This window comes from Mesorhizobium sp. P3_B5, from assembly GCF_056402815.1.
In genome coordinates this window covers 620,070-732,531 of sequence record NZ_JBFUGR010000002.1, presented here as the reverse complement: position 1 = coordinate 732,531, position 112,462 = coordinate 620,070, and the positions used below count along the sequence as shown (strand labels likewise).

Sequence of the window (112,462 nt, the reverse complement as noted above, 5' to 3'; positions counted from 1 at the left end):
CCCAGCTCGAGATCCGCAAGTCGGGTTTCGAGCAATCAGTCTTTCGCGTCGCCCATGATTACTCCTTCCTCTATGGCGTCTTTGCGGTGTCGCTGGCCATGGTGACAGGCTGGCTCGGAAGACTGATCTTCCGGCGCGATTAGGATCGGCTTTCTCCGAAAAACGGTTTCCCTTTTGAGGGTCATGCGCTAGACCGCGCTCTCCCAGCCACCCGGCACATACAAACAATTCGGTTCGGTAGAGCAGTCCGGTCCCCGGATGCGCGCTTTCCCATGGCGCTCGCCAAAGGCAATTACAGGAACAGGCCATGCGACCAGCATTCGGCGGTATCGACTTCGGCACGTCAAATTCCACCGTGGGCGTGGTCAGGAACGGCCAACCGCGGCTGGTGGCGCTGGAGGACGGCCAGGTGACGCTGCCAAGCGCGGTGTTCTTCAATTTCGAGGACAACCGCACCTATTACGGCCGCCACGCCATCGCCAACTACACTGACAGCATCGAAGGCCGCCTGATGCGCTCGCTGAAGAGCGTGCTCGGCAGCTCGCTTGCCCGTGAAAAGACGCGCATCAAGTCGCGCTCGATCGGTTTCATGGAGATTGTCGGGCTGTTCCTGGGACATCTGAAGAAGCGGCTGGAGGAAGATGCAAAGGACACGGTCGAGAGCGTGGTGCTCGGCCGTCCGGTGCAGTTCGTCGACGATGATGCCGCGGCGGATGCCAAGGCCGAGGGTGAACTCGAACACGCCGCCCGCGCGCAAGGCTTCAAGCACATTGCCTTCCAGTTCGAGCCGATCGCAGCCGCGCTCGACTACGAGCAGAAGGTGGCGAAGGAGGAGCTGGCGCTGATCGTCGACATGGGCGGCGGCACGTCGGACTTTTCGATCGTACGGGTCTCGCCTCAGCGCGCCCGCTCGCTCGATCGGAAGGACGACATCCTGGCCAGCCGCGGCGTCCATATCGGCGGCACCGATTTCGACCGGCTTTTGAGCATCGCCCATGTGATGCCGCAGCTCGGCTATCTGACGCCGACCAAGGACGGCAAGCGCAATCTGCCGGCCAGCTACTTCATCGATCTGGCGACATGGCAGCGCATCAACCTGGTCTATACTGCCAGGGCGATGACGCATCTGCGCCAGATCCGCTATGAGGCCGAACGCGCCGACCTGGTCGACCGCTTCATCCACATCGTCGAGCACCGTTACGGGCACGCGCTGGCGGCGCTGGTCGAGAAGGCCAAGATCGAGCTGACCGACCGGTTATCGACCGATGTGACGGTCGCGCTGTCGGGGGTAAAGTTCGCCGCCGAAATCACGCGAGCCGGGCTGGAATCAACGATTGACCGGGACATCGAGCGGGTGACCGCCACGGTGGCGCAGACCATTCAAGATGCGCAGGTGAAACCGTCCGACATCACCGCGGTCTTCCTGACCGGCGGATCGACGGCCATCCCGCTGGCCAGGCAGCAGATCCTGGCGCTGGTCCCGCAAGCATCAGTCATCGAAGGCGACATGTTCGGCTCGGTCGGGCTTGGCCTGGCGTTGGATGCCCAGCGGAAGTTCGGCTAGCGCAGTCTATTCCGGCACTTTCGTGCCCAGATGCGCCTTGAGCGCCATCTGCGCGAGGCTCGCCTGCCTGTCGCGGTGGGTGATCATGGCGAAATCGCGCTTCGGCAGGTCGATCGGCACCGCGCGCAAACTGCCCTCGGCAACCGCGCGCGCGACGACGAGTTCCGAGATGATGGTGGCGCCGGCGCCGGCCTCGACCGCCTGACGAATGGCCTCGTTGCTGGGCAACACCAGAAATATCTGCAGCTCGGCGAACGAAATCCCTTCGCGACCTGCAATATCCTCCAGCACCTCGCGCGTTCCCGAGCCGGCTTCGCGGATGATCCAGCGCAGTCCTTTGATGTCGGGATGCCCGTGCGACAGTTCGGCGATCTCGGGATGCGAACGCCCCACGACCAGAACCATGCAATCGACGTCGACCTTGGCGCGTCGAAGAATGTCGGATTCGGTGCGCCCCTCGACCAGGCCGAAATCCGCTGTGCCGTCGAGAACGTTGGTCTCGACCTGCCTGGTGTTGCCGATGGTGACGCTCAGCCTGACGGCGGGGTAGGCTTCGTGGAAGGTGGCCAGCCGGCGCGGCAGCCAGTAGCTGGCGATGGTCTGGCTGGCGGCTATCGACAGGCTGCCTGATATCGTCTGCGAGACATGCTCCAGCACATTGTTGGCGGCAGCGGCGCGCTCGAGAACGGCCTTGGCCTCGGGCAGGAACCTGAGCCCGGTCTGCGCCAACTCGATGTTGCGGCCGACCCGGTTGAACAGTTTTACGCCGTGCTGCTGTTCGAGCGAGCGGATGGCGGCCGACGCCGCCGACTGGGAGATGCCCAGCAACTCTGCCGCCCTGGTCATATGGCCGCGCTCGGCGACGGCGACGAAGATGCGCAACTGATCGAGAGTCATGACGAATTAAGAAACAAATTCGATCGGAATTACAAGAGCAACTTGTTAGACAGATCGATTGCTTTGTTCTAAGTTTCTGCTCGGAATTGGAAAAATATCGCGGCTGAGTCGCGAGGGTTAGAAATTGATGGGGCGGTTCAAGTCTTTGTTCGCACACTGGACGCGCAGCCTGAGGCGGCGCGTCGCCGGCGAACGCTACCACCCTGAGCAGCACTATATGCGCGGTCCCGGACCCAAGACGAGAGCCAAGAACGCGGACCGCAAAAGCGCGCCCGGATCATGAGGCACGCAGCGCCACGCGGCGCCAATTCCGCACCGTCGCAACGGCCGCTTGCCGACACGCGCGCACCCGACGAGGGCGATGGCGTCGACACCTCGCCCAGCATCTCCGACAGCATCGCCAAGACCACCTGCTATATGTGCGCCTGCCGCTGCGGCATCGACGTCCACCTCAAGGACGGCAAGGTCCGCTACATCAACGGCAACAAGGACCATCCGGTCAATCGCGGCGTGCTGTGCGGCAAGGGCAGCGCCGGCATCATGCAGCACTACAGCCCGGCGCGGCTGAAGAAGCCGCTGTTGCGCAGCGGCCCGCGCGGCTCGGGCGAGTTTCGCGAAATCGAATGGGAAGAAGCGCTTTCCATCGCCACTGACAGGCTTTCCAACATCCGCCGAACCGATCCCAAAAAGCTTGCTTTCTTCACCGGGCGCGACCAGTCGCAATCGCTGACCGGCTGGTGGGCGAGCCAGTTCGGCACGCCGAACTTCGCCGCCCATGGCGGCTTCTGCTCGGTCAACATGGCAGCCGGTGGCCTCTACACGATCGGCGGCTCGTTCTGGGAGTTCGGCGAACCCGATTGGGACAACACCAGATACTTCATGCTGTTCGGCGTCGCCGAGGACCATGATTCCAATCCGATCAAGATCGGCTTGGGCAAGCTCAAGGCGCGCGGCGCCAAGGTGGTTTCGATCAACCCGTGCCGCACCGGCTATAACGCCATTGCCGATGACTGGATCGGCATCCGGCCCGGCACCGACGGGCTGTTCGTCTTCGCGCTCATCCATGAATTGCTGAAAGCCGGCCGCGTCGATCTCGATTATCTGCTGCGCTACACCAACGCTCACATGCTCGTCATCCAGGACCCGGGCGCTGCCGATGACGGCCTGTTCGTGCGCGACGGCGACGGCAATCCGCTGGCCTGGGACAGAGTGGCGAAGACGCCAGTCAACGCCACCGACGCCGAGGCGAAACCGGCGTTGACCGGCAGTTTCACCATAGACGGCCGCCGCTGCGTGCCTGTCTTCCAGCTTGTCGCCGACCGCTATCTCGAGGAAAGCTACGCGCCGGATGCGGTCGCCGCACGCTGCGGCATCCCTGCCGACACGATCCGGCGGATCGCCGCCGAACTGGCGCATGTCGCCTTCGAGCAGACCATCGAACTGCCGATAGCGTGGACCGACTGGGCCGGGCGTCAGCACGAGACGATCAAGGGGCGGCCGGTCTCGATGCATGCGATGCGCGGCATCTCGGCCCATTCGAACGGTTTTCATACATGCCGCGCCATCCATCTGCTGCAGGTGCTGCTCGGCACGGTGGATGTTCCCGGCGGATTTCGCTTCAAGCCGCCCTACCCCCGATCGGCGCCGCCGGAATTGAGGCCCGCCGGCAAGAATGTCAGGCCGATGATGCCGCTCGAGGGCATGCCGCTCGGTTTCGTCTGCGGGCCGGACGATCTGCTGGTCGATGATGCCGGCGTGCCCGTTCGTATCGACAAGGCCTATTCCTGGGACGCGCCGCTTGCCGCGCATGGCCTCATGCACACGGTGATCCGCAACGCCTGGGCCGGCGACCCCTACAGGATCGACACGCTATTCATGTACATGTCGAACATGGCCTGGAACTCGTCGATGAACACCGTCGAGACGATGGCGATGCTGACCGACAGCGATGAAGACGGCAACTATAGGATTCCCTTCATCATCTATTCCGACGCCTATTATTCCGAGACCGTGCCGTTCGCCGATCTGGTGCTGCCGGACACCACCTATCTCGAACGGCATGACTGCATCAGCCTGCTCGACCGGCCGATCAGCCATGCCGACGGGCCGGGCGATGCGATCCGTCACCCGGTGATCGAGCCGGACCGCGACGTCAGGCCGTTCCAGACGGTTTTGATCGAGCTCGGCGCGCGGCTCGGCCTGCCCGGTTTCGTTAATGACGACGGCACGGCCAAATACCGCGATTATGCCGACTACATCGTCAACCATGAACGCACGCCGGGCATCGGCCCGCTTGCCGGCTGGCGCGGCAAGGACGGGACCTCGATCGGCAGAGGCGAGGTCAATCCTGACCAGTTGCAGCGCTACATCGACAATGGCGGCTTCTGGCATCACGATTTTGCCGACGACCAGCGCTACTACAAGATGGCCAACCGCTCCTATCTGGACTTCGCGGAAAGCATGGGTTTCATCCCGAAAGCCGAGCCGATCGTCTTCCAGCTTTATTCCGAGCCGCTGCAGCGTTTTCGCCTTGCCGCGCGCGGCCATGGAAAGGTGCTGCCGCCGGAAGCCGAGCGCGGCCGCATCGAGACCTATATGGACCCGCTGCCCTTCTGGTACGCGCCTTTCGAAGAGGCATCGGTCGACCTGCAAAAGTATCCGCTGCATGCACTGACGCAGCGGCCGATGCACATGTATCACTCCTGGGGTTCGCAGAACGCCTGGCTGCGGCAGATCACCAGCCAGAACCGGCTGTTCGTGCATCACCAGACTGCGGCCGGCCTCGGGCTGGTCGATGACGACTGGGTGTGGGTCGAGAGCATCAACGGCAAGGTCAAGGGACAGATCAAGCTGGTCGACGGCGTCAATGCGGATACGGTCTGGACATGGAACGCCATCGGCAAAAGGCGCGGCAGCTGGGGGCTGAAGGACGATGCGGCGGAATCCAACCGCGGCTTCCTGCTCAATCACATCATCGGCGACCAGACTTCTGCCGACGCCAACGGCAAGCGCTATTCGAATTCCGACCCGGTCACCGGCCAGGCGGCATGGTTCGACCTGCGCGTGCGCATCGTCAAATGCGCGACCGAGGAAGCCGGCTTCACCGAGCCGCAATTCGAGCGTTTTCAGCAGCCGCCGCATTTCGAGCCTTCGCCCGACAAGCTGACTTTCGGGGCCGAATTCCGCCGAGCAAGAGAGGCCGCCGAATGACCTGTCTTCCCGCACATACCGACAAGAAGCTCGGCCTGGTGATCGACCTCGACACTTGCGTCGGCTGCCAGGCCTGCGTCACCGCTTGCAAGGAATGGAACACCGGCGGCCACATGGCGCCGCTGACCGACATCGATCCCTATGGCGGCAACGTCGACGGCGTCTGGTTCAACCGTGTCCACAGCTACGAGCACACAACGGAGATGGGCGGGCGCACGGTCAATTTTCCACGCTCCTGCCTGCATTGCGAGACGCCGGCCTGCGTCACCGTCTGCCCGACCGGCGCCTCCTACAAGCGAGCCTCGGACGGCATCGTGCTGATCGACGAGGACAAATGCATCGGCTGCAAATTGTGCAGCTGGGCCTGCCCCTATGGCGCGCGCGAATTCGACACCGATGTCGGTGTGATGAAGAAATGCACGCTGTGCGTCGACCGCATCTACAATGACAATCTGGCGGAGGAAGACCGCGTGCCGGCCTGCGTCGCCGCATGCCCGACCAGCGCCCGGCATTTCGGCGATCTCGGCGATCCGCTGTCGGCGGTCTCGCTGCTGGTGGCCGAGCGTGGCGGCGTCGACCTGATGCCGGAGATGGGCTACAAGCCGACCAACAAGTACCTGCCGCCGCGCGCCCACACCACACGCGCCGCATCGGTGGCCGCACCGGCGCTCGAAACCGTGCGGGCCGAGGGCGGGTTCCTTGGCTGGGTCGACCGCATGCTTTCGAACTGACATCCATGCATCCAGCCTTTTCCGTCGTCTTCTTCACCACCGCCACGGGCGCCGGCTACGGCCTGCTCGCGCTGCTTGGCGTGCTCGCCGGCCAAGGGTTTATCCCGCCGGATTTCTGGCTGGGACTGGTCGGCATGGGATTGGCGCTTGGTTTGATCGCGGCCGGCCTGTTGTCGTCGGCCGGACATCTCGGAAGACCCGAACGCGCCTGGCGGGCATTCTCGCAATGGCGAAGCTCATGGCTGTCGCGCGAAGGCGTTGCCTCGGTCGCCACCTTTATCCCGGCAGGGCTGTTCGGCATCGGCTGGGTGTTTTTCGGCCGCACCGACGGCTGGGTGGCCATCGCCGGGGTGCTGTCGGCTGTCGGCGCGGTTGTCACTGTCTGCACCACCGGCATGATCTATGCCTCGCTGAAGCCGATCGCCCAATGGCACAGCCGCCATACCTTGCCGGCCTATCTGATCTTTTCGGCGATGACCGGCAGCGTGATTTTGAACGCGCTGCTGCGAGGGTTCGGCTTGGGCTCGACCATGCTTCTGGCATCTTCGCTGCTGCTGATCTTGCTTGGCTGGGGCTGGAAGCTGGCGACATGGCACTACAATGATGCGCTGGAAATCCCGACCAACGCCAACACCGCGACCGGGCTCGCGGGTGGTACGGTGCGGTCGCTTGAGTGGCCGCATACCGAGGAAAACTATTTGCTCAAGGAAATGGGCTTTCGCATTGCGCGCAAGCACAGCGTGCGGCTGCGCCAGATCACGCAGGTTCTGGCTTTCGCGCTGCCCGTCATGCTGCTGGTCGCCGCTTTCGCCTTGCCATGGCCGTTCGCGGCGGTGGTTTCGGCGCTCGCCGCCATCGCCCAATTCGCCGGCATGCTGGTCGAGCGCTGGCTGTTCTTCGCCGAAGCGAAGCACACCGTGACACTCTACTACGGTCGGTAGAGTTCAACCCGGCCGCAGCATCGAGCGGGAGATGGCGAAGATGCGGTCGCTGCCGAGCATGTAGGCCATCAGCGTCTCCAGCCGGAACAGCCCGGCATAGGCGCGGTCGAGTACGTTGAGCGAGCCGGTATAGGCGCCGAAAGCCGGCATGATCATACGGCCGCCGTCGCCGGCAAAGCAGCGCCGCCGCACCGAGCGGCCACGCTGGACGATGCGGGCGCAGGGATGCAGGTGGCCGGCGACTTCGCCTTCCACCCTCACCGCTGAAGGTTCGTGCCGAAACAGCAGCGACCCTATGGCCAGTTCGCGCACGGTTTCGCCGGGCAGGTCAGCCGGCGCATCCGGGTCATGATTGCCAGCGACCCAGAACCAGTCGCGGCCTGATATCAGCGCTTCCAGCCGCTCGCGGAAGCTTGCATGCATGCGCTCGGCGCCGCCGCCATCGTGGAAGCTGTCGCCCAGGCTGATGACGATCGTCGGCTGATAATCCGATATCACCGCCTGCAGCCGCAGCAAGGTCGCGCCGGTGTCGTAAGGCGGGATGAGCGTGCCGCGGCGGGCGAGCGACGAGCCCTTTTCCAGATGCAGGTCGGACACCGCCAGCAACCTGAGGTCCGGGAAATAGAGCACGCCACGCGGATCGCAGACCGCGCGCTCGCCGGCGATGCCGACCATGTCGGCCTCGGCGATCAGCGATGCGCGTGCCAGCGAAAAATTCATCTCAATCCAAAACTCATCTTTGGCCCATCGCCTCCTCGACCAGATCGGCGGCTTCCATCAACAGCGATTCATTGGCGCCGCCATTCACCGACTCCTTGCCTATCTCGAGCATGATCGGCACCGCCAGCGGCGAAATCTGGTCGAGATGCTTATGCATGATTCGACCACGGACACGCGAGAGCATCTCGGCAAGTCTGCTGACATCGAGCAGCCCGGACGAGGCGTCGGTGCGCGTCGCCTGCAGCAGAATATGGTCCGGCTCGTGGCTGCGCAGCACATCGTAAATTAGGTCGGCCGACACCGTCACCTGCCGGCCGCTCTTCTCCTGGCCGGGAAAGCGCTTTTCGATCAGCCCGGCGATTACGGCGCAATTGCGGAAGGTGCGCTTCAGCATCCAGCTGTCGTTCAGCCAGGCCTCGAGATCGTCCCCCAGCATGTCCTCGTCGAACAGAGCGGCCAGCGACGGCTTCTTCGCTTTGAACAACGCTGCCATGTCGTCCAGCGCCCAGACGGCCAGCGAATAGTCGGTGGCGACGAAGCCGAGCGGCCGAGCATTGGCGCGCTCCAGCCGGCGCGTCAGAAGCATGCCGAGCGTCTGGTGCGCCAGCCGCCCTTCGAAGGGATAGGCGACCATGTAGTGGCGGTTGCCGCGCGGAAAGGTCTCGACCAGCAGGTCGCCGCGCTTCGGCAGCACCGACTTTTCCTTCTGCAGGCGCAGCCAGTCGGCGACCTGTTCGGGCAGTGCCTGCCAGCGATCGCTGTCAGCCAGCATGCCGCGCACCTGGTCGGCGAGATAGGTCGACAGCGGAAACTTGCCGCCGGCATAGGACGGCACGATGATGTTGGCGCCGGCGCCGTTGGAGACGACGCATTCGTTTTCCCGGATGCCTTCGAAGTGCAGCACCTTGCCGGCGAACAGGAAATTGTCCCCGGGCCGCAACGTCTCGGCAAAATACTCCTCGATCTTGCCGAGCACCGGGCCGCCGCGCCCGGCCATGCCCCGTCCCTGCCTGACATAGCGGACATTGAGCTCAGGCATCTCGACGATGGTGCCAACGTTCAGCCGGTATTGCTGCGCAATACGCGGATTGGAGACGCGCCACAGCCCGTCCTTGGTCTGGCGAATGCGGGCGTAGCGTTCATAATTCTTTAGCGCGTAGCCGCCGGTGGCGACGAAATCGACGACGCGGTCGAACGTCTCGCGCTCCAGCCCAGCGTACGGCGCGGCACTGCGCACCTCTTCAAAGAGAAGATCGGCATTGAAGGGCGCGCCGCAGGCGACGCCCAGCACGTGCTGCGACAGCACGTCGAGCGCGCCATTGATCAGCGGCGGCGTGTCCTGCGCGCCGAGATAGTTGGCGTCCAACGCTGCCCGGCACTCCAGCACCTCAAAGCGGTTGGCCGGGATCAGGATCGCCTTTGACGGCTCGTCCATGCGGTGATTGGCGCGGCCGATGCGCTGCGCCAGCCGGCTGGCGCCCTTGGGAGCACCGACATGCACGACCAGGTCGACATCGCCCCAGTCGATGCCGAGATCGAGCGTCGAGGTGGCGACGATGGCGCGCAGCGCGTTGTCGCCCATTGCCTTTTCGACGCGCCGGCGCTGGCCGACATCGAGCGACCCATGATGCAAGGCGATCGGCAGCGAGTCCTCGTTGGACCGCCACAGCTCCTGGAAAAGCAATTCGGCCTGACTGCGGGTGTTGACGAACAGCAGCGTCGTGCGATGACGCTTGATCGCCTCATAGATTTCGGGAATGGCGTAGCGGGCCGAGTGCCCGGACCACGGCACACGCTCCTGCGAATCGAGGATGGAGATGTCCGGCCTGGCGCCGCCGGTGACGGTGATCAGCCCGGCCATAGCGCCCTGTGGGTTCTGGCTGACGAGCCAGCAGCGCAATTGATCCGGCTCGGCCACCGTCGCAGACAATCCAATGGTCTGCAGGCCAGGAACGATGCTGCGCAACCGCGCCAGCCCGAGCGCCAGCAGATGTCCGCGCTTCGAGATCACCAGCGAATGCAACTCATCGAGCACGACGAAACGTAGGTCTTCGAAGAAGCGCCTGGCGTCGGGTGCCGCGATCAGCAACGCCAGTTGCTCGGGCGTGGTCAACAGGATGTCGGGCGGCACCAGCTTCTGCCGCTGGCGCTTGTGCGCCGGCGTGTCGCCAGTGCGCGTCTCGATGGTGACCGGCAGGCCGATCTCTTCCACCGGCTTGCCGAGATTGCGCTCGATGTCGACGGCCAGCGCCTTCAGCGGCGAAATGTAGAGCGTGTGGATGCCGCGATGCGCCTGCCCCGGTTTTCGCCTGGGACGATTGGCGAGCTCGGTCAGCGAAGGCATGAACCCGGCCAGCGTCTTGCCGGCGCCGGTCGGCGCAATCAGCAGCACCGACTGCCCGGCTTGCGCCCTTGCCAGCAATTCGACCTGATGGGCGCGCGGCGACCAGCCTTTTTCCCCAAACCATCTGATGAACGGCTCGGGCAGGGCCACGGCGGCATTCTGTTCGGCAAGGCGCGGCTGCTCTGTCACCCGCCAGAGGTAGCGCGAGCGCGCGCAATCGCCAAGCAGAATCGGAACAAAAGGTGATCGAAGAGCGTCCCTCGCCCCGTTTAGGGGGAGAGGATGCCGGCAGGCAGGTGAGGGGCAGCGCGAACTTCCGAAAGCTCGCGCCGCCCCTCATCCGCCCGTCGGGCACCTTCTCCCCGTGAATGGGGCGAAGGAAGAGGCGCTAAGGCCGCCGAAACCCGGTCGGGGCACCATAGAGATAGCCGATGCGGGCGATCGCCTCTTTCAGCCCTTCGCGCGATACCAGCATGGTGTGGCCGTTGGCGTGGATCATTGTTTCAGGATCGGTCATGACCGCGACATGGCCCTTCCAGAACACAAGGTCGCCGCGCCGCAGCCCGGCAAAATCCGCGCCTGGATCGAGCGACTCGCCGAGGTTTGCTGCCTGCATGTCGGAATCGCGCAGCACGTTCCTGCCGGCCATGCGCATCGCCAACTGGACGAGGCCGGAACAGTCTATGCCGAAGCCGGAGGTGCCGCCCCAGAGATAGGGTGTGCCGAGGAAGGTCTCCGCAACCGCGACATAGTCGGCGGCAGCTTCAGCGACAGGCCGCAGATGGCCCGCGATGAGCGCCTCGCCGGAGGGCAGCAGCGCATAGTGCGTGCCGCGCGTTTCGGCGGCCCCCGTTACCGTGACTGTCGATCCCATCGACAGTTGGCCACTCAGCGGAAACCTGAGATCCGGACCGGGATAGAGGAAGGTGCGCGGTACCGAGACGATGTGGGTGGGCGCATGGTCGCGCCCGCCCAGCATTGTATCGGCGACATAGCCGACATAGCCGTCGCGCTCGGCCTGGATCCAGGCCCAGCCCTCGGCGACCTCGAAGACAAGGACGTCGTCGCCCAACAGAAGTTGCGTGTTAACGCCGGCATCGGGGCGCGGCGCCTTGCGCACATCGGCGACGGAGGCGGCAATGCGCGCCGGCCGGCCGGCGACAAAATGGTCCGCGACGACCTCGCCCTTCAGCCTTGCATCGGCGAGATCGGAGCGGAAGGCGTGAAGGCGGGCATCCCTGGCGGTCAAATCGGCAACTCTGTCAGATTGACTTGTTTGAGCATGATCTTTTCCGAAAACCGGTTCCCACTTTTCGGGATCATGCTTAGATGGGCAATTCGTGGGCTCGGGCGATGATACCATCGCCAAAGCGCTCGACAAAGAGCGCGCCTTCGACGGTGCGCTTGACCAGCACGTTGCGCTTGTCGAGTTCGTCGCGGTGGCGCGACACCAGTTTCAGCGCGCCCATCGTGTCGAGCGCCCGGGTGATGACCGGCTTGGTGACGGCGAGCCGGGCGGCGAGCCCGCGCACCGTATGCGGCGGCGGGTCAAGATAGATGGTGAACAGGATCGCGGTCTGGCGCATCGTCAGATCGGGCGCGTCCTCACGCACCTGCGACAGCATCACCTGCTGCCACAGTCGCAAAGCCTGGCTCGGGCGCATGGAAATCGACATCGCGCCAGCATGACGGCAAATTGTTTCGGTTCCGTTTCAGTCTTGGGTAACTTTGCTCGCTCTGCGCGCAAGGTTAGCCAAAGCGATTCGAGATGATCCGTTCCAGCGCGCGGATGGCTTGCGCCTCGCCGCCTGCCGGACCATACGGGCGATCGGACGGGTTCCAGGCGAAGATGTCGAAATGCGCCCAGGCAGCGGTCTTCTCTACGAAGCGCTTCAGGAAGAGTGCCGCCGTGATCGAGCCGGCAAAACCGTCCGTGGTGACGTTGTTGATGTCGGCGATCTTCGACGACAGTTTTGCGTCGTAGGGCCGCCACAGCGGCATTCGCCACAGCGGATCCTCGACCGCGACCGAAGCCGCCGCCAGGTCCGACGCCAGCTTGTCGTCATCGGTGTAGAAGGGCGGCAGATCGGGTCCGAGCGCGACACGCGCGGCCCCGGTCAGCGTCGCCATGTCGATGAGCAGCTGCGGCTCCTCGTCGTCGGCCAGCGCCAGGGCATCCGCCAGCACCAGTCTCCCTTCAGCGTCCGTGTTGCCGATCTCGACGGTGGTGCCCTTGCGGCTGGTAAGCACATCGCCGGGCCGGAAGGCGTTGCCGGCGATCGAATTCTCGACCGCGGGGATGAGCGCGCGCAGCCGGACCTTCAAGCCGGCGGCCATGATCATCGAGGCGAGGCCCAGCACGTTGGCGGCGCCGCCCATATCCTTCTTCATCAACAGCATGCCCGAAGACGGCTTGATGTCGAGGCCGCCAGTGTCGAAGCAGACGCCCTTGCCGACCAATGTCAGCTTCGGCGCGTTCTTCGGTCCCCATGCCATGTCGATCAGGCGTGGCGCACCCACTGAGGCGCGGCCGACCGCGTGGATCATCGGAAAATTCTGCTTGAGCAATTCGTCGCCCTTGATCACTGATATCTCGGCCTTGTGCGCCGCGGCCAGGGTCCGCACCGCCTTCTCCAGCTCGTCCGGCCCCATGTCGCTGGTCGGCGTGTTGACCAGGTCGCGGGTCAGGAAAACACCCTCGGCGGTGCGGCGAACACGCGCCGCATCGACACCGGAGGGCAGCTCGAAGCGCAGCGCCTTGCCTGGCTTCTTGCCATAACGCGTAAAGACATAGCCGCCGAGCACCAGCGCGATGGCGGCAAGTTCCGGCTCAGCCGGGGTGGTGGCGAAATACCAGTCGCCTTCCGGCAGGGCGCGCGCCAGCGCGCCGACTGCAAGCGCGCCGTCGTCATCGCCGGTACCGAATAGCGCGCCGGCAACAGCGCCGTTCTCACCAGGCATGACAAGCGTTCTGCCCGCCTCGCCGGAAAAGCCATTGGCGCTGGCCCAGGCGATCGAGGACGGCGCAAGGCCCGCCGCTTCCAGACCGCCTTTGGCGACCAGATGGACCGGCAACGCGGCCTTCGGTTTCGTTTCGACGAGTTCGACAGGCATTCGACGTTCTCCGCGCGCGGCTTTTCGAGTCGGCGTTTCTTAACTGTCCGTTAGGGTTAACAGAATATTTCTGCGGGAGGGAAGATGGCCAGGCAATGGCCACGCATATGAATGGAGACCCAGGTGCCCATGCCGACCAACCGCACAACGAACGCCACGGGAAAACGGTTGATCACCACGGCATTGATGATGGCACTAGCGGCCGGCGTTGCCGGTTGCGGCACCAGCAAGTTCACCACCGGCTCCATCGGGCGCACCAGCGGCAAGCCGCTGGAAACCATGTCGGCGGGCGAACTGCACACCGCCACGACCGCGCTCGGCGAATCCTATGCCCGAAACCCCGACGACAAGCGCATAGCGATAAATTATGCGGCGGCATTGCAGATGGACGGCGACGCCGACCAGTCGCTCGCCGTGATGCGCAAGCTGGCGATAGCGCTGCCGAAGGATCGCAGCGTGCTCGCCGCCTATGGCAAGGCGCTCGCCGCCAACGGCCAGTTCGAGCAAGCGCTCGACGCCGTGCGCCGCGCGCAGACGCCGGAATATCCGGACTGGCGGCTGGTGTCGGCGGAGGCCGCCATTCTCGACCAGCTCGGCCAGAAAGACGAAGCCCGCCAGGATTACCGCAAGGCGCTCGACCTCAAGCCGAACGAACCCTCGATTCTTTCCAATCTCGGCATGTCCTATGTGCTGGAGGGCGACCTTCGCACGGCCGAGACCTATATGCGTTCGGCCGCCCAGCAGCCGAACGCCGACAGCCGCGTGCGCCAGAACCTGGCGCTGGTCGTAGGCCTGCAGGGGCGCTTCGACGAGGCTGAGAAGATTGCTTCGCAGGAGTTGTCGCCCGATCAGGCGCAAGCCAATGTCGCCTACCTTCGCCAGATGCTTGCCCAGCAGAATGCCTGGAGCCAGTTGAAGGATCAGGACAAGACGAAGCCGGCGACCAACTGAGCGCAAACGCCTCTGCGTCAAACCGGCCAGGCCTCCAACTCTCAAGCATATGCCTTAAAATGCAAAAGCCGCGCTGCGTGAGCAGCGCGGCTTTCGTGTTGATTCGTGGCTTCGCAGATTTCGATGACGCCTACTGGCTGGCCTTATGCTGGTCGCCGAAGATGCCACGCTGGCTTACCTGCATGCCGGCGGGTCCCAGAATGATGGCGAAAAGCACCGGCAGGAAGAACAGGATCATCGGCACGGTCAGCTTCGGCGGCAGGGCGGCGGCCTTCTTCTCGGCCGCGTTCATGCGCATGTCGCGGCTTTCGGCGGCAAGCACGCGCAGCGCGTGCGCCACCGGCGTGCCATAGCGCTCGGCCTGGACCAGCGCCTGGGTCACCGACTTCACCGATTCCAGACCGGTGCGGTTTGCCAGGTTTTCGTATGCCTGCTTGCGTTCCTGCAGATAGGAGAGCTCGGCGTTGGTGAGGATGAATTCTTCCGCCAGCGCCACCGACTGGGCGCCGATCTCGTCGGCAACCTTGTGAAGCGCCGCCTCCACCGACATGCCAGACTCAACGCAGATCAGCATCAGGTCGAGCGCATCCGGCCACGCCATCTGGATCGACTGCTTGCGCTTGGCAGCACGATTGTTGACGTACAGGATCGGCGCATAGAAGCCGCCATAGGCGACGAGAATGCAGACGAACACTTTCACGAAAGGCGGCCGATCCGGCAGCCCGCCAAGCACGAACAGGTAGACGGCAGCCAGACCGAAGCCGACAAAGGGCAGGACCAGGCGGAAGAAAAGGAAGCGCGTCAGCGGGTTTTGTCCGCGAAAGCCCGCCACCTTAAGCTTCTGCAGCGTCCCTTCGTCGGCCAAAGCGCGCCTCAGATCCAGCCGGTCGACGATGTTGCGCATGCCGATCGATTGTTCCTCGCGCAGACCCTTGCGGCGGCGATCGGCTTCGGTGGCAAGCCGCGCGCGCTGTTTTGCACGCAATTCATCACGCTCGAGCGCCACCGATTTCATGCGCGCCTTGAGCTGATTGCCGCTAAGGGCGGGCAACAGCGTGAAGACGGTCGCAAACACCGCGATGCCGACCAGCAAGGCGATCAGGAAGGCGGGGTCGGTAAGGGATTTGACGACTTGGTCGGTCATTGGCGCGAAATCCTAGACTTCGAAGTTCATCATCTTGCGCATCACCAGGATGCCGATCGACATCCAGACTCCGGCGCAGCCGAGGATCAGATTGCCGGTGCTGGTGACGAACAGCGGCATGATATAGTTGGGGCTCGACAGGTAGACGAGAAGCGCGACGACGAAGGGCAGCGCGCCGATGATGACGGCGGAGGCCTTCGCTTCCATGGACAGCGCCTGAACCTTGGCCTTCATCTTCTTGCGGTCGCGCAGCACGCGCGAAAGATTGCCCAGCGCCTCGGAGAGATTGCCGCCGGCCTGAGACTGGATCTGGATGACGATGCCGAAGAAGCTTGCCTCGGTGCACGGCATCGTTTCGGCCATGCGCAAGGTGGCATCAGGGATCGACAGGCCCATCTGCTGGGAATCGACGATACGACGGAACTCGGTCCTGACCGGCTCGGGAGATTCGTTGGCGATCAGGCGAACGGCGTCGTTCAATGGCAGGCCGGATTTGACCGCACGCACGATGATGTCGAGCGCGTTCGGAAATTCGTTGAGGAAAGCCTTGACCCGGCGCGCGCGGCGAAACGAAACGAACCAGCGCGGCAGGCCGAACGCTCCGGCCAGCAACGCACCTGGCAAGGCCAGCGGCGGCGCACCGGCGAAATAGGCAAGAACCGTGAGCACGATGCCGCAGACAACGGAGTAGATGTAAAAGCGTTCCATGGAAACCTGCATGCCGGCCTGACGGATCTGGGCCTTCAGCGGCGGCTTCTTGACCATGCGGTCCTTGGATTTCTGCTTTTGGTCGAGATTTTTCAGCGAATCCTGAACGGTTTTCTTCCGCTTGACTGCTTCGGCGGCGCGATCGCGCGAAGCCTTGACGACGGACCTATCGGTCTCGGCGGTCTTGATCGTCTCAAGCCGCTTGCCGACCTGCTTCTCATTGGTGATGCGGGTGAACAGGAAAGCATAGGCGACCGCGCCTGCGCTGAAGCCGGCGAGCACGATGAATGCCAGTATGGTGCCGTCAATTCCGAACATTGATCAGAGCCCCTACGCCTCCAGATGCGTCAGTCAGCGCGCTTCTCCATGGACTCGAGCGCAGCGGCGAGGCGCTGTTCCTCGCCGTAGTAGCGCGCGCGATCCCAGAAATGCGGACGGCCGATGCCGGTCGACACATGCTCGCCCAGCAGCCTGCCATTCGCGTCCTCGCCCTTGATGTTGTAGAGCACGACATCCTGCGTGATGATGACGTCGCCTTCCATGCCAATCACTTCGGTGATGTGGGTGATGCGCCGCGATCCGTCGCGAAGGCGTGCCGCCTGGATGATGACGTCGATGGAACCGACGACGATCTCGCGCACGGTCTTTTGCGGCAGCGAGAAGCCGCCCATGGCGATCATCGATTCGATACGGTTCAGGCATTCGCGCGGGCTGTTCGAGTGGATCGTTCCCATCGAGCCGTCGTGACCGGTGTTCATCGCCTGCAGAAGGTCGAAGACTTCCGGTCCGCGCACTTCGCCGACGATGATGCGCTCGGGCCGCATGCGCAGGCAGTTCTTGACCAGGTCGCGCATGGTCACCTCGCCCTCGCCCTCGAGGTTGGGCGGGCGCGTTTCGAGACGGACGACATGCGGCTGCTGCAATTGCAACTCGGCCGAGTCTTCACAGGTGATGACGCGTTCCTCGCGGTCGATATAGTTGGTCAGGCAGTTGAGCAGGGTCGTCTTGCCCGAGCCGGTACCGCCCGAGATGACGATGTTGCAGCGGACACGGCCGATGATCTTGAGGATCTCGGCGCCCGACGGCGAGATGGCGCCGAACTTGACCAGCTGGTCGAGCGTCAGCTTGTCCTTCTTGAACTTGCGGATGGTGAGCGCGGTGCCGTCGATGGAGAGCGGCGGCGCGATGACGTTGACGCGCGAACCGTCGGGAAGGCGCGCATCGCAGATCGGGCTCGATTCATCGACGCGGCGGCCAACCTGGCTGACGATGCGCTGACAGATGTTGAGCAGCTGCTGATTGTCGCGGAAGCGGATGCCGGTCTGTTCGACCTTGCCGTTGACTTCGATGTAGACGTTCTTGGAGCCGTTGACCATGATGTCGGCGATGTCGTCGCGGGCAAGCAATGGCTCCAGCGGCCCGTAGCCGAGCACGTCGTTGCAGATGTCCTCGAGCAGTTCTTCCTGCTCGGCGATCGACATTGCGAAATTCTTGATCGCAATGATGTCGTTGACGATGTCGCGGATTTCCTCGCGCGCACTCTCGGGGTCGAGCTTGGCTAGCTGCGACAGGTCGATGGTGTCGATGAGCGCGGAGAAAACCTGGCTCTTGGTGTCGTAGTAGGTTTCGCTCTTTTCGCGCTGGACTCTTTTCGGCTCCGCCGCCAACGGCGGCGCCTCGACCGCGCGGCGCGCCGGCGGCGCAACAGCCTGAGGCGTTGCCGCAGGCCGGGCCAGAACCGCCGTTTCCGCAGTTGCAGCCGCCGGAGCTGCAGGGGCAGGTGCCGGTGCTGGCTGGCGGAACTCCGGGGTGAACCGGTTGCTGTCGTCAGAGCCTCTTTTACCAAACATGATCGACTACCAATTCCGCTTAAGGAGCGTCATTTCTTGTTGCGCGAGAGTTTGCCGAGGAGATTGCCGAGGCCGGCTTTCTTCTTCGCCTTGATTTCGCTGCGCCCGGTCAGCACATGGGCAATTTCGTTGATCATGCCGACGACCGGGCTCTTGGCGTCCATCTCGCCCAGCATGCGCCCGTTGTTGGCCGCGTTGCCGAACAGCAACGGATCAAAAGCGATGACCGACACCGGCGAGATGCCAAGCGGTTCGGCGAAGTCCGACGACGCAATCTCGGGCCGCTTTGGCATGCCTGCCTGGTTGATGATCAGCTTGGGCGGCGGGTCGTTGGGGCGAAGCCGTTTCAGCATGTCGACAAGGTTCTTGGTGTTGCGCAGATTGGCCAGTTCCGGGGTTGCCGTGATGACGATCTCGTCGGCCTTGATCAGGGTGTTCTTGGTCCAGCCTGTCCAGACATGCGGGACATCGAGCACCAGCAGCGGCACGCTGCGCTGGGCCACGTCGATAAGCTGGGCAAAAGCGTCGGGATCAAAATCGTACACCCGTTCCAGCGTGGAGGGTGCTGCAAGCAACGACAGGTGTTCGGAGCACTGTGCCAGCAGCCGGTCGAGATAGACCTCGTCGACGCGTTCGGGTGAAAACACCGCCTCGGCAATGCCTTGTGCCGGATCCTGATCGAAATTGATGTTGGCCGTGCCGAAAGCCAGGTCGAGATCGGCGACGACCACTTCGGACTTGAACAGCGACGACATCGCCCAGGCCACATTGTGGGCAATGGTCGATGAGCCGACGCCGCCCTTGGCGCCGACGAAGGCGATCGAGCGGCCGATCGGCTCGGCTTCCGGATCGACGAAGATCGATGAGACCACGCTGACGATGTCAGCCATCGACACCGGTGCGATGACATATTCGGAAATGCCGGAGCGGATAAGTTCGCGGTAAAGGCCGACATCATTATAGTGGCCGATCACCACGACCTTCGATGTCGGATCGCAATATTCGGAGAGCTGGGCGAGCTGCTCCAGCAATTGTTTGGGCTCGCTGCGCGATTCCAGCAGGATCAGGTTCGGCGTCGGCGCCGACTGGTAGAACTCGACCGCGGTGGCGACGCCGCCCATATGGACCTTCAGATGCGCCTTCGCCATGCGGCGATCCTCGCCAGCGCGCTCGATGGGATTGGCGACACCTTCGGTCTCGCAAAATGCCTGGATCGAGATGCGCGGGATCGGCCGCAGCGCCTGCATCGCGGCGATGTCCTGTTGCGACGTGTCGCCGCTGTCGGATGGGGTCTCGTAGGCCAGATTGCTCATGTCCGCGTGCTCCAGACTGCGATCGATCAATAGTCGACTTCTGTTGAGGGAACCGGCGAGTAGAATGGGGCCTTTCGATATCCGTCGATGACGACCCCACGCCTCTCAGCGTCGATGGGCGTCTGCTTGCGCGGCCCAAGCAGGTCGGCCGGATTGGCCATCTGGGCGGCAAGGTTGTTCTGATACGAGCAGCCATAATCGGCATAGTGCTTGTTTTCCGACGACTGCAGCATGTCCTCGGGCCAGCGCCCGCATTTGTCGGTCTGGGCTTTCGTCGAGATATAGGCAACACGGACCGGGGCCGAGGCCTCGACCGAAGCTGACTGATAAGTGGTCATCACGATCCGGTTGCGGCTGATGCCGCTGGCCACCGCCAGCCTGGCGAAGTCACGTCCAGCCGCCGTCGCCGCGAGCTCATTGGCGGAGCCAACCGGAACTGCGATCGTCAACGATGGGGCGGCGCTCTTGTCGTAGCCGTCCAGGAAACCCAGAAGCGTGTCGCGCTGGAAGCCGGTCATGCCGCGATCGCCGGCGCCGACCGGAAGGTCGATCTTCTCGTTCTTCTCCGCGATGACGATCGGGTGCGTGGTGCGATAGTCGTCCGGAATTGCACCAACCGTGATGCTGTCGCGCCTGAGACTGGCGCAACCGGCGAGTGACGCAGCGACCGCGATCGCCAGGATCGGAACGGCCGACCGGAAGATGCGCTCGCGGTTGGATCGTACCGTTGCGGCGATCGTCATTGCCTTTGATGCTGACTGAGACATGTCCGCTTCCCCGCTTACTTGTAGATGAAGCCGACAACGCCGTGATAACGGCCGTTGGGCTTGTCGGTCTGCATTGTGCCGTAGACGCGATTGACGCGGCCGAGGAACATGCCGGCGCCATCACTCGGCGCATTGAAATTGTCGTCCGGCTTGGCCAGATCATTGCGGGCCACCGGTCGCGCCAGGTAGGGCGTGATGATGACGACGAGTTCGCTTTCGTTGCGTATGAAATCCTTGCTGCGGAAGAGTGTGCCAAGCACCGGTATCTTGCCGAGGCCCGGTAGTGCCGACACAGCCTGACGAACGTCGTCACGGACCAATCCCGCAATCATCATCGAGCCGCCGGAGGGTAACTCGACCGTCGTGTCGGCAAGTCTCTTGCGGATCGAAAGCAGGCTGGTTCCGGGCAAGCCCCCGCTGGCTTCAAGCGTGGTGGCGCCTTCGGTGGTTGGCTCCGAGACCGACGTCCTGACCTTGAGACTGATGCGGCCAGCCGACAACACCACGGGCTGAAACTCGAGGCCAATGCCATATTCGATTTTCGTGTTCGTATACGTGACAGGTCCGGTGCCTGTGCGTTGGGTGATGAGGTTATACTGGCCGCCTGCCTTGAAGGTTGCCTTCTCGCCCGAGACCGCCGTAAGCGTCGGTTCCGCCAGCGTCTTCATGACGCCGCTTTGTTCCATTGCATTGATGTAAGCTTGCAGCCCGTTGCCGCCGGCACTGCCCAACGCCATGTTGGAAAGCTGCGAAATCGGTTTGCCCAACCCGAAAGGCGGCGAGCTTATCGCGCCGGCGCTGATGCCGTTGATGCTGCCGTTTCCGATCAGATTGACGCCGAGCTGCTTCATCACCGAGCGGCTGACTTCCGCAACGGTCACCTTCAGCGTCACCTGATCGTCGCCGATGATCTGCAACAGGTTGACGATCTTGCTGGTACGACGCTCGGAATCCGGATTGTTTATGTCGACGCCGCCATTGGCCGAACCGCCGGCCGCCGTCTGTGAATACTGTCCCGTGGTCGCCTCACCGCCGGACACGAAGATGGTCGCGAGATCGACGGCGCGCTTGGCGTCCAGCGGCGTGTCCACGGTTCCGGTCAGGACGACGTTGTCGTTCAGCAACTCGACCTTGATCTGCGCCGTCGGAAGGAAACGCCTGAGGTAGTCTTCCAGGCCGGCAACGTCGCGTTCGACGGCCAGGTCCAGGCTGACGATCTGTTCGCCATTGGGGCCAAAGACGAAGATGTTGGTCTCGCCCACGGACTTGCCGAACAGGTAGATGCGCCTTGCTGTGCGGGTCACCGCATCGGCGACCGCCGGGTTGGCGACCAGGATGTCATAGGCATCACTTGGCAGGTCGATGACCACCGACTTGTTGAGGCCAAGCTTGACGCGCTGGGTGGCGGCTGAAGCCGACACCTGGGCATTCTTGCCGGCGGCCCTCGCCTCGACGAGGCCATGCGCATTCACTCCGAACAGAAGCAGGCCAATTGCTGCAACCATCGTGACAGGCAGTTTGTCGTTTAGCTTCATTTCCTTGCCCCCACTTCGGAAACTTCGCCCGACTTGATCAACCGCACCGTTCCGCGCCGCCCATTGCCGGAAACGAGGTAGTCGGCCTCATCCGAGCTCTTTTCCTGGTTGTCCGTGATTGACCGCAGCGCCAGAGTCAGGCGATCCGCCATCTGCTGGGCGACAGTGATGATCTCCGCCTGCTGCGGCGTCAGCTCCAGCGTGGCGGTCTGGCCGACCCTGGTCTTCTTGCCTTCCTCGTCCTCCTGGATGGTCTGATCGATCGCCAGGACGCGGATGTTCTTGAGGATGGTCTCGGTCGTAAACCCGCTGCCGCCGCTGACGTCGGACCTGCGGGTCATAATGACGTCGACAAAATCGTTGGGAAGAATGAAGCCGCCTGCCGAAGTATCGGCCGAGATCGCCGTAGCGACGGCACGCATGCCGCTGGGCAGGATCGACGACATGAAGCTTTGCCCCTCGCCGATCAGCTTGGAGCGCCGCAACGGTTCGCCAGTGTACATCGCCACGCGGGCGACGGAGCCTTTCAGCTTCTCTAGCGCCTCGGGCTCGGCAGCGCGAGTGATGAAGTTTGCGTTGATGCCGTTGGCCGGCCAGGACTCCCAGTCGATATTGTTCTCAAGCTGGCTGCCCATGGCAACGTCGCCGGAAAGGACAAGCACATCCTGCAACGCGATCGCCGGTGCCTGCGGGGCACCGACAACGACCTGAGGCGGCGGAGCCACCACCATTTTTTTCGCAACATATCCTGCGCCACCTGCCGCGGCCACCGCCACGCTCAGAATGATCAGTCGGGATGCTGGCATCTGTCCGAACCCTCGCCTTTTTTGGCAAACCACCTGGCCAGGTCGGACTTTGCAGCGGCAATCGTCAAAACAAGGTTAATGCAGTGCTTACGATCGTGATTAATTTAAGGTTTACATAAATTAGACGGAACCGGTTCCCGCAAACGGGAGAGGCGGCCAAGCCGCCCCTCCCTAAGACAATATTTCAAACAGGACTAGGTCAGAAAAACTAGGCGGCCAACCTTGCCAGCGCCCACACCATCAATGGCGAATCGGGATAGGCAATCAGCCCGCCTATGCCGAGCGCGATGCCATAGGGGACGCCGCCAGCGTCGTCGGCGAAGTGGCGCAGGAACGCATTGTGGCTCGTATAGGCCGCCAGCGGCGATTTCCGATAGACGAGGATGGCGAGCGTCAGCAGACCGCCTATGAATGTCGAAAAGACGAGATATTCGACAAGGTGGATGTTGAGCCCCATCCAAACGGCAGTGGCAGCCAGCAGCTTGGCGTCGCCGCCGCCCATGCCGCCGAGCGCAAAGAGACCGAATGTCACCGCCAGCACCAGACCGCCAGCGGCGAAATGCCAGCCATAGGTTGCCCAGTCCATACCCGTCAGTGGCGCGACCAGGGCAAAAACAGCCAAAAGCAGGACCGGCACGCGATTGGCGATCGTCATCGACAGCGTGTCGGAGATCGCGGCAAAAAGCATGCAAAACGGAAAGACAACGAAAATCAGAGCTTCAAGCATGGGCACGGCGCCTATGTGAAATTATACCTGGCCTCAGTCTAGGCAGGCTCGATTAACGATTGGTGATGCCAAGAATTCAAAGTGGTCATAACACGGAATAAGGGCCGCCAGTGAGGCGGCCCTTGTTCTGAAATAACGACCAGATATCGTTAGTTAGAGTTATTCACCGCCGAAGCGATGGCCGTGAACTTGTTGTTCAGGGCGTTGCCGAGCGAGCCAGCGCCGACCATGATGGCGAGCGCAATGAGAGCGGCGATCAGACCGTATTCGATGGCGGTCGCGCCGGATTCGTCCTTCACAAAACGTGCGATGAGGTTAGACATTTGAGAGCTCCTACTCCACGTGTTACAGCACTTCCGTCAACTTCTGTTTGGTGGTTGATCGGATGCTGCCAATCTAGGGAGAAGCTCTTTCGATCGGCTTAAGAAACAGGATTACCGATTCCTTTCCGGTGCCCAACAGCTTGCGTGGTTAACCGTGAGCTAAACATAGGGTGATGGACTGACCGCCGGAAAAAGGCCTGGAAAGGCGCAGCTGCCGGGTTGTCGGAATGCTGTCTGCTTTATCAAATGCGAGCAGCTCGATGCAGGCGCCACCGCGCCGGTCGTCAACTTAACCGTTGGTTCACCAATCTCGTTCATGTTCCGTTGAACAGTTTGCTGCCGTGGGAGCGCCTCAATGACCGGGTCGAGATCATTATTTCTGATTGCCGCGTTTCTCGTTGCGCCGACTTTCATCGTGCCCGCCAAGGCTGGAGCCGGCATCGAAGTCACCATGAACCAGGCGAAGATCGTCAAGTTGACGCGCGCCGCCGACACGATCGTTGTCGGCAATCCGGCGATCGCCGACGCCGCCGTACAGGATGCGTCGACAATCGTATTGACGGGTAAAGGGTTCGGCGTCACCAACCTGGTCGTTCTCGACCAGGACGGCAGCCCGATCATCGACGAGCAGGTCACCGTGGTGCGGCAGGCCGCGTCATCGGTGCGTATCTACAGACGTGCCCAGATACAAACCATGTCCTGCACGCCCTATTGCGAGAGCTCCTTCAAGAGTGACGCCGAGAAAAACTCCGAAGCCGAGATGAGCGCCGGCCAGTAGGCGATCAGGGCCATCTGTTTTTCCCGGCAACGCCGCCTCCCTTGCTGAACATGCCGCTGCGGTTAGCGGGCGGTTAACGCCATCTCGCAGAATTTAACGGTCATCCAAACCGGACCTCAATGGGTTTTCGCTAATGTTCCGGCCGATACCGCATCAGGATTGGCAGGGACGGGAATGAGCTGGGACCCAAAACCCGAAATCGGCAAGGGCAAGGCAGGGCGGACGCGCTTCCTTGGTGATCGGCGCGGCAGCACGGCAGTCGAATTTGCGATGCTTGCTTTGCCGTTTGCACTTCTCGTCTTCGCCATCCTGGAGAGCTGCATCTCATTTGGCGGGCAAGAAGTGATGACCAACATCACCGACGATATCGCCCGTCAGCTGCGTACTGGCCAGCTAAGACAGGCCGATGTGACGGGAAACAAGCTGAAGGACATGATCTGCGCCAGACTGGAGATCATTGTCGCCAAGAATTGCCCCGGTTTGCTGGTGGATCTGCGGGCGTTCCCGACCTTTGACGACGCGGCCAAGGCTGGCTTCAAGATTTCAGGCGCAGACATTGTACTGACCGGCACGACGGATACGACTTTTCAGGTCCAGACAGGTTTGGCGGAATCGAAGAACATGCTGCGGGTTTTTTACAAATGGCCGGTCATGACAGATTTCATGGCCAGTTCGATGGCCAACATTGAAGGCGGAAAAACGCTGCATTTCGCATCGGTGACCTGGCAAAACGAGCCGTTCAACAACTGAAAACTGCGCTGTTGCGTCAGCAAAAGAGGGTAGAAGCATGTATCGTGCGGGGGCGCATTCGCGGATTTCACTCACATGGAAGAGAGCGATGCGGTTTTTTCCCGATCGCCGCGGTGTCGCGGCCGTCGAGTTTGCCCTGATCGTGCCACTTCTGTTTGTCATGTATTTCGTGACCATGGAGGCCTCGCAGGGTTTCGAGACCAGCAAGAAAGTCAGCCGCATCAGCTCCATGGTAGGTGACCTCGTTGCGCAGCAGACGTCGGTCGTCAAGGCAGATCTGACCGCCATCATGAAGATTGGCAATTCCACGCTTCGGCCCTACAATCGCTCAGTCCCCGATATCATCATCACTGCCATACAGATCTCCACCGATCCGACGCCGAAGGTGCAGGTGGCGTGGTCGTGGAAAGTGGTCAATGGCACCTATAGCGTCGACGCCGCCAAGGACAGCACCACGACCGTTCCGGCAACGGTCAAGATCGCTGGAACCTTCCTCATTCGCGTTCAAACCACTCTCGCATACAAGCCGATCGTCACCTGGTCGCAAGACCAAGAAGAACGGGTTGGATTGACCTCGGCCTTCGACAACATAAAGATGAGTGAAACCTTTTATTTCAGCCCCCGCCGAGCCCTGACGATCCCTTGCAGCGACTGCTGAAGCAATTTCGGTCGCACGGCTTGCTTCAAACGCGCGACGCGCTCTTTCGAAATGACAGGCCCTGAAGCGAACCTTCGGCTTGGGATCAATGGCCTACTGACCGTCGCCTGACACCAGGTGCACGATGGCTGCGGCCATCGCATAATCCTGCGGACCGGCGACGGTGAACCCTCCGGAATGTTTCGTTTCCAGGAGATCGTAGACGTCTGGCGACAGCGATCTGAGATTGGTGAGGAAGATGGTGAGCCGACGCTTGGCCTCGGGGTCAAGCTCGCTGCGGACGGCATGGGGGCCATATCGCAGCAGGCCGGACGTCCATATGACCTGAAGCGCTGACTGTGATATTCCCGCCGCCTCCAGTCTCGCCATGGTGCCATCCGGGTCAGCTGGCTGGTTGCCGGGTATGGTCGGCTGGCCGTCCGCCGTGGCGGTCTCCCAGCCAAACAAGGCATCGGCCTGGCCGTCGACCAGCATCGCTTCGGCAGCAGCAGCCGATTCGGCATGGGTCAGAAACGGCGCATCTTCGGTGATCCCGACACCTTCGGCCGTCAGCCCGGCAAGCGGCAAAAGGGAACCGCCAATGCTGTCAGCCGGCGCCATGGCGATCCGGTGATCCTTCATCGCGGCCAAATCGGCAACCTTGCCGTCCCGCGTCAGCAAGACGGAGCGGATGCCGATGGCACCGTCGGCATCGACCGGCGCCACGAGCGGTTCGACGCAGCCGCAGCGCTGCGAGGCGGTGGCGTAGGCGGTTGCCGAATAGATGGCGTATTCGATGCGGGCATTGGCCTGGGCCTCGATCAGCGCGGCATAGTCGCGGGCAACGACAAATTCGACCTTCATGCCAAGCGCCTTGGTATAGGCGTCCGTCAGCAGTGCCAGACCCGGAACGGTGTTGCCGGCGCCGGGTTCGGCGACGATGCCGATGCGGAACGTGCCGATGTCATCGCGCCAGTCGGCGCGTGCGGCGTTCGGCCAGGAGGCGCCAAGCAGCGTCAGGACGGCCGCGAACGCCTTCCAGGCAGGCTTCTTGCCGAAATTTGCCGCCCGTCTCATCGATCCCTGCCCATGCCGCCATTTGGCCACGTCCCGACTATCGCGCCAAGCCGTTGCGGTTTGGTTTCCGAATTGCCAATGGCGGTGCGGAACCCTATGTCTGGGCCAACAGACAGGCAACGATGAACCCTCCAATGGCGCGCGCTTTCCTCTTCGTTCTCGATTCTTTCGGCATCGGCGGCGCCGCCGATGCCGAAGCCTATGGCGACGCCGGCTCCAACACGTTCGGACATATCGCCGAAGCCTGCGCGCAAGGCCGTGGCGACCGCGATGGCCTTCGCAGCGGACCGCTTTTCGTGCCCAACATGCTCTCCCTCGGTCTCGGCCATGCGGCCGAAACCGCGACGGGCTTCAAGTTCGACAGCAAAGGCAAGGCCCCTCTTGCCTCCGCCTTCCACGGCGCGGCGCAAGAGGTTTCGAGCGGCAAGGACACGCCATCGGGTCACTGGGAAATCGCCGCCTTGCCGGTGCGCTTCGACTGGGGCTACTTCCCGGACACCGTGCCGGCCTTTCCAGCCGAGCTGACAGCGGCGATGATCAGGGAAGGCAACGTGCCGGGCATTCTCGGCAATTGCCATGCGGCGGGCACCGAGGTCATCGAGCGGTTCGGTGAGGAGCATATCCGCACCGGCAAGCCGATCTGCTACACCTCGGTCGACTCCGTCCTGCAGATCGCCGCGCATGAAGTGCATTTCGGCCTTGAGCGGCTCTATGAATTCTGCCAGGTGGTGCGCAGGCTTGTCGACCCGCTGAAAATCGGCCGGGTGATCGCGCGGCCGTTCCTGGGCGAAACCGTCGCCACCTTCGAGCGGACGTACAACCGCCACGACTACGCCGTGCCGCCGCCGGAACCGACGCTGCTCGACCGGCTGACCGCGCGCGGCAGCCGGGTCATCGCGGTCGGCAAGATCGGCGACATCTTCGCCCATCGCGGAATTTCGGAAGTGCGCAAGGCTCCGGGCAACATGGCGATGTTCGATGAGGCGCTGGGCGCGATGGACGACGCCGGCGACGGCGATCTGGTGTTTGCCAATTTCGTCGATTTCGACACCGAGTTCGGCCATCGGCGCGACGTTGCCGGCTATGCGGCGGCGCTCGAAGCCTTCGACCGGCGCCTGCCTGAAGCGCTGGCAAAACTGCGCCACGGCGACCTTCTCATCCTGACCGCGGACCATGGCAACGATCCGACCTGGCGCGGCACCGACCACACGCGCGAGCGCATTCCGGTGATCGGCACCGGGCCGGGGCTCAAAGGCGGCGACATTGGCCTCAGGACCACCTTCGCCGATATCGGTGAAACCGTGGCCGAACATCTCGGGCTGGCACGCGGCCGGCACGGCGCTTCCTTCCATGCCACGATCGGCGGCCATGCCTGAGTTGCCTGAGGTCGAAACGGTCCGGCGCGGCCTGCAACCGGTTCTGGAAGGTGCCCGCATCATCAGCGTCGAGGCACGGCGCCCCGACCTGCGCTTTCCGTTTCCCGCAAAATTTTCCGAACGGCTGACCGGCAAGACCATTGCGGCGCTCAGCCGCCGGGCCAAATATCTTGTCGTGCATGTGGAAGGCGGCCCGGTGCTGATCTGCCACCTCGGCATGTCGGGCTCGTTCCGCATCGAAACATCCGATGGCAGCGAGATACCAGGCGAGTTCCAGCACGAGCGCTCGAAGAGCACCACTCATGATCATGTCGTGTTCCATGTCGCCTCTCCCGAAGGTGCCCAATCCCGCGTGATCTTCAACGACCCACGCCGCTTCGGTTTCATGCTGTTTGCGGAAGGCGAGCCCGATAGCCATCCGATGCTGAATGGACTGGGCGTCGAGCCGACCGGCAACACACTGGACGGCGCCCTGCTCGCCTCGCTGCTGAAGGGCCGAAGATCGCCGTTGAAGGCCGCCCTCCTCGACCAGCGGCTGATCGCCGGGCTCGGCAATATCTATGTGTCGGAGGCGCTGTGGCGCGCCGGCCTGTCGCCATTGCGCGAGGCAGGGACGATGGCGAAACCTGGCAAGAAAGCCAAAGCGCAGAGCGAGCGCCTGGCTGATGCGATCCGCTCGGTCATTGCCGATGCGATCGCGGCCGGCGGGTCGTCATTGCGCGACTATGTGCACGCGGACGGGTCGCTCGGCTATTTCCAGCATTCCTTCGCCGTCTACGATCGCGAAGGCGAGCCCTGCCCCACGCCCGGCTGCGGTGGCCACATAGAGCGCATCGTGCAGAGCGGGCGCTCGACTTTCTTTTGCCGGACCTGTCAGGTGTGAACCAAGGAGGAGACCCAGTCATGGCCTATGAAACGATCATCGTGGAAACACGCGGCAAGGTCGGGCTGATCACGCTGAACCGGCCGAAGGCGCTCAACGCGCTGAATTCGCAGGTTTTGGCGGAATTGGTTGCGGCCGTGAGCGCCTTCGGCGCAGACACCGCTATCGGCGCCATGGTCATCACCGGTTCCGAAAAAGCCTTTGCCGCGGGCGCCGACATCAAGGAAATGCAGGCAATTTCCTATGTCGATGCCTATGTGCAGGACTTTTTTGTCGGCTGGGAAGAGTTCACGCGGGCGCGAAAGCCCGTTATCGCGGCGGTCGCCGGTTATGCGCTCGGTGGCGGCTGCGAACTGGCGATGATGTGCGATTTCATCATCGCCGCCGATACCGCCAGGTTCGGCCAGCCCGAGATCACGCTCGGTGTCATGCCCGGCATGGGCGGATCGCAACGGCTCACCCGCTTCGTCGGCAAGTCGAAGGCCATGGACATGTGCCTGACCGGACGGATGATGGATGCCGCGGAGGCCGAGCGTTGTGGCCTCGTGTCGCGGGTCGTGCCGGCCGGCGACCTTGTCGAGGAGGCGCTGAAGGCGGCCGCCAAGATCGCCGATTTTTCGCTGCCGTCGGTGATGATGACAAAAGAAGCCGTCAACCGCGCCTTTGAAACGACCCTTGCCGAGGGGCTGCGGTTCGAGCGCCGCCTGTTTCACTCGCTGTTTGCGCTGGACGACCAGAAGGAAGGCATGGCGGCCTTTGCCGAGAAGCGGAAGCCGAATTTCACCAACCGCTGATGCATGTCGCCCAAAAGTGGCCCCGGTTTTGGGAGAACGACATGCATAGAACAAAGACCTAAAGCGCGTCGCCTAAATCCGTTCAAACGCGACGCGCTTTAGGATCACCAAAAAGAAGGCCAGACAGCGTTGACGCGCCGGAAAAGCTGAACTATAAGCCGCTCCAACCGAGGCGGCCCTGTGGCTGCCCGTTTGTTTTTTGCGCCCTGCGGCATCCCGCATGCGCCCACCAGATCAGAAGAGAGGCATCATGGCCAATACCTCCTCGGCCAAAAAGGCAACGCGCAAGATCGTCCGTCGCGCGGCGATCAACAAGAACCGCCGCTCGCGCGTGCGCACCTACGTCCGTCAGGTCGAAGAGGCGCTCGCCGCCGGCGACAAGGTTGCCGCGCTGGCCGCCTTCAAGACCGCCGAGCCGGAATTGATGCGCGCCGCGACCAAGGGCGTGATTCACAAGAATACGGCGTCCCGCAAGGTGTCGCGCCTGGCTCACCGGCTCAAAGTCCTGTCGGCCTGAAATAGCTTTCCTGAACTTGCGTTCTTCGAACCCGGCGGATCACGCCGGGTTTTTTCGTTTGCCGGCAAGTACTTAAAAAAGAACGCCCGCAAAACGAACTCGACTTGGATTTCAAAGCTCGGAATGCTTTGCCGGCACATACATGTCCGCGAGCGCTCCGATCCGCCGAAACTGGCGTTGCCAATAAATTTGGCTGTCACAAATTACCTTTATTTTTCAAATACTTGCTGATGGTCATCCACAGCTTGTTCACATCGACCGCGGGCGATCGGGGACAAGTAGCTGTCAAGCGAAATATTTCAGAAAATTTCGCGCCGTGTGGCCTTTTTCACATTCGCCGGAAAAGGGTTTGAATCACAATGGCTTTGTCAAAATGTGCAGTTGCAGCATCGGGGCTCAACCCGTCTCCACTAACCAGATTCCTTAAAAATCCGTTAGTCATGGCCTTGCCCTATCCACAGCGATTTCGGTAATGTCCATCCATCGAAAGGGACGGGCCATTGGCCCTCAACCCAGCCTGAATCGGCCAGCACAAAATGGCAGAATTCATGACGTGGAGCAATTCCGCGCACGGGCTTGGTTTGTCTTTTTCGATGTGGGTTAGGGGACTGGCGTAATTGTTACATGGCAGGTCAGCGGCGCCGGCGTTTTCGCCGGACGGCGATGCATTGCCCGGACCCGGTCAAGACGGACTGGCTCAGGCGCCGGTGCCGGTCCCTTGGTGACGAGGCAACATTCATCCGCCGGCGGCGGCGATGGTGTTGTAGCGAATGAACGGTGGCCGGACATACGGATGCAGGAGGCGCATCCCCGGCTGAAACAGGTACAAAAAGAACAAGGAACGCGGATCATGCAGAGCGGCATCGAGCGGGAGCTTACGGGTGACCTCCCATTTCCTGGAACTCTAGTCGGAGGGCACGACATGGCGGCTTCCAGCGACGCGGAACAAAAGTTCGATCGGGTCAAGACCCAGTTGAAGGCGCGCCTGGGAACCGAGGTCTATTCGAGCTGGTTCGGTCGGATGAAAGTTGCCGAGGCATCCCGGGGCATTGTTCGCATCTCCGTGCCCACGGCCTTCCTGCGCTCGTGGATCAACGGCCACTATCTCGACCTCATCGCCGAGCTGTGGAAGCACGAAGACCCGGAAGTGCTCAAGATCGAGATCGTCGTGCGCACCGCGACCCGTCCGGCACGCAACGGCGTGGAGCCCGAAGTGGTCCCAGCACGCAAGATGACCCGGCAGACGCAAACGGCGCTCGCCGCCGGCACTGTTGGTCCCGGCCGCGTGGAGCGGGCACCGGCACCGCGCCCGGGCACGCCGATCGAAAGCGAGTTCCGGCACAATGTGCTCGGTTCGCCGCTCGACCCACGCTATACGTTCGGCTCCTTCATCGAAGGTCCGTCGAACCGAGTGGCTTTCGCCGCGGCCAAGGCGGTGGCGGAATCGCAGTCGAGCGCGGTGCGCTTCAATCCGCTCTTCCTTCATGCGACGGTCGGGCTCGGCAAGACCCACCTGTTGCAGGCGATCGCGGCCGAATCCCTGAAGCAGAACCCGAAATCGCGCGTCGTCTATCTGACGGCCGAATATTTCATGTGGCGCTTCGCCACCGCGATCCGCGACAACAACGCGCTGACGCTGAAAGAACAACTGCGCGACATCGACCTGCTGATCATCGACGACATGCAGTTCCTGCAAGGCAAGTCGATCCAGCATGAATTCTGCCATCTCATCAACATGCTGCTCGACAGCGCCAAGCAGGTGGTGGTTGCCGCCGACCGGCCGCCGTCGGAGCTGGAATCCCTGGAACCCCGTGTCCGCTCGCGCCTCAATGGCGGTGTCGCGCTGGAAATGTCGGCGCCGGATTTCGCCATGCGCATCGGCATGCTGAAGCTGCGTCTCGCCACCGCAAAGGTGGACGATGCGTCGCTCGATATTTCGGAGGAGATCCTCAACCATGTCGCCCGCACGGTGACCGGCAGCGGCCGCGAACTCGAAGGTGCGTTCAACCAGCTTCTGTTCCGTCAATCGTTCGAGCCGCAGATCACCATCGATCGCATCGACGAGATCCTCGGCCATATCTATCGTTCGGGCGAGCCGAAACGGGTGCGCATCGAGGACATCCAGCGCATCGTCGCGCGCCACTACAATGTGTCGAAGACCGAGCTTCTGTCCAACCGGCGCACGCGCACCATCGTCAAGCCGCGCCAGGTCGCCATGTATCTGTCGAAGGTTATGACGCCGCGCTCGCTGCCGGAGATCGGAAGGCGTTTCGGCGGCCGCGACCACACGACGGTGCTGCACGCCGTGCGCAAGATCGAGGATCTGTCCGGCGTCGACAACACGCTGGCGCAGGAACTCGAACTGCTGAGAAGGCTGATCAACGACCAGGCCTGAAAACGCCTGCCTGCGAACTCCGCCGGCTTTATCCCCAGAAAGGCCGCGTAACCGGTGTGAACCGGTGGCGCGGGCTTGCGTTTGCTGGCTTTTTCCTGTCAGTTTGTACAGATTCTGAGCCTGTTCAGACCTTTCGCGGGGCGCCGCCCACTGGTGACCCGTTCATTCATTCAAGCGAGCCTGTTTCGTCATGCGTGTTATCCTGGAACGGTCAAATCTCCTGAAGTCTCTCAACCACGTTCATCGCGTGGTCGAGCGGCGCAACACCATACCGATCCTGTCGAACGTGCTGCTCAGCGCCGAGGGCGCCAGCCTTGAAATGAAGGCAACCGATCTCGATCTGGAGGTGACCGAAGCCACGCCCGCCAAGGTCGAGCGCGGTGGCGCGACCACGGTTCCGGCGCATCTGCTCTACGACATCGTGCGCAAGCTGGCCGAAGGAGCGGAGGTCATGCTGAAGACCGACGAGGACGGCAACGCCATGACGGTGACGTCGGGCCGTTCGAGCTTTCGTCTCCAGTGCCTGCCGCAATCCGATTTCCCGGAGCTTTCGGCCGGATCCTTTTCGCACATCTTCCGGCTCGATTCGGTGGCGTTGAAAGGCCTGATCGAGAAGACCCAGTTCGCCATCTCCACCGAAGAGACGCGCTACTATCTGAACGGCATCTACCTGCACACCCACGAGACCGGCGGCAAGCTGAAGCTGCGCTCGGTGGCGACCGACGGCCATCGGCTGGCGCGCGCCGAGATCGACGCGCCGGCAGGGTCCGAGGGCATGCCCGGCATCATCATTCCACGCAAGACAGTCAGCGAGTTGCAGAAGCTGGTCGACGACCCTGATGTCGCGGTGACCACCGAATTGTCCGACACCAAGATCCGCTTCACCATCGGCAGCGTGGTTTTGACCTCTAAGCTGATCGACGGCACCTTCCCCGACTATCAGCGGGTCATCCCGACCGGCAACGACAAGAAGCTGATCATCGACCGGCAGAGCTTTGCCGCCGCCGTCGACCGTGTCTCGACCATTTCCTCCGAACGCGGCCGGGCGGTAAAGCTTTCGATCACCGAGGGACAGGTCACGCTCGCCGTCAACAATCCGGATTCGGGCAGCGCCACCGAGGAACTAGCCGCAGACTATTCGTCGGATCCGATCGAAATCGGCTTTAATGCCAAGTACCTGCTCGACGTCGCCGCGCAATTGACCGGCACCGAGGCAAAATTCATGCTGGCGGATGCCGGCTCGCCGACGCTGATCCACGACATGGCCGACGAGACAGCGCTTTACGTGCTGATGCCCATGCGGGTGTAGCCGCACTGCGGCGCTCTAGTCCGGCTCCGCGACAATGTGCGACTGCGAGAATGATTGCGGCGACTTCGACAGGCGGATAGCGGTTGCCCGGGCAAACCCATATAAGTAAGCTTACACTTACCAATTTCCGCAACTATGCGGCGCTGTCGATCGACCTTGGTCCTGGCGCGGTGGTGTTTTCCGGTGACAACGGCGCCGGCAAGACCAACCTCCTGGAAGCGATTTCCCTGCTGACACCGGGGCGCGGCCTGCGCCGCGCGCCTTACGCCGACGTGGCGCGCGAAGGTGGCGACGGCGGCTTTGCACTGCACGCCCAGATCGACGGGCCGGACGGACAGGTCGAAATCGGCACCGGCATTGCAGGTGGCGACACCGCCGGCGAGGGCGGCCGGCGGGTGCGCATCAATGGCGCCCCGGCACGATCGGCCGAAGACATGCTGGAATGGCTGCGCGTCGTCTGGCTGACGCCGGCTATGGACGGCCTGTTCCCCGGACCTGCCGCCGACCGCCGCCGCTTTCTCGACCGGCTGGTGCTGGCGATCGACCCCCAGCATGGCCAGCGCGCGCTCGACTATGAAAAGGCGATGCGTGGCCGTAATCGATTGCTTACGGAGGGGTCACGTGACGGCGCCTGGTTCGATGCGATCGAGACGCAAATGGCCGAGACCGGCGTGGCGATTGCGGCGGCGCGTGCCGAACTGGTGCGCCTGCTCACCGCCATGATCGACAGACTGCCCAGCACGGGACCGTTTCCGCAGGCCGACATCAGCCTGTCCGGCGAACTGGAAAGCGAAGTCAGCACTTCGCCCGCCGTCGATGTCGAGGAGCGGTTCCGCGCAGCGCTGGCCCAAGGCCGCGACCGCGACCGCGCCGCCGGTCGCACGCTCGACGGCCCACACCGTTCGGATCTGCTGGTGCGGCATAGGCCGAAGGCGATGCCGGCCGAACTGTGCTCGACCGGCGAGCAGAAGGCGCTGCTGGTCGGCATTGTCCTGTCGCACGCCCGGCTGACCGGTGAGATGTCGGGGATGACGCCGATCCTGCTGCTCGACGAGATCGCCGCCCACCTCGACAGCGGCCGGCGCGCAGCCTTGTTCTCGATCCTCGAAGAGCTGAACTGCCAGGCGTTCATGACCGGAACCGATGCGGCGCTGTTTTCCAGTCTCAAGGGACGTGCACAATTCCTGACGGTCGACCACGGTACGGTTGGGCCAACCGAAGACCACTGACAAGATTTTTGCGCCACTATATGGTCCGGCAATGATCCTTGCTGCCCTCACCGACGAAGAGCTCGAGCGCTATGCCCGCCACATTGTGCTGCCGGAAATCGGCGGTGCCGGCCAGCAGAAGCTGAAACGCGCGCGGGTGCTGGTCATCGGTGCCGGTGGGCTAGGCGCGCCGGTACTCGAATATCTCGCTGCCGCCGGCGTCGGCACGCTCGGCATCGTCGATGACGACAGCGTCTCGTTGTCAAACCTGCAGAGGCAGGTGATCCACGACACCGACGCGGTCGGCATGGCCAAGACCGACAGCGCCAAAGCGGCGATCTCACGCATCAATCCCAATGTCTTCGTCGAACTGCACGATTTCAGGCTGACGGCGGACAACGCCCCTGCCCTTGTTGCCGGCTACGACATCGTCGTCGACGGCTCCGACAATTTCGAAACACGCTATGTCGTGGCCGATGCCTGTGCGGCGGAAAAACGGCCGCTGGTGCACGGTGCCGTCGGACGCTTCGATGGCTCGCTGACGGTGCTGAAGCCGTTCGAGACCGGGACGGACGGCAGGCAGAACCCTGGATATCGCGATCTGTTTCCCGAAGCGCCGCCGCCCGGACTGGTGCCGTCCTGCGCCGTCGCCGGTGTTGTCGGCGCGCTGACCGGCGTCGTCGGCACGCTGCAGGCGATGGAGGCGATCAAGCTGATCACCGGCATCGGTGAACCGCTGGTTGGCAGATTGCTGCTTTACGATGCGCTGACGGCGCGCTTCGACACAATCCGCTACAAGAAGAATTGACCGCATGGACCAGTCCACGGGCGTTTTCATCATGCAGCTTCCCGCCGATTTCGAACGTTGGGACGAGGTGCTGGTGCTGATCATGCGCGCCTTCGCCTCCATGGACGGCGTCATCGACCCGCCATCCTCGGCGCATTTGCTGAATGTCGAAAATCTGAAACAGAAGGCCGGCCAGGAGACAGTGTTCCTGGCGCTGAAAGACGGCGGGATCGTCGGCTGCGTTTTCGTGCTGGAGAGGACCGAGGACTTCTATGTCGGAAAGCTCGCCGTCGAGCCCGGCTTTCAGGGACAAGGCATTGGCAAGCAGTTGATGCAAGCTGTCGAAGCTCTTGCCCGTAGCCGCAGCAAGGCTGCCATCGAACTGCAGACGCGGATCGAGCTTACCGCAAATCATGCAGCCTTTGCCCGTCTCGGCTTTCGCGAAACCGAGCGCACCGCGCATAAGGGCTATGACAGGCCGACCTCGATCACCATGCGCAAGGTGCTTGCATGAGCCTCGCCCTCAGCCCTGAAGAACAGGCAATCGCCTCCGGCCAGGACGGTGCAGCGATGGCGATGCGCATCGTCGCCGATAGCGCCCGCCTGCTCGGCGCGCCGCGGCTGATCCCGATCGCCTCGGCACATATCGATGGTGCGCTCTATCACGGCGATTCCGGCACGCTGTTCGCCGAGAAACTGGTCGAAGGCAAAGCGCGTGTCGCGGTGCGGTCGACGCTCAATGTCGGGGCGCTCGACCTGATGGGTTGCTCGCGCATCCGCCTCGAAGAGCCGGCGCGCGGCATGGCGCGGCGAATGATGGACGCCTACCGCAAGCTTGGCTGCGAGCAGAGCTGGACCTGCGCGCCGTATCAGGCCGGGCATCGACCGGCGCTGGGAAGCGACGTCGCCTGGGGCGAATCCAACGCCGTGGTGTTCTGCAATTCGGTGCTGGGCGCGCGCACCAACCGTTATGGCGATTTCCTCGACATCGCCTGCGCCATCACGGGTCGCGCGCCCGACTACGGCTTGCACCGCGCCGAGAACCGGCGGGCGCGGCTGGTGTTCGACGTCTCTAGGCTTGCCGCTTCATTCCTCGGTTCGGACGTGGCGTGGCCGGTGCTGGGCAGCCTCTATGGCCGCGAGGTCGGCAATGCCGTCGGCGTCGTTATCGGCGTGCCACGCCATCCCGGCGAGGATGCGCTGAAGGCGTTCGGCGCGGCGGCGGCATCGTCGGGCGCGGTCGGTCTCTTCCACATTGCCGGCGTCACGCCCGAAGCGCCCGACGCCGAGACCATTCTGGGCGGCACCGCGCCGGAAACGGTGATCCGCGTCACACCTGATATGATTGCGAAGGCCCGCGCAGGTCTTTCGACGGCAGCGAAACCAACAACCATCGATGCGGTGGCGATCGGCAGCCCGCACCTGTCGCCCGCCGAGTTCGATGCGCTGGAGCGGCTGATCGCCGGGCGGCGGCTCAGCGTGCCGATCTACGCCTGCACCGGACGCCATGTGCTTTCGGGGCTCGAACAGAGCGGCCGGCGAAAAGTGCTCGAAGCAAGCGGGGTGATCATTGTTGCCGACACATGCGTGGTGGTGACGCCGATCCTGCCCGACCTTGCCGGTGGCGTCCTGATGACCAATTCGGGAAAATTCGCGCATTACGCGCCAGGCAATACCGGATATTCGGTTCTCTACGGATCATTGGTCGACTGCGTGGAAAGCGCCGTAGCCGGTAAGCCAAAGTTTACGGATATTGCCGCATGAGCGCCGCTGCCGAAATCCTGGTGCCGGGCAGGGCCGGCGAGGGCGAGGCGCTGGTGCTGACCGCGCCGATCAGTTTCTGGGGCGGCGTCGACCCGAAGTCCGGCCGCATCGCCGATGTCCGCCACCCGCAGCATGGCGAAAACCTTTCCGGGCGCGTGCTGTTCCTGCCGGGCACGATCGGCTCGTCGTCGGCGTCGGCCGTGCTGCTTGAACTCGTCCACAATGGTTATGCGCCGGCGGCACTGGTGCTGCACGAGCCGGACGCGATCCTGCTGCTTGGACTGATCGTCGCCAGGGAGATGGGCTGGCAGACGCCAATGGCATTGCAGCTCGGGCGCGATGTTTTCGAGAGCTACCGCAGCAGCAATGTGAAAGTCGCGGACGACGGCGCCCTCACCATCGCTTGAGCCGGCGGTGGCGCTACGTGCGCAGCGGCAGCACACGGTCGGGCGGGCGGTGGCCGTCGAAGAAGGCGCGGATGTTGATGATCACCTTCTCGCCCATATCGATGCGGCCTTCGAGCGTCGCCGAGCCCATATGCGGCAGCAGCACGACCTTGTTCTTGGCGGCGAGTTTCAGCAATTTACCGTTCAGCGCCGGCTCGTGCTCGTAGACGTCGAGGCCGGCGCCGGCGATCTTGCCGTCCTGAATCAGCTTGACCAGCGATTCCTCGTCGATGATGTCGCCGCGCGCCGTGTTGACGATGTAAGCCGTGGGTTGCATGAGCGCCAGCCGCCGCGCCGAAAGCAGGTGAAACGTCGCCGGCGTCGACGGGCAATTGACCGAGATGATGTCCATGCGGGCCAACATCTGATCGAGACTTTCCCAATAGGTCGCTTCCAGCCCCTCTTCGACCGCCGGCAGCACGCGATGGCGGTTGTGATAGTGGATCGAAAGACCGAAGGCCTTGGCCCGCCGGGCGACAGCGGTGCCGATGCGGCCCATGCCGACGATGCCGAGCCGTTTGCCCCAGATCCGCCGGCCGAGCATCCAGGTCGGCGACCAGCCGGCCCATTTCTTGTCGCCGGTTAGGACATTGGCGCCTTCCGCCAGCCGCCGCGGCAGCGCCAGCATCAGCGCCATGGTCATGTCGGCGGTATCTTCGGTTAGCACGTTCGGCGTGTTGGTGACGGTGATGCCCCTTTTCGCCGCAGCCTCGACGTCGATCTTGTCGACGCCATTGCCGAAATTGGCGATCAGCTTGAGGTTCTCGCCGGCCTGCGCGATCAGCGCCGCGTCGATATGATCGGTAATCGTCGGCACCAGAACGTCGGCTTCCTTGACCGCCGCAACCAGCTCCGGCTGCGTCATCGGCCTGTCCTCGACATTCAGCCTTGCGTCGAACAATTCGCGCATGCGGGTCTCGACCGGATCGGGCAGCTTGCGCGTGATGACGACGAGAGGCCGTTTTTTGCCTGCCATTGTTTCCTCGAACCCGATCTCGTTGAGACCTCTTTAACCAAGACAGGCGAAACTGGAAGCCGGTCGCGGTGCCAGTGACTCATGTAACAAGCGGTGCCGCCGAAGACAAAGAAAAAGGGGCGCCGTTACCGATAGGCAGGCGCCGAAAGGAATGAAAGTGTCTGGTTTCGCGTCGCTTCGCCTGGCTCTCAGCGCAGCAATTCTCGGCGCTGTCCTTTATTCCCCCGTGGTGGCGGCGCAGAGCGCGGCTGCCCCCGCGCAGACCATCACATTGGGGCCGAGCGGCCTGCCGCTGCCACGGTTCGTCAGCCTGAAATCGGGACGCGTCAACTCGCGCGTCGGCCCCGGCGCCAACTATTCCGTCGACTGGATGTACATGAAGGCCGGCCTGCCGATGGAAATCATCCAGGAATTCGATACCTGGCGGCGCGTGCGCGACGCCGACGGCTCGGAAGGCTGGATCAACCAGTCGCTGCTTTCAGGCCGCCGCACGGCCATCGTCGCACCCTGGCAGCGCAGCAAGGGCGGCCGAATCAACCTTCTCGACGACCCGCAAAAGGACGCCAGCGTCATCGCCATCATCGAGCCGGGGGTCATGGGCACGATCAAGACCTGCGATGGCCAATGGTGCGAAATGACCTTCGACGGCCATACCGGCTGGTTGCCGCAGTCGGTCGTCTGGGGCGCCTATCCGGGCGAGCACGTCAAGAACTGATCAAGAGCCTTCTTGGCGTCCAATGCGACCGAGATGGGTATCTTGGAAGCCGCTCGACAGCTTGAGGCCGTAGCCCAGAGCGCGATCGATGGCGATATGAGCGGTCCAGATCAGCGCGATCGCCGTCACCATCACGTTGCCGAATAGGTTTCCGGCGACCGCCAACAACACCGGCACAATCAAGATGTGCAAGGCGTTGTAGGCGATGGCGCCGACGCGGGGTCCGGCGAGATAGCCCAGCATCGACACGTCCGGCGCCAGAATGAGCACGGCAAACAGCCACCAGGAAAAACCTGCCATGGCATAAAAGGCCAGAGCAGCCACCGCGATAGCGGCCCATTCCAGCCGGACTGCCAAATCCACGAATTTCATGAAGAGCCGATCAATCGCAGCGCTTGGGGCGCAGCCTCACCACGATATCGACATTGGCGATCTCCATGCCTTCCGGGGGCTCCGGCAGGTTGGAAACCGTGACAGGACCGCTGGCGATATCGAAGATCCTGTTTTCACCTTCGATGTAGAAATGGTGGTGATCGGAGGTGTTGGTGTCGAAATACGTCTTAGAGCCTTCCACGGCCAGGATGCGCAGAAGGCCGGCCTGAGTGAACTGGTGCAGGGCATTGTAGACGGTGGCCAGTGACACCGGCACGCCGGCGGCGATCGCCTCCTCATGCAATTCCTCGGCCGAAAGATGGCGGTCGCCCTTGGCAAAAAGCAGATCGGCCAGCGCGATGCGCTGGCGTGTCGGCCTCAACCCGGCTTCGCGAACCCGCTTGTCCACAGCGACATTTTCCTTCCGGCAGCCCAGATCCATCCGTCCGTCCAAGCTCACAGTTCTGCCCCAACACACGCCCAGAGTGGCAAAAAAACGTCATCGGCCGAAACTGGATGCCTCCCGACATATATTCTGTCGGCTGAATACGATCAATAGCGCGCATTGACCCGGACAGACGGGCGGGTTAAGCGCAAACGCCGGTTTCCGGCCTGAAACAGATTGTGTTAGGAAACCAACGACAAGGGCGCCCTACCGCCCGGGACGATTACGGGGACGAGATTGATGGCGGGTACGAAATCCAGCTACGGTTATGAAGAATTGCTGGCCTGCGCCCGCGGCGAGCTGTTCGGGGCTGGCAATGCCCAGCTGCCCTACCCGCCAATGCTGATGTTCGACCGCATCACCGAGATCAGCGAGACCGGCGGCGCCTTCGATAAGGGCTTCATCCGCGCTGAATTCGACATCAAGCCTGACCTCTGGTTCTTCGCATGCCATTTCATCGGCAATCCGATCATGCCGGGGTGCCTGGGCCTCGATGCGATGTGGCAGTTGACGGGATTCTATCTCGGCTGGCTCGGCGAGCAGGGCAAGGGCATGGCGCTGTCGACCGGCGAGGTCAAGTTCAGGGGCATGGTCACCCCTTCGGTCAAGAAGGTGGAATACGGCATCGACTTCAAGCGCGTGATGCGCGGACGGCTGGTGCTTGGCATTGCCGATGGCTGGCTGAAAGCCGATGGCGAGCCCATATACGCGGCAGCGGATCTCAAAGTGGGTCTGTCAAAGCAATCGGCGGTCGCCTGATCGTCACCGGACACTCTGGAAGGAGCAGCCCATGAGACGGGTCGTAGTCACAGGCCTCGGCATCGTGTCGTCGATCGGCAACAACGCCAACGAGGTGCAGGCCTCGCTGCATGATGCCAAATCTGGCATCAGCTTCTCCGATTCCTTCGCCGAACACGGTTTCCGCTGCCAGGTCTGGGGAGCGCCGACGCTCGACCCGTCGGCCATGATCGACCGCCGCGCCATGCGCTTCCTGAGCCAAGGTGCGGCCTGGAACCATGTCGCCATGGACCAGGCGATCGCCGATGCCGGCCTCGGTGAGGCCGACATCACCAATGAGCGCACCGGCATCGTCATGGGCTCGGGCGGTCCGTCCACGCGCACCATCGTCGAGGCTGCCGAGACGACGCTCAAGAACGGCAGCCCGAAGCGCATCGGTCCGTTCGCGGTGCCGAAGGCAATGTCGTCGACGGCTTCGGCGACGCTCGCCACCTGGTTCAAGATCCACGGCGTCAATTATTCGATCTCGTCGGCCTGCTCGACCTCGGCGCATTGCATCGGCAATGGCTACGAACTGATCCAGTGGGGCAAGCAGGACATGGTCTTTGCCGGCGGCCACGAGGATCTCGACTGGACGATGTCGGACCTGTTCGACGCCATGGGTGCCATGTCGTCCAAGTTCAACGACAGGGCGTCGAGCGCCTCGCGCGCGTATGACGTCAATCGCGACGGTTTCGTTATTGCCGGTGGCGCCGGCGTGCTGGTTCTGGAAGAGCTCGAGCATGCCAAGGCGCGCGGCGCCAAGATCTATGCCGAGATCGTCGGCTACGGCGCGACCTCGGACGGCTACGACATGGTGGCGCCATCGGGCGAAGGTGCGATCCGCTGCATGCGGCAGGCCCTGGCGACCGTCTCGTCGCCGGTCGATTACATCAACACCCACGGCACCTCGACACCGGTCGGCGATTCCAAGGAAATGGGCGCCATCCGCGAAGTGTTCGGCGACAAGATGCCCCATATCACCTCGACGAAATCGCTGACCGGCCATTCCCTGGGTGCGGCTGGCGTGCAGGAATCGATCTATTCGATCCTGATGATGCAAGGCGGCTTCATCGGCGAAAGCGCTCATATCGAAAACCTCGATCCGGAATTCGAGGGCATGCCGATCGTGCGCAAGCGCATCGATAACGCCAAGATCGACACTGTTTTGTCCAATTCGTTCGGTTTCGGTGGCACCAACGCAACGCTCGTTTTCCAGCGCTATTCCGCATAAGGCCAGCGCTTTTATATAAGGATTGCCGGCCATGGACGGACTGATGAAGGGCAAGCGCGGGCTTGTCATGGGTGTCGCCAACGATCATTCGATCGCCTGGGGCATCGCCAAGAAACTGTCCGAACATGGGGCGGAACTCGCCTTTACCTATCAGGGCGATGCCTTCGGGCGCCGGGTCAAGCCACTCGCCGAGAAGATTGGCGCGGCACTTGTCGTGCCTTGCGATGTCGAGGACAGTGCGTCGGTCGCTGCCACCTTCGAGACCCTGGGCAAGGAATGGGGCGGGCTCGACTTCGTCGTCCATGCCATCGGCTTTTCCGACAAGAACGAGCTGAAGGGCCTCTACGCCGACACCAGCCGTGACAATTTCGTCCGCACCATGGTCATCTCCTGCTACTCCTTCACCGAAGTCGCCCGCCATGCCGCCGCGTTGATGAAGGATGGTGGTTCGATGATCACGTTGACCTATGCCGGCTCCGTCCGCGTCATGCCGAACTACAATGTCATGGGCGTCGCCAAGGCCGGGCTCGAGGCCAGCGTGCGCTATCTCGCCAACGACTATGGTCCGCGCGGCATCAGGGTGAACGGCATATCGGCGGGACCGGTGCGCACGCTTGCCGGCGCCGGGATTTCCGACGCACGCCACATGTTTTCCTACCAGCAGCGCAATTCGCCGCTGCGCCGTACGGTGACCATCGACGAGGTCGGTGGTTCCGCGCTCTATCTCCTGTCCGACCTGTCGTCGGGTGTCACCGGCGAAATCCACTACGTCGATTCCGGCTACCACATCGTTTCCATGCCGACGCTGGACGAGCTGAAGCAGACGGATGGCGGCAAGGACTAACCCTCTGATACGTCCGGTAAAATTAAATGCATCGGCGGAAACTCATTTTAAGGAGATGTCCGCTAGGGTCCCGCAACCTGGGGACCCTGTAATGCCTTCCGTCAGCAACCCGAAGCGAACACCGGTATTCCGGCTGCTCACCGTGGCCAGCGCGGGCTTGGGCAGTTTCGTTCTCGGTCTCTGGGGCCTGAAACTCGGTTTCGGCGACGACCTTATCGGCATGCAGGCTGGAACGATGGCCGGCATCACCGCCGCGCTTTGCGCACTCGCCGCGGCGGGAGCTGCCTTGTCCTTCTTTGCCGGCGTCGATGAATCGGCGGAGTACGTCTTCAAGGAAACCCATTTCGACAAGCTGACCGGGCTTCTGGCTCGTCCGGCAATGGTCAGCAAGATTGCCGAAGCGGCATCGGCGACGATCAGGACCGGCGAGCCGGTGTTTCTCATCGACATCGACATCGACCGCTTCAAGCAGATCAACGACGCCATCGGCTACAGCCACGGCGACGAGTTGATCAGGGCCTTCACCAGGCGGCTGAAGGCTTGCATGCCCGAGGGCACGTTGATGGGGCGCATTGGCGCCGGCGAATTTGCCATACTCCTGACGGAGCGGGAGATCCAAGGGTCGATGGAAAGCCTCGCCGAGAAGCTTATCGACGAGATGATGCAGCCCTACGATCTCAATTCCCACCTGCAATCGGTGGCCCTGTCGGTGGGCATCGTGGCGATGCCCAAGGACGGCGTCGATCCCGTCCTCATTCTGCGCCGTTCCAATCTGGCGCTACAGAATGCACGCGCCGGCGGGGTGGGCAACTGGTCGATCTTCCATGCCGACATGGGTCGTGTCGCCGATTATCGTCAGTGGATCGAATCCGAACTGCACACCGCGTTCGAGCGCGGCGATTTCGACCTCCACTACCAGCCGCAGCTCGACCTGCCGAGCGGCCGCATCATCGGCTATGAGGCACTCATCCGCTGGAAGCATCCGGAACGCGGCATGATCCCGCCGATGGAATTCATTCCGATCGCCGAGGAGACCGGCATGATCGGTCCCATCGGCGAATGGGTGCTGCGCAAAGCCTGCAGCGATGCCCGCCACCTGCCTGAGGACTGTTTCGTCGCCGTCAACATTTCGCCGGTCCAGTTCATGACCAAGGACTTCGTCGGCATCGTTCGCGAGACAATGGCGAGCACCGGCATCAAGCCGTCACGGCTGGAGCTGGAAGTCACCGAGACGGCGATGATGCAGGATCGCGACCGCGCCGCCATCATCCTGAAGCAGCTTGCCGACATGGGCATCTCGGTGGCCGTCGACGATTTCGGCACCGGCTATTCCAATCTGAGCTATCTCATCGATTTCGCGTTCGGCAAGCTGAAGATCGACCGCTCCTTCGTCAGCCGCATCGACACCGATTCCAGCTCGGGTGCTGTGGTCTCGACCATCGTCGGGCTGTCACGCGCCCTGGGCGTCAGCATCATCGCCGAAGGCGTCGAGACGGAAAACCAGGCGGCGCTGCTCAGGGCCGCCGGCTGCGAAGTGGTGCAAGGCTATCTGTTCGGCCGGCCCGCACCGCTCAAGATGAGGCCCGGCGAAATCCGCACGGTCGTCAGCGTTCGCGCACCGCGTGTCGCCAGCCTGCACTGAGCGGGCAGCACCGCGCTTGTTTCAGCGACGGGCCACGAAAACCTTGAACATGCCGTCGCGGGCGATCTCGGCATGGCTGGAAAAGGCCGCGGCCAGCACCGGCTCGTAGGGAAGCTGGCGGTTCGCCACCATGAACAGCCGCCCACCCGGCTTCAGCGCCTTGCTTGCTGCGCGGATCATGCCGGCGCCGATCTCCGGCTCGGTCGCGCGGCTGCGGTGGAAGGGCGGGTTCATGACGATCGCATCGTAGCGCTGCTCGACGGCTTCGCTGAGCAGATCAATCCAGATGAAGCGCGGCTCGAGGGCGCCTTTGCCAACATTGCCTTTCGCCGCTTCGAGCGAGTCGAAGTCCGCCTCGTAGAGGTCGAGCCCGGTTACGCCGGGCGAGCGTGCTGAAACCTCGGCCGCGACATAGCCCCAGCCGGCGCAGAAATCGGCAACGGTGCCGCGCAGGTCCTTGGGCAGATGTTCCACCAGCAGCTTCGAGCCGAGATCGACGCGATCGAAGGAGAACATGCCCGGCGCGGTGTGGAAGCTGCCGTCAACCAGCAAGGCGGGATTGGCGGCGCGTAGTTTCTCAGCAGCGTCGATATCCGCCGGACGGCGAAACCAGAAAGCAATGCCGTGATATTTCGGCAGATGGTCCTCAAGCGGCACAAGCTCGCCGATGCGCTTGCGCAGGCTGGCAATGCCCTCATCCTTTCCGCCGGCGACGACGATCAATCCGCCTGGCGCCACACGCTGCAGCGCTTCGGCGATGCGCAGTTCGTTGCGACCGCGATGGCGACCGGCAAGCACAAGCGCTGCATCAAAGCCGTTGTCATGCGCTTGCGGGGTCACGGAAAAACCCGACGCCTGCAGCGCACGTAAATACGGCCGGAAGCCCTGCACCAGATGGAGCGCTGCCTCGAAGCCCACGGGCAGGCGAAAACCCGGTTCCGCGCCCAGAAACAGCACACGCTCGCCCTTGCGCGGCAGAGGAAGGACCTCGGCCTCGAAGGGGTGGAACAAGGTCTTCAGCGGCTCGGTGGACATTCGATCTCGCTCTTACCGTGAAAATGAAAACGGGCGCGACATCCGTCGCGCCCGTTTCGATTTATGATCTCAGACCGTTCAGGCGGCGTGTTCTTCGCCTTCGGCCTTCTTGTCGCGCGCGAGTTCCTTGCCGGTGGCCTGGTCGACGACCTTCATCGACAGGCGGACCTTGCCGCGCTCGTCGAAGCCCATCAGCTTGACCCAGACCTTGTCGCCTTCCTTGACCACATCCGAGGTCTTGGCGACCCGGTCGTTGGCAAGCTGCGAGATGTGGACGAGGCCGTCACGCGGGCCGAAGAAGTTGACGAAAGCGCCGAAGTCGGCGGTCTTGACGACCGTGCCTTCGTAGATTTCGCCGACTTCCGGCTCGGCGACGATGGTGTGGATCCACTTCTTCGCCGCCTCGATCTCCTTGGCGTTCGACGAAGCGATCTTGACCGTGCCGTCGTCCTCGATGTTGATCTTGGCGCCGGTCTTTTCGACGATTTCGCGGATGACCTTGCCGCCCGAACCGATCACGTCGCGGATCTTGTCGGTCGGGATGTGCATGACCTCGATGCGCGGTGCGAACTCGCCGAGCTCTGGGCGGGCGCCCGTCAGAGCATGCGCCATCTCGCCGAGGATATGCTGGCGGCCATCCTTGGCCTGGTCCAGCGCGATCTTCATGATCTCCTCGGTGATGCCCTCGATCTTGATATCCATCTGCAGCGAGGTGATGCCGTTGGCGGTGCCGGCGACCTTGAAGTCCATGTCGCCGAGGTGATCTTCGTCACCCAGGATGTCGGACAGAACCGCGAAGCGCTCGCCTTCCTTGATCAAGCCCATGGCGATACCGGCGACGGGCTTGGCCAGCGGAACGCCTGCATCCATCAGCGCCAGCGAGGTGCCGCAGACAGTGGCCATCGACGACGAGCCGTTGGACTCGGTGATCTCCGAGACGACGCGCAGCGTGTAGGGGAACTGGTCAGCGGAGGGCAGCATCGGACGGATGGCGCGCCAGGCGAGCTTGCCGTGGCCGATTTCGCGGCGGCCCGGCGAACCCATGCGGCCGGTCTCACCGACGGAGTAGGGAGGGAAGTTGTAGTGAAGGAGGAACTTCTCCTTGTACATGCCGGTCAGCGAGTCGACATACTGCTCGTCCTCGCCGGTGCCGAGCGTGGCAACCACCAGCGCCTGGGTTTCGCCGCGGGTGAACAGCGCCGATCCGTGGGTGCGCGGCAGGACGCCGACTTCGGAGACGATCTTGCGGACCGTCTTGAGGTCACGGCCGTCGATGCGCGAGCCGGTGTCGAGGATGTTCCAGCGCACGACCTTGGCCTGCAGTTCCTTGAACACCGAACCGATCTGCTCGGACGTGTACTTGGCGTCTTCGCCTTCGGCCGGGGCGAACGCTGCCTTGACCTTCGCCTTGACGGCGTCGACGGCGGCGTAGCGCTTCTGCTTGTCGACGTTCTTGTAGGCATTGCTGAGCTCGTCGCCGACGATCTTCAGCATCTCGGCTTCAAGCGCGGAATAATCCGGCGCCGTGAAATCGCGCGGCTCCTTGGCGGCAACTTCGGCCAGCTTGATGATGGCGTCTATGACCGGCTGGAAGCCCTTGTGGCCGAACATGACGGCGCCGAGCATCAGCTCTTCGCCAAGTTCCTTGGCTTCGGACTCGACCATCAGCACGGCGTCGGCGGTGCCGGCGACGACCAGGTCGAGCTTGGATTCCTGCATCTCGTCGACATGCGGGTTGAGCACATATTCGCCGTTGATGTAACCGACGCGGGCGCCGCCAACCGGACCCATGAAGGGAACGCCCGAGAGCGTCAGGGCGGCCGAGGTGGCGACGATCGACAGGATGTCCGGATCGTTCTCGAGATCATGCTGGACGACGGTGACGACGATCTGTGTGTCGTTTTTGTAGCCGGCGGCGAAGAGCGGGCGGATCGGACGATCGATCAGGCGGGAAACCAGCGTTTCCTTCTCGCTCGGACGGCCCTCGCGCTTGAAATAGCCACCCGGGATCTTGCCGGCGGCGTAGGTCTTTTCCTGGTAATTGACGGTCAGCGGGAAGAAGTCGAGGCCTGGCTTCGGCTCCTTCATCGAGACGACGGTGGCGAGAACCTTGGTTTCGCCGTAGGTGGCGAGCACGGCGCCGTCAGCCTGGCGCGCGATCTTGCCGGTTTCGAGAATGAGCGGACGGCCGCCCCATTCGATTTCCACTTTGTGGTGATTGAACATGTCTTGTCCTTACTATGCGGAAAGGGCCGCGCCGTTTCACGGTGCGCGGATGCCCTTTCCCTGGCTTCCTTTCTCGGGCAGCCACGGGCAAGACAACGGGAAGCTCGGGAATTTCAGCGCGATGAGCGCGCGAGCGTCCTGCAATCCTGCCCCATGACCGTCCATGGGCGGTTTCGAGTGGCCCTCTGCACGCTCGAAACCGGGTCTGGCCAATCGATGCGACTGGCCGAATGCGCGACCGGCGGGCTCTCCTTAAGGAAAGCCCGCCGGTCAATTCGTCAACGGCGCAGACCGAGCTTCTCGATCAGCGTCTGATAGCGCGCGTCATCCTTGCGCTTGAGATAATCAAGCAGGCTGCGGCGCTGGGAGACGAGAGCGAGCAGACCACGGCGGGAATGGTTATCCTTCTTGTGGTCCTTGAAGTGGTCGGTCAGGTTCTTGATGCGCTCGGAAAGGATGGCCACCTGGACTTCCGGAGACCCGGTATCGCCCTTGGCGGTTGCGAATTCACCCATCAATTCCTGTTTGCGCTCGGCAGTAATCGACATCGTGTTTTTCCTTATCTGTTTGAGGAAACGGGTCGCCCTCAGCCGGGATGTCGTCCAGCAGGGGCCGGTGCAAGCAAAGCGTCAGTGCGCTAAGCTGCGGCGCATATAGGGCAATTCCCCGGAAAACACCAGCCCAATTCACGAAGCCGGCTTGTCGCAGCCTTTTGCAGCAAAAGCAGAGATTTTCGCTTTGGCTAAAGCCACTTCTTCCATCTGAAGAAGGCGATGAGCCCTATCGCCACCACCAGCATGAAGACGAGAGCTGTCGGATACCCATAGTAGGCCTTCAACTCGGGCATGTTCCATGGCGAGGTATCCGGGTCGAAGTTCATGCCCCAAACGCCGACGAGGAAGGTCAGCGGCATGAAAATCACCGAGACGATGGTCAGATAGGAGATGACGTCGTTGGTGCGTGCCTGGCTCAGCGACAGATGCATCTCGATCAGCCCGGTCAGCATGTCGCGCTGGTTTTCCACCAGTTCGATCAGCCGGAGCGAATGATCGAGCGTGTCGTTGAGGAAGATCTTGGTCTCGGCCTTCACAAAGGGCACGTCGTTGCGGATCATCGTCGCCAGCGCATCGCGCATCGGCCAAAGGACGCCCTTCAGCACGTTGGCATCGCGCCGCAACTCGTGCAGCTGCCGCATCTGGTGCTTGTGCGGCGTGTGCAGCATCTGGTCCTCGATGCTGTCGACCAGTTCGCCGGCCGTCTCGATCGGCGGGAAATAGCTGTCGACGATGGCATCGATCAGCGCATAAGCGAGATAGTCGGCGCCGCGCGCCCGCAGCCGGTTGGGCATCGAGCTTTCGATGCGCTTGCGCACCGGGTCGAACGGGTCGCCTTCGCGCTCCTGGAAGGTGACGACGAAATTCTTGCCGAAGAAGACGGCGATCTGTTCGTAGCGGTGCGCGGTGACATCGTCGATCATCCTGACGACGACGAAGGCATGGTCCTCGAAAAAATCCACCTTCGGCCGCTGGCCGGTGTTGACGACGTCTTCCAGCGCCAGCGGATGTAGGCTGAAAATGCGGCCGATCTCTTCGATCAGCTGGATGTTGGCGAGACCGGTGCAGTCGAGCCAGATGACCGGCCATTGGTCGCAATTGGCGGTGACGTCGTCGATGCTGGCATCTTCGATCGTCTTGAACTTGTCGGGCGAGATCAGCGTCAGCCGCAGTTCGGAGCGCCGTGCCGCGGGATCGGCGATCAGCGTGCCCGGCGAGGCGCCGACCGGCGGTCGCCGCGTTGTCACCGGCGCCCGCTTCTTCATCGTCCCAGTCTTTGCCATATGCCCCTCAAGCGCAAATCGAACCGAAACTAGATGAGAACCCTCACCCGGCAAAGACCCGCTTCGGCTTGAACATGCCCTGTTCGATGGCGCCGATGGCGACCAGCTTGCCGCGCGCGGTGGCGCATGCTTCCTCGGCTTCCACCGGCGCGTCGCGGCCACGGATGATGACCGGATTGCCGAGGCGGATTTTTGTCGCGGCGGCGTCGCTGATGGCGATCTGCGGTAGGCAGTCGAGTGCCGCCGATGTATCGACCAGCAGCGCGTCGATGGCGCTGAAGTCGACCGGCACATCCACGGCGTCGGCAGCGTCCGCTTCTTCCGGCTTCTCGTCACGCTGCTCGCCGAAACGGGCGGCTTCCAGTTCGGCGATGGTGACGAAGTCTTCCTGCGTGAACGGCTCGACTTCGATCCGGCGCAGTTCCGAAATGTGGCCGAAACAGCCGAGGTCGCGGCCCATGTCACGCGCCAGCGAGCGCACATAGGTGCCCTTGCCGCATTCGACCTCGAAAATACTGTGGTCGGCACTGTGCTCGACAAGGTCGAGGCGGCCGATCTCGACCTCGCGCTCGGGAATGTCGACCGTCTGGCCCTCGCGGGCGAGGTCATAGGCGCGTTCGCCTGCGATCTTGATGGCCGAGAATTGCGGTGGCGTCTGCATGATGACGCCGGTGTATTTCGGCATCACCGCCAGCACATCGGCTTCCGCCGGACGCCGGTCGGAACTCTGGGTCACCGGGCCTTCGAGATCGTCAGTCGAGCGCTCATCGCCCCAGGCGACCGTAAAGCGGTAGATCTTGGCGCCGTCCTGGACGTAGGGCACGGTCTTGGTGGCCTCGCCAAGCGCTATCGGCAGCATGCCGGACGCCAGCGGATCGAGCGTGCCGGCATGGCCGGCCTTTTCCGCCTGGAACAGCCACTTGATCTTGGAGACGGCTTCGGTCGAGCCCATGCCGACGGGCTTGTCGAGCACCAGCCAGCCGGAAATCGGCCGGCCCTTCTTCTTGCCGCGACGCCCCACTATTCGCTGTCCTTCTTGTCGTCTTTATCCTGGTCGTTGTCTTTGTCGCTATCAACGGGGCCGAGATCGCGCGCGACTTCGGGCGACTTCAGCAAATCGTTGATCCTGGCGAAATTGTCGAACGACGTGTCGAGCTTGAAGCGGAACTCCGGCATGAACTTCATCTGCCGCAGCGCGCCGGAAACGCGGCCGCGCACGAATTTCGCATGCTTGTTGAGCGCGTCGATCACCGCACCGGTGTCCTTGGCGCCGAGCGGCGAAACGAAAGCCGTGGCGACCTTCAGGTCGGGCGACATGCGCACTTCCGAGACCGAAACCACGGTGTTCTCGATCAGCGGATCGATGATCTCGCCGCGCTGCAAGGTTTCGGACAGCGCATGGCGCACCTGTTCGGCGACGCGCAGCATGCGCTGGGATGGACTTGATGTGGTTGGACGGGGCATTTTTCTCAATCCTGAAAGCGTGGGGCGCGGGATGGGACCGTGCCGCATGTCTCAAATGTGTTGGGCGGCGGCCTTTCGACCACCGCCCGGTCTCAACAGGGCACTCGAACTCAGAGCGTCCGGGTTACCATCTCGACGCGGAAGCACTCGATGACGTCGCCGACGCGCATGTCCTCGTAGTTCTGGAAGGCCATGCCGCATTCCTGGCCACCCGGAACTTCCGAGACTTCGTCCTTGAAGCGCTTCAGGGTCTTCAGCGTGCCTTCGTGGATGACGACGTTGTCGCGGATCAGACGGACGCCCGCACCACGCTCGACCTTGCCTTCGGTGACACGGCAGCCGGCGATCTTGCCGACCTTGGTGATGTCGAAGATTTCGAGGATCTCGGCATTGCCGATGAAGGTCTCGCGACGCTCCGGCGACAGCAGGCCGGAAAGAGCAGCCTTCACGTCATCGACGAGATTGTAGATGATCGAGTAGTAGCGGATCTCGATGCCAGCTGCCGCGGCAGCCGCACGCGCCTGCACATTGGCGCGGACGTTGAAGCCGATGATCGCGGCGCCAGAGGTTTCCGCCAGCGACACGTCGCTTTCGGTGATGCCGCCGGCACCCGCATGAACGATGCGGGCGCGCACCTCGTCGGTGCCGAGCTTGTCGAGCGCGGCATTGATCGCCTCGATCGAGCCCTGCACGTCGCCCTTGATGACCAGCGGGAATTCCTTCAGCCCGCTCGTCTGCAACTGCGACATCATCTGTTCGAGCGAGCCGCGCTGGCCGGCATGCTTGGCCACTGCCTTCTCGCGCGCCAGGCGCTGACGATATTCGGTGATCTCGCGAGCGCGGGCCTCGTTGTTGACCACGGCGAAACGGTCGCCGGCCTGCGGCGTGCCTTGCAGGCCAAGCACCTCGACCGGCATTGCCGGCGGAGCTTCCTTGATCTGCCCGCCACGGTCGTTGACCAGCGCGCGCACCCGGCCCCATTCGTTGCCGGCGACGAGGATATCGCCCGGCATCAGGGTGCCGGTCTGCACCAGCACGGTGGCGACGGGACCACGGCCCTTGTCGAGCTGGGCTTCGATGACGACACCTTCGGCGGTGCGGTCCGGATTGGCCTTCAGGTCGAGGATTTCGGCCTGCAGCAGGATCGCTTCGAGCAGCTTGTCGATGTTGGTGCCCTTGGTCGCCGAGACTTCGACGTCCAGCACTTCACCGCCCATCGATTCGACGAACACCTCATGGCGCAGCAGCTCCGAGCGGACCTTCTGCGGATCGGCGTCGTGCTTGTCGATCTTGTTGATGGCCACGATGATCGGAACGCCGGCCGCCTTGGCATGGCTGATCGATTCGATCGTCTGCGGCATGACGCTGTCGTCGGCCGCCACCACAAGGATGGCGATGTCGGTGGCCTGAGCGCCACGGGCGCGCATTGCCGTGAAGGCGGCGTGGCCGGGCGTGTCGATGAAGGTGATCTTGTGACCGTTCTTCTCGACCTGATAGGCGCCGATATGCTGCGTGATGCCGCCGGCTTCGCCGGAGACGACATTGGCATTGCGGATGGCATCGAGCAGCGAGGTCTTGCCGTGATCGACATGGCCCATGATCGTCACCACCGGCGGACGCGACTCGAGATCCTCCGCGTTGTCGGCGATGTTGAACAGGCCTTCCTCGATGTCGGACTCGGCAACGCGGCGGACCGTATGGCCGAATTCCGTAGCAACCAGTTCGGCCGTATCGGCGTCGATGACGTCGCCCGGCTTCAGGATCTGGCCCTGCTTCATGAAGAACTTGACCACATCGACCGCGCGCTCGGACATGCGCTGCGCCAGTTCCTGGATGGTGATGGTTTCGGGCAGGATCACTTCGCGCATAACTTTCTCGCGCGGCTCATTATGCAGCGCGCGCTTGAACTTCTCTTGACGGCGGCGCATCGACGACAGCGAGCGGGCGCGCGCATCCTCGTCGGAAAGCGCAGTGTTGAGCGTCAGTTTGCCGCGACGGCGGTCTTCCTCGCCCTTGGTGGGCTTGGCCGGGCGCGCCACTTCGGGCGTAACCGGACGGCGCACCGGGGCGCCGGCGCCGGTGCGCTTCGGCTTGACGTCTTCTTCATCGTCGACGGTCGCCAGTTCGGCGGCAAGCGGCGCGCGGCGGCGTGCCTCTTCCTCGGCGCGACGGCGGGACTCGGCCTCGGTCTGCAACCGGGCTTCTTCCTCGGCCTGGCGGCGCGCGGATTCCTCACGCTCGCGCTTGCGGCGCTCTTCATCCTCGTTGCGGCGCTTGGCCTCGTCGATGGCGCGCTGGCGATCCTCGACGTCGCGGACCTTGGAGCCTTCGAGCGCCTTGCGGCGGGCTTCCATTTCATTGCGCGACAATTCGTTCAGCACCATGCCGCCGCGTTCAGCCGGCGGCGGAGGCGGTGGCGCCTTGGGCGCTTCCTGCACAACGGGCGCTGCCGCCACTGGCGGCTTCGGCGTGAACACGGACGCAGGGGCTGCGACCGGCTCTGGCTTGTCGCCAGGCATCGAGAACTTGCGCTTCTTGGTCTCGACCAGGACCTGTTTGGTGCGGCCATGCGAGAAATTCTGGCGCACAATGCCCTGCTCCGTACCGGGGCGCTTCAGCGTCAAGGTCTTCTTCGGCGTAACACTCAACGTCTTGTCGTCGCCCGATTTCGTATCGCTCATTCCATATCCTCTGCGGCATCATCTTCGTCAGCAACGGCCGCAAGCATTGCCAGATCGTCCGGGGTACCGCCCCGATATCGGTCGAGCGCAACCATGCGCTTCTGGACCGCCTTGCCCGCGTCTCCCGCGAGAACGGCAGCATGTATCACATTTGTACCCCCCAATGCCAAGCTCAACTCGGCCTCGGAGAAAAGTTTGTAGGCAAGGATGGCAGGCCCGCCGAGATGGACGGTGGCCCGTCTCGCCTGGCTGATCTTGCGCACGCCATCGTCCGATGCTTCGGCGGCATGGAGCACAAAAAGCGCCAGCCCGCCGCGCACCGCGCTCTCGACCTTGGTGGCGCCGAGGGAAATTGCGCCTGCCTTGCGGGCGAGGCCGAGCATGCCCAAAGCAGCTTTGGAAAGCAGTCCTTCGACCATGCCGCCGAGATCGGGTGGCACGGTCACTTGCGCCTTGAAGGCACGGGCAAACAGGTTCTTCGCCGCCGCCTTGTCGATATGTAGGCGGTCGGCGGTCACCCAGCAACCACGGCCGGGCAGGTTTCTCTTGATATCCGGAACGACGGCCGAATCCGGGCCGACGACGAAACGGATCAGATCATCCGGTTCGGCCTGCTTGCGGGTGACGATGCAGGTGCGATCGTTCATCTCGTCCTGGGGCGGGTTCGGTGCGATGCGGTTTCACCTCACGCACCAACGGCTTCGTCAGCCGGGACTTCTTCGGCTGCAAGCTCGTCTTCGGTGATCCAGCCGGCCTTGAGGCGGGCAGCCAGAACCATCTGCTCGGCGTCGGCGCGCGACACGCCGTGATTGGCGAGCACGCCGGGGAATACCTTGGTCTCGCCGTCCTTGCGTTCCTTCCAACCGGTCAGGTCGTCGGCGGCATAGCCGGCGAAATCCTCGATCGTCTTCACGCCGTCCTCGCCGAGCGTCACCATCATGGCGGTGGTGACACCGGGGATTTCGCGCAATTCGTCGGTCACGCCCAGCGCCTTGCGCTTGTCGTCGTGCTCGGCCTCGATCTTCTCCAGATACTCGCGGGCGCGGGTCTGGATTTCCGAGGCGGTGTCTTCGTCGAAGCCGTCGATGGAGGCGATTTCGCCGGCGTCGACATAGGCGACTTCCTCGACGCTGGTGAAGCCTTCCGAAGCCAGCACCTGGCCGACCATCTCGTCGACATCGAGGGCTTCCATGAACAGCGACGAACGTTCGACGAATTCCTTCTGGCGGCGCTCGGATTCCTCAGCCTCGGTCAGGATGTCGATGTCCCAGCCGGTCAGCTGCGAAGCCAGCCGAACGTTCTGGCCGCGACGGCCGATGGCCAGCGACAGCTGGTCGTCCGGCACTACGACTTCGATGCGCTCCGCATCCTCGTCGAGCACCACCTTGGCGACTTCGGCCGGCTGCAGCGCGTTGACGATGAAGGAAGCGGCCGAGGGCGACCACGGAATGATGTCGATCTTCTCGCCCTGCAGCTCGCCGACGACCGCCTGAACGCGGCTGCCGCGCATGCCGACGCAGGCGCCGACCGGATCGATGGAACTGTCACGCGAGATGACGGCGATCTTGGCGCGCGAGCCCGGGTCGCGGGCAACCGACTTGATCTCGATGATGCCGTCGTAGATTTCCGGCACTTCCATGGTGAACAGCTTGGCCATGAACTGCGGATGGGTGCGCGACAGGAAGATCTGCGGGCCGCGCTGTTCGCGGCGGACGTCGTAGACATAGGCGCGGACGCGATCGCCATATTTGTAGTTTTCGCGCGGAATCAGCTCGTCGCGGCGGATGATCGCCTCGCCGCGGCCGAGATCGACGATGACGTTGCCGTATTCGACACGCTTGACGGTGCCATTGACGATCTCCCCGATGCGATCCTTGTATTCGTCATACTGACGGTCACGCTCAGCTTCGCGCACCTTCTGCACGATGACCTGTTTGGCCGACTGGGCGGCGATGCGGCCGAAATCCATCGGCGGCAGCTGTTCGGCGATGAAATCGCCGAGTTGCGCGTCGGGATTGCGCTCGCGGGCCGAGGAAATAGCGATCTGCGTCGCGTAGTCATCGACCTTCTCGACCACTTCCATCAGCCGCTGCAGCTTCATCTCGCCGGTGTTCGGGTTGATGTCGGCGCGGATGTTGGTTTCCTGGCCGTAGCGCGAGCGCGCCGCCTTCTGGATCGCATCGGCCATGGCAGCGATGACGATCGACTTGTCGATCGACTTTTCACGCGCGACCGCGTCGGCGATCTGCAGCAGTTCAAGTCTGTTGGCGCTTACAACCATCTTTTTTCTCCCGAGCTTGGTTGCCGAGCCTTTAGGCCCGGCCGCTCAATCATAGTTCCTGTTCGATTTCGTCTTCCGCGCCGTCTTCAGCACCCTCTGGCGCGTCGTCCGGTTCGCCGCGGCGTTTCTTGGCTTCCTTGCGCGCCCGGTTGTCCTTCGACAGCGCGTCACGGATGAGGTCGTCGGTGAGGATCAGCCGTGTCTCGGCGATCGTGTCATAAGGAATGCGCACCGTCGGCTCCTCGCCATAGGCGGCCTTGTCGCGCGCGATCACAACATCGTCTTCGCCGGCCTCAGTGATCTTGCCCTTGAAGCGCTTGCGGTCGGCGACGAGGACTGACGTTTCCAGCTTCACCAGATGACCGACCCAGGTCGTGAAATCCGATTTACGAACCAGCGGCCGGTCAATGCCCGGCGACGACACTTCGAGATGATAGGCCTTCTCGATCGGGTCATCGACATCGAGTGCCGGCGACACCGCGCGGCTGACCTCTTCGCAATCCTCGACGGTCATGGTGCCGTCCTCGCGTTCGGCCATGATCTGCAGCGTGAGCCCGTTCTGGCCCGACAGATGCACCTTGACGAGGCGGAAGCCGATGCCGCGCAGGACCGGCTGTACGATCAGCGCGATGCGCGCATCGATACCGCTTTCGCGGATGATGCGGTCGTCGCCTTCGCTTGCCGTTGCAGTCATTCGATCCCTGTCGTTCGATTGGTGGCTGACCGGCAGGTAATAAAAAAGAGCGGGACCGGGTGGACCCACTCTTCGTCATACCGACCAAGAATTTGACGTTGATATAGACGAAGGTGGCCCGCCTTTCAAGTGCCGTGGCCGGCATCGCCCACCAGGGGGAATTCCTAGGACTGTTGCAGTAGGTGCATGGCACGCATGCATCTGCACCCCTAACCGACTGTCTTTGCGGCACCTATCTGCGTTTCGCCGAACGATTTCCACAATGTGCGGCAGTAAGGAAGAAAAGATGAGTACCCATAAGCCGTTTGGCGCCATTGGCGAACTGGTGCGCCTGTTTGGCAGCGCCATCGCTGTGTCCGCCGCTGTTGAGCGCGGTCGCCGCCCCAACAATCGGGACCTGGTGACGCTGAGCATCGAGCCGCGCGATTTCCACCGCATCCGGCGCTTTTAAGCCTGTCAGTCCTCGCTGGCGCCAAGCTGCGCCAGCACCTTCCCCCGGCCACGGGCGCGCAAATAGAGCGGCAGCAGGACAGCAGTCGCCGCCAGCAGCAACAGCACCACTGCAATCGGCGACCCGACAAGGATCGACACATCGCCCTGGCTGATGGCCAAAGCGCGGCGCAATTGCTGCTCGGCCATCGGCCCCAGGATCAGCCCCACCACGACAGGCGCGATCGGATAGCCGAAGCGGCGCAACCCGTAGCCGAGCAGGCCGAATACCAAAAGCATGCCCAGTTCAAAAGAAACGGGCAAAGTGAACAGGCCGAGGATGTTGACCTGCGACACCGCTGCATTGGCGCCAATCGTTCCGAGCGTCGCAAACAGCAGGATGCCGGCGTAGAGCCAGGGCGTCGGTATGGTCAAAAGCTTGATCCAGACCCCGATCAGCGGCAGGTTGAGCACCAGCAGCATGAAATTGGCCACGAGCAGACTGGCGATCAAACCCCAGACAAGCTGCGGGTTTGTGGCGAAAAGCAGCGGGCCAGGCTGCAATCCGAACTGCTGGAAGCCGGCGAGCATGATCGCAGCCGTGGCCGTGGTCGGCAGGCCGAGCGTCAGCAACGGCACCAGCGTGCCGGCGGCCGAGGCGTTGTTGGCCGCTTCCGGGCCGGCAACGCCCTCGATCGCGCCGTGGCCGAATTCTTCCGGTTTTTCCGCCAGCTGCCTTTCCACCGAATAGGACAGGAACGTGCCGATCTCGGCGCCGCCGGCCGGCATCGCACCGATCGGGAAGCCGATGGCGGTGCCGCGCAGCCACGGCTTCCAGGAACGGCGCCAGTCCTCGCGGGTCATCCAGACCGAACCCTTGACCGCCTGGATGGTTGAGCTGCTGCTCTTGCTGGCAGCGACACTCAGCGCCTCGCCGATGGCAAACAGCGCCACCGCAAGCGTGGTCACCTCGATGCCGTCGAGCAGATCGGGAATGCCGAAAGCTAGACGCGCCTGCCCGGTCTGCAGGTCAATGCCGATCAAGCCGAGCGCCAGGCCGATGAACAGCGCGGTGAGACCACGCAGGGTCGAGTCGCCGAAGGCAGCCGAAACCGTCATGAAAGCGAGGATCATCAGCGCGAAATATTCGGCCGGGCCGAAGGACAGCGCCATCTTGACGATGGTTGGCGCGATGAAGGCGAGGCCGATAGTGGCAATCAGGCCGGCGACGAAGGAGCCGATGGCCGCCGTCGCCAGGGCCGGCCCGCCGCGCCCGGCGCGCGCCATCTTGTTGCCTTCCAGCGCGGTCACGATCGAGGCACTTTCGCCCGGCGTGTTGAGCAGGATCGACGTCGTCGAGCCGCCATACATGCCGCCATAATAGATACCGGCAAACATGATCAGCGACCCCGCCGGGTCCAGCTTGTAGGTGACCGGCAAAAGCAGCGCCACGGTGAGCGCCGGGCCGATGCCGGGAAGAACGCCGACAGCCGTGCCAAGCGTGACGCCGATGAGCGCATAAAGCATGTTCATCGGCTGGAGAGCCGTCAACAACCCGTTAGCCAGCAGACCGAACGTATCCATCTAGGGCCGAACTCCCATGAAAATCGCTCAGAACAGGCGTTCGAGCGGGCCGGCAGGCAGCGAAAGCTGCAGCCCTTTGGCGAAGATGATCCAGATGACGAACGACAGGACGATGCCGATGGGGACCGTCTGCCACAACGGGCCACGGCCGAATGCGCGCGCGGTCGCGGCGAAGAGCAGGCCCGTGGCAATCCCGAAACCCGCCACTTTCAGCAGCAGCATCTGAGCCACGAGGCCGCCGACGATCCACAGGATCGGGCTGATTTCCTGATGCTCGCGTTCGGGAAAATCACCGCGAACGGCCTCGAAAGCCGTCCAGATCGACAGACCGAAAAACACCGCGGCAATGAAATAGGGGAATGTTGTCGGGCCAACACGGGCATAATTGGCGCCGGCACCTTGGCTGGCGGTGCTCCAGGCAATCACCACAGCCACCACGCCCAGGATAGCGGCAATGACAAGCGCCGCCCGATCCGGGCGGCGCTTCGCTTCATTTTGGTCAGTCTGGCTCATTTCACCAGACCGATATCTTTCAGGATCACCGCCGTGGCTTCGGTGTCCTTCTTGAGCTGTGCGGCGAAATCGTCACCGGCGAGATAGGTGTTGGCCCAGCCCTTGTCGGCGAGGATCTTCTTCCACGAAGCCGATTGCACCATCTTGTCGACGTCAGCCAGCACGGCGGCTTTCTGGTCGGCGGAGAGGCCGGGAGCGGCCGCAACCATGCGCCAGTTCTGGATGGAAACATCGACGCCGCTTTCCTTGAGGGTCGGCGCATCGATGGTTTCGACCTTGGCATCGCTGGAGATGCCGATGATGCGCAGCTGTCCGGCCTTGATCTGCGATTCGAATTCGCCGTAGCCGGAAATGCCGACGGTCACCTGACCGCCAAGAATGGCGGCAAGCGCTTCACCGCCGCCGGAGAAGGCGATGTAGTTGATCTTGGTGGGATCGACGCCAACGGCCTTGGCAATCAGCCCGGCAGCAATATGGTCGGTGCCACCGGCCGAACCGCCACCCCAGGAAACCGCACCCGGATCGGCCTTGAGCTTGGCAACAAGCCCAGCCATATCCTTGATGTCGGAGGCGGTTGGAACGACGATCGCTTCATATTCGCCGGTCAGGCGGGCAATCGGGGTGATCTGGTCGAGCGTCACCGGCGAAGCGTTGGTGAGGATCGCGCCGACCATGACATAGCCGCCGACGATAAGCTGGGTCGGATCGCCATTGGCCTGATTGACGAACTGCGCGAGGCCGATGGTGCCGCCGGCGCCCGGAACGTTGTTGACCTGGACGCTGCCCGAGATCTTTTCGTCCTGGAGCGCGGTCTGCATCGAACGCGCCGTCTGGTCCCAGCCGCCGCCAGGGGCTGCAGGAGCCATGATCTTGTAGTCGGCCGCTGCGGCCGGCAGGGCGAGTGCGCCCGCGATGATGGATGCCAACACGAATTGCTTCATTGCCGTTCCTCCCTTGCGACCCGCATGCGCGGGGCAAATGCCTGTTCAGTTTCGAAGCCCGCGTCAGGCTGCGTCTCGAAATAACTAGGGAAGGAACCGGCCCGGCTCAGGGCCGGCCGATATGGGCAGCGTTTCCAAACCACTCGCGCAGCGCCGGTTGCCGCCGTCGGGTGGTCTTTGCGGAAACGTGTTCGAAGTCCTCCCGAACTTTCCGAGCCTCGCCGCCTCCACGGATGGGCCAAAACCTACCTAGCGCAGCAACCTGACATCAGACTGACACCGATGCAACAGGATAGGAATATCGTACGATCAGGGACTGCGCAGCGCCGCATTCCAGCGTTCGATGAGGCGCATGCGCTTGACCTGGTCGAGATAGACCATCAGGCCCGGGCTGACCGGGACCGGACGCAATTGTCCGCCGAGAACCGCTTGCATTCTGTTTGCCGTGTTCTCACCCGAAACTTCCGGATTGACGGCGGCGATCTGCAATTTGCGCGCCATCACCGTCTGTCCTTCGGCGGACATGAAATATTCGAGATAACGGCGGCCAAGGTCCGGCGAGCGGGAGGCGGTGGGCACCAGTCCGATGCGCGACATCACCACCGTGTAGTCCTTGGGCAGCACGATGCCGACGTCGGGATCCCTGGCGGCCCAATCGGCGGCATAGGACCCCAGGATGTTGTAGCCAAGCACGAAGCGGCCATCGGCGATGCGCTCGAGGATGGCGGAGCTGGTCGAGTAAAGCTTCACGCCGGACGCTCCCATGGCACGGATGACCGACCAGATATCCGGGTACTGTTCCTGGTCGCGCGCCATGAACATGAAACCGACGCCGGAGCGCTCGATGTCGTAGGTAGCGATACGGCCGTAGACCTTGTCGCCCTGGGTCTTGAGAAAATCGACGAACTGGCCGCGCGTGGCGGGCGGCGGAGCGTCCTTGAAGCTCGGCTTGTGGTAGACGAACACCGCGGGCTCGAAGGTCAGTGCGTAGGCGGTGTTACGCCAGTTTGCCCAGCGCGGCCAGAGATCGGAAAGCGGCAGGCGGCTTTCCTGGGCGTAGCCGTCATTGGCGAGCTTGACCTGCAGGTCCATGGCCGAGGAAAAAGCGATGTCGGCGGTCCCTTTGCCGGCATCAGTTTCGGCAACGACGCGATCGTAGATATCGGTCGTCAACAGATCCTCGTAGCGCACGGCGACGTCGGGATTGGCTTTCTGGAAGCCGTCGATCATCGGCTTGGCCAAAGGCGCGTCCAGCGAGGAATAGACGACCAGCGTGCGGGTATTCGAAGCCCCGTCAAGTGCGGGAAACAGGGTGACGTCCGCCCATGCGGGCGCCGAGAGACAAACCAGAACGGTGAGGATGGCCAGGCGCATGGTCGCCAGACCATGCCTCAACAACGGGGACTGCACAACGGCGACACGCCACCGCGCAAGTGACACCGCTCTGGACCTTTGCCTGTCGAATGGGCATCGTCGGTGCAGGGGAGGAGAACCCGGTGCGCATTCTGGTGGTAGAGGACAGTCAGACGTTGGCCGCCGGTCTCGCAGCCGTGCTGAAGGGCAGCGGCTATGCCGTCGACGTGGTCGGCGACGGCGCGTCGGCCGTGGCCGTCCTTGCCACCGAGCGGTTTGACCTCGTCATTCTCGACCTCAACCTGCCGCAGATGGATGGTCTGGAAGTGCTGCGCACCATGCGCGGTCGCCAGCATGACGCGGCGGTGCTGATCCTGTCGGCGCGCCACTCGCTGGACGAAAGGGTCAAAGGGCTAGACCTTGGCGCCGACGACTATATGGTCAAACCCTTCGATGTCGGCGAACTGGAGGCGCGGGTTCGCACGCTGCTGCGCCGCCGCGCCGGCCTCAAGGCAGCGACCGTTGCTTTCGGCGAAGTGGTTCTCGACCTCAACACGCGCAGCTTCTCTTCGCAGGGAGCAACAATCGACATTCCGGCGCGCGAACTGGCATTTCTCGAAACGCTGTTCATGCGCGCCGGCAAGGTGGTGGCCAAGCAGGCCATCATCGAATCGCTTGCCGGTTTCGACGAGGATCTGAGCGCCAACGCCATCGAGCAATATGCCAGCCGCCTGCGCAAGCGGCTGGCGCCTTACGGCCTGACGATCAGGACCGCACGCGGCATCGGCTATTACCTCGAAAAGATCCAAAGCGGCTGATGGTGCCGGCAAAGCCATATTCGCTGCGCAGGCGGCTGCTGGTCTGGCTGCTGGTGCCGCTGGTCATCATCGGCCTGATTGCGCTCGCCGACACCTATCGCGAGGCCGTGAATACGGCAAACGCCGTCTCGGACCGGGTGCTTGCCGGCTCGGCGCTGGCCATTGCCGAGCGCATAGTCGTTGCCGAGAACGGCGTGCTGGAGGTCGACGTCCCCTATGTGGCGCTCGAAATGCTGACGTCGGCAGCGCAGGACCGCGTGTTCTACCGCGTCGACGGCCCCGGTGGCGTCTTCATAACCGGCTATCAGACGTTGCCGGTGATCAAAGGGCTTGCGCGCGAGGAAAGCGGCTATGCCGATGCCAGCTTTCGCGGCGAGCCCATCCGGCTGACATCGCTGTCGCGCGCCGCTTCGACCGGGGCGAGTTCGGTGCCTTTCGTCGTCACCATCGCCGAAACGACGATCGCCCGCACGCAACTGGCGCGGACAATCCTGTTGCGCTCCGCATTGCGGCTGGCCATCCTGATCGGCAGCGCAGCGGCAATCATGTGGCTCGCCGTCACCTTTTCGCTGCGGCCGCTCTATCGGCTGCGCGACGCCATTGCCGAGCGTAACCCCGAGGATCTGCACCCGATCGAACAATCGGTGCCAAAAGAGGTGCGCGGCCTGGTCGACACCGTCAATTCGTTCATGGGAAGACTTGGTTCGGCGCTTGGCGCGATGCGGCATTTCACCGGCAATGCCAGCCACCAGCTGCGCACGCCGCTGGCCATCATCCGCACGCAGCTGGCGCTTTCGGCGCGCGCCCATTCGCTTGAAGAGGCCCGTCATGCCGCAACGATCGGCGACGAGGCGGTTGCCCATGCCGAACGCGTCATCGCCCAGCTGCTGCTGCTGGCCAAGGTCGACGAAGCGATGTCCGATCGGCTGAAGAGCCTTGGCGCGATCAATCTGACCGAACTTGCGCAGACGCTGACCGCCGACTTTGTCGCTCAGGCCCACAGCGCCGGCATCGACCTCGGCTTCGAGGGCGAACAGGCGCAGTTCGTCCGCGGCGAGCCGATGCTGCTCAGCGAAATGATCCGCAATCTGATCGAAAACGTGCTCGCCTATGCCGGCAGCGGGACGGAGGCGACCGTCAGGGTTTTCGCCGACAGCAACGATGTCGTGCTGGAAGTCGAAGACAGTGGACCGGGTATCGCGGCCAATGAATTGGCAGGCGTGCGCCAGCGCTTCGTGCGCGGCGGTGTCGGCGGCAAACCAGGAGCGGGGCTCGGCCTGCCGATCGTCGAGGAGATCGCGGCACTGTTTGGCGGACGGCTCGATCTGTCGGCGGGCAAGGACGATCGCGGCCTGCGCGTCCGCGTCGCCTTTTCAAATGCGAACCAGGATCAGCTTCGCACGAAGGTAAGATAGGCCGGCCGCCGGCCCTCGCGAATGGCCTTCGCCTCGTAGCGCGTGCCCGGCCAGCCATCATAGGGCCGGTGCCAGTCGGCCGCTTCCTGCGCCTGCCACGCGAATGCGCCATGCGCCCGGCAGTGCAGCAGCGTCCAGTTCACATAGGTGTCGATGTCGGAAGCGAAGCGGAACTTTGCACCAGGCTTCAGAACGCGCGCAAAACGGTCGAGATTGAGCGGGCTGACGAAGCGCCGCTTCCAGTGCTTTTTCTTCGGCCACGGGTCGGGATAAAGCAGGTCGATGCCATCGAGCGAAGCCTCCGGCAACCAGTCGAGCAGGCGCGTGGCGTCGTCGTCATAGACCTGAAGGTTGGCAAGCGGCTTTTCGCGCACCGCCATCATCATCTTGGCCATGCCGTTGACGAACGGCTCGACGCCGACAAAACCGGTGGCAGGTGCCGCCGTAGCCCGGTGCAAAAGGTGCTCGCCACCGCCAAAACCGATTTCCAGCTGAACCGCGGAAACATCCGTCGCGAACAGATCACGCAGATCGGCAGGCGGCTTGGCCGTCAGGTCGAGCCTGTAGGTGCTGAAGCCGCTTTCGAGTGCGGCCGCCTGCTGCGGGCGAATGGTCTTGCCGCGCCGGCGACCGAAAAATGCTTCGGTCGCACGGCTTGGCCTGTCTTTGGGATCCATGGGCTGACGCGTGGCGGCCGCCGATCAGGCGGCAACCGCGTCCTTGAGCGCCTTGGCGAGATCGGTCTTTTCCCAGGAGAAAGAACCGTCGCGACCGGCCTTGCGGCCGAAATGGCCGTAGGACGAGGTCTTGGCGTAGATCGGCTTGTTGAGGTCGAGGTGACGGCGGATGCCGGACGGCGACAGATCCATCACCGTGCGCAGCGCTTCCTCGAGCTTTGCCTCGTCAACCTTGCCAGTGCCGTGCAGGTCGACATAGACCGACAGCGGCTGGGCGACGCCGATGGCATAGGACAGCTGGATGGTGCAGCGTTCGGCGAGCTTGGCCGCCACCACATTCTTGGCGAGGTAGCGTGCCGCGTAGGCGGCGGAACGGTCGACCTTGGTGGTGTCCTTGCCGGAGAAGGCGCCGCCGCCATGCGGTGCGGCACCACCATAGGTGTCGACGATGATCTTGCGGCCGGTCAGGCCGGCGTCGCCATCGGGTCCACCGATGACGAACTTGCCGGTCGGGTTGATGTACCACATGCAATCGTCGGCGATCTTCAGATCGCCAAGCGCCGCGCGGATATAGGGTTCGACGACCTTGCGGACCTTCTTCGAATCCCAGCTGGCATCGAGATGCTGGGTCGACAGCACGATCTGCGTCGCCTCGGCGGCCTTGCCGTCGATGTAGCGGACGGTGACCTGGCTCTTGGCATCCGGGCCGAGCTTGCCGGCGTCGCCGCTGCCTTCGTGGCGCGCGGCAGCCAGCAATTCGAGGATCTTGTGGCTGTAGTAGATCGGCGCCGGCATCAGGTCCGGCGTCTCGCGGCAGGCATAGCCAAACATGATGCCCTGGTCGCCGGCACCTTCCTCGCCCTGGCGGTCGGAAGCATTGTCGACGCCCTGGCCGATGTCCGGCGACTGGCCGTGCAGGAGAACCTCGATCTTTGCCGTCTTCCAGTGGAAACCGGCCTGCTCGTAACCGATTTCGCGGATCGCCTTGCGCGCAACCGACTTGAATTTCGCCGGATTGACAACCGAATGCCCGGCCGCGTCCTTCAGAATATTGCCGGCCTTGTCTCGCTTGAGCAGCGTGTCGGGAACACGCACTTCGCCGGCGATGACGACGCGGTTGGTGGTTGCCAGCGTCTCGCAAGCGACACGAACCTTCCACGGGTCCATGCCGGTCTTCTTGGCCTCACGATAGACCAGATCGACGATCTCGTCGGAGATACGGTCACAAACCTTGTCGGGATGGCCCTCGGCAACGGATTCCGAGGTAAAGAAGTAATTCTGCCGCGTCACGGGTGTCCCCTCTTGAAAACGGATCGGCAGAGCTGCCGACTTTGGCGCGCCACGTGTTAGCGGTGCCGGGCGTCGCTCGTCAAGCGGTGCCGCAGTTCTGGCATGAATGTCGCAGCAGATATCTTGTACCACCGGCGGCATGGCACCGCCGGCAGTCGAGCTTCCGGATCAGTCGGCACCTTCGGTGGAAAGAGATTTCACCAGATCTATGATCCGCCGGCGCACCTTCACATCAACGATCTTGACGAAGGCGCGGTTGAGTTGAAGCCCTTCGGGACTGCCGCAGAATTCGACGGCGAAAGCCATCGAGGCATCTTCAGCGAATCCGCGATTGCCTACGGGCTCCTGACCCGGGGCATCCTCGAAGAAAAAGGCAACGGGCACGCTGAGTATGGACGCTATTGCCTGCAGGCGGCTGGCGCCGACGCGATTCGTGCCTTTTTCATATTTCTGGATCTGTTGAAACGTGATGCCGAGATTCTCACCCAGCTTTTCCTGACTCATTCCAAGCATATTGCGCCGAAGCCGGATGCGACTTCCGACATGGATGTCGATCGGATTCGGTTTTTTCTTGTTTTCTTCTGTCATTTTTTCCTCGCCGAATTTTTCCGGCTTTTTCTATTTTTCTTGCCCAAACGAAGCCGGAGCCAACTGCCCCAACAGAACCTCCAACCGACTTCGAGAAATTTTAGGCGCGTACAGTATGAGTTTCTAATGTGTCGACTGTCAATTCACCCGTAGCCGTTGCCTTACATTCAATGCGAGGGCGATCATGGCAAACAGCAACATGATCAGCATTCCGTTAATGCGCCTCTGGCCGGCGGAGACGAGAGCCTGTCCGGAGACCGGCACCCGCACGTCGATGGCGCCTCGCGCATCGACGGCCAAAGCGTCGACGATGCGTCCGTGCGCGTCGACAACGGCGGAAATGCCGTTATTGGCGGCACGCAACAAGGGCAATCCATTCTCGACCGCGCGAATCTGAGCCTGCCTGAAGTGCTGGTACGGACCCGGCGTGTCGCCGAACCATGCGTCATTTGTGACGTTCACAATAAGCTCGGCTGACGCAGCGTCAACTGCTACCAGATCAGGAAAGATCACCTCGTAACAGATAAAGGGCAGCGCGCGGATGCCGCCGGGCAGCGCGATCGGGTGGCGCTCATTGCCGGCGGCGAAATTCATCGGCCCGGCAACGAGCTGATCGACGCCGAAACGGCCAAGCAAGTCGGCGAAAGGCAGATATTCGCCAAACGGCACCAGATGAACCTTGTCGACGGCATCGGTGATCTCACCCTTGTCGTCGATCGCCACCACGGCATTGTAATAGCGGCTGCTGACATTCGCCGCCGAGCCGCCCTCCTCGCGCACGACGCCGGCAACCAGCACCTGGCCGGCCCCAAGCATCTCGCCCAGCGCCGTCAGCGCATCCGGGCGCTCGGTAAACAGAAACGGCACCGACGTCTCCGGCCACAGGATCAGCTGCGGCTTGCCGTGGCCAGGCTCCGGCGCCTTGGCCGACAACCCCATCAGGGTGGCGAAGATGCGGTCGCGCACCGAGGCGTCCCACTTCTCGCTGAGATCGACGTCAGGCTGCACGATGCGGACATCGACGGTGCGGGTTGCAGGCGCGACCGCAGCGGTAAGCCTGACATAGCCGAAGCCGACATGGGCGCCGACAAGAATGACCAGCAGCGCGGCACCCAGGCGCAGATGCCTTTGCGCCGCAAGCAGCGCCGGCAGCGCGAAAACAAAGACCGCCAGCGCGTTCATGCCGATCATGCCGGTGAGCGAGACGCTCTGCATCAGCAAGGGCACCGGCATCGCCGCATAGCCGACGGCGTTCCAGGGAAAGCCGGTGAACAGAAAGCCGCGCAGCCATTCCGCCAGGGCAAAACCAAAGGCCAGCGCGGCGATGCGGCCGATGTCGTTGCTCCACAGCAGCCGGGCGACGACCGTGGCGAAACCATAGAAAAAGGCGAGCGCGAAGGGGATGCCGATGACTGCGAACGGCAAGGCCCAGGCGAAACTGTCGGCCTCGACCAGAAGTGCCGAGCCGATCCACCACAGGCCGGCGAGAAAATAACCGAAACCGAACCACCAGCCGACGGCAAAGGCCGGCCGCAGGCGCCGCAGCCAGCCGTCGGAGGCTTCGCCGGTGGCGCCATCGAGAAGCCAGACCAGCAGCGGAAACGAAACGAAACAGACAGCGAAAAAATCGTAGGGCGCCTGGGCCAGAACCGCCAATGCCCCGGCGAGAAACGCTACCAGCGCGCGCCGCCAGCCCCAAAGCAGAATTATCCGGCCGGCAAGGCGCTGCATCGAGGCTTCCACATCGCGCGAATCACGGCAGAAGATTTAGCAGGCTGCAGTCCGCGCTCCAAACCGCTTAAATGTGATCTAGCGGTGCCAACCCTCGATCTGCACATCACCGACCCGCTCGGCCTCTTCGCGGGGAACCGAGCGTAGGGTTTGCGTGAAGGTCCAGACATGGCCTTCGGGGTCGCGCGCCCGATACAGCCGCTCGCCGTAGAACTGATCGGCGGGCTCCTGGACGATGTCGGCGCCGGCCGCCCGCGCCTGCTCGCAATGAGCGTCCAGGCCGTCTTTCAGCCTCATATAGACCGATTGGGTGTTCCTGCCGCCCACCGAAGCCGGGCTGGCGATGTGAGCGGCCCATTCGGAATCGACAATGATATAGCCGTCACCGAAGCGCATTTCGGAATGGACGAGTTTCCCGTCGGCATCACTGACGACCATGCTTGGCTCGAAGCCGAAGGCCGTCTCAAGCCATCGCAAGGCGGCGCGCGGGTCCTTGTAGAATATGCCGGAGCCGAGGGTCGCGTGCTTGAACGGATCGTCGACCGCCATTGGTCGGCGCTTCCTTACGCCTGCTCGGTGCGGACGGCGCGCCGGCGGCGCTCGCCTTTCTGGCTCTGCACGATGCGCACCCGCTTGACGCGGCGCGGATCGGCATCGAGCACGTGGAACTCGAAGCCGGGTATGGCTTGCACCACTTCGCCACGCGCCGGCACGCGGCCCAGCGTGTTGAAGATCATGCCACCGATCGTATCGACATATTCGCCATGCTCGCCGGCGGTAAAGTCCTCGCCGATCATCTTGGCGACCTCGTCGATCTCGGCCTTGCCATCGACGACGAACACGCCATCGCCGGTCTGGGTGATCATCGGCTCGTCATCGTCATGCTCGTCTTCGATGTCGCCGACCACCATCTCGACGATGTCTTCCAGCGAGGCGAGACCATCGGTGCCGCCATATTCGTCGATGACCAGCGCCATCTGGGTGCGCGTCGCCTGCATCCGTCCCATCAGGTCGGAAGCCAGCATCGACGGCGGCACGAAGAGCACCGGGCGGATCAGGCTCAACTCACCGATGGTGCGCGCAAGGTCGACCTGGGCGAGGTCGAGCAGCGTGGCGGCTGGGGCTTTCCTCGATGTCCTGCCCTTCTTGACGCGGGCGACCTTGGTGATGTGCGCCAGCACGTCGCGGATGTGGACCATGCCGCGCGGATCGTCGAGCGTCTCGGAATAGACCGGCATGCGGGAATGGCCGGACTGTTCGAACAGGCCGAGCAGATCGCCCAAAGTCGTGGTGATCTCGACCGCCTCGATGTCGGCGCGCGGCACCATGACATCCTCGACGCGCACTTCGCGCAGACGCAGGATGTTGTTGAGCATGGCGCGTTCGCCGGGCGAAAAGGCGCCGGCGTCGCTTGTCGTTTCGGCCAGGGCGCCGGCGATTTCCTCGCGCAGGCTGGTGCCGTTGCGCTGCCGGAACAGGCCGATCACACGGTCGAACAGGGAAGGACCGGCAGGCGATGGCTCGCTGGCAATGCTGCCAGAAACGGGGCTGCCGGTCGTGGTACTGGGACTCGAGCCCTCTTCCGTCGTATCGGAAGGCTTGGTCGCACTGCCGGCGTCGGGGCGGGCGGCAGTTTCTGGTTTGTCGTTCATCGTCGTCCGGTCATTTGGTCTTTTGTAGTTACGCGTAGGGATCGGGAATGGCAAGCCTTGCCAGCGCGGCGCGCTCGATGGCTTCCATTGCCTCTGCCTCGGCATCGGTCTCGTGATCGTGGCCCAGCAAATGCAGCAGGCCATGGATGACGAGATGGGTGATATGGTTGTCGACCGGCTTGTCTTCCAGTGCCGCTTCGCGCGCGACGGTCTCGGCGGCCAGCACGATGTCGCCCAGCATCGGCGGCAACGGACCACCCATAACGAACGGAAAAGCCGGGAAAGACAGGACGTTGGTGGGTTTGTCCTTGCCGCGCCAATCGGCGTTGAGGGTGCGGATATGGGCATCGTCGGAAAAGACGATGCTGAGCTCGGACTGCCCCGCAACACCGGTTTCGGCAAACGCGGCGGCAACGGCGCGATCGACCAGCCGCGTCAGGCTTGCCTCATCGGGCCAGTCACCGGCTTCGACAGAGATGTCGATCTCGACGGGAACCGAAAAATCCCCGTCGCCAGGTTTTAAGTCTTCAGGCATGAGCCCGCATCGTCACATCAGCTCTCGACGCCGAGACCACGCGCCAGCTTGGCATCGCGGTCATAGGCCCTGACGATTTCGGCCACCAACGGATGGCGGACCACGTCGCCGTCGTTGAAGCGCACGGTCACCGCGCCGTCCACGCCGTCGAGGACCCGCAGCGCTTCGACCAGACCCGATTTGGTGTTGGAGGGCAAGTCGATCTGCGTCGGATCGCCGGTGACGATCATGCGCGAGTTCTCGCCGAGACGGGTGAGGAACATCTTCATCTGCATCGGCGTGGTGTTCTGCGCCTCGTCGAGGATAACCGCGGCATGCGCCAGTGTGCGACCGCGCATGAAGGCCAGCGGCGCGATCTCGATCACCTCGGCGGCAATGGCGCGCTCGACCTTGTCGGCCGGCATCATGTCGTAGAGCGCGTCATAGAGCGGCCGCAGGTACGGATCGACCTTTTCCTTCATGTCGCCGGGCAGGAAGCCCAGCCGCTCGCCGGCTTCGACCGCCGGCCGCGACAGAATGATGCGTTCGACCATGCCGCGTTCGAGCAGCATCGCCGCATGCGCCACCGCCAGATAGGTCTTGCCGGTGCCGGCCGGGCCGATGCCGAAGACAAGTTCAGAACGCTCCAGCGCACGCATATAGGCGTCCTGGTTGAGCGAGCGGGCATAGATCGTCTTCTTGCGGGTGGAGATCTGGGCGGCGGACACCTTGCCCTTGCGCTCCAGCGTCGGCAGCGTCAGCTGGTCGTCGGCGGCGATCGCCATGCGCACGGCGCCATCGACGTCCGACTGGCCGATATCGACGCCTTTCTGGAGAATGCCGTAGAGATTGTCGAGTGCGCGGCGCGCCTGCTCGGCTGCCGAAGCGGACCCCTTGATGGTCAGCTGATTGCCGCGCGAGCGGATATCGATACCGAGCTTTTGTTCAAGTCGGGCCAGATTCTCGTCGAACTGGCCGTAAAGGGCGCTTGCAAGCTTGTTGTTGTCGAAAGTCAGAACGATGTGCGCCATATCCGAGGCCCCAGACGTCAAACTCTGAGGCAGATTCTTCACTTCAGCAGCGCTCAACCGTCTCTCCTCATCTGCCGAGGCCGTCAGGCCAATTCGGCGAACAGGCTATTGTAGCCCGTCTTCGTGATTCGCACCTGGATAATGTCACCGATTTCGCCGGCCTTTTCATCAACAATAACTGGCTGCAGCCATGGCGAGCGGCCAACCTTCTGGCCGGCCTGGCGGCCGGGCTTCTCGATCAGCGTGTCGATGGTGCTGCCGACCAGGCTGGTGCCGAAATCCTGCTGCTGTCTGACGAGCAAGGCTTGCAGCTGCTGCAGGCGCTCGTCCTTGACCGCTTCCGGCACGTGATCGGGCATTTCGGCGCCCGGTGTGCCGGGACGCGGCGAATATTTGAACGAAAAGGCCGAGGCATAATTTACCTCACGGACCAGCTGCATCGTCGCCTCGAAATCGGCTTCCGTCTCGCCGGGGAAACCGACAATGAAGTCACCGGAGAGCGCGATGTCGCTGCGCGCGGCGCGAACGCGGTCGAGCAGCGTCAGGTAATCCTTTGCCGTATGCCTGCGGTTCATCGCCTTGAGAATGCGATCGGAGCCGGATTGCACAGGCAGATGCAGGTAGGGCATCAGCGCCGGCAGGTCGCGGTGGGCTGATATCAGCTCGTCGTCCATGTCGCGCGGGTGGCTGGTGGTGTAGCGCAGCCGGGCAAGGCCGGGAATCTCGGCCAGCCGGAACAGCAGGCGGCCAAGGCCCCATTCCGCGCCGTTTTCGCCCTGGCCATGCCATGCGTTGACGTTCTGGCCGAGCAGCGTCACCTCGCGCACGCCGGCTTCCGCCAGACGCTCGGCCTCCGCAACGATCTGCGCCACCGGCCGCGACACTTCCGAGCCTCTTGTATAGGGCACGACGCAGAAGGTGCAGAACTTGTCGCAGCCTTCCTGCACGGTGAGGAAGGCGGTGACGCCGCGCTTGATCACTTCGGCGCGCCTGGGCTGCGGCAAATGCTCGAACTTGTCCTCGACGGCGTAGTCGGTCTCGATGACCTTCTCGCCGCCACGCACCCTTGCCAGCACATCGGGCAGCCGGTGATAGGTCTGCGGGCCGATGACCAGATCGACGGCCGGCGAACGCCGCAGGATCTCCGTCCCTTCCGCCTGCGCGACGCAACCGGCAACGCCGATCAGCATCTCGCGCCCGACCTTGGCACGTTCGGCCTTCATCTCGCGGATGCGGCCGAGTTCGGAATAGACCTTTTCCGCCGCTTTCTCCCTGATGTGGCAGGTGTTGAGCAGCACCAGATCGGCCTCGCCAATGGCATCCGTCGCCGCATAGCCGTCGGCGGCCAGCGCATCGGTCATGCGCTGTGAGTCATAGACGTTCATCTGGCAGCCATAGGTCTTGACGAAGACCTTCCTGGTTGCAGCAGCCGGCGTGACCGCGCTTTCGGCCGCCGTGGCAATGTCGTCGCGTTCTATCGTGTTCAAATCCATCCGGCGGCTTCTAACGCCTTTTGGTGACAAAAAACAGACGCTTTTGCCCGGAGCGGCTTGGAACTACCGGCTCGGCCGCGGCGCGGCGAGTGCCGCCTGCATCATCGCGCGCACCTGGCTTTCCATCAGCTTCGACGTTTCCTTGCGGTTCGAGCCCTTGGAGAAGGGAACCGGCTCGCCGAAATGCACCTCGACATCGAGAGCGCCCTCGGCCAGCAACACCTTGAGATGCGGCATCAGGTCCTCGTCGCCGATCCAGGCGGCAATCGGCCGGTGCCGGCGGCCGAGCGGCACGCCATGCAGGCGCGTGTAAACGATCGCCACCGGCTGGATGAACACCTGGTCGACTGCGCCTTCCGCGAGCGCCATCGAGGCGGCGCCGAACAGCGTGCTCTTGAACGGCAAAAGCAAATTGCCATCGCCGGTCGAGCCTTCGGCAAACAGCACCATGGCATCGCCCTTGGCCATGCGGTTGGCGATCTCGCTCGCCTGATCGCCCGACGAACGCTTGCGCTCGCGCTCGATGAAGACGGTGCGCTGCAGCTTCGACAGCATGCCGATCAGGGGCCAGCCTTCCATATCGGCCCTGGCGATAAATTTTACATCGACCATCGAGCCCAGCACCATGATGTCGGTCCAGGAGATGTGGTTGGACGCCACCAGCAGCGGGCGCTGGTTGGACAGCGTGCCTTTGACATGGATGCGCATGCCGAGCGCCCTGACGATGATCCTGTGCCAGATCTTGAGGATGAACGTCTCGGGCCAAATCCCGGTCTTCATCGACAGGATCTGCAGCGGCACAAGGATCAGCGAGCTGACGACAACGAGGCCCAGCGCCAGGAAAATCCGGATTTTCTTGATCATTCGCCCTGGCCCTGCCCGCGCTCTGCTAGCGAAGATCGCGGCGCATGACAAGCGCGCCGGTCGGGCCGTGTTCCGGCGATTTGTAATAGTTGGCGCGCTTGCCGACCTCACGGAAGCCGAGCCGCCGGTAGAGCGCGATGGCGGCGACGTTGGTCTCGTCGACCTCGAGGAAAAGCGCTTCGGCGCGCTGCGCGTGCAGTTCGCGCAGCACGGCGTCCATCAATTGCCAGCCGAGCCCCTGGCGGCGATGCGATCGCGCCACCGCGACGGTCAGGATCTCGCCCTCGCCGGCCGCCAGCCGCGCCAGCACGAAGCCGACCGGCGGCTTGGAGCCGTGCCCGGTCTCGCGCGCGGCATAGCCGAACACAGTGTCCTGCTCGAGCAATGCGGCGAATTCGCCATCGGTCCACGGTCGCACGAAATCCTCGCGATGCAGAACCGATACCGCCGGGCTGTCGGCAATGGTCAGCGGTTCGAGCGCATAGTCCCTACGGCGCGGCTGGAGGAAGGGAATGCGCATTAGGACTTGTTTCCCTTTGGACCATGATCTTTTCCGAAAACCGGGTCCCACTTTTCGCTAGCGCGGTCCTTCGGTTCGGGATCATGGTCCTGCCTCGCCAGAATAAAGCCGGCCTGCGGCTTCGCGTCGGCGCCGCGCAGATAGAGCGGTTTCGGCTTTTCGCCCTCGCCCTTGGCGGCGGCGAGCCGTGCGTAGACGGCGATGTCGGCGGTGGCAGCCGTTGGACCGATGTCTAGGGCGTGCCCGACGGTCGCGGCGATCTGCATGGCAGCGGTACCGGCAAGGACCGGAGACTTGTCCGCCGCCATGGTGGCGGCTTGCGAGAGCGTGGTCACGTCAGGACCATAACGCAAAACCGACAATTCATCGTAAAGCGCTGCATGGATCTCCTCGCGCCCGGCATCGAGCGCGGCGAACACGGCGCGGCCGGGAAATCCAGCTGCTGCTTCCGCAGCGAGCCCTTCCAGCGTCGTCACCCCGATCGCCGGGATTTTCAGCGCCAGCGCCAGGCCGCGCGCCGCCGAAACGCCGACGCGCAGGCCGGTGAAGGAGCCGGGACCGATGGAGACGGCGATGGCGCCGAGGCCGGCAAAGTCGGTTCCACCGGCCTTCAACGCCGTATCGATGACGGCCATCAGATGCTCGGCATGACCCTTGCCGAGGTCGAGCACCGAGCGGCCAAGCTCCTTCCCGGCCGCCGCGTCGTAGACGCAGGCAGCACAGAGAGAGGCGGCACAGTCGATGGCAAGCAACTTCATGAGGCGGCCGGTTCGAGAAACAATTCCCTGTGCCCGCCATGGCCCGTGACCGCAAGGGGATAGTGCATAAATCGTTAAGCGGCTTGTTTTGCCAGGGCGACAGGCCAGCCTATGCCGTCTGCTCAATACGCAGCACATGCTTGTCCCAGACATAGTCTGGTTCGGAGCGTGTGGTGCCGCCGGCTTCGACGATCTCGCCGGCGCCTGTGGTTGCCATGAAGCTCGCCTTGTCGGGCGCCACGCCGCAGACCTCGGCCAGCGACCGGGTGGCGACGATGCGGCCGCTGGCCACGTCGATCACCGCCAGCGAATTGCCCTCCGGCGAGGACACGGCGACGATCCCGCTCGCCGGGTTGGCGGCGACCGAGCCGATGTAATTGCGAAAGCCGGAGAGCACGTCCTGCGGCATATCGAGCAGCTGCAACGCCTTGCCGCGCGCGGCGCGGCCGACCAGCAGCGGACGGTCGGTGCCCGGCCCGCGGTACTGGCAGCCGAACCAGACGGTGCCGGACTGATCGGCATCCATGTGACGGATCGACAGCTGGTGAAGTGCAGCCGGCAATTCATGCTTTTCGATGAGATCGCCGGTGACGCGGTCGACCAGCACATAGGACGGCTTCATCGTCGCGATGTTGAGCTCGGCGCGGCCGAAATCCGGATGGGTTTCGATGCCGCCATTGGCAATGGCCAAGGTCCTGCCGTCACCCAGCAGCAAAAGCTCGTGCGAGCCCATGCCGTAGGTCGGGAACTCGCCAATGCGGTTGAATTCGGCCCGTGCGTCATAGATTCCGACGACCCCGGCGGCATTGTCGAAATCATTCTCGGTGGCGTAGAGCAGCGCGCCATCGCCAGAGAACACGCCATGGCCGAAAAAGTGCCGGCCGGCGATGCTGGCGATGGTCTGCGGCTTATCGCGGCCGGTGTGGTCAAAGACCACGGCGAAGGTGCCGGGCTGCCGGGCGAAGACCACCGAGCGCTTCGACACCGGATCGAAGGTGACGTCATGACCGCGATCGGGCAGGTCGATCGCATGCAGCACCTTGCCGGAATCGGAGAGGATCGCCGCGCCATAGCTGCCGTCGCGCTTGACGAAAGCGGTGGCGAAGATGGCATCGGCATCGAGCGTCTTTGCCCACGCCGACGGCGCCATAGCTGCCACAAAGCCGGCACCTGCGGCCCTCAGGAAATCGCGGCGGTCGATCAGCGGCGTCCTCATGATTAGTCCCCGTCGAGCGAGGAAAAGCCGGCGGTCAGGCCGAATTCGGCGGTCAGCCTGGTGCCGATCAGTGTCGACAGGCTCGAAGTGATCAGCGCGAAATGGTCGAGTTTGTCACGCAGCACCGGATCGGCGAGCGCCTTGTCGATCGGACCCTGGATGGACTTCGCGGTCGCGACGCCGTTGACCAGCTGGATATGGATCGAGTCCGCGATCCAGCGCGCATCTTCCGGCAGCGCGTCACCCAGTTGCGAGGCCTGGAATAGCGTATCGATGCCGGATAGATTTCCAGCCAGTGACGTGGCGGTGTTTTGCGAGCGCCAATAGATCGCCTGCCTGGGTTTGTCGGCTTCCGGCTTACCGCCGAGAAAGCCTTTCAGGCGTACGTCGCGGACCATATCCAGCTCATTGATGAAGACACCGACCAGTTCGGTCACCGCTTCGGTGCCATCGCGGTAGAGCGCGTTTTGCGGTCCGGGATTGGCCCAGAGCGCGGCAAACCCATCCGGTCTGTTCCAGGCGTCGCTGACATCGGCGGCCATGGTTTCGATGTTACCGGCGACCGCCGCGCCATAGGCGCAGCGATAGGGATCGTCCTTGCCGGCGAGCGTCTCGGCGCCGTCGCCGTAGAGCACGAATTCCAACGCGCCCAGGCCCTGCATGGCGACGCTCTTGCCGGCCAGCTGAGCCGGATCGGTGGCGGTCGGATTCTTGCCGGCCAATGCCGCCTGGACCTGCTTGAGGCCGATGCTCTTGCGATCCGGCCAATAGAGCATGCGTTCCAGCCGGTTGTTCTCCTTGATCGGCCCGAAACCGATGATTTCGGCGGAAGACCAGGCTTCGACCGTGGCCGAGAATTCGGCGCGTGCCGCATCGAGATCGGCTTGCGAGGCCGCGTCGCACAGCGTGTGCATTGCCTTGGTCAAACGTCCCGCATGGTCATGCAAGCCGGCATAGGCCGGGCGGACAAAGCCGTCGATCGCCCGCTGGATGATTTCGGAGGCCTTCACCGTCGCGGATGCGGGCAAGGCCCCGAACAGAACCAGCGGAAGAACGAGAACCAGCGCAGAACGCTTCAACATCAGAGTGACTCCAGGAATTTGACCAGCGCATCGCGGTCGGCAGCATTGGCGGCGGCAAAGCGGTCGCGCGCCTTCTGGCCCTCGCCACCATGCCACAGGATGGCCTCATCAAGGCTGCGAGCGCGCCCATCATGCAGGAAAAAAGCGTTGCCGTTGACGGTTTGGGTCAGGCCGATGCCCCATAGCGGTGGCGCGCGCCATTCGCTGCCGGTGGCGTCGCCCACGGCCTGCCCATCGGCGAGATCAGGCCCCATGTCATGCAACAGAAAGTCGGAATACGGCCAGATCAATTGAAAGGCCTGCGCCTTGTTGGGCGTGTCGCGACGGGTGACGAATTTCGGCGTGTGGCAGGCAATGCAGCCGATGTCGTAAAAGATCTTCTTTCCGGCGAGCACTTGGCGCGCGTCGACGTCGCGCCGCGCCGGCACGGCAAGGTTCTGCGAATAGAAGGTGACGAGATCCATGATCGGCGGTGGTGCCTCGACCGGACCGAGGCGTTTTTGCACGCCGTTCGGCATGGCCAGGCATTTCTGCTCGGCTGCGGTGCAGTCGCCCCAATGATCAGGCACTTCCGGCGTCGAAATGCCGATGTCGCCGGCGAAAGCATCCGCTGCTTGTTCGCGGATCGACGGCGTCTGCGCCTTCCAGCCGAAACGGCCGAGCGTCAGCGCACCGCTCCTGATGTCGCGCACGATGTTGGGCCTGCCGGAAATGCCGTCATTGTTGCGGTCGTCCGGTTCGGCGTTGGCGAGAATGTCGGCCGCAGCGATCTGCTCGATCAGGCCGAGCCCGATCATCGGCGGCGTCAGGCGCGGCGACAGTGTGGTGTGCGGATCGAGCGGCCCGTAGGCCAGATTGTCGACCGAATAACTGGGCTTGCGCAGCGAAACGACACTGCCGTCGCCGAGCGTCACCTGCTCTTCCCGATAGTCGACATGCATCTTGCCTTCGCCCGGCAGGCCCGGAACGGCCAAGTCCTGCAATTGGGTACCATAGACCGGGTCGGGGAAATTGAGCACCTTTTGGTCGGCGATCTCGGCCTTCTCTTCCGCGCTGCTCGCTTGTCGCGCCAGCCGCAGGAACATCGAGGTGGTGCCGGCATCGCCCTCCGGCGGATGACCGCGGCCGTCCTTGAGATGGCAGTTCTGGCAGGCCCGCTCATTGAACAGCGGGCCAAGCCCGTCCGAGGCTTGCGTCGACGACGGCGACGACACCCAGTTCTTGCGGAAAAGCGCATTGCCGAGCTTGAAAGTGCCCTCTTCCTCGAAGGTGATGTTGGCGGCGGATTGCGAGAACGCGTCCCTGTCGACGCCCTTCCTCGACGTGCCGGCGCCGCCCTGCATCAGCTCGAATGGCTCGGGCTTGGAGAAATCTGTGGTCGGCCGGGTGACGGCAATGACGCGCGCCAGGTCTTTCGGCGTGAGGTCCGTGCGGCTGGCGGCAAAGCCCACCGGTTCCGGCGCGCCGGCCTGGGCCGAAGCCGTCAGCGTCACCACGACGGCAAGCGATACGCCGCGAAACATCTGGTGTCGCGGGTTTTTCTGGGGCGGCAGGCCGAGGTCGGCCTGCCGTAAGCGGCGCAGAATGTCTAAGGGGCGCCGCATTCCCGCATGTCCTTATTCCGCTTCGTCGGCCGATGCCGCGTTGAGCTGGCCGTATTTTTCCTCGCCGATCGAGGCGAGCAGATCGAGTTGCGTCTCGAGGAAGTCGATGTGACCTTCCTCGTCGGCCAGCAATTCCTCGAACAGTTTCATCGTCACGTAGTCGCCTGCTTCTTCGCAGATCTCGCGCGAGCGCCTGTAGGCGGTGCGCGCGTCATACTCGCCGGCAAGATCGGATTCGAGGACTTCCTTGACGTTCTGCCCGATGCGCAAAGGCGCCACGGATTGCAGGTTCGGATGTCCTTCGAGGAAGATGATACGGGCCACCAGCCGGTCGGCATGGTGCATCTCCTCGATCGATTCAGCGCGTTCCTTTTTTGCCAGCTTGGCGTATCCCCAGTCTTCCAGCAGGCGGAAATGCACCCAGTATTGGTTGACCGCCCCAAGCTCCAGAAACAGCGCTTCGTTAAGCCGCTCGATGACCTGCTTTTCGCCTTTCATGGGTTCTGCTCCCGTATTGGACGCGTAGGCCTCTGACGCGATCCAGATGTGAAACGATGTCCACGCCGCTCGCCTCCGAGCGGGCGTGGTAATTTTCGGTGACCCGAATGATCGTTTCGACCACATTTGGGAAGCAGCCGCAACAGCGACCGCGCTTCTGCATGGCGTGATAGATCTTCGCCGGCACGATGAGCTGCCAGGGGTCCTGATCGAGCAGCGCGACGATCGTCTGCTCGATTTCCTTCTCCGTGATGATGTTGCAATGGCAGATCAGCATCGACTTGCTCTGGCTGACGGCGCGCTCCTCCGCACCGTGTGGCTTGTTTCCTGGTCAGACCTTACTTGAACACCTTGTCCGGTGCATCGAGGCTATCGGAACCCTCGAAAGCGATGTTGTTGAGCTTGAGGGCGCCAACGGCGCGTTCGATCGACTTGGTCTGGTCGATCAGCGCGTCGATTGCCGCCTGCACGGTGGCATTGCCTTGCGCGTTGCCCTCGGCGATCTGCTGGTCATAGGCCTCGCCGGCCAAGGCGCGGGCCTTGATGGCCTCCATCCTGGCGACCGAGACATCCAGCTTGTCCGACAGTTCCTTGTCGAGCGCCGGATCGGTGGCCTTCACCATGTCGTGCACCGAAGGGCCCGAAACGACGGTGCCGTCGAGGCGCGTGTAGCTGGCGAGATAGGCGGCGCGGATGCCGACGGCGTCATAGAGATGGGAGATATAGGTGTTGTCGGAGAAGCAGTCATGCTCCTCTTCCGGATCGTGCAGCAACAGGCCGAGCTTCATGCGCTCGCCGGCCAGTTCGCCATAGGACAAAGAGCCCATGCCGGTGAAGATCACCGCGATGGCAGTGTTCGGCTCGCCATCGACGAGGTTCTTGCGGGCGGCGCCGTCGTCCTTCCAGTTGCCAACCATCTCCTGCAGGTCGGAAACCAGAAGGTCGCTCGCTGACTTCAGATATTGCGCACGGCGGTCGCAATTGCCGCCGGTGCAATTGGCAAGATCGTAGTCGGTGTAGGGCCGCTCGCCGGCGCCCGGGCCGGTGCCGCGCAGGTCCTGGCCCCAGAGCAGGAATTCGATGGCGTGATAGCCGGTGGCGACATTGGCCTCGATGCCGCCGGCCTCCTGCAGCGTGCCGGACAGGAATTCCGGCGTCAGGTTGGTGGCATCGACCTTCTTGCCGTTGATCTCGATCGACTTGTTGGCGATCACATTGGCGGTGTAGAGCGCGTTGGCGTCGGACTCGGTGCCGTAGCTCTTGGCGACATAGTCGATCAGGCCTTCGTCCAGCGGCCAGGAGTTCACCTTGCCTTCCCAGTCGTCGACGATCTTGTTGCCGAAACGGTAGACTTCGGTCTGCTGGTAGGGGATGCGCGATGCCTTCCAGGCCTCGCGCGCGGCGGTCAGCGTTTCCACCGAAGGCTTGGCAAGCAGCGCATCGACGGCCGTGTCGAGCGCCTGCGCCGTGGTCAGCGAATCCTCGTATTTGGCGAGCGCGATGTCCGAATAGGTCTTGATGACCGCCTTGGCATCGGTTTCCGCCTTAGCCGGCAGCACGAACACTGCCGCCGTCAGCAGTGCCGTGGCGCCGATCGCAGCAAGCCTTGAGCCATACCGTGCCGTGATCATCGCTCTCATGATTGTCGTCTCCTCAGGAATTTCAGTGAAATGTCGGCGCCGACGGCGCAGCAATGGATGATCGGCGCCGCGGCATGCATCTGCCATCGGGCGAAAAAGAGGCCGCGACACGGGCGCGATTTGCTAAAGAAAGACACCGAAATGCCTCCAATCGAAAGGGTTCAAGGCCCAGACATCAAAGGGATGCGCTTGCTGCGCGAGGCTCCCATAAAGCGGCGGCGGGGCGGGAAGTCAACCGGCACGGACAAGAAAAATCAATTGAAACAACAGTTTAGAATTATTCTAAACTGTAACTGTCAACTTTAACCGCCCCGCACATTGCACGGTTCAGGAACGCGGCGATTGACAGGTGGCCATCCCGGGTGCGACCCGGACCGGGGCTCTTGCGACGGCGGCAGACAATCGCCACTTGGCCAGACGTCCTAGAATCGGTTGAGGAATTTGGGCTGCGATGAAGAACGGTGTGGTCATAGTCGGTGCGGGGCATGCGGGCGTGCAAGCGGCCGCCAGCCTGCGCGAGGAGGGCTATGACGGGCCGGTGATCCTCATCGGTGACGAGAACGAGCTGCCCTATCACAAGCCGCCGTTGTCGAAGACCTTCATCAAGGATCCGGAGGCAAAACCGCAGCCATTGCGCGGCGAGGCCTTCTACACCGGCAGCACCATCGACTACCGGCCGGGCATCCGCATAGACCGCATCGACGCCGGTGGCCGCAAGCTGGAGATTGAAGGCGGCGGCGCGCTGCCGTTTGACCGCCTGATCCTGGCGACCGGCTCGCGGCCGCGTCTTCTTCCGCTGCCAGGTTCCGACCTTTCCGGCGTGGTGTCGCTGCGTTCGATCGCCGATGCGCGGCTGATCCGGGAGCTCAGCGCGCACAGCGAGGATGTCGTCATTCTCGGCGGCGGATTCATCGGACTGGAGATCGCAGCCACCCTGAAAGCGGCCGGCCGCAAGGTGACCGTGGTCGAAGCCGTCGACCGGCTGCTTGGCCGGGCGGTGGCGCCGGTCACCGCCAGCCATGTGCGGCAACGGCTTGAGGCGACGGGCGTGCGTATCCTCACCGGCACCACCATTGCCCGGCTGGAAGGCGAGAACGGCCGTGTTTCGGCTGCGGTCACATCCGGTGGCGAGCGGCTGCCGGCGCAAATGATCATCATCGGCATCGGCGTGGTGCCCAATGTCGAATTGGCTGAGGCCGCCGGCATCGCCATTGCCAACGGCATCCGCGTCGACCAGCAGATGCGCAGCTCATTGCCGGAAATCCTCGCCATCGGCGACGCCGCCTCCTACCGGCACTGGTTCACCGGTGCGGACGTGCGGCTGGAATCGGTGCAGAACGCCACCGACCAGGCGCGGCTTGCGGCGCGCACCATCCTCGGCCATGCCGACGCCTTTGCGGCGGTGCCCTGGTTCTGGTCGGATATCGGCGACATGAAACTGCAGATGGTCGGGCTGACGTCGGGCGGCGACAGCCATGTCGTGCTGGGCGATCTGGGCGAGAACAAATTCTCGATCTATCACTATGCCGGAGACCGGCTGCTCGGCATTGAATCGGTCAATCGCCCGGGCGATCACATGCTTGGCCGCAAGATGCTCGGCGCCGGCTTCTCGCCAACGCCGCAGACGGTAGCAGAAGGCCCTGATGGGCTGAAGGCTGCACTGGCGGCGTTTCAGCAGGATGAACGGGCTAGGGCTGCGGGCTAGATGCGCTTACCCTCCCCCTTGTGGGGAGGGTCGCTGCGAAGCAGCGGGGCGGGGGTGCGGCACCGACCCCCACCCGGACCTTCGGTCCGACCTCCCCACAAGGGGGAGGTTGGGGTCGCGGCTCAGGCAGCGCAGACTTCGCGGATCGAGCTTTCCAGAATATCAAGCGCCTCGTTCATGACGTTGTCCTGGATGGTGATCGGGGCGAGGAAGCGGATGACGTTGCCGTAGACGCCGCAGGTCAAGAGGATCAGGCCCTTGTCGAGCGCCTTCAGCCGGATCGCATTGGCGATCTCGGCCGACGGCAGGCCCTTCTTGACGTCGTTGAACTCGACCGCGTTCATGAAACCGAGGCCCCGGATGTCGACAATCTCGGGCACGTCGTCGCGGATCGACTGAAGCCGCTGCTTCAGCCGCGCGCCCAGCGTGTTGGCGCGGTCGCAGAGCTTTTCCTCTTCGATCACGTCGAGCACCGCATGTGCCGCGGCAACACCGATCGGGCTGCCGCCATAGGTACCACCGAGCCCGCCAGGACCAGGCGCATCCATGATCTCGGCGCGGCCGGTGACCGCCGCCAGCGGGAAGCCGCCGGCCAGGCTCTTGGCCATGGTGGTGATGTCGGCCGCCACGTCGTGGTGATCCATAGCGAACATCTTGCCGGTACGGGCAAAACCGGTCTGCACCTCGTCGGCAATCAGCAGCATGCCGTGCTGGTCACAAAGTTTGCGCAGGGCCACCATGAATTCACGCGGCGCATCGTAAAAGCCGCCCTCGCCCTGCACCGGCTCGAGGATGATGGCGGCGACACGGGCCGGGTCGACATCGGCCTTGAACAGGCGGTCGAGTGCGGCCAGCGAATCGGCGACCGAGACGCCATGCAGCGGCACCGGGAACGGTGCGTGAAAAACATCGGCCGGCATGGCGCCGAAACCGACCTTGTAGGGCACGACCTTGCCGGTCAGCGCCATGCCCATGAAGGTGCGGCCGTGGAAGCCGCCGGCAAAGGCGATGACCGCCGGACGGCCGGTGGCGTTGCGGGCGATCTTGATGGCGTTCTCGACCGCCTCGGCACCGGTGGTGACAAAAATCGTCTTCTTGTCGAACTTGCCGGGCAGCATGGCGTTCAGCCGTTCGGCCAGCCGCACATAGCTCTCGTAAGGCACCACCTGGTGGCAGGTGTGGGTGAAGCGGTCGAGCTGCGCCTTCACAGCCTCGATCACCTTGGGATGGCGGTGGCCGGTGTTGACGACGGCGATGCCGGACGAAAAGTCGATGTAGCGGCGTCCCTCAACATCCCAGATTTCTGAATTCTCGGCGCGATCGGCATAGATCTGCGTGGTCATGCCGACGCCGCGCGAAATCGACTGGTTCTTGCGTTCGGAAATGGCTGAATTCTTCATGTCTCGTCCTCGCCGGGTCGGCGCCCGTTCTCGTTGGTAGCTGCTCCAGACCTCTTCTGACCTTATTTCACGTTTTCCTCAAGTCGGCACCATCGCCGGGCCATTGGGCCTGCCGTCCAGTTCTCAACCAGTCGACCGATACACGTACGACACAGGTTCCCTTTTCCTTGGGATCGATTATCCTTCCAGTCGTCTGCGACAGCTCGCCGGTCACGAGCGTCACAGGCTGATGAGGGATCCATGAGCAGGAACGCGACATCGTCCGCCCCGCAGCCTTCCAACCCTTTGTCATTTCCAGCCGCTCCCGTCCTTCTGGCCTGTGCATTGAGTTTGTTTCTGGCCGGCTGTCAGAAGCAGGAGGCGGCCGCGAAAAAACTGCCGGTCATGGTGCGCACCGAAACAGTGACGGTGGCTGACTATGCGCCAAGGACCTCGCTGACCGGCGTGATCGCGGCGCGCACGCTGAACAATCTGTCGTTTCGGGTCGGCGGCCGTGTCGCCGAACGGCTTGTCGATGTCGGCCAGCATGTCGACAAGGACGCCGTGCTTGCCCGCATCGATCCGCAGGAACAGGAATCCGATTTGCGCTCCGCCCAGGCCGACCTCGATGCGGCGCAAGCGCAGTTGACCCAGGCCACCGCGGCCTTCGAACGGCAGAAGACGCTGCTTGCCCAGGGGTTCACCACACGGCGCGACTATGATGCCGCCGACCAGGCGCTGAAGGTGGCGCAAGGCAGTGTCGATGCGGCGCAAAGCGCGCTCTCCAACGCCAAGGAAAACCTGTCCTTCACCGAACTCAGGGCCGGTGCCGCCGGCGTCATCACCGCCCGCCAGGTCGAAGCCGGACAGGTGGTGCAGGCGGCCCAGACCGTCTTCACCGTCGCCGAGGACGGCGACCGCGATGCGGTGTTCAATGTGCAGGAAACCCTGGTCGCGAAGACGCCGCCATCGCCGGCGGTGACCATCACCCTGTTGTCCGACCCGCAGGTCAAGGCGATGGGCAAGGTGCGCGAAATTGCACCGGCGGTCGATCCGGCTTCGGGTTCGATCCGGGTCAAGATCGCCATTCCCGACACACCCGCCGGCATGCCGCTGGGCGCGGCGGTCATCGGCTCGGTCAGCGCCAAGCCGTCGAAAGCCGTCATCCTGCCCTGGCAGGCGCTGACCTCGAGCGAGGGCAAGCCGGCGGTCTGGGTCGTCGATGCGTCGACCAAGGCAGTGGCAACGGCACTGGTCAATGTGCTGGCCTTCGATTCCGGTATCGTCGTCATCGACAAGGGACTGGAGGCCGGACAAAGCGTCGTCACCGCAGGCGGCCAGTTGCTCAGCCCCGGCCAGACGGTCGAGATATCGGGAGCGGGACAATGAGCCGGCTGCCGCGCATCCCTGCCTTGCTTGGCCTGCTTACGCTCGGGTGGCTCGCCGCCTGCTCGCAGTCGCAGGAGAAGCTGCCCGAGATCATCCGGCCGGTTCTGTCAGTGGTGATCGAACCGCAAACCAGCCAGACATTCGGCTTTGCCGGCTCGGTCGAGCCACAATTCAGCGCCGATCTCGCCTTCCGCCTGCTTGGCCGGATCGTCTCCCGTGACGTCAAGGTCGGCGACATCGTCACCAAAGGAACGACGATCGCCGCACTCGATCCGACGGCGCTGGAACTGGCCGTCCAGGCGGCCAAGGCAGAACTCTCCAACGCCGAGGCGCAATTCGCCAATGCCGCCGCCAGCGAGGAGCGGCAGCGCCAGCTGCTCGCCGCCGCCAACACCTCGCAGGCCGTCTTCGATGCCGCGCAGCAAGCCAGGAAAGCGGCCGAAGCCGGCGTCGAAAAGGCCAAGGCAGCACTTGCCAAATCGCAGGAGCAACTCGGCTATGCCCGCCTGTTTTCGGATTTCGACGGTGTGGTCACAGCTGTCGGTGCCGAAGTCGGCCAGACCGTCTCGCCCGGCCAGACCGTCGTCACCGTGGCGCGTTCGGACCTACGCGACGCGGTCGTCGATATTCCCGACCAGCTAACCGACGACCTCTCAGCCGGCACGTCGTTCGACATCATTCTGCAATCGCTGCCGACGATCCACACCGAGGCCAAATTGCGTGAGATCGCGCCGCAAGCCGAAGGTTCGACGCGGACCCGCCGCGTCCGGCTGACGCTGACCGATCCGCCGCAGGCATTCCGGCTGGGTTCGACGGTGACGGCGACACGCGTGGCCACGGTTGCACCGACGATCGAACTGCCGCTGTCGGCGCTGCTCGAGAAGAATGGCGCCGACAAGGTCTGGATCGTCGATGAGCAGACGTCGAGCGTGCGTTCGCGCGACATCAAGGTCACCGCCAAGGGTGCTGCCACCTTCATTGTCGCCGAAGGCCTCGAGGCCGGGATGCGCGTCGTCACCGCCGGCGTCCACAGCCTGGTGGAGGGCCAGAAGGTCAAGATCCCGCAAGGAGGGGCGACATGAAGGGGTTCAACCTCTCCGACTGGGCGCTCAACCACCGCTCGCTGGTCTGGTACTTCATGCTGGTCTTCGTCGTCGCCGGCGTCTTTGCCTATCTCAATCTCGGCCGTGAAGAAGATCCGGCCTTCACCATCAAGACCATGGTCATCCAGGCCAACTGGCCGGGCGCCTCGGTCAACGAGACGGTGCGGCAGGTCACCGACCGCATCGAAAAGAAACTGGAGGAACTGGACAGCCTCGACTTCACCCGCTCGGTCACCACTGCGGGCAAGACCGTCATCTTCGTCAACCTGAAGGACACCACCAAGGCGCGCGATGTCGTGCCAAACTGGACCCAGGTGCGCAACATGGTCAACGACATCGCGCCGCAATTTCCGCAAGGCGTGCAGGGGCCGTTCTTCAACGACCGCTTCGGCGATGTCTTCGGCAATATATACGCCTTCACCTCGGACGGGCTGACGCCGCGCCAGTTGCGCGACTATGTCGAGGACGTCAGGACCAGGATCCTGGCCGTGCCGAACGCCGGCAAGGTCGATCTGGTCGGCGCCCAGGACGAAGCCATCTATCTCGAATTCTCGACCCGCCAGATCGCCGCACTCGGCCTCAACCAGCAGGCGATCGTGGCGAGCCTGCAGGCGCAGAACGCCATCACGCCGTCGGGCGTTGTCGAATCCGGCCCCGAGCGCGTCAGCGTACGCGTCGGCGGCCAGTTCACCTCGGAGGAGAGCCTGCGCGCCATCAATCTGCGCGTCAACGACCGCTTCTTCCGGCTGAGCGACGTGGCGACGATCCGGCGCGGCTATGCCGATCCGCCGACGGCGCTGTTCCGCTTCAACGGCCAGGATGCAATCGGGCTGGCCATCGGCATGAAGCCCAACGCCAATCTGCTCGAATTCGGCGCCGCACTCGAGAAGGAAATGGACGAGGTGCTGGCCGATCTGCCCGTCGGCGTCGGCGTGCATCTGGTCGCCGACCAGCCTGTCATCGTCGAGGAGGCGGTTTCGGGCTTCACCCGGGCGCTGGCCGAGGCGGTCGCCATCGTGCTCGCCGTGTCCTTCATCAGCCTCGGCATGCGCGCCGGCTTCGTCGTGGCGCTGTCGATCCCGCTGGTGCTGGCCATTACCTTCACGGTCATGGCCTATCTCGGCATCTCGCTGCAGCGCATTTCGCTGGGTGCGCTGATCATCGCGCTTGGGCTATTGGTCGACGACGCCATGATCGCCGTCGAGATGATGGTGGCGCGGCTGGAGGTCGGCGACACGCTGCGCAAGGCGGCGACCTACGTCTACACCTCGACCGCCTTCCCGATGCTGACCGGCACGCTGGTGACGGTCGCCGGCTTCATCCCGATCGGCCTCAACAACAGCGCCGCCGGCGAATACACCTTCACGCTGTTCGTCGTCATCGCGGTGTCGCTTCTGGTGTCATGGATCGTCGCGGTGCTGTTTGCGCCGCTGCTCGGCGTCACCATCCTGCCGGCGACGATGAAGCAGCAGCATCACGATAACCCCGGCCGCTTCACCAGCCTGTTCCGGCGCGTGCTCCTGGGCTCGGTGCGTCATCACTGGCTGACCATCATCGCCACCGTGCTGTTGTTTGCCGGCTCGATAGCCGGCTTCGGTCTCGTGCAGCAGCAGTTCTTTCCGCCATCGGACCGGCCGGAACTGATCGTCGACTGGAACCTGCCACAGAACTCGTCGATCACCGAGACCCGCGACCAGATCGAGCGTTTCGAGGGGCGGGCGCTGGCCGGCAATCCCGATATCGACCATTTCAGCTCCTATATCGGCCAGGGCGCGGTGCGTTTCCTGCTTGCCTTCGACGTCCAGCCGGCCAATCCCTATTTCGGCCAGACCGTCATCGTCACCAAGAGCATCGAGGCGCGCAACCGGCTGAAGCCGGTGCTGGAGAAGCTGCTGCGCGAGGAATTCATCGGCACCGACGCCTTCGTCAAGCCGCTTGAACTTGGGCCGCCGGTCGGCCGCCCGGTGCAATACCGCGTCGGCGGCCCCGACATCCAGACGGTACGCGAACTGGCACAGCAGTTCGCTGGCCTGATCTCGGTCAATCCGAAGCTGGCGGCACCGACTTTCGACTGGAACGAGCCACAGCGCGTGCTCAGGGTCGACGTGCTGCAGGACAAGGCGCGACAGCTCGGCATCACCTCCTCAGACATCGCCAGCGCGCTGAACAGCACGGTAGGTGGCGCCACCATCACCCAGGTGCGCGACGCCACTTACCTGATCAACGTCATCGCCCGCTCGCGCGAGGCTGAACGCGGTTCGATCGACACGCTGCAGAACATGCAGCTGCCGACCGGGAATGGCGAGGCGATCCCGCTCGCGGCGGTGGCAAACTTCCGCTACGACCTCGAACAGCCGACGGTGTGGCGACGCAATCGCATCCCGACGATCACCGTGCGCGCAGGCCTGGTCGGCGACGTGCTGCCCGCCACCGTCGTCAACGAATTGAAGCCATCGGTCGACGCCTTCATCGCCAAGCTGCCGCCGGGCTATTCGATCGCAACCGCCGGCTCGGTCGAGGAAAGCGCCAAAAGCCAGGGACCGATCGCCGCCGTGGTGCCGCTGATGCTGTTCGTCATGGCGACCATCCTGATGATCCAGCTGCAAAGCTTCCAGCGCCTGTTCCTGGTCGTGGCGGTGGCGCCGCTCGGCCTGATCGGCGTGGTCGCGTCCCTGGTGCCGAGCGGCGCGCCGCTCGGCTTCGTCGCCATCCTCGGCGTGCTGGCGCTGATCGGCATCCTGATCCGCAACTCGGTCATCCTGATCGTGCAGATCGAGGATCTGGTGCGCGAGGGCAAGGACCGCTGGGCGGCCGTGATCGAGGCGACCGAGCACCGCATGCGGCCGATCGCGCTGACGGCGGCCGCCGCCAGCCTGGCTCTGATCCCGATTGCGCGCGAAGTGTTCTGGGGGCCGATGGCCTACGCCATGATGGGCGGCATCATCGCCGGCACGGCGATCACGCTGCTGTTCCTGCCGGCCCTTTATGTCGCGTGGTTCCGGATCAAGGAGCCGAAAGGCCAGGAAGAACCGCCTATTTCTGAGAACGGCGAACTGGTGCAAGGCCCAGCTTAAAGCTCTGCCGCATCATTCATTGTCGTTGGAGGGTTCGGGGCGCGATTTGGCGCGCTGCCACGGCGACGATCTTGAGGTGCGCCAGGCATGCCAGCCTTTTGGCAAATCGGCCAAGGCAAGGATGCTTTCATCCAACCGAACGACCTCTTGCAGGCCGACGAGCATTATCTCGCGTTCGTCCCAATCTCGAGTGTCGCTGCTATGAAATTGCCAACTGCCACCTTCATCGTTGTAGGTGTCGTCGTCGTCAGCTTCGTGCACAACGTATGCGATCCAGTCGCCACGTTCAAATATGCTCTTGTCCGACAACACCGCGACATTGGGTGGGTCTTCGAACTTCCATTCCTCCATAGGAAACCCCAGAACGCAGTGGGCAGAAAGAAGCGAATTCAAACGGTCCTCACAAACCCCTCACTCGCCCTGAGCAGGTTGCGCGTATAATCCTTCGTCACGCGGTGCCCGATCAGCTGGCTCGCGGTTAGATTCTCGACTGCCTCGCCGTTCTGCATCACCATCAGCCGCTCGCACATATGGGTGACGATGGCGAGGTCGTGGCTGACCATCAGGAAGGTCAGCTTGCGCCGCCGCCTGATTTCTTCCAGCAGGTTGAGCACCTCCGCCTGCACCGAAGCGTCGAGCGCCGAGGTCGGTTCGTCGAGCAAAAGGATCGAGGGTTCGAGGATCAGGGCGCGGGCGATCGCGACGCGCTGGCGCTGGCCGCCCGACAATTGATGCGAATAGCGGAAGCGGAAACCGTTGCCGAGGCCGACCTCGTCCAGCGCCTGCTGGATGCGCTTTTCGCCATCGGCGAAGCCATGGATGGCGAGCGGCTCCTGCAGCAGCCTGTCGACCGTCTGGCGCGGATGCAGCGAGCCGTAGGGGTCCTGGAAGACCATCTGCACTTCGCGGTAAAAAGCCTTGTCGCGGCGCAGCCCAAGCTTCTTGCCGTTGACGGTGATGCCGCCTGAAGCGACCGGCGCGAGGCCGGCGATTGCCCGCAGCAGCGTCGATTTCCCGGAGCCAGATTCGCCGACCAGGCCAAAAGATTCGCCTGACCTGACTTCGAGGCTGACGCCTTTCAGCGCGCGAAAGCGGTCGAAGATCACCTCGAGCCCGTCGATGGCAATCGCTGCTGTCATGCCGCCCACTCCGGCTTGCGGTCGAGCACCGGCAGCGGGTGGCGTTCGAAGCCTATCCTGGGCATGCAGTTGAGCAGGCCGCGCGTATAAGGATGTTGGGCGTCGCGGAGCTCGGACGCCTTCAGCTGCTCGACCACCTTGCCGGCATACATGACGATGACCCGGTCGCAGAAGGACGAGACCAGGCGCAGATCGTGCGAGATGAAGATCAGCCCCATGCCGCGCTCGCTGACCAGCCGGTCGAGAATTCCGAGCACGTCGAGTTGGACGGTGACGTCGAGGGCCGAGGTCGGCTCGTCGGCAATCATCATTTCCGGTCCGGCGATCAGCATCATGGCGATCATGGCGCGTTGGCCCATGCCGCCGGAGACTTCATGCGGATGCAGGTCGAAGACGCGGGCCGGGTCGCGGATCTGCACCGCCTCCAGCATGGCGAGCGCGCGGTCGCGCGCCTCGGCCTTGCCGACCTTCTCATGCGTCCGCAGCGTCTCGACGATCTGGCGGCCGATGCTCATCACCGGATCGAGCGAGTATTTGGGGTCTTGAAGGATCATGGCGATCCGTTTTCCCCGCATGGCCCTTCGTTCGCGCGGCGAGACGCCGAGCAGGTCGATGCCGTCAAAAGCGAGCTTGTTGGCCGATATCAGGGCCTGCGGCGGGGTCAGGCCCATAATGGCGCGGCCGGTCTGCGACTTGCCCGAGCCGCTTTCACCGACAATGCCCAGCCGCTCGCGGCCAAGCGAGAAGGAGACGCCGCGCACCGCCTCGATCAGGCCGGTGCGGGTCGGGAAGGTGACGCGCAGATTGTCGACCTCGAGAAGCGCACGGTCGCCGCTCATTGCTCGCCACTCCTTGGATCGAGCGCGTCGCGCAGGCCGTCGCCGAGCAGGTTGAAGCCGAGGCTGACGATGAGGATGGCGAAGCCGGGCGCGCCGGCCACCCACCACTGATCGAGCACAAAGCGACGGCCCGAGGCGATCATCGCGCCCCATTCGGGAAGCGGTGGCTGCGCGCCGAGGCCGAGGAAGCCGAGTCCGGCGGCGGTCAGGATGATGCCGGCCATGTCGAGCGTCACCCTGATGATCAGCGAGGAGATGCAGAGCGGCATGATGTGGCGCAAAACGATGCGGAACGGCGAAGCGCCCATCAATTGCACCGCCTTGATGTAATCGGAATTGCGCACGGTCAGCGTTTCGGCGCGCGCAATGCGGGCATAGGGCGGCCATGAGGTGATGGCGATGGCCAGAACCGCGTTCTCGATGCCGGGGCCAAGGGCGGCAACGAAGGCCAGCGCCAGGATCAGCTTCGGGAAAGCGAGGAAGATGTCGGTGATGCGCATCAGGATGGCGTCGGTCCAGCCGCCGGCATAGCCGGCTACGGTGCCGACCAGCAGGCCGATCGGGGCGGCGATGACAGCGACAAGGATGACGACATAGAGCGTCCATCGCGAGCCGAAGATGATGCGCGAGAGGATGTCGCGGCCAAGGTCGTCCGTGCCGAACCAGTGCGCGGCGCTTGGCGCCAGCAGCCGCGAATTCTTGAGGTCGCCGAATGTCGGGGAATAGGGCGCCAGCACATCGGCAAGGCCCGCGACCACCAACAGCGCGATGATGATGAGCAGGCCGAGAAACGCCAGCCGATTGGCGGAAAAGCGCCGCCACGCCACGTAAGTGCGGCCGAGCCTGGCCTGCATGCGCGAGGCTGGCCGCTCGCTGAGCAGCCAGTCGCGACGGCTCTGGATCACCTCGGTGCTCATCCTGCCTTGGTCCTTGGATCGAGCACGCGGTAGAGCAGATCGGACAAAAGATTGATGGCGATGAACACCGAGCCGATAACGATGGTGCCGCCGAGCACGGCGTTCATGTCGGCATTCTGCAGCGAATTGGTGATGTAGAGGCCGATGCCAGGCCACGAAAACACCGTCTCGGTCAGCACCGAGCCTTCGAGCAACCCGGCATAGGAAAGCGCGATCACGGTGACCATCGGCACGGCGGCATTGCGCAACGCATGGCGCCAGATGATGCGGGTTTCCGACAGGCCCTTGGCGCGCGCCGCAACGATGTATTCCTGGGCGAGTTCATTGAGCATGAACGAGCGCGTCATGCGGCTGATGTAGGCGAGCGAGAAGTAGCCGAGCAGTCCTGCCGGCAGGATGATGTGGCGGAAGGCGTCATAGAAGACATCCCATTGCCGCTGCCACAGCGCATCCAGGAGATAGAAGCCGGTGATCGGCGTGAAGGTGTATTCGTAGACGACGTCGAGGCGACCGGGAAAGGCGACCCATTTCAGCTTGGCGTAGAACAGCACCAGACCCAGCAGCCCGATCCAGAAGATCGGCACGGAATAGCCGATCAGGCCGACGATGCGCACAATCTGGTCGATGATGCTGCCACGCCGCACTGCGGCCAGCACGCCGAGCGGCACGCCGAGCAGGGAACCAATCAAGGTTCCCAGCGTCGCCAGTTCGATCGTCGCAGGAAAGGCACGGCGGATGTCGGTCATGACCGGATTGGTGGTCAGCACCGAGGTGCCGAAATCGCCGTTCAGGGCGTTCTTCACATAGATATAGAATTGCTCGACCAGGGGCAGGTCGAGACCCATCTCGCGGCGTGTGCGCTCGACGACATTGAGAGGCGCCCGGTCGCCGAGCACCGCCAGCACCGGGTCGATCGGGATGACACGGCCAATGAAGAAGGTGACCGCGAGAAGACCGAGATAGGTCGTTATCGCGATAACCAGGAAGCGGCCAGCGAATGATGCGACAGCAACGGCGCGGGCGCTACCGCGCCGCGCCGCCACTTGGTTTTCAACCGCGCTCATGCGGCGCGTCCGCGAACGCTATTCCTTGGAGACCGGCCCGACGAAGTTGGTGTCGAAGCTGGGTCCGAGCACGAGGTTCTTGAGGTTCTTGCGCAGGCCAACCACTTCCAGTTGCTGGTGAATGATGACGAAGGGGCTGGTGTCGAGGACCTTCTGCTCGAGATCCTTGTACATTTCGGCGCGCTTGCCGGCGTCCTTCTCCAGCAGTGCAGCTTCCGTCTCCTTGGTCAGATCCGGAATGTCCCACGAGTTGCGCCAGGCCAGCGTATGGGATTTGCCGGCATCCGAATTGTCCGGGTTCGAGGCGAAGGTCTGGGCATTCGAATTCGGATCGAAATAGTCCTGGCCCCAATTGCCGATATAAATGTCGTGGTTGCGGGCGCGATACTTGGTCAGCGTCTGCTTGCCGTCGCCGGGAATGATCTCGAGCTTGATGCCGGCCTGTCCCAGCGTCTGCTGGATCGATTCCGCCATGCCGGTTGTCGGTTGGCCGGTGCGCACGTCCATGGTGACGCTGAAGCCATCCGCCAGGCCGGCCTTGGCCAGAAGTTCCTTGGCCTTGGCGACGTCGAGCTTGAAGGGATTGTCATCAATGGCGCCAAGGTCGCCCTTGGGCAGGAAGGCCTGGTGGATTTCGCCAATGCCCTTGAGGATGGTCGTGCTCAGCGCATCATAGTCGACCAGATATTTGAAGGCCTGGCGAACCTCGGGCTTGGCAAGGTTCGGGTTCTTCTGGTTGAGGCTGATGTAATAGACCGTGCCCTTCGGCGCGCTGGTGGTGGCGAGATCGGCGTTCTTGGCGATGGCGTCGAGATCGTTCGGCTCGAGGTTGCGGGCAACGTCGATGTCACCGGCTTCGAGCGCCAGGCGCTGGGCCGAACTTTCCTTCATGTTGCGATAGATGACGCGGGCAAGCTTGGCCTTTTCGCCGAAATAATTGTCGTTGCGTTCCAGCACCACCGCCTCGTTGGCGCGCCATTCGCGCAGCTTGAAGGCGCCGGAGCCGGCATAGCCGGTCTTCAGCCAGGCATTGCCGAAGTCGTTGTCCCATTTGTAGTCGGCGCTCGGCGTTACGGCTGCGACATGTTCCTTGACCAGCTTGGCGTCGACGACCGAAGCGACGGTTGCCGACAGGCAGTTCAAGACGAAGCTCGGCGCATAGGCCTTGTCGACAGTGAACTGGAAGGTCGCGTCATCGACTGCCTTGGCCTTTTCAGTGACGTTGTCGCCGCTGATGCCGAACTGGCCGATGATGAAGGCGGGGCTCTTGTCCAGCTTGACGGCCCGCTCGAACGAATAGGCGACGTCGGCCGCGGTGATCGGGTTGCCGGAGGCGAATTTCAGGCCAGGCTTGAGCTTGAAGGTGTAGGTCAGGCCGTCGTCAGAGACGGTCCAGCTGTCGGCGAGATCAGGCTTGACCTTGGACGTGTCGCTAAGGTCGAGGCGGACAAGCAGATCATAGGTGTTGCCGGTAACCTCGGCGGTCGACAGCTCGAACGCCTCGCCCGGATCCATGGAGATGATGTCGTCGATCGCGAAACCTTCGACCAGCGTGTCGGCGGGCGTGACCGCGCCAGCTGGCGCGCCGGCCAGCAGCAGCGCGGACATGGCTGCACCGCGAGCAGGACGCGCGAGCGTAGAGCAAACTTTTCCATCATCATTTTGATTGTTCCCTGTTTTGTTGGTCTTGTTGACCTGAGTTCCCGGCTCAGGCTGCAGAATTAATTCCGGGGCTGAACGACGGCCCTCTAACCCCTTACCGTCGTGGTTTTTGTCCAATTGGTCAACACCATATCCGGCGACTTCCAAGCCGGCAACGAGCATTTGCACGACAGCTTATTGGACCAGAATGGGCAGGGTCAGGTCGACGCACATGCCGGCTAATTGAAGCCGCCAATCGGGAAAAATCTGCTAATTTTCGTGACTACTTCAGCGCTGCGACCAGATCGGCGTCAGGAAAACAGGTGGCGGCGCGGCCGTTCTTGGCCTGCCACTCACCGATCGAGCGGCGCGTCTTGAAACCGGGCAAGCCGTCGGCGCTGCCGACATCATATCCTTTGGCCTCCAGCGCTCGCTGCAGGCCAGCAATGTCGGAACGGTAGAGGCCGCCGACGGCACCCCAGCTGCCGGAAAAATCGCTGTCGCCATGGGCGATGCGGTCGGCGCCATGGCCGATGAACAGGGCGTAGAGGTCGCTGGTGTTGTATTGCTTGAGCACGTAGAAATTGGGCGTGGCGATGAAGGCTGGGCCGCTGCGCCCGGCCGGCATCAATAGAAAGCCTTCGGCCTTCAGTTCGCTGGCCGGGAACGGTTTTGCGCCGACGCGCTTGATGCCCATCGCCGCCCATTCGGAAATCTTCTTGCCCTGGTCCGGACCTTCGAGCGAGCAGGAGACGCTTTCCGGCACCGTCACTTCAAAACCCCAGCCGCGGCCCTTCACCCAGCCATAGTGGACGAGGTAGTTGGCGATCGAGGCCAGCGTGTCCGGGGTCGAATTCCAGATATCGACGCGGCCGTCGCCATCGAAATCGACGGCATGTTTCAGGAACGAGGTCGGCATGAACTGCGGCTGTCCGAGCGCGCCGGCCCATGACGATTTCATCGCGCCGACCGGGGCCAGCCCGCGCTCGACGATCTCGAGTGCGGCCAGCAGTTCGGTGCGAAAGAAGTCCTTCTTGGTCGACATGAAGGCCTTGGTGCCGAGCACCTCGAAGGCATCGTAAGGCATCTTTGCCGCGCCAAAGCCGGTCTCGCGACCCCAGATCGCCAGCAGCACCTCACCCGGCACGCCGTAGCGTTTCTCGATGGCCGCCAATGTCTTGGCGTTGGCAGCCTCGCGCGTGCGCCCGCCTGATGTGACGGCGCGCACGGTCTTTTCGGCGAAATAGGCGCCGGGCGAACCGAACTCGGCCTGGTGCTGCTTCTGCGGCGTCGTCGCTTTCTGGCCAGGCAGGACAAGGTCGGGAAGCTTGAGGTTGGGCGTCACGCCATCGAAGGCGGCATCGAAGGTTCTTTTGGAGATGCCTTTGGCCTTGGCTTCCAGCCAGAGATTGTTTTGCAGCCAGGCGCGGAACTGGTCGTCGATTTTCGCGGCGGAGGCGGGGGCGGCCAAGACGACCAACATCAAAGCGAGGCAGAAAAAAACAAGGGCCGATTTCACAGAAGCAGGCTTCATTCGCATTCCCTGCCCGCCAATTGCGTCAAAACGCCGTCCGCGAGCGAAGTGCGGCGGCCAGCGTTCCCTCGTCGAGATAGTCGAGTTCGCCGCCGACCGGCACGCCATGCGCCAGCCGGGTCACCTTGATCTCGAACCCGGAAAGCTGGTCGGTGAGGTAATGCGCGGTGGTCTGGCCCTCGACGGTGGCGTTGACGGCGAGAATCACTTCCTTTACCTCGCCGCCGGCGACGCGGTCGACCAGCGAGCGGATGTTGAGCTGTTCGGGACCGATGCCGTCGAGCGGCGACAGCGTGCCACCGAGCACATGGTAGCGCACGTTCATGGCGGCGGCCCGCTCCAGCGCCCACAGGTCGGAGACATCCTCGACGACTATGAGCGTAGCGGCGTCACGGCGCGGATCGGTGCAGATCATGCAAGGGTCGGACGTATCGACATTGCCACAGGTCGAGCAGATGCGCACCTTGTCGACCGCCTCGCTCATGGCGGCGGCGAGCGGCGACAGCAACTGCTCTTTCTTCTTGATGAGGTGGAGGGCAGCGCGCCTGGCCGAACGCGGACCGAGCCCCGGCACCTTGGCCAGGAGCTGGATCAGGCGTTCAATCTCGGGACCGGCGATTCGCTTGGACATCGCACCGGTTTAGGATTTTTTGACGCGCTTTGGAACGTATCAACGCGCAAAGGACGCGGCGATCGAACGCCGCCGCCTAGTTTGCTTCCTGGCCGACGATCATCGCGGCGACGGCGTCGGTGTTCTCCGGTGTCGATTCAAACGCCATCGCCGCTTGCTGCGACGCAGCCGGGAACGAGGTGATGATCTGCGGGCTCGCGGGTCCGCCGAAACGGGCGGCGTCCGGCTCCTGCATGGGCTCCTGCAACGCCACCATTGTCGGCTTGGCGGTGGGCTTAATGAGGGCCGGCTTGACAGGGCTCACCCTTGCGGACTTCACAGGCTGCGCCACGCCGGCGGTCACATAGGTTGCCTTGGCGGCTGTGGCCTTGGCAGGCAATACCGGCTCTGCTGAGGCGACAAGCGTAACCGGCGCGGCAGGCACCGGCGCCTTTGGCTCGGCGGAGGCAACCATGGTCGTTGGCTCGTCCGGCAGCGGCTGCCAGTTGCGGCCGCGCTTTTCGTAGAAGGCGTTGCCGCCGGCGACCATCGTGTAGTGCATGTTCTTGTAAGGGAAGCGCAGGCCGGCGGTGTGGAAATACATCGTGTTCTTGAGCTTGGCCTTGCGCTCGCCCTTGAGCACCGCCTCGGCGGCTTCCTCGACATCGGGCATCGCCTTGGAATTCATCGGCCGCGTCATCACGCCGGGCGCGAACTGGCCTGGCTCGCCGACGACGTCGCAGATGGTGCTGCCATGCTGGCCGGAGCGCAGCCGGTTCATGACGACGGTGCCGACGGCGATCATGCCGTCACGGCTCGAACGGTTGGACTCGAAGAACATCGCCCGTTCCAGGCACTCCTTGTCCTTCGGGGTGTGGCCGAACGGGCGGCTCAGAAAACTGGGCGTGATAGCATCGGTCAGGCTGGCGACCGACATGCTGTGGGTGGTCTGACTGCAACCGGCCAGAAACAGCGGAGAGGTGATAACGCCGAGTATCAGCGGCGTCTTCCATCGCGTCGCGATCAACAAAATTGCCTCATTTCCAGATGCCAGCCCGCCCCGAGATGTGGCAAGAATGAGACTCTTAAAGGCAAAAAGATGGCTAAAGGATTAGCATTCGTGCAGCTTGGGTAAAACTTTATGAATGCTTGGAAACAACGCCGTGAACACTCCTGGGGAAACCGTTAAGACCACGGCTGGAAGCGAATTTTCCTTCACAATCAATTAACTGGTTGCCGCCGGCTTAGAATGGCAGTTTCATCCCAGGCGGTATCGGCAAGCCTGCCGTCAGCGCCTTGGTCTTCTCCTGCATGATTTGCTCGACCTTATTTTTGGCGTCATTGTGGGCGGCCAGAAGCAGGTCTTCGAGAATCTCGACCTCGTCTTCCTTGAACAGTGACGGATCGATCTTCAGCGACTTCATCTCGAACTTGCCGGTCAGTGTCACGACGACCAGGCCGCCGCCGGCCACGCCGGTGGCTTCCAGCGTGGCGATCTCGTCCTGCATGGCCTGGAATTTGGCCTGCATTTCCTTCGCCTTGCCCATCAGGCCGAGAAGATCTTTCATTGATCCGATCCTTTGCAGAGTCTGGTTTGTCAGGTCTCGTCGTCATCGGCCGGCGGCTCGACCGGCACTTCGGTCTTGTCCGTGTCGACTTCCGGCGCGTCTGGAATGCGCACGTCGATGATCTTGGCGCCGGGAAAGCGCGCCAAGATGGCAGCGACGGTCGGGTCGCTCTTGGCATCCAGGAAAGCGTTCTCGCGTTTGGTCGATTCCATCTCGGCCAGCGTCTGGCCGCCGGTTTCCTTCGACAACGACACCAGCCAGCTGCGGCCTGTCCAGGCGCGCAGCTTGGTGGTCAGATCGTTGAGCAGCATTTTTGGCGCATCGTCGGTCAGGCTGAGGTCGATGCGGCCTGGCTCGATGCGCACCAGGCGCATGCAGCGCTTGACCAGCACCTTGAAGGCGATGTCCCGCTGGGCGTCGGCAAGGGCGGCGATGTCGGCCAGCGATTTCAGCAGCACCGGCGGCACTTCCGCGACAGGCTCGGGCGGTGCAACAAAGGCGGCAGGCATCGGCTCGGTCTCGACCAGCCGCATGGTCTGCGCACCACCGCCAGGCGTCGGCATCCGTGTCTGCGCCACAGCGCTGGTGCCGCCGCCATTGCCGGTGCCTGCCGGCGCACCGTTCGAGCGTGGCGCGCCATTCGAGGCCGGCGCAACACCCTCCAGCGACCGCAGCGCCTCGTCCAGCGTCGGCAGGTCGGCGGCGTGCGCCAGCCGGATCAGCACCATTTCACCGGCGCTGACCGGCCGGTTGGAAGACTGCACCTCTGGAATGCCTTTCAGCAGCATCTGCCATGTTCTGGACAGCACCCGGACCGAGAGCGTCCTGGCGAAGTCGGCGCCACGCGCACGCTCATCCTCGGACAGCGAGGCGTCGTCGAGCGCGGTCGGCACGAAACGCAGCCGGGTGACGAGGTGGTTGAATTCGGCAAGGTCGGTCAGCACCGCGGCCGGGTCGGCGCCGGTGTCGTACTGGTTGCGGAATTCGGCCAGCGCCGCCGCCACATCACCCTTCATCACATGCTCGAACAGGTCGACGATGCGGGCGCGGTCGGCCAGGCCCAGCATGGAGCGCACCGCTTCGGCGCTGACCGCGCCGCCGCCATGGGCGATCGCCTGGTCGAGGATGGACAGCGAATCGCGCGCCGAGCCCTCGGCGGCCCGCGCGATCATCGCCAGTGCGTCGTCGTCGACGGCAATGCCTTCCTTGGCCGAAATCGAGGCGAGATGCGCGACCAGCGCGCCGGCATCGATACGCCTGAGGTCAAAGCGCTGGCAGCGCGACAGAACGGTGATCGGCACCTTGCGGATTTCGGTGGTGGCAAAAATGAATTTGACGTGCGGCGGCGGCTCTTCCAGCGTCTTCAGCAGGCCGTTGAAGGCCTGGGTGGAGAGCATGTGCACTTCGTCGATGATGTAGACCTTGTAGCGCGCCGACACCGGCGCGTAGCGCACGCGCTCGATAATGTCCCTGATGTCGTCGATGCCGGTGTGCGAGGCGGCGTCCATCTCGATCACGTCGACATGGCGGCCTTCCATGATTGCCTGGCAATGCTCGCCGAGCACCGCAAGGTCGATCGATGGCTGATCGACGCTTGATGTCTTGTAGTTCAGCGCCCGCGCCAGGATGCGCGCCGTCGTCGTCTTGCCGACACCGCGCACGCCGGTCAGCATCCAGGCCTGGGCGATGCGGCCGGTGGCAAAGGCATTGGTCAGCGTGCGAACCATCGGCTCCTGGCCGATCAGTTCGGAGAAATTGGAAGGACGGTATTTGCGCGCCAGAACGCGATAGGCGCCGGCCTTTTGCTTATCCAGGTTTTCTGGGCCCGAATTTCCGGCTTCGCTCATTCGCCCGTAAAGCTCCAAAAGGCCGCGTCCGAGGGTGGCCGATTCCTGCTAATAGTCTCGCCCGCGCTGCAATGCGTCGTCAATGTCGCGAGAGGGGCCGATGAGGTGGGAGGCTGGAACAATGACCCGTTCCGGGCTCGTTAGGGCTGCTTCCTTCCGGACCTGACCCGGTTGGCGAGTGGATCGTCCACCACCAACCTCCCGCGTTCCATATCGGCAATTGCGCGATGAAATGCAAGTGCACACGAGAATCCGCATCGCGAACCGCGACCGATCAATGATTCGCTTGCAGCCCTCTTGCAGCCGCTCTAGCGTTCACAAGTTTGAAAAAAGCCGCAAAATTGAAGGAAACGCCGATGCTGCCGGGCCTCAAGGCCGGATTCACACTCGACTCCAGGCTGGAGGTGGACAGCGAGCAGCTGATGTGGCTCGGCCTGTGCGAATTGCGCGTGATGAACGACTGCCGCTGGCCGTGGCTGCTTCTGGTGCCGCAGCGGCCAGGCTCGGAGGAAATCCACGACCTGACGCCGCTCGACCAGGCGATGCTGACCTTCGAGACCAACATGGTGGCGCAGGCGCTGAAAAAGGTGACCGGCTGCACCAAGATCAACACCGGCGCGCTCGGCAATATCGTGCGCCAGCTGCATGTCCATGTCATCGCCCGCTCGGAAGGCGATCCCGGCTGGCCGGGGCCGGTGTGGGGGCACGGCATGCGTGAACCCTATCAGCGCTCCGACATCCGCAAGTTTGCGCAACAGATCAAGGCGGCGTTATAAGCCTGTCCGTGCCAATCCCAGCCTTCGAGTCCCCTGAATGACCTTCCGCCTGTTTGACGCGCCCTTGCGCGAGCCGAGCCAGTTCGTCGGCTTTGCCGGCAACACCATCGACCGGCAGTCCGAGAACCGTGCCGACGATTCCGTCGAGAAGGCGCTGGCCGACCCCTCAGCACGGCTTTTGCTGATGCATGGCGGCCGGCTTCACCTGAAGCTCAGGGATGGCAACTTCGATCCGTGGTTCCATCTGGCCGAGAGCCGACCGCTCAAACCCTCGCCCGAACAGGGCGTTCTGCTCGGCTTTTCCGAAAGCGGCCCGGTGTTGGCCGTGCCGGTCGCGATCGAGTCCGAGCAGCTTCCCGAAACCATCAAGGCCATCGACTATCGCTCGGTCTACATGCAAGGGCTAATCGACGAGGCGGCTGCCGGCGCGCTGGCGCAAGGCGCTGCCTTGCTCGCCTGGCATGCCAGCCACCGCTTCTGCAGCAAATGCGGCACCCAGTCGGACATGCGGGCCGGCGGCTACAAGCGCCACTGCCCAAATTGCAGCACCGAGCATTTCCCACGCACCGACCCGGTGGCGATCATGCTGACCGTCACCCCGGAAAAATGCCTGCTTGGCCGCGGCCGGCATTTTGGGCCGGGCATGTATTCCGCGCTTGCCGGCTTCATCGAGCCGGGCGAGACGATCGAGGCGGCGGTGCGCCGCGAGACGCTGGAGGAAGCCGGCATCCGGCTCGGCCGCGTCGTCTACCACGCCAGCCAGCCTTGGCCGTTCCCCTATTCGCTGATGATCGGCTGCTTCGGCGAGCCGCTCAACGACGACATCCAGGCCGACCTCAACGAACTCGAAGACTGCCGCTGGTTTTTCCGCGATGAGGTGCGGCTGATGCTGGACAGGACGCACAAGGACAACCTGGTCACGCCGCCGAAAGGCGCGATCGCGCATCACTTGATCCGCGCCTGGGTCGATAGCGAAACGAGAAATATCGCAGGAGTACGAACATGATCCGTCACACCGTCGTCTTCACGCTGAAGCATCCGCCACACTCACTGGAGGAAAAAAGATTCCTCACCGACGCCAAGAGAATCCTCAGCGCGATCAAGGGCGTTACGCATTTCGAGCCGCTGCGGCAGGTCAGCCCCAAGAACGACTATCACTTCGGCTTCTCGATGGAGTTCGTCGATCAGGCGGCCTATACGAGATACAATGATCATCCCGACCACGTCGCCTTCGTGCGCGACCGCTGGGTGCCGGAAGTCACGGCGTTTCTCGAAATCGACTACGTGCCGCTGGGCCTGCTTGTCTAGAGCACTTTCGGCATCCCTAGTTGCCGTGGGCTAACGCGGTGAGCGCCCGTCCTTGAACGCTTCGGAAAACTCGGCAACGATCGCTTTTATCAAGCGGCCGGTGATCCTGTCCTTCTGCCAAAGCGCTGTCATCTCGACGGGAGACGGTTCCCAGTCCGGCAGGACACGGACCAGTGCACCGGATTTCAATGCGGCCTCGACCATGAAAATGGGCAGATTGGCGACGCCGAGCCCGGCAATCGCGGCATCGATCAGTATGGTCTGCCGGTTTGCCGCAAAGCCGATCCTGGGACTCACCGCGGTTGTCACGCCGGCATGGTTGCGCAAATCCCATTCGACCAGATCACGACGGATCGCCAGCGCAGGACTATCCTTCAAGTCCAGCGGGCCCTTCAGATCGGGATGTGCCGCCAGATAGTCCGGACTGGCGACCAGCATTCGCGGCAAGGTCGCTATCTTCCTGAAGACCAGCGCGGAATCCGCGACCGACCCCATGCGGACAACGAGATCGTATCCTTCCTCGATCAGGGATACTCTGCGGTCTTCAAGCGTCATTTCGATCATGACGTCCGGGTATCGGGTCTTGAACTGGATCAAGGCTGGAGCAAGCACTGCCGTGGCCATGTCGGGCGGCAGTGACAGACGCACTCTCCCCGACAGCGCTACCCGCTCGTCCTGAACCTCGGCGACGGCTTCTTCGGCGAGCGTGAAAGCTGTCCGGCTGCGGTCGAAAAGCTGCTGGCCCTGCTCGGTCAGCACGACGCCCCTCTTCGTGCGCCGGGCCAGCCGAACGTTCAAAGCCTGTTCCAGCGCCGATAGGCGGCGAGACAGCGTAGCCTTCGGGATGCCCGTCGCACGTTCGGCGGCCGCCAGCCCGCCAGCCTCGACGATGCGAACAAACAGCGCGAGGCCGTCGAAGTCTCCAAACGTTGTCATGTTCCATTTGTGGAACATGACATGGGTATTTTTCAAGTCTTCCGCGGTGTTCGTTTCATTCATAAATCCTTTGGCGAGCGATGACGCTCCCAAGGAGATCACATCATGTCCAAGAATTTCACGCCTGAGAATTCCGCGCTTCTGCTGATCGACCACCAGGTCGGCACGATGCAGCTGATCAAGAACATCGACGTCGAGCAGGCCAAGCGCATGTCGCTGGCGCTGGCGAAAGCTGCAAGCGTCCTGGGCATACCGACCGTGCTGACCTCGAGCCAGGAAGACCGACTGCAGGGTCCGTTGCTGCCGGAACTGCAGGAGATCCTTCCCGACGCGTTCGCCAAGCGCGTCAAGCGCGAAGGCGTCGTCAACGCATGGACCGACGCCAACTTCAAGGCAACGGTCGAAGCGACGGGACGCAAGAACCTGATCATGGCTGGCGTCACCACCGACGTCTGCCTTGTCTTTCCAGCCATCGACGCCGTTGCCGAGGGCTACAACGTGCAAGCCGTCATGGACGCTTCGGGTTCGCCATATGAACTTTCCGAGGACATGTCCCGCCGCCGCATGCAGGACGCCGGCGTCATTCTGACGGCGACCAACACCATGATCGCGGAACTCGCCCAGAACTGGGGCACGCCAAGCGGGCAGAAGCTCATCCAGTTGCTGTTCACCGACGTGCTGCCGCCGATTCAGGCGTAGCCGATATCAAGCCCGAACGAAGCCGAGGAGCAAGGAACATGGCCACGGAAGCAACTGCCATCAAAGGGACTGGCGTCATCTCGCCGGATACCCATCTGGTCAGGGCATCCGGCCCGTTCCAGCTCCGTCGAATCCGCCCGGGTATTTCGCTGGGGCAACGCGATGATTCGGGTTTCGGCGGGCTTGGAATTATCGACCACGCCCGGCTGCAACCCGGCCTTGTCGTCAGGATGCACGAACATCGCAATGACGAGATCATCAGCTACATGCGCTCGGGCCGAATGCGCCACACCGATTCGGCCGGCAGGAGCGAAGTCATATCACCCGATCGATTGATGGTGATGAACGCAGGCCGCGGCTTCTCGCACGAAGAGGAAGTGGTCGGCGACGATCCGATCGAGATGCTGCAGATCTTCGTCCGGCCCGAGGCGGCGAACCTGGAACCGGGCGTTCAGTTCATCGATCTGGATGAAGGCAAGCGAAACGATCGATGGCGGCTGCTGGCCGGGCCGGCCGGATCGGCAGCGCCGAGCTTCGTTCGCCAGGCCATCACTCTCTACGATGCTCACCTGTCGGCGGGCAGGCGTGTCGACCTGCCGTCAATGCCCGGCTTCGATCGCTGGCTCTACGTTTTTCGCGGCAAGGTTTCAGTTGGCCAACAGGAGGCCGCAACGCACACGGCGGTGATGATCGGCGCCGATGAAGCCGCGCTTACCGCGACGGCGACCACGGACTCGGACGTCGTTGTCTTTCTCGTCGATCGATCTGCGAATTTTTCCCGCGAGGGAACGATCAGCGGCTGAGCAAGCCCTGACCATGCTGTGTTGAGTACCCACACCGTGAACCTCAGCAGGCCTAGTCCGCGACTTTCCATTCCTCGCGCGAATTGGCGGCGGGATAGACACCCAGGATCCGCATTTCGCGGGAGAAGAAGCGCAGCTCCTCGAGCGCCAGTTTCACCAGCGGATCATCGGGATGACCCTCGATATCGGCATAGAACAGCGTCGCCGTGAACGCGCCGAGCTGATAGCTCTCCAGCTTGGTCATGTTGATGCCGTTGGTGGCGAAACCGCCCATCGCCTTGTAGAGCGCGGCCGGCACGTTGCGGACGCGGAAGATGAAGGTCGTCATCATCTTGGTGTCGGGCGACGGACGCTCGGCCCATTGCTTGTTCTTGGTCAGGACGACGAAGCGGGTGACGTTGCTATCGGTGTCCTCGACATTTTCCTCGATGATGTCGAGGCCGTAGAGGCTCGCGGCCAGCGCCGGCGCCAACGCCGCCATGGTGCGGTCCTTGACCTCGGCAACCAGCTTGGCGGCACCCGCGGTATCGCCGGCGACGATCGCCTTCCAGCCATTCTTGCGGATGTATTTGCGGCATTGGCCGAGCGCATGGATGTGGCTGTGCACGGTCTTGATCTCGTCGCGCTTGACGCCCGGCAGCACCATCAGCTGGAAATGGATCGGCAGGAAATATTCGCCGACGATGTGCAGCTTCGATTCCGGCAACAAATGGTGGATGTCGGCGACGCGCCCGGCAATGGTGTTCTCGATCGGGATCATGGCCAGATCAGCCTTGCCGGTCTCGACGGCGTTGAACGCATCCTCGAAGGTCGGGCACGGCAACGGCTCCATCGAGGGATAGACGTTGCGGGAGGCGGTGTCGGAATTGGCGCCCGGCTCGCCCTGGAAGGATATTCTGTTGGTCTTTTCAGGCATGACGCAAAATTTCTCAGGTTGAAAGGATCGATCTGGCGCGTTCGAGATCGTGCGGCGTGTCGACGCCCAGCGGCAGCGACTGGACGATCTCGGCGTCGATGCGCATGCCGGCTTCCAGCGCCCGCAACTGCTCCAGCCGCTCGCGCCGCTCCAGCGGCGATGGCTTCAGCGCAACGAAGCGCTCGAGCGCTGCGCGGCGATAGGCATAGAGGCCAATGTGATGATAGAGGGGCCCGTCGCCCCAGGGGGCGGTGGCGCGGGTGAAATAGAGCGCCTTGAGCCGCGTCGAAGACAGCGGCGAGCCGACGATCTTGACGACGTTCGGGTTGGTCTTTTCCTCGTCGCGGACGATCTCGACGCCGAGCGTGGCGATGTCCACGGCCGCATCCTCGAACGGCTTCAGCGACGCGCCGATGATCTCAGGGTCGATGGTCGGCAGGTCACCCTGGACATTGACGATGGTTTCGACCTTGCGGCCGGGGTCGAGCGCGGTCAGCGCCTCGAAGATACGGTCCGAACCCGACTCATGGTCCATCCGCGTCATCACCGCCTCGAAACCGTGCGCGCGCACCGCTTCGGCCACGCTTTGCGTGTCGGTTGCCACCACCACCCGGCCAAGCCCGGCCTCGGCGGCGCGGCGGGCGACATGGACGATCATCGGCGCGCCGGCAATGTCGGCCAACGGCTTGCCCGGCAGGCGGGTCGAGGCCATGCGGGCCGGGATGAGGATGAGCGTGGACATGAAGTCAGCAGGCGTTCGAAAAGAGGAGGGGGAAAGTGGCAAAAGGTCTCACTGGAAGCGCCCTTATAGGTGTTGCAACGCCTGAGCAAAAGACCTAGTTTCCGCCCGATTTGACCGGCTCCGCGGGGTGGGTCACGATACCGACGGACGCGTGGACGGAGAGGTCCGCCGGAAAAGGGAGCCTGGGGCGTATGGATTCCAACGAAGTCAACAAACTGCTCGCCGGATTGCTGGGAACTTGTTTCGTGGTCTTCTCGGTCGGTTTGGTGTCCGACGCACTGTTCGCCTCGCCTGCGCCGGAAAAGCCCGGCTTCGCCATCGAGGCGGCAGAGCCGGCTGAAGGCGGCCCGGCCGCCCCTGCCGAAGCGGCCAAGCCGATCGCCGATCTCTTGGCCACCGCCAATGTCGAGCAAGGTGCTGCCGTCTTCAAGAAATGCCAGGCCTGCCATTCCGGCGAAAAGGGCGGCCCCAACAAGGTCGGTCCCGATCTGTGGGACCTGATCGACCGTCCGGTGGCCGAGCATGAGGGCTTTGCCTATTCGGCCGGCATGAAGGAGTTCTCCAAGGGCGGCACCGAGAAGTGGACCTACGACAACATCAACCACTTCATCACCTCGCCGAAGAAGTTCGTGAAGGGCACGGCGATGGGGTTCGCCGGCCTGCCCAAGGACGAGGATCGCGCCAACGTCATCGCCTATCTGCGCACGCTGTCGGACAGCCCGAAGCCGCTGCCGGCACCGGGTGCGGCCGCCGACGCAACGGCGCCGGCCAAGCCAGCGGAAGGTGCAGCCCCCGCCAAGCCGGCCGAAGCTGCCGCGCCGGCGGCGCCTGCCAAATAACGAAATTGTAATAGACACTTCCTTGAAAAAGCCGGGTTCAGCCCGGCTTTTTTGTTAGGGATGATGCATTTGCGGCGACAAAGCCGGTCTGTCGCGGTTTTCACGGACGTCAAATCATCTAGACTGTCCGCGAACGCACCGCAGAGAGGAAACGCATGACGGTTGGCCGGACGCTTTTCAGATCGATGCTGATCGTGGCCACGCTCGCCGGCGGCCTGCAGGCGGCCTCCTCTGACGAATGGCGGACTTCCTCCTCGCTGATCGGCGAGTCCAAATACGGCGACAATTTCCAGCACTACGACTACGTCAACCCGGACGCGCCAAAGGGTGGCACGCTGAATTCGGTGGTGTTGGGCACGTTTGACAGCTTCAACCCGTTCATTGCTCGCGGCACCCCTGCCGCAGGGTTGAACTATCAGGGCGGCCTGCTCTACCAGTCGCTGATGGCGAAATCCATTGACGAGGGTAGCACCAACCACCCCGAAATCGCCGAGGCCTACAAGTACCCGGAAGATTTCTCATCTGCGACGTATCGGCTCGACCCGCGCGCCAGATGGCACGATGGCCAGCCGATCACCGTCGATGACGTGATCTGGTCATTCAATTTCCTGAAAAAGGAAAGCCCGCAGTTCAACCGCTATTTTGCCAATGTCACGGAAGCGGTCGCCGTTTCAGATCGGGAAGTCGAGTTCCGCTTTGACCAAAAAGGCAATCGTGAGCTGCCACTGATCATGGCGGATGTGGTGGTGCTGCCGAAGCACTGGTGGGAAGGCACCGACGCCAACGGCAAGAAGCGCGACATCACCCAGCCAAGCCTCGAAATCCCGCTCGGCTCAGGGCCTTACAAGATCGTGAGTTTCAAACCTGGCTCGGAAGTCGTCTGGCGGCGGGTCCCCGATTACTGGGCGGCGGGCCTTGGCATCAATGTGGGGCGTAACAATTTCGACCGCGAACGGTTTACCTATATCCTCGACGACAATGCCGCCTGGCAGGCCTTCACCAAAGGCGGGTTCGAAGACATCAACCGCGAGTACAGCTCGCGCAAATGGGCGACGGCCTATACCTTCCCGGCAATCCAGGCCGGCGACGTCATCAAGAAGGACTTCCAGAGCCAGTCGCCACAGCCGATGCAGGGCTTCGTACTCAACCAGCGGCGGCCGCTGTTCCAGGACCGCCTGGTGCGGGAGGCACTGACCTTGCCGTTCGATTTCGAGACGATGAATCGTACCCTGTTCTTCGGTTTCAACACCCGTACATCAAGCTATTTCCAGGGCACCGAATTGGCGTCGAGCGGGCTGCCACAAGGCAAGGAGCTGGAAATCCTCGAGCCGTATCGCGACAAGCTGCCGCCCGAACTCTTCACCCAGGACTTCAAGCTGCCCGTCTACGATACACCGCAAGCGGAACGGAAGTACCTCAAACAGGCGGTCGATCTCTTTGCAAAGGCCGGCTGGGTGATCAAGGGGGGCAAGATGGTCAACGCCAAGACCGGCGAGCCGTTCAAGTTCGAAATCCTCGGCTGGAACGACACCGACCAGGTGATCGCCAGCCCCTATATGGCCAATCTGCGCAAGATAGGCATCGACGCTACACTGCGCATCGTCGATCAGTCCCAGTACATCAACCGCGTCACCAATTTCGATTTTGACGTTGTCACGGGCCTGTTCGGCCAATCGGATTCGCCCGGCAACGAGCAGCGCGAATTCTGGGGCTCGAAGGCTGCCGACACGCACGGCTCACGCAACCTGGTGGGCATCAAGGATCCGATTGTCGATGCGCTGGTAGACCGCATCATCTTCGCCACCGACCGCGACGATCTCGTCGCCGCCACCCATGCGCTCGATCGGGTTCTGTTGTGGAGCTATTATGTCGTGCCGCAATGGCACCGCCCGGTGGTGTGGCTGGCCTACTGGAACAAGTTCGGCATCCCCGACAAGCAGCCCGCCTATATCGGCGCCGACACCGATTCCTGGTGGATCATTCCCGAGAAGGAAAAGGCGTTGGCGGCCAAATACAAGGGCGGAAATTGATGGCGGTGCTGCCCCGCCGCGACTTCCTGGCCTTGGGCGGCGCTGTAGCCGCCGTTGCGCTTCTGCCAGGTCGAGCCTTCGCCACCATCCCGACCAGCGTGAAGCTGCACGGCCTGTCGGCCTTCGGCGATCTGAAATACAAGCCTGACTTCACGCATTTCGACTATGTGAACGTTGACGCGCCGCAAGGCGGCACCTTCAATTTCTCGCCGCCCAACTGGGGTTACAACCAGAGCCCTTTGACCTTCAACACGCTGAACTCTTTCTCGGTCAAGGGCGACGCGCCGCCACGCATGGGGATGTGCTTCGATTCCCTCATGACAAGGGCGTTGGACGAGCCGGACGCCGTCTATGGCCTGATCGCCGATGGCGTGACGATTGCTGATGACCGCAACAGCTTCGAGTTTTCGCTCAGGCCTGAAGCACGCTTCCACGATGGCACGCCGCTGACCGCCGAAGACGCCGCCTTCAGCTTCAAGCTGTTCAAGGACAAGGGCCATCCCGACCTGTCGCTATCGCTGACGCATCTCGAGGATGCGGTTGCCGTCGGTCCCCACACGCTACGACTGACCTTTTCCGGCAAGCAGTCGGCTCGTACCATCCTGAATATCGTCGAGTTCCCAATTCTGTCGAAGGCCTTTTACACCGCCAATCCCTTCGATTCCTCGCAACTGAACCCACCGCTCGGCTGCGGCGCCTACAAGGTCGGGCGCTGGTCGGCGGGAGCCTGGATCGAATATGAGCGCGTGGCTGACTATTGGGGCAAGGATCTACCCGTCAATCGCGGCCAGAACAATTTCGAGCGTATCCGCATCGAGTTCTATCAGGACCGCACGGCCGGCTTCGAAGCCTTCAAGAAAGGCGAGATCACCTACCGGGAGGAATTCACCTCGCGCGTCTGGGCGACGGCTTACGATTTTCCAGCCTTCACCGCCGGCAAGGTGATCAAACACGAATTCCCCGCCGAGACATTGCCGTCCATGCAGGCCACCGCGGTCAACCAAAGGCGCGAACATTTTCGCGATTCACGCGTGCGGCAAGCAATCGCACTTTGCTTCGACTTCGAATGGACGCGGCGCAATTTCTTCTACGGCTCCTACGAGCGCTCGCAATCCTGCTTCGAGAAATCGGACTTTCGCGCCGAAGGACTGCCATCGCCGCAAGAGCTCGCTTTGCTGGAACCGCTGCGCGACCAGCTTCCGGTGGAAGTCTTCGGCGAAGCCGTCGTGCAGGCGGTCTCCGACGGCTCCGGCCGCGACCGGAAACTGCTGGGCAAGGCGGCGAAGCTTCTGGCCGAGGCCGGCTGGAAGCGGTCCGGCGATTTCGTCGCCAACGACAAGGGCGAAAGGCTTTCGGCCGAATTCCTGGTCGATGACGAAACCTTCGTGCAGGTCTACTCACCCTGGGTTGCCAATATGAAGGCCGTCGGCATCGATGCCACCATCCGGTTGGTCGATTCAGCGCAATACCAGCTACGGCAATCGACCTTCGATTTCGACCTGATCTCGGCCGCCTTCTCGTTTTCGGCGACGCCGACCCGCGACGATCTCGAAATCTTCTTCCATTCGAGCACGGCAAAAGTCTCCGGTTCGCGCAACCTGTCGGGGGTATCAAGCCCGGCCATCGACGCACTCATCGACGCCGTCGGCGCCGCCAAGGATCGAGAAAGCTTGACGGTTGCGGTCCGGGCGCTCGACCGGGCCTTGCGTGCGCGGCGCGATTGGATTCCTAGTTGGTTCCTGGCGAATCACCGAAGCGCCTATTGGGACATGTTCGGCTTTCCCGAGCAGAAACCCGATTTCGG

105 protein-coding genes, 1 other RNA gene and 1 pseudogene (2 of these 107 only partly in view) are annotated in these 112,462 nt (G+C 63.1%); 40 read left to right on the top strand and 67 right to left on the bottom strand.

Annotation, left to right across the window (positions count from 1 at the left end):
* Positions 1-143 carry the final stretch of a TIGR02186 family protein gene (locus tag AC1DVW_RS08445; RefSeq protein WP_477241707.1) on the top strand. Its footprint begins 649 nt before the window's first position, so only the last 143 of its 792 coding nucleotides appear in the window; its start codon lies beyond the left edge, outside the window; the stop codon is at positions 141-143.
* 164 nt (positions 144-307) lie between these two features.
* The gene (locus AC1DVW_RS08440) at positions 308-1,564 is read left to right on the top strand and encodes an Hsp70 family protein (RefSeq protein ID WP_477275463.1); all 1,257 of its coding nucleotides are present in this window, start codon (positions 308-310) and stop codon (positions 1,562-1,564) included.
* A gap of 6 nt (positions 1,565-1,570) precedes the next feature.
* On the opposite strand, the gene AC1DVW_RS08435 is transcribed toward AC1DVW_RS08440, so the two are convergent.
* Positions 1,571-2,461 (bottom strand): LysR substrate-binding domain-containing protein, encoded by an 891-nt coding sequence (locus AC1DVW_RS08435; RefSeq protein WP_477275465.1) that lies wholly within the window; start codon positions 2,459-2,461, stop codon positions 1,571-1,573.
* A gap of 279 nt (positions 2,462-2,740) precedes the next feature.
* On the opposite strand from AC1DVW_RS08435, the gene AC1DVW_RS08430 reads away from it, so the two are divergent.
* The 3 genes from AC1DVW_RS08430 to AC1DVW_RS08420 are packed head-to-tail and all read left to right on the top strand — an operon-like array spanning position 2,741 to position 7,343.
* Entirely contained in the window at positions 2,741-5,671 is a 2,931-nt protein-coding gene (locus tag AC1DVW_RS08430; protein WP_477275467.1) for a molybdopterin oxidoreductase family protein, read from the top strand.
* Positions 5,668-6,402, top strand: a complete 735-nt coding sequence (locus tag AC1DVW_RS08425) for a 4Fe-4S dicluster domain-containing protein (protein WP_477241699.1) — start codon at positions 5,668-5,670, stop codon at positions 6,400-6,402. Before AC1DVW_RS08430 ends, AC1DVW_RS08425 begins: the two co-directional genes overlap by 4 nt.
* Positions 6,403-6,407: 5 nt before the next feature.
* Positions 6,408-7,343 (top strand): dimethyl sulfoxide reductase anchor subunit family protein, encoded by a 936-nt coding sequence (locus tag AC1DVW_RS08420; RefSeq protein WP_477275469.1) that lies wholly within the window; start codon positions 6,408-6,410, stop codon positions 7,341-7,343.
* 3 nt (positions 7,344-7,346) lie between these two features.
* Here AC1DVW_RS08420 and pdeM read toward each other — a convergent pair whose 3' ends face one another.
* From pdeM to AC1DVW_RS08395, 5 genes are all read right to left on the bottom strand, one after another.
* On the bottom strand, positions 7,347-8,063 hold the full coding sequence (pdeM, locus tag AC1DVW_RS08415; protein WP_477322346.1) for a ligase-associated DNA damage response endonuclease PdeM: 717 nt from the start codon (positions 8,061-8,063) through the stop codon (positions 7,347-7,349).
* Between the two features lie 13 nt (positions 8,064-8,076).
* Positions 8,077-10,596 (bottom strand): ligase-associated DNA damage response DEXH box helicase, encoded by a 2,520-nt coding sequence (locus tag AC1DVW_RS08410; RefSeq protein ID WP_477322344.1) that lies wholly within the window; start codon positions 10,594-10,596, stop codon positions 8,077-8,079.
* Between the two features lie 199 nt (positions 10,597-10,795).
* Positions 10,796-11,656 (bottom strand): C40 family peptidase, encoded by an 861-nt coding sequence (locus AC1DVW_RS08405; protein WP_477322342.1) that lies wholly within the window; start codon positions 11,654-11,656, stop codon positions 10,796-10,798.
* 76 nt (positions 11,657-11,732) lie between these two features.
* Positions 11,733-12,083, bottom strand: coding sequence for a MarR family winged helix-turn-helix transcriptional regulator (locus tag AC1DVW_RS08400; protein ID WP_477241691.1), 351 nt, complete (start codon positions 12,081-12,083; stop codon positions 11,733-11,735).
* A 73-nt stretch (positions 12,084-12,156) separates the two neighbouring features.
* Positions 12,157-13,521 (bottom strand): leucyl aminopeptidase family protein, encoded by a 1,365-nt coding sequence (locus AC1DVW_RS08395; protein WP_477322340.1) that lies wholly within the window; start codon positions 13,519-13,521, stop codon positions 12,157-12,159.
* Between the two features lie 129 nt (positions 13,522-13,650).
* Between AC1DVW_RS08395 and AC1DVW_RS08390 the strand changes: the two genes are divergently transcribed.
* Positions 13,651-14,472, top strand: coding sequence for a tetratricopeptide repeat protein (locus AC1DVW_RS08390; protein WP_477322662.1), 822 nt, complete (start codon positions 13,651-13,653; stop codon positions 14,470-14,472).
* 130 nt (positions 14,473-14,602) lie between these two features.
* Here AC1DVW_RS08390 and AC1DVW_RS08385 read toward each other — a convergent pair whose 3' ends face one another.
* From AC1DVW_RS08385 to AC1DVW_RS08345, 9 genes are all read right to left on the bottom strand, one after another.
* On the bottom strand, positions 14,603-15,616 hold the full coding sequence (locus AC1DVW_RS08385; protein ID WP_477322338.1) for a type II secretion system F family protein: 1,014 nt from the start codon (positions 15,614-15,616) through the stop codon (positions 14,603-14,605).
* Between the two features lie 12 nt (positions 15,617-15,628).
* Positions 15,629-16,642, bottom strand: coding sequence for a type II secretion system F family protein (locus AC1DVW_RS08380; protein WP_477322336.1), 1,014 nt, complete (start codon positions 16,640-16,642; stop codon positions 15,629-15,631).
* A 29-nt stretch (positions 16,643-16,671) separates the two neighbouring features.
* Positions 16,672-18,174, bottom strand: a complete 1,503-nt coding sequence (locus tag AC1DVW_RS08375) for a CpaF family protein (protein ID WP_477322334.1) — start codon at positions 18,172-18,174, stop codon at positions 16,672-16,674.
* A gap of 29 nt (positions 18,175-18,203) precedes the next feature.
* Complete coding sequence (locus AC1DVW_RS08370; protein ID WP_477322332.1) at positions 18,204-19,487, bottom strand: CpaE/TadZ family protein; 1,284 nt, start codon at positions 19,485-19,487, stop codon at positions 18,204-18,206.
* A 26-nt stretch (positions 19,488-19,513) separates the two neighbouring features.
* On the bottom strand, positions 19,514-20,254 hold the full coding sequence (locus tag AC1DVW_RS08365; protein ID WP_477241679.1) for a CpaD family pilus assembly protein: 741 nt from the start codon (positions 20,252-20,254) through the stop codon (positions 19,514-19,516).
* A gap of 14 nt (positions 20,255-20,268) precedes the next feature.
* Positions 20,269-21,789 (bottom strand): type II and III secretion system protein family protein, encoded by a 1,521-nt coding sequence (locus AC1DVW_RS08360; protein WP_477241677.1) that lies wholly within the window; start codon positions 21,787-21,789, stop codon positions 20,269-20,271.
* A complete protein-coding gene (gene cpaB, locus AC1DVW_RS08355) occupies positions 21,786-22,595 on the bottom strand; it encodes a Flp pilus assembly protein CpaB (protein ID WP_477241675.1) in 810 nt (269 codons plus the stop codon). Before cpaB ends, AC1DVW_RS08360 begins: the two co-directional genes overlap by 4 nt.
* A gap of 208 nt (positions 22,596-22,803) precedes the next feature.
* On the bottom strand, positions 22,804-23,322 hold the full coding sequence (locus tag AC1DVW_RS08350; RefSeq protein ID WP_477241673.1) for an A24 family peptidase: 519 nt from the start codon (positions 23,320-23,322) through the stop codon (positions 22,804-22,806).
* A gap of 149 nt (positions 23,323-23,471) precedes the next feature.
* A complete protein-coding gene (locus tag AC1DVW_RS08345; RefSeq protein WP_477241671.1) occupies positions 23,472-23,645 on the bottom strand; it encodes a Flp family type IVb pilin in 174 nt (57 codons plus the stop codon).
* 355 nt (positions 23,646-24,000) lie between these two features.
* Here AC1DVW_RS08345 and AC1DVW_RS08340 point away from each other — a divergent pair, with 355 nt between their 5' ends.
* From AC1DVW_RS08340 to AC1DVW_RS08330, 3 genes are all read left to right on the top strand, one after another.
* Positions 24,001-24,423 (top strand): pilus assembly protein N-terminal domain-containing protein, encoded by a 423-nt coding sequence (locus AC1DVW_RS08340; RefSeq protein WP_477241669.1) that lies wholly within the window; start codon positions 24,001-24,003, stop codon positions 24,421-24,423.
* Positions 24,424-24,597: 174 nt separating this feature from the next.
* A complete protein-coding gene (locus AC1DVW_RS08335; protein ID WP_477241667.1) occupies positions 24,598-25,173 on the top strand; it encodes a TadE/TadG family type IV pilus assembly protein in 576 nt (191 codons plus the stop codon).
* Between the two features lie 88 nt (positions 25,174-25,261).
* A complete protein-coding gene (locus tag AC1DVW_RS08330) occupies positions 25,262-25,831 on the top strand; it encodes a TadE/TadG family type IV pilus assembly protein (protein ID WP_477241665.1) in 570 nt (189 codons plus the stop codon).
* A 93-nt stretch (positions 25,832-25,924) separates the two neighbouring features.
* On the opposite strand, the gene AC1DVW_RS08325 is transcribed toward AC1DVW_RS08330, so the two are convergent.
* A complete protein-coding gene (locus AC1DVW_RS08325) occupies positions 25,925-26,887 on the bottom strand; it encodes a phosphate/phosphite/phosphonate ABC transporter substrate-binding protein (protein ID WP_477241663.1) in 963 nt (320 codons plus the stop codon).
* A 134-nt stretch (positions 26,888-27,021) separates the two neighbouring features.
* Here AC1DVW_RS08325 and AC1DVW_RS08320 point away from each other — a divergent pair, with 134 nt between their 5' ends.
* From AC1DVW_RS08320 to AC1DVW_RS08270, 11 genes are all read left to right on the top strand, one after another.
* Positions 27,022-28,263: a phosphopentomutase gene (locus AC1DVW_RS08320; RefSeq protein WP_477241661.1), complete on the top strand. Its 1,242-nt coding sequence runs from the start codon at positions 27,022-27,024 to the stop codon at positions 28,261-28,263.
* Positions 28,256-29,146 carry a bifunctional DNA-formamidopyrimidine glycosylase/DNA-(apurinic or apyrimidinic site) lyase gene (gene mutM, locus AC1DVW_RS08315; protein WP_477241659.1) on the top strand — a complete coding sequence of 297 codons (891 nt, stop codon included), beginning with the start codon at positions 28,256-28,258 and terminating at the stop codon, positions 29,144-29,146. Before AC1DVW_RS08320 ends, mutM begins: the two co-directional genes overlap by 8 nt.
* Before the next feature lie 20 nt (positions 29,147-29,166).
* The gene (locus AC1DVW_RS08310) at positions 29,167-29,940 is read left to right on the top strand and encodes an enoyl-CoA hydratase (protein WP_477241657.1); all 774 of its coding nucleotides are present in this window, start codon (positions 29,167-29,169) and stop codon (positions 29,938-29,940) included.
* A 250-nt stretch (positions 29,941-30,190) separates the two neighbouring features.
* On the top strand, positions 30,191-30,457 hold the full coding sequence (rpsT, locus tag AC1DVW_RS08305) for a 30S ribosomal protein S20 (RefSeq protein WP_477241655.1): 267 nt from the start codon (positions 30,191-30,193) through the stop codon (positions 30,455-30,457).
* Positions 30,458-31,379: 922 nt separating this feature from the next.
* Positions 31,380-32,852: a chromosomal replication initiator protein DnaA gene (gene dnaA, locus AC1DVW_RS08300; RefSeq protein ID WP_477241653.1), complete on the top strand. Its 1,473-nt coding sequence runs from the start codon at positions 31,380-31,382 to the stop codon at positions 32,850-32,852.
* 190 nt (positions 32,853-33,042) lie between these two features.
* On the top strand, positions 33,043-34,161 hold the full coding sequence (dnaN, locus tag AC1DVW_RS08295; RefSeq protein WP_477241651.1) for a DNA polymerase III subunit beta: 1,119 nt from the start codon (positions 33,043-33,045) through the stop codon (positions 34,159-34,161).
* A gap of 83 nt (positions 34,162-34,244) precedes the next feature.
* A complete protein-coding gene (gene recF / locus AC1DVW_RS08290; protein WP_477322330.1) occupies positions 34,245-35,390 on the top strand; it encodes a DNA replication/repair protein RecF in 1,146 nt (381 codons plus the stop codon).
* A gap of 31 nt (positions 35,391-35,421) precedes the next feature.
* Positions 35,422-36,177 (top strand): molybdopterin-synthase adenylyltransferase MoeB, encoded by a 756-nt coding sequence (locus tag AC1DVW_RS08285; RefSeq protein ID WP_477322328.1) that lies wholly within the window; start codon positions 35,422-35,424, stop codon positions 36,175-36,177.
* Positions 36,178-36,181: 4 nt separating this feature from the next.
* The gene (locus tag AC1DVW_RS08280) at positions 36,182-36,670 is read left to right on the top strand and encodes a GNAT family N-acetyltransferase (protein ID WP_477274859.1); all 489 of its coding nucleotides are present in this window, start codon (positions 36,182-36,184) and stop codon (positions 36,668-36,670) included.
* The gene (locus tag AC1DVW_RS08275) at positions 36,667-37,920 is read left to right on the top strand and encodes an aconitase X (protein ID WP_477322326.1); all 1,254 of its coding nucleotides are present in this window, start codon (positions 36,667-36,669) and stop codon (positions 37,918-37,920) included. The genes AC1DVW_RS08280 and AC1DVW_RS08275 overlap by 4 nt, the downstream gene beginning before the upstream one ends.
* Entirely contained in the window at positions 37,917-38,327 is a 411-nt protein-coding gene (locus AC1DVW_RS08270) for an aconitase X swivel domain-containing protein (RefSeq protein ID WP_477322324.1), read from the top strand. The genes AC1DVW_RS08275 and AC1DVW_RS08270 overlap by 4 nt, the downstream gene beginning before the upstream one ends.
* Before the next feature lie 13 nt (positions 38,328-38,340).
* On the opposite strand, the gene AC1DVW_RS08265 is transcribed toward AC1DVW_RS08270, so the two are convergent.
* The gene (locus AC1DVW_RS08265; protein WP_477241639.1) at positions 38,341-39,342 is read right to left on the bottom strand and encodes a 2-hydroxyacid dehydrogenase; all 1,002 of its coding nucleotides are present in this window, start codon (positions 39,340-39,342) and stop codon (positions 38,341-38,343) included.
* A gap of 157 nt (positions 39,343-39,499) precedes the next feature.
* Here AC1DVW_RS08265 and AC1DVW_RS08260 point away from each other — a divergent pair, with 157 nt between their 5' ends.
* Positions 39,500-40,057 carry an SH3 domain-containing protein gene (locus AC1DVW_RS08260; protein ID WP_477241637.1) on the top strand — a complete coding sequence of 186 codons (558 nt, stop codon included), beginning with the start codon at positions 39,500-39,502 and terminating at the stop codon, positions 40,055-40,057.
* On the opposite strand, the gene AC1DVW_RS08255 is transcribed toward AC1DVW_RS08260, so the two are convergent.
* Together AC1DVW_RS08255 and irrA are read right to left on the bottom strand one after the other, a co-directional pair.
* Positions 40,058-40,429 carry a DUF4260 domain-containing protein gene (locus AC1DVW_RS08255; protein WP_477322322.1) on the bottom strand — a complete coding sequence of 124 codons (372 nt, stop codon included), beginning with the start codon at positions 40,427-40,429 and terminating at the stop codon, positions 40,058-40,060.
* Positions 40,430-40,439: 10 nt separating this feature from the next.
* On the bottom strand, positions 40,440-40,871 hold the full coding sequence (irrA, locus tag AC1DVW_RS08250; RefSeq protein WP_006337949.1) for an iron response transcriptional regulator IrrA: 432 nt from the start codon (positions 40,869-40,871) through the stop codon (positions 40,440-40,442).
* Between the two features lie 243 nt (positions 40,872-41,114).
* On the opposite strand from irrA, the gene fabA reads away from it, so the two are divergent.
* From fabA to AC1DVW_RS08230, 4 genes are all read left to right on the top strand, one after another.
* Complete coding sequence (gene fabA, locus AC1DVW_RS08245) at positions 41,115-41,633, top strand: 3-hydroxyacyl-[acyl-carrier-protein] dehydratase FabA (RefSeq protein WP_477322320.1); 519 nt, start codon at positions 41,115-41,117, stop codon at positions 41,631-41,633.
* 31 nt (positions 41,634-41,664) lie between these two features.
* Positions 41,665-42,885 (top strand): beta-ketoacyl-ACP synthase I, encoded by a 1,221-nt coding sequence (gene fabB, locus AC1DVW_RS08240; RefSeq protein ID WP_477274867.1) that lies wholly within the window; start codon positions 41,665-41,667, stop codon positions 42,883-42,885.
* A 31-nt stretch (positions 42,886-42,916) separates the two neighbouring features.
* Positions 42,917-43,729, top strand: a complete 813-nt coding sequence (fabI, locus tag AC1DVW_RS08235) for an enoyl-ACP reductase FabI (protein WP_477274869.1) — start codon at positions 42,917-42,919, stop codon at positions 43,727-43,729.
* A 91-nt stretch (positions 43,730-43,820) separates the two neighbouring features.
* Positions 43,821-45,371, top strand: coding sequence for a putative bifunctional diguanylate cyclase/phosphodiesterase (locus AC1DVW_RS08230; protein ID WP_477241626.1), 1,551 nt, complete (start codon positions 43,821-43,823; stop codon positions 45,369-45,371).
* Positions 45,372-45,392: 21 nt separating this feature from the next.
* Here the strand turns inward: AC1DVW_RS08230 and AC1DVW_RS08225 are convergent, their stop codons facing one another.
* From AC1DVW_RS08225 to rimP, 10 genes are all read right to left on the bottom strand, one after another.
* On the bottom strand, positions 45,393-46,406 hold the full coding sequence (locus AC1DVW_RS08225; RefSeq protein ID WP_477322318.1) for a class I SAM-dependent methyltransferase: 1,014 nt from the start codon (positions 46,404-46,406) through the stop codon (positions 45,393-45,395).
* A 78-nt stretch (positions 46,407-46,484) separates the two neighbouring features.
* Entirely contained in the window at positions 46,485-48,632 is a 2,148-nt protein-coding gene (gene pnp, locus AC1DVW_RS08220; protein WP_477311582.1) for a polyribonucleotide nucleotidyltransferase, read from the bottom strand.
* Positions 48,633-48,910: 278 nt separating this feature from the next.
* Positions 48,911-49,222: a 30S ribosomal protein S15 gene (gene rpsO / locus AC1DVW_RS08215; protein ID WP_269470859.1), complete on the bottom strand. Its 312-nt coding sequence runs from the start codon at positions 49,220-49,222 to the stop codon at positions 48,911-48,913.
* A gap of 152 nt (positions 49,223-49,374) precedes the next feature.
* Positions 49,375-50,469, bottom strand: coding sequence for a magnesium/cobalt transporter CorA (gene corA, locus AC1DVW_RS08210; RefSeq protein ID WP_477241620.1), 1,095 nt, complete (start codon positions 50,467-50,469; stop codon positions 49,375-49,377).
* Between the two features lie 43 nt (positions 50,470-50,512).
* Positions 50,513-51,490, bottom strand: a complete 978-nt coding sequence (gene truB, locus AC1DVW_RS08205) for a tRNA pseudouridine(55) synthase TruB (protein WP_477322316.1) — start codon at positions 51,488-51,490, stop codon at positions 50,513-50,515.
* Entirely contained in the window at positions 51,490-51,933 is a 444-nt protein-coding gene (gene rbfA, locus AC1DVW_RS08200; protein WP_477241616.1) for a 30S ribosome-binding factor RbfA, read from the bottom strand. Before rbfA ends, truB begins: the two co-directional genes overlap by 1 nt.
* A gap of 110 nt (positions 51,934-52,043) precedes the next feature.
* Entirely contained in the window at positions 52,044-54,614 is a 2,571-nt protein-coding gene (gene infB / locus AC1DVW_RS08195) for a translation initiation factor IF-2 (RefSeq protein WP_477241614.1), read from the bottom strand.
* Positions 54,611-55,261, bottom strand: coding sequence for an RNA-binding protein (locus tag AC1DVW_RS08190; protein WP_477241612.1), 651 nt, complete (start codon positions 55,259-55,261; stop codon positions 54,611-54,613). Before AC1DVW_RS08190 ends, infB begins: the two co-directional genes overlap by 4 nt.
* A gap of 38 nt (positions 55,262-55,299) precedes the next feature.
* Complete coding sequence (gene nusA / locus AC1DVW_RS08185; RefSeq protein ID WP_477241610.1) at positions 55,300-56,895, bottom strand: transcription termination factor NusA; 1,596 nt, start codon at positions 56,893-56,895, stop codon at positions 55,300-55,302.
* A gap of 49 nt (positions 56,896-56,944) precedes the next feature.
* Complete coding sequence (rimP, locus tag AC1DVW_RS08180) at positions 56,945-57,589, bottom strand: ribosome maturation factor RimP (RefSeq protein WP_477322314.1); 645 nt, start codon at positions 57,587-57,589, stop codon at positions 56,945-56,947.
* 286 nt (positions 57,590-57,875) lie between these two features.
* On the opposite strand from rimP, the gene AC1DVW_RS08175 reads away from it, so the two are divergent.
* Positions 57,876-58,040: a hypothetical protein gene (locus tag AC1DVW_RS08175; protein WP_477241606.1), complete on the top strand. Its 165-nt coding sequence runs from the start codon at positions 57,876-57,878 to the stop codon at positions 58,038-58,040.
* 5 nt (positions 58,041-58,045) lie between these two features.
* On the opposite strand, the gene AC1DVW_RS08170 is transcribed toward AC1DVW_RS08175, so the two are convergent.
* The 4 genes from AC1DVW_RS08170 to AC1DVW_RS08155 form a co-directional block, all read right to left on the bottom strand.
* The gene (locus AC1DVW_RS08170) at positions 58,046-59,602 is read right to left on the bottom strand and encodes a tripartite tricarboxylate transporter permease (protein WP_477322313.1); all 1,557 of its coding nucleotides are present in this window, start codon (positions 59,600-59,602) and stop codon (positions 58,046-58,048) included.
* A gap of 27 nt (positions 59,603-59,629) precedes the next feature.
* Positions 59,630-60,115 (bottom strand): tripartite tricarboxylate transporter TctB family protein, encoded by a 486-nt coding sequence (locus AC1DVW_RS08165; RefSeq protein WP_477241602.1) that lies wholly within the window; start codon positions 60,113-60,115, stop codon positions 59,630-59,632.
* Positions 60,112-61,056 carry a Bug family tripartite tricarboxylate transporter substrate binding protein gene (locus AC1DVW_RS08160; protein ID WP_477322311.1) on the bottom strand — a complete coding sequence of 315 codons (945 nt, stop codon included), beginning with the start codon at positions 61,054-61,056 and terminating at the stop codon, positions 60,112-60,114. Before AC1DVW_RS08160 ends, AC1DVW_RS08165 begins: the two co-directional genes overlap by 4 nt.
* A gap of 309 nt (positions 61,057-61,365) precedes the next feature.
* The gene (locus AC1DVW_RS08155) at positions 61,366-62,430 is read right to left on the bottom strand and encodes an ABC transporter substrate-binding protein (RefSeq protein WP_477322309.1); all 1,065 of its coding nucleotides are present in this window, start codon (positions 62,428-62,430) and stop codon (positions 61,366-61,368) included.
* Positions 62,431-62,552: 122 nt separating this feature from the next.
* Here AC1DVW_RS08155 and AC1DVW_RS08150 point away from each other — a divergent pair, with 122 nt between their 5' ends.
* A complete protein-coding gene (locus tag AC1DVW_RS08150; protein ID WP_477241888.1) occupies positions 62,553-63,227 on the top strand; it encodes a response regulator transcription factor in 675 nt (224 codons plus the stop codon).
* Entirely contained in the window at positions 63,227-64,642 is a 1,416-nt protein-coding gene (locus AC1DVW_RS08145; protein WP_477322307.1) for a sensor histidine kinase N-terminal domain-containing protein, read from the top strand. The genes AC1DVW_RS08150 and AC1DVW_RS08145 overlap by 1 nt, the downstream gene beginning before the upstream one ends.
* On the opposite strand, the gene trmB is transcribed toward AC1DVW_RS08145, so the two are convergent.
* The 18 genes from trmB to AC1DVW_RS08055 all read right to left on the bottom strand — a co-directional run bounded on the left by trmB (position 64,618) and on the right by AC1DVW_RS08055 (position 81,791).
* A complete protein-coding gene (gene trmB / locus AC1DVW_RS08140) occupies positions 64,618-65,319 on the bottom strand; it encodes a tRNA (guanine(46)-N(7))-methyltransferase TrmB (RefSeq protein WP_477322305.1) in 702 nt (233 codons plus the stop codon). The genes AC1DVW_RS08145 and trmB overlap by 25 nt on opposite strands.
* Positions 65,320-65,343: 24 nt before the next feature.
* Positions 65,344-66,609, bottom strand: a complete 1,266-nt coding sequence (gene metK / locus AC1DVW_RS08135; RefSeq protein WP_477322303.1) for a methionine adenosyltransferase — start codon at positions 66,607-66,609, stop codon at positions 65,344-65,346.
* Positions 66,610-66,777: 168 nt separating this feature from the next.
* A complete protein-coding gene (locus tag AC1DVW_RS08130; RefSeq protein WP_477241592.1) occupies positions 66,778-67,197 on the bottom strand; it encodes a helix-turn-helix domain-containing protein in 420 nt (139 codons plus the stop codon).
* A gap of 138 nt (positions 67,198-67,335) precedes the next feature.
* A complete protein-coding gene (gene lnt / locus AC1DVW_RS08125) occupies positions 67,336-68,928 on the bottom strand; it encodes an apolipoprotein N-acyltransferase (RefSeq protein WP_477274894.1) in 1,593 nt (530 codons plus the stop codon).
* Positions 68,929-69,006: 78 nt separating this feature from the next.
* Complete coding sequence (locus AC1DVW_RS08120; RefSeq protein ID WP_477322301.1) at positions 69,007-69,477, bottom strand: VOC family protein; 471 nt, start codon at positions 69,475-69,477, stop codon at positions 69,007-69,009.
* Between the two features lie 14 nt (positions 69,478-69,491).
* Entirely contained in the window at positions 69,492-70,580 is a 1,089-nt protein-coding gene (locus tag AC1DVW_RS08115; RefSeq protein ID WP_477274897.1) for a hemolysin family protein, read from the bottom strand.
* Positions 70,581-70,608: 28 nt separating this feature from the next.
* On the bottom strand, positions 70,609-71,115 hold the full coding sequence (ybeY, locus tag AC1DVW_RS08110; RefSeq protein ID WP_477322299.1) for an rRNA maturation RNase YbeY: 507 nt from the start codon (positions 71,113-71,115) through the stop codon (positions 70,609-70,611).
* Between the two features lie 17 nt (positions 71,116-71,132).
* A complete protein-coding gene (locus AC1DVW_RS08105; protein ID WP_477322297.1) occupies positions 71,133-72,125 on the bottom strand; it encodes a PhoH family protein in 993 nt (330 codons plus the stop codon).
* An 83-nt stretch (positions 72,126-72,208) separates the two neighbouring features.
* Entirely contained in the window at positions 72,209-73,618 is a 1,410-nt protein-coding gene (gene miaB, locus AC1DVW_RS08100; RefSeq protein ID WP_477322295.1) for a tRNA (N6-isopentenyl adenosine(37)-C2)-methylthiotransferase MiaB, read from the bottom strand.
* 63 nt (positions 73,619-73,681) lie between these two features.
* Complete coding sequence (olsA, locus tag AC1DVW_RS08095; protein ID WP_477241578.1) at positions 73,682-74,482, bottom strand: lyso-ornithine lipid O-acyltransferase; 801 nt, start codon at positions 74,480-74,482, stop codon at positions 73,682-73,684.
* A gap of 25 nt (positions 74,483-74,507) precedes the next feature.
* Positions 74,508-75,002 (bottom strand): ribosomal protein S18-alanine N-acetyltransferase, encoded by a 495-nt coding sequence (gene rimI, locus AC1DVW_RS08090; RefSeq protein WP_477322294.1) that lies wholly within the window; start codon positions 75,000-75,002, stop codon positions 74,508-74,510.
* The gene (tsaB, locus tag AC1DVW_RS08085) at positions 75,002-75,760 is read right to left on the bottom strand and encodes a tRNA (adenosine(37)-N6)-threonylcarbamoyltransferase complex dimerization subunit type 1 TsaB (RefSeq protein ID WP_477322292.1); all 759 of its coding nucleotides are present in this window, start codon (positions 75,758-75,760) and stop codon (positions 75,002-75,004) included. The genes rimI and tsaB overlap by 1 nt, the downstream gene beginning before the upstream one ends.
* A gap of 109 nt (positions 75,761-75,869) precedes the next feature.
* Positions 75,870-76,976 carry a DUF1513 domain-containing protein gene (locus tag AC1DVW_RS08080; RefSeq protein WP_477322290.1) on the bottom strand — a complete coding sequence of 369 codons (1,107 nt, stop codon included), beginning with the start codon at positions 76,974-76,976 and terminating at the stop codon, positions 75,870-75,872.
* Between the two features lie 2 nt (positions 76,977-76,978).
* A complete protein-coding gene (locus AC1DVW_RS08075) occupies positions 76,979-78,058 on the bottom strand; it encodes an imelysin family protein (protein WP_477322289.1) in 1,080 nt (359 codons plus the stop codon).
* The gene (locus AC1DVW_RS08070; protein WP_477322288.1) at positions 78,058-79,662 is read right to left on the bottom strand and encodes a di-heme oxidoreductase family protein; all 1,605 of its coding nucleotides are present in this window, start codon (positions 79,660-79,662) and stop codon (positions 78,058-78,060) included. Before AC1DVW_RS08070 ends, AC1DVW_RS08075 begins: the two co-directional genes overlap by 1 nt.
* Before the next feature lie 12 nt (positions 79,663-79,674).
* Positions 79,675-80,160, bottom strand: coding sequence for a bacterioferritin (gene bfr, locus AC1DVW_RS08065; protein ID WP_477241567.1), 486 nt, complete (start codon positions 80,158-80,160; stop codon positions 79,675-79,677).
* Complete coding sequence (locus AC1DVW_RS08060) at positions 80,126-80,437, bottom strand: (2Fe-2S)-binding protein (protein ID WP_477322286.1); 312 nt, start codon at positions 80,435-80,437, stop codon at positions 80,126-80,128. The genes bfr and AC1DVW_RS08060 overlap by 35 nt, the downstream gene beginning before the upstream one ends.
* A 61-nt stretch (positions 80,438-80,498) precedes the next feature.
* Positions 80,499-81,791: an imelysin family protein gene (locus tag AC1DVW_RS08055; protein ID WP_477322660.1), complete on the bottom strand. Its 1,293-nt coding sequence runs from the start codon at positions 81,789-81,791 to the stop codon at positions 80,499-80,501.
* Positions 81,792-82,251: 460 nt separating this feature from the next.
* On the opposite strand from AC1DVW_RS08055, the gene AC1DVW_RS08050 reads away from it, so the two are divergent.
* Positions 82,252-83,505, top strand: coding sequence for an NAD(P)/FAD-dependent oxidoreductase (locus AC1DVW_RS08050; protein ID WP_477322285.1), 1,254 nt, complete (start codon positions 82,252-82,254; stop codon positions 83,503-83,505).
* Positions 83,506-83,627: 122 nt separating this feature from the next.
* On the opposite strand, the gene AC1DVW_RS08045 is transcribed toward AC1DVW_RS08050, so the two are convergent.
* On the bottom strand, positions 83,628-84,905 hold the full coding sequence (locus tag AC1DVW_RS08045; RefSeq protein WP_477322284.1) for a 4-aminobutyrate--2-oxoglutarate transaminase: 1,278 nt from the start codon (positions 84,903-84,905) through the stop codon (positions 83,628-83,630).
* A 324-nt stretch (positions 84,906-85,229) separates the two neighbouring features.
* Between AC1DVW_RS08045 and AC1DVW_RS08040 the strand changes: the two genes are divergently transcribed.
* Genes AC1DVW_RS08040 through AC1DVW_RS08030 form a run of 3 tightly spaced genes read left to right on the top strand, consistent with a single transcriptional unit; the run spans position 85,230 to position 90,450 of the window.
* Positions 85,230-86,273 (top strand): efflux RND transporter periplasmic adaptor subunit, encoded by a 1,044-nt coding sequence (locus AC1DVW_RS08040; protein WP_477322283.1) that lies wholly within the window; start codon positions 85,230-85,232, stop codon positions 86,271-86,273.
* Positions 86,270-87,355 carry an efflux RND transporter periplasmic adaptor subunit gene (locus AC1DVW_RS08035; RefSeq protein ID WP_477322281.1) on the top strand — a complete coding sequence of 362 codons (1,086 nt, stop codon included), beginning with the start codon at positions 86,270-86,272 and terminating at the stop codon, positions 87,353-87,355. The genes AC1DVW_RS08040 and AC1DVW_RS08035 overlap by 4 nt, the downstream gene beginning before the upstream one ends.
* A complete protein-coding gene (locus tag AC1DVW_RS08030) occupies positions 87,352-90,450 on the top strand; it encodes an efflux RND transporter permease subunit (RefSeq protein WP_477322280.1) in 3,099 nt (1,032 codons plus the stop codon). Before AC1DVW_RS08035 ends, AC1DVW_RS08030 begins: the two co-directional genes overlap by 4 nt.
* Positions 90,451-90,462: 12 nt before the next feature.
* Here AC1DVW_RS08030 and AC1DVW_RS08025 read toward each other — a convergent pair whose 3' ends face one another.
* The 12 genes and pseudogenes from AC1DVW_RS08025 to ffs form a co-directional block, all read right to left on the bottom strand.
* A complete protein-coding gene (locus AC1DVW_RS08025; protein WP_477275489.1) occupies positions 90,463-90,801 on the bottom strand; it encodes a hypothetical protein in 339 nt (112 codons plus the stop codon).
* Positions 90,802-90,839: 38 nt separating this feature from the next.
* The gene (locus AC1DVW_RS08020; protein WP_477322279.1) at positions 90,840-91,589 is read right to left on the bottom strand and encodes an ABC transporter ATP-binding protein; all 750 of its coding nucleotides are present in this window, start codon (positions 91,587-91,589) and stop codon (positions 90,840-90,842) included.
* Entirely contained in the window at positions 91,586-92,428 is an 843-nt protein-coding gene (locus tag AC1DVW_RS08015) for an ABC transporter ATP-binding protein (RefSeq protein ID WP_477322277.1), read from the bottom strand. The genes AC1DVW_RS08020 and AC1DVW_RS08015 overlap by 4 nt, the downstream gene beginning before the upstream one ends.
* Entirely contained in the window at positions 92,425-93,345 is a 921-nt protein-coding gene (gene nikC / locus AC1DVW_RS08010; protein WP_477322276.1) for a nickel transporter permease, read from the bottom strand. Before nikC ends, AC1DVW_RS08015 begins: the two co-directional genes overlap by 4 nt.
* The gene (locus AC1DVW_RS08005; protein WP_477322274.1) at positions 93,342-94,409 is read right to left on the bottom strand and encodes an ABC transporter permease; all 1,068 of its coding nucleotides are present in this window, start codon (positions 94,407-94,409) and stop codon (positions 93,342-93,344) included. The genes nikC and AC1DVW_RS08005 overlap by 4 nt, the downstream gene beginning before the upstream one ends.
* A gap of 18 nt (positions 94,410-94,427) precedes the next feature.
* A pseudogene (locus AC1DVW_RS08000) lies at positions 94,428-96,070 on the bottom strand (ABC transporter substrate-binding protein).
* 263 nt (positions 96,071-96,333) lie between these two features.
* Positions 96,334-97,533, bottom strand: coding sequence for a lytic murein transglycosylase (locus AC1DVW_RS07995; RefSeq protein ID WP_477322658.1), 1,200 nt, complete (start codon positions 97,531-97,533; stop codon positions 96,334-96,336).
* A 76-nt stretch (positions 97,534-97,609) separates the two neighbouring features.
* Complete coding sequence (gene recR, locus AC1DVW_RS07990; protein WP_477241542.1) at positions 97,610-98,215, bottom strand: recombination mediator RecR; 606 nt, start codon at positions 98,213-98,215, stop codon at positions 97,610-97,612.
* A 76-nt stretch (positions 98,216-98,291) separates the two neighbouring features.
* The gene (locus AC1DVW_RS07985; RefSeq protein WP_477241540.1) at positions 98,292-99,221 is read right to left on the bottom strand and encodes a cell wall hydrolase; all 930 of its coding nucleotides are present in this window, start codon (positions 99,219-99,221) and stop codon (positions 98,292-98,294) included.
* 217 nt (positions 99,222-99,438) lie between these two features.
* Positions 99,439-99,762, bottom strand: coding sequence for a YbaB/EbfC family nucleoid-associated protein (locus tag AC1DVW_RS07980; protein WP_258604934.1), 324 nt, complete (start codon positions 99,760-99,762; stop codon positions 99,439-99,441).
* A 29-nt stretch (positions 99,763-99,791) separates the two neighbouring features.
* A complete protein-coding gene (locus AC1DVW_RS07975) occupies positions 99,792-101,609 on the bottom strand; it encodes a DNA polymerase III subunit gamma/tau (protein WP_477322273.1) in 1,818 nt (605 codons plus the stop codon).
* 105 nt (positions 101,610-101,714) lie between these two features.
* An RNA gene (gene ffs / locus AC1DVW_RS07970) (signal recognition particle sRNA small type) lies at positions 101,715-101,811 on the bottom strand.
* Between the two features lie 154 nt (positions 101,812-101,965).
* Between ffs and AC1DVW_RS07965 the strand changes: the two genes are divergently transcribed.
* From AC1DVW_RS07965 to AC1DVW_RS07955, 3 genes are read left to right on the top strand one after another with little or no spacing between them, the layout of a single operon-like run.
* Positions 101,966-102,385 (top strand): HIT domain-containing protein, encoded by a 420-nt coding sequence (locus AC1DVW_RS07965; RefSeq protein WP_477241536.1) that lies wholly within the window; start codon positions 101,966-101,968, stop codon positions 102,383-102,385.
* A 37-nt stretch (positions 102,386-102,422) separates the two neighbouring features.
* The gene (gene nudC, locus AC1DVW_RS07960; RefSeq protein WP_477241534.1) at positions 102,423-103,391 is read left to right on the top strand and encodes an NAD(+) diphosphatase; all 969 of its coding nucleotides are present in this window, start codon (positions 102,423-102,425) and stop codon (positions 103,389-103,391) included.
* On the top strand, positions 103,388-103,693 hold the full coding sequence (locus tag AC1DVW_RS07955; protein ID WP_477241532.1) for a Dabb family protein: 306 nt from the start codon (positions 103,388-103,390) through the stop codon (positions 103,691-103,693). The genes nudC and AC1DVW_RS07955 overlap by 4 nt, the downstream gene beginning before the upstream one ends.
* Before the next feature lie 30 nt (positions 103,694-103,723).
* On the opposite strand, the gene AC1DVW_RS07950 is transcribed toward AC1DVW_RS07955, so the two are convergent.
* Entirely contained in the window at positions 103,724-104,629 is a 906-nt protein-coding gene (locus AC1DVW_RS07950) for a LysR substrate-binding domain-containing protein (protein WP_477322271.1), read from the bottom strand.
* A gap of 105 nt (positions 104,630-104,734) precedes the next feature.
* On the opposite strand from AC1DVW_RS07950, the gene AC1DVW_RS07945 reads away from it, so the two are divergent.
* Positions 104,735-105,328, top strand: a complete 594-nt coding sequence (locus AC1DVW_RS07945) for an isochorismatase family protein (protein WP_477322270.1) — start codon at positions 104,735-104,737, stop codon at positions 105,326-105,328.
* A gap of 38 nt (positions 105,329-105,366) precedes the next feature.
* Positions 105,367-106,131, top strand: coding sequence for a pirin family protein (locus tag AC1DVW_RS07940; RefSeq protein WP_477322269.1), 765 nt, complete (start codon positions 105,367-105,369; stop codon positions 106,129-106,131).
* Positions 106,132-106,183: 52 nt separating this feature from the next.
* Here the strand turns inward: AC1DVW_RS07940 and AC1DVW_RS07935 are convergent, their stop codons facing one another.
* Positions 106,184-107,047 (bottom strand): prephenate dehydratase, encoded by an 864-nt coding sequence (locus AC1DVW_RS07935; RefSeq protein WP_477322267.1) that lies wholly within the window; start codon positions 107,045-107,047, stop codon positions 106,184-106,186.
* 13 nt (positions 107,048-107,060) lie between these two features.
* Positions 107,061-107,789 carry a 3-deoxy-manno-octulosonate cytidylyltransferase gene (locus AC1DVW_RS07930; protein WP_477275513.1) on the bottom strand — a complete coding sequence of 243 codons (729 nt, stop codon included), beginning with the start codon at positions 107,787-107,789 and terminating at the stop codon, positions 107,061-107,063.
* 191 nt (positions 107,790-107,980) lie between these two features.
* On the opposite strand from AC1DVW_RS07930, the gene AC1DVW_RS07925 reads away from it, so the two are divergent.
* The 3 genes from AC1DVW_RS07925 to AC1DVW_RS07915 all read left to right on the top strand — a co-directional run.
* Positions 107,981-108,628, top strand: a complete 648-nt coding sequence (locus AC1DVW_RS07925; RefSeq protein WP_477275515.1) for a c-type cytochrome — start codon at positions 107,981-107,983, stop codon at positions 108,626-108,628.
* A gap of 155 nt (positions 108,629-108,783) precedes the next feature.
* The gene (locus tag AC1DVW_RS07920) at positions 108,784-110,658 is read left to right on the top strand and encodes an extracellular solute-binding protein (protein WP_477322266.1); all 1,875 of its coding nucleotides are present in this window, start codon (positions 108,784-108,786) and stop codon (positions 110,656-110,658) included.
* Positions 110,658-112,462 carry the 5' portion of an extracellular solute-binding protein gene (locus AC1DVW_RS07915; RefSeq protein WP_477322265.1) on the top strand. 64 nt of this gene lie beyond the right edge of the window, so 1,805 of the gene's 1,869 nt are visible here — the first part of the coding sequence; its start codon is at positions 110,658-110,660; its stop codon lies beyond the right edge, outside the window. The genes AC1DVW_RS07920 and AC1DVW_RS07915 overlap by 1 nt, the downstream gene beginning before the upstream one ends.

What these genes read in the sequence shown, in the direction of transcription:
- AC1DVW_RS07940 (WP_477322269.1), top strand. Translation starts at nt 105,367, where the DNA reads ATGGCCACGGAAGCAACTGCCATCAAAGGGACTGGCGTCATCTCGCCG.
- AC1DVW_RS08175 (WP_477241606.1), top strand. Translation starts at nt 57,876, where the DNA reads ATGAGTACCCATAAGCCGTTTGGCGCCATTGGCGAACTGGTGCGCCTG.
- nikC (WP_477322276.1), bottom strand. Translation starts at nt 93,345, where the DNA reads ATGAGCACCGAGGTGATCCAGAGCCGTCGCGACTGGCTGCTCAGCGAG.
- AC1DVW_RS08340 (WP_477241669.1), top strand. Translation starts at nt 24,001, where the DNA reads ATGACCGGGTCGAGATCATTATTTCTGATTGCCGCGTTTCTCGTTGCG.
- AC1DVW_RS08115 (WP_477274897.1), bottom strand. Translation starts at nt 70,580, where the DNA reads ATGAACGACAAACCAGAAACTGCCGCCCGCCCCGACGCCGGCAGTGCG.
- AC1DVW_RS08430 (WP_477275467.1), top strand. Translation starts at nt 2,741, where the DNA reads ATGAGGCACGCAGCGCCACGCGGCGCCAATTCCGCACCGTCGCAACGG.
- AC1DVW_RS08075 (WP_477322289.1), bottom strand. Translation starts at nt 78,058, where the DNA reads ATGTTGAAGCGTTCTGCGCTGGTTCTCGTTCTTCCGCTGGTTCTGTTC.
- AC1DVW_RS08015 (WP_477322277.1), bottom strand. Translation starts at nt 92,428, where the DNA reads ATGAGCGGCGACCGTGCGCTTCTCGAGGTCGACAATCTGCGCGTCACC.
- AC1DVW_RS08275 (WP_477322326.1), top strand. Translation starts at nt 36,667, where the DNA reads ATGAGCCTCGCCCTCAGCCCTGAAGAACAGGCAATCGCCTCCGGCCAG.
- AC1DVW_RS08420 (WP_477275469.1), top strand. Translation starts at nt 6,408, where the DNA reads ATGCATCCAGCCTTTTCCGTCGTCTTCTTCACCACCGCCACGGGCGCC.
- AC1DVW_RS07995 (WP_477322658.1), bottom strand. Translation starts at nt 97,533, where the DNA reads ATGTTGGTCGTCTTGGCCGCCCCCGCCTCCGCCGCGAAAATCGACGAC.
- fabA (WP_477322320.1), top strand. Translation starts at nt 41,115, where the DNA reads ATGGCGGGTACGAAATCCAGCTACGGTTATGAAGAATTGCTGGCCTGC.
- AC1DVW_RS08230 (WP_477241626.1), top strand. Translation starts at nt 43,821, where the DNA reads ATGCCTTCCGTCAGCAACCCGAAGCGAACACCGGTATTCCGGCTGCTC.
- mutM (WP_477241659.1), top strand. Translation starts at nt 28,256, where the DNA reads ATGCCTGAGTTGCCTGAGGTCGAAACGGTCCGGCGCGGCCTGCAACCG.
- AC1DVW_RS08400 (WP_477241691.1), bottom strand. Translation starts at nt 12,083, where the DNA reads ATGTCGATTTCCATGCGCCCGAGCCAGGCTTTGCGACTGTGGCAGCAG.
- AC1DVW_RS08255 (WP_477322322.1), bottom strand. Translation starts at nt 40,429, where the DNA reads ATGAAATTCGTGGATTTGGCAGTCCGGCTGGAATGGGCCGCTATCGCG.
- AC1DVW_RS08045 (WP_477322284.1), bottom strand. Translation starts at nt 84,905, where the DNA reads ATGAAGAATTCAGCCATTTCCGAACGCAAGAACCAGTCGATTTCGCGC.
- AC1DVW_RS08280 (WP_477274859.1), top strand. Translation starts at nt 36,182, where the DNA reads ATGGACCAGTCCACGGGCGTTTTCATCATGCAGCTTCCCGCCGATTTC.
- AC1DVW_RS07935 (WP_477322267.1), bottom strand. Translation starts at nt 107,047, where the DNA reads ATGCCTGAAAAGACCAACAGAATATCCTTCCAGGGCGAGCCGGGCGCC.
- rbfA (WP_477241616.1), bottom strand. Translation starts at nt 51,933, where the DNA reads ATGCCCCGTCCAACCACATCAAGTCCATCCCAGCGCATGCTGCGCGTC.
- AC1DVW_RS08035 (WP_477322281.1), top strand. Translation starts at nt 86,270, where the DNA reads ATGAGCCGGCTGCCGCGCATCCCTGCCTTGCTTGGCCTGCTTACGCTC.
- AC1DVW_RS08005 (WP_477322274.1), bottom strand. Translation starts at nt 94,409, where the DNA reads ATGAGCGCGGTTGAAAACCAAGTGGCGGCGCGGCGCGGTAGCGCCCGC.
- AC1DVW_RS08435 (WP_477275465.1), bottom strand. Translation starts at nt 2,461, where the DNA reads ATGACTCTCGATCAGTTGCGCATCTTCGTCGCCGTCGCCGAGCGCGGC.
- dnaN (WP_477241651.1), top strand. Translation starts at nt 33,043, where the DNA reads ATGCGTGTTATCCTGGAACGGTCAAATCTCCTGAAGTCTCTCAACCAC.
- AC1DVW_RS07980 (WP_258604934.1), bottom strand. Translation starts at nt 99,762, where the DNA reads ATGAAAGATCTTCTCGGCCTGATGGGCAAGGCGAAGGAAATGCAGGCC.
- AC1DVW_RS08265 (WP_477241639.1), bottom strand. Translation starts at nt 39,342, where the DNA reads ATGGCAGGCAAAAAACGGCCTCTCGTCGTCATCACGCGCAAGCTGCCC.
- AC1DVW_RS08070 (WP_477322288.1), bottom strand. Translation starts at nt 79,662, where the DNA reads ATGCGGCGCCCCTTAGACATTCTGCGCCGCTTACGGCAGGCCGACCTC.
- dnaA (WP_477241653.1), top strand. Translation starts at nt 31,380, where the DNA reads ATGGCGGCTTCCAGCGACGCGGAACAAAAGTTCGATCGGGTCAAGACC.
- irrA (WP_006337949.1), bottom strand. Translation starts at nt 40,871, where the DNA reads ATGGATCTGGGCTGCCGGAAGGAAAATGTCGCTGTGGACAAGCGGGTT.
- AC1DVW_RS08360 (WP_477241677.1), bottom strand. Translation starts at nt 21,789, where the DNA reads ATGAAGCTAAACGACAAACTGCCTGTCACGATGGTTGCAGCAATTGGC.
- lnt (WP_477274894.1), bottom strand. Translation starts at nt 68,928, where the DNA reads ATGCAGCGCCTTGCCGGCCGGATAATTCTGCTTTGGGGCTGGCGGCGC.
- AC1DVW_RS08055 (WP_477322660.1), bottom strand. Translation starts at nt 81,791, where the DNA reads ATGATCACGGCACGGTATGGCTCAAGGCTTGCTGCGATCGGCGCCACG.
- AC1DVW_RS08380 (WP_477322336.1), bottom strand. Translation starts at nt 16,642, where the DNA reads ATGTTCGGAATTGACGGCACCATACTGGCATTCATCGTGCTCGCCGGC.
- AC1DVW_RS08170 (WP_477322313.1), bottom strand. Translation starts at nt 59,602, where the DNA reads ATGGATACGTTCGGTCTGCTGGCTAACGGGTTGTTGACGGCTCTCCAG.
- AC1DVW_RS08145 (WP_477322307.1), top strand. Translation starts at nt 63,227, where the DNA reads ATGGTGCCGGCAAAGCCATATTCGCTGCGCAGGCGGCTGCTGGTCTGG.
- AC1DVW_RS08190 (WP_477241612.1), bottom strand. Translation starts at nt 55,261, where the DNA reads ATGAACGATCGCACCTGCATCGTCACCCGCAAGCAGGCCGAACCGGAT.
- rimP (WP_477322314.1), bottom strand. Translation starts at nt 57,589, where the DNA reads ATGACTGCAACGGCAAGCGAAGGCGACGACCGCATCATCCGCGAAAGC.
- recR (WP_477241542.1), bottom strand. Translation starts at nt 98,215, where the DNA reads ATGTCCAAGCGAATCGCCGGTCCCGAGATTGAACGCCTGATCCAGCTC.
- AC1DVW_RS08335 (WP_477241667.1), top strand. Translation starts at nt 24,598, where the DNA reads ATGAGCTGGGACCCAAAACCCGAAATCGGCAAGGGCAAGGCAGGGCGG.
- AC1DVW_RS08165 (WP_477241602.1), bottom strand. Translation starts at nt 60,115, where the DNA reads ATGAGCCAGACTGACCAAAATGAAGCGAAGCGCCGCCCGGATCGGGCG.
- AC1DVW_RS08155 (WP_477322309.1), bottom strand. Translation starts at nt 62,430, where the DNA reads ATGCGCCTGGCCATCCTCACCGTTCTGGTTTGTCTCTCGGCGCCCGCA.
- AC1DVW_RS08395 (WP_477322340.1), bottom strand. Translation starts at nt 13,521, where the DNA reads ATGCCTGTCGAACTCGTCGAAACGAAACCGAAGGCCGCGTTGCCGGTC.
- AC1DVW_RS07920 (WP_477322266.1), top strand. Translation starts at nt 108,784, where the DNA reads ATGACGGTTGGCCGGACGCTTTTCAGATCGATGCTGATCGTGGCCACG.
- AC1DVW_RS08025 (WP_477275489.1), bottom strand. Translation starts at nt 90,801, where the DNA reads ATGGAGGAATGGAAGTTCGAAGACCCACCCAATGTCGCGGTGTTGTCG.
- AC1DVW_RS08375 (WP_477322334.1), bottom strand. Translation starts at nt 18,174, where the DNA reads ATGTTTGGTAAAAGAGGCTCTGACGACAGCAACCGGTTCACCCCGGAG.
- AC1DVW_RS08130 (WP_477241592.1), bottom strand. Translation starts at nt 67,197, where the DNA reads ATGACAGAAGAAAACAAGAAAAAACCGAATCCGATCGACATCCATGTC.
- AC1DVW_RS08330 (WP_477241665.1), top strand. Translation starts at nt 25,262, where the DNA reads ATGCGGTTTTTTCCCGATCGCCGCGGTGTCGCGGCCGTCGAGTTTGCC.
- AC1DVW_RS07955 (WP_477241532.1), top strand. Translation starts at nt 103,388, where the DNA reads ATGATCCGTCACACCGTCGTCTTCACGCTGAAGCATCCGCCACACTCA.
- AC1DVW_RS08225 (WP_477322318.1), bottom strand. Translation starts at nt 46,406, where the DNA reads ATGTCCACCGAGCCGCTGAAGACCTTGTTCCACCCCTTCGAGGCCGAG.
- AC1DVW_RS08160 (WP_477322311.1), bottom strand. Translation starts at nt 61,056, where the DNA reads ATGAAGCAATTCGTGTTGGCATCCATCATCGCGGGCGCACTCGCCCTG.
- pdeM (WP_477322346.1), bottom strand. Translation starts at nt 8,063, where the DNA reads ATGAATTTTTCGCTGGCACGCGCATCGCTGATCGCCGAGGCCGACATG.
- AC1DVW_RS08350 (WP_477241673.1), bottom strand. Translation starts at nt 23,322, where the DNA reads ATGCTTGAAGCTCTGATTTTCGTTGTCTTTCCGTTTTGCATGCTTTTT.
- fabI (WP_477274869.1), top strand. Translation starts at nt 42,917, where the DNA reads ATGGACGGACTGATGAAGGGCAAGCGCGGGCTTGTCATGGGTGTCGCC.
- ybeY (WP_477322299.1), bottom strand. Translation starts at nt 71,115, where the DNA reads ATGCCTGAAGACTTAAAACCTGGCGACGGGGATTTTTCGGTTCCCGTC.
- AC1DVW_RS07930 (WP_477275513.1), bottom strand. Translation starts at nt 107,789, where the DNA reads ATGTCCACGCTCATCCTCATCCCGGCCCGCATGGCCTCGACCCGCCTG.
- AC1DVW_RS08325 (WP_477241663.1), bottom strand. Translation starts at nt 26,887, where the DNA reads ATGAGACGGGCGGCAAATTTCGGCAAGAAGCCTGCCTGGAAGGCGTTC.
- rpsT (WP_477241655.1), top strand. Translation starts at nt 30,191, where the DNA reads ATGGCCAATACCTCCTCGGCCAAAAAGGCAACGCGCAAGATCGTCCGT.
- AC1DVW_RS08320 (WP_477241661.1), top strand. Translation starts at nt 27,022, where the DNA reads ATGGCGCGCGCTTTCCTCTTCGTTCTCGATTCTTTCGGCATCGGCGGC.
- AC1DVW_RS07975 (WP_477322273.1), bottom strand. Translation starts at nt 101,609, where the DNA reads ATGAGCGAAGCCGGAAATTCGGGCCCAGAAAACCTGGATAAGCAAAAG.
- fabB (WP_477274867.1), top strand. Translation starts at nt 41,665, where the DNA reads ATGAGACGGGTCGTAGTCACAGGCCTCGGCATCGTGTCGTCGATCGGC.
- pnp (WP_477311582.1), bottom strand. Translation starts at nt 48,632, where the DNA reads ATGTTCAATCACCACAAAGTGGAAATCGAATGGGGCGGCCGTCCGCTC.
- trmB (WP_477322305.1), bottom strand. Translation starts at nt 65,319, where the DNA reads ATGGATCCCAAAGACAGGCCAAGCCGTGCGACCGAAGCATTTTTCGGT.
- AC1DVW_RS08020 (WP_477322279.1), bottom strand. Translation starts at nt 91,589, where the DNA reads ATGACAGCAGCGATTGCCATCGACGGGCTCGAGGTGATCTTCGACCGC.
- AC1DVW_RS07945 (WP_477322270.1), top strand. Translation starts at nt 104,735, where the DNA reads ATGTCCAAGAATTTCACGCCTGAGAATTCCGCGCTTCTGCTGATCGAC.
- bfr (WP_477241567.1), bottom strand. Translation starts at nt 80,160, where the DNA reads ATGAAAGGCGAAAAGCAGGTCATCGAGCGGCTTAACGAAGCGCTGTTT.
- AC1DVW_RS08365 (WP_477241679.1), bottom strand. Translation starts at nt 20,254, where the DNA reads ATGTCTCAGTCAGCATCAAAGGCAATGACGATCGCCGCAACGGTACGA.
- AC1DVW_RS08390 (WP_477322662.1), top strand. Translation starts at nt 13,651, where the DNA reads ATGCCGACCAACCGCACAACGAACGCCACGGGAAAACGGTTGATCACC.
- AC1DVW_RS08080 (WP_477322290.1), bottom strand. Translation starts at nt 76,976, where the DNA reads ATGAGGACGCCGCTGATCGACCGCCGCGATTTCCTGAGGGCCGCAGGT.
- rimI (WP_477322294.1), bottom strand. Translation starts at nt 75,002, where the DNA reads ATGCGCATTCCCTTCCTCCAGCCGCGCCGTAGGGACTATGCGCTCGAA.
- AC1DVW_RS08345 (WP_477241671.1), bottom strand. Translation starts at nt 23,645, where the DNA reads ATGTCTAACCTCATCGCACGTTTTGTGAAGGACGAATCCGGCGCGACC.
- AC1DVW_RS08060 (WP_477322286.1), bottom strand. Translation starts at nt 80,437, where the DNA reads ATGCTGATCTGCCATTGCAACATCATCACGGAGAAGGAAATCGAGCAG.
- AC1DVW_RS08385 (WP_477322338.1), bottom strand. Translation starts at nt 15,616, where the DNA reads ATGACCGACCAAGTCGTCAAATCCCTTACCGACCCCGCCTTCCTGATC.
- AC1DVW_RS07950 (WP_477322271.1), bottom strand. Translation starts at nt 104,629, where the DNA reads ATGACAACGTTTGGAGACTTCGACGGCCTCGCGCTGTTTGTTCGCATC.
- AC1DVW_RS08310 (WP_477241657.1), top strand. Translation starts at nt 29,167, where the DNA reads ATGGCCTATGAAACGATCATCGTGGAAACACGCGGCAAGGTCGGGCTG.
- AC1DVW_RS08440 (WP_477275463.1), top strand. Translation starts at nt 308, where the DNA reads ATGCGACCAGCATTCGGCGGTATCGACTTCGGCACGTCAAATTCCACC.
- tsaB (WP_477322292.1), bottom strand. Translation starts at nt 75,760, where the DNA reads ATGAAGTTGCTTGCCATCGACTGTGCCGCCTCTCTCTGTGCTGCCTGC.
- infB (WP_477241614.1), bottom strand. Translation starts at nt 54,614, where the DNA reads ATGAGCGATACGAAATCGGGCGACGACAAGACGTTGAGTGTTACGCCG.
- AC1DVW_RS08285 (WP_477322328.1), top strand. Translation starts at nt 35,422, where the DNA reads ATGATCCTTGCTGCCCTCACCGACGAAGAGCTCGAGCGCTATGCCCGC.
- AC1DVW_RS08105 (WP_477322297.1), bottom strand. Translation starts at nt 72,125, where the DNA reads ATGGCGCACATCGTTCTGACTTTCGACAACAACAAGCTTGCAAGCGCC.
- corA (WP_477241620.1), bottom strand. Translation starts at nt 50,469, where the DNA reads ATGGCAAAGACTGGGACGATGAAGAAGCGGGCGCCGGTGACAACGCGG.
- AC1DVW_RS08370 (WP_477322332.1), bottom strand. Translation starts at nt 19,487, where the DNA reads ATGAGCAATCTGGCCTACGAGACCCCATCCGACAGCGGCGACACGTCG.
- AC1DVW_RS08030 (WP_477322280.1), top strand. Translation starts at nt 87,352, where the DNA reads ATGAAGGGGTTCAACCTCTCCGACTGGGCGCTCAACCACCGCTCGCTG.
- AC1DVW_RS08425 (WP_477241699.1), top strand. Translation starts at nt 5,668, where the DNA reads ATGACCTGTCTTCCCGCACATACCGACAAGAAGCTCGGCCTGGTGATC.
- olsA (WP_477241578.1), bottom strand. Translation starts at nt 74,482, where the DNA reads ATGATCAAGAAAATCCGGATTTTCCTGGCGCTGGGCCTCGTTGTCGTC.
- nusA (WP_477241610.1), bottom strand. Translation starts at nt 56,895, where the DNA reads ATGGTTGTAAGCGCCAACAGACTTGAACTGCTGCAGATCGCCGACGCG.
- AC1DVW_RS08270 (WP_477322324.1), top strand. Translation starts at nt 37,917, where the DNA reads ATGAGCGCCGCTGCCGAAATCCTGGTGCCGGGCAGGGCCGGCGAGGGC.
- cpaB (WP_477241675.1), bottom strand. Translation starts at nt 22,595, where the DNA reads ATGCCAGCATCCCGACTGATCATTCTGAGCGTGGCGGTGGCCGCGGCA.
- AC1DVW_RS07965 (WP_477241536.1), top strand. Translation starts at nt 101,966, where the DNA reads ATGCTGCCGGGCCTCAAGGCCGGATTCACACTCGACTCCAGGCTGGAG.
- nudC (WP_477241534.1), top strand. Translation starts at nt 102,423, where the DNA reads ATGACCTTCCGCCTGTTTGACGCGCCCTTGCGCGAGCCGAGCCAGTTC.
- AC1DVW_RS07925 (WP_477275515.1), top strand. Translation starts at nt 107,981, where the DNA reads ATGGATTCCAACGAAGTCAACAAACTGCTCGCCGGATTGCTGGGAACT.
- AC1DVW_RS08120 (WP_477322301.1), bottom strand. Translation starts at nt 69,477, where the DNA reads ATGGCGGTCGACGATCCGTTCAAGCACGCGACCCTCGGCTCCGGCATA.
- AC1DVW_RS08050 (WP_477322285.1), top strand. Translation starts at nt 82,252, where the DNA reads ATGAAGAACGGTGTGGTCATAGTCGGTGCGGGGCATGCGGGCGTGCAA.
- miaB (WP_477322295.1), bottom strand. Translation starts at nt 73,618, where the DNA reads ATGGATTTGAACACGATAGAACGCGACGACATTGCCACGGCGGCCGAA.